The sequence below is a fragment of the Promicromonospora alba genome (genome assembly GCF_042654905.1).
GTDB lineage: Bacteria > Actinomycetota > Actinomycetes > Actinomycetales > Cellulomonadaceae > Promicromonospora > Promicromonospora alba.
Genome location: NZ_JBHSFI010000001.1, coordinates 336,912 through 451,237 on the forward strand (window position 1 = coordinate 336,912; position 114,326 = coordinate 451,237).

Annotated in this window: 99 protein-coding genes (2 of these 99 cut by a window edge); 45 read left to right on the forward strand and 54 right to left on the reverse strand. The window is 71.9% G+C overall.

Annotated features, from left to right (window positions below):
* On the reverse strand, positions 1-990 hold the 5' portion of the coding sequence (locus ACFO6V_RS01600) for a cupin domain-containing protein (RefSeq protein WP_377131471.1). Its footprint begins 102 nt before the window's first position; 990 of the gene's 1,092 nt are visible here — the first part of the coding sequence; it begins with the start codon at positions 988-990; its stop codon lies off the left edge, out of view.
* A 144-nt stretch (positions 991-1,134) separates the two neighbouring features.
* On the opposite strand from ACFO6V_RS01600, the gene ACFO6V_RS01605 reads away from it, so the two are divergent.
* Together ACFO6V_RS01605 and ACFO6V_RS01610 are read left to right on the forward strand one after the other, a co-directional pair.
* The gene (locus ACFO6V_RS01605) at positions 1,135-1,896 is read left to right on the forward strand and encodes an SDR family NAD(P)-dependent oxidoreductase (RefSeq protein ID WP_377131473.1); all 762 of its coding nucleotides are present in this window, start codon (positions 1,135-1,137) and stop codon (positions 1,894-1,896) included.
* A gap of 32 nt (positions 1,897-1,928) precedes the next feature.
* A complete protein-coding gene (locus tag ACFO6V_RS01610) occupies positions 1,929-2,366 on the forward strand; it encodes a VOC family protein (protein WP_377131475.1) in 438 nt (145 codons plus the stop codon).
* Between the two features lie 13 nt (positions 2,367-2,379).
* Here ACFO6V_RS01610 and ACFO6V_RS01615 read toward each other — a convergent pair whose 3' ends face one another.
* The 4 genes from ACFO6V_RS01615 to ACFO6V_RS01630 are packed head-to-tail and all read right to left on the reverse strand — an operon-like array spanning position 2,380 to position 8,287.
* Complete coding sequence (locus tag ACFO6V_RS01615; protein ID WP_377131477.1) at positions 2,380-5,232, reverse strand: alpha-L-rhamnosidase; 2,853 nt, start codon at positions 5,230-5,232, stop codon at positions 2,380-2,382.
* Positions 5,233-5,242: 10 nt separating this feature from the next.
* The gene (locus ACFO6V_RS01620; protein ID WP_377131479.1) at positions 5,243-6,082 is read right to left on the reverse strand and encodes a carbohydrate ABC transporter permease; all 840 of its coding nucleotides are present in this window, start codon (positions 6,080-6,082) and stop codon (positions 5,243-5,245) included.
* Complete coding sequence (locus ACFO6V_RS01625; RefSeq protein WP_377131482.1) at positions 6,079-6,963, reverse strand: carbohydrate ABC transporter permease; 885 nt, start codon at positions 6,961-6,963, stop codon at positions 6,079-6,081. The genes ACFO6V_RS01620 and ACFO6V_RS01625 overlap by 4 nt, the downstream gene beginning before the upstream one ends.
* A gap of 7 nt (positions 6,964-6,970) precedes the next feature.
* The gene (locus tag ACFO6V_RS01630) at positions 6,971-8,287 is read right to left on the reverse strand and encodes an ABC transporter substrate-binding protein (RefSeq protein ID WP_377131484.1); all 1,317 of its coding nucleotides are present in this window, start codon (positions 8,285-8,287) and stop codon (positions 6,971-6,973) included.
* Between the two features lie 133 nt (positions 8,288-8,420).
* Here ACFO6V_RS01630 and ACFO6V_RS01635 point away from each other — a divergent pair, with 133 nt between their 5' ends.
* Positions 8,421-9,488, forward strand: a complete 1,068-nt coding sequence (locus ACFO6V_RS01635; protein WP_377131487.1) for a LacI family DNA-binding transcriptional regulator — start codon at positions 8,421-8,423, stop codon at positions 9,486-9,488.
* 7 nt (positions 9,489-9,495) lie between these two features.
* Here the strand turns inward: ACFO6V_RS01635 and ACFO6V_RS01640 are convergent, their stop codons facing one another.
* On the reverse strand, positions 9,496-10,377 hold the full coding sequence (locus ACFO6V_RS01640) for a sigma-70 family RNA polymerase sigma factor (RefSeq protein ID WP_377131489.1): 882 nt from the start codon (positions 10,375-10,377) through the stop codon (positions 9,496-9,498).
* Between the two features lie 197 nt (positions 10,378-10,574).
* Between ACFO6V_RS01640 and ACFO6V_RS01645 the strand changes: the two genes are divergently transcribed.
* Both ACFO6V_RS01645 and ACFO6V_RS01650 read left to right on the forward strand, forming a co-directional pair.
* Positions 10,575-11,066: a DoxX family protein gene (locus ACFO6V_RS01645; RefSeq protein ID WP_377131491.1), complete on the forward strand. Its 492-nt coding sequence runs from the start codon at positions 10,575-10,577 to the stop codon at positions 11,064-11,066.
* A gap of 85 nt (positions 11,067-11,151) precedes the next feature.
* A complete protein-coding gene (locus ACFO6V_RS01650) occupies positions 11,152-11,943 on the forward strand; it encodes a GNAT family N-acetyltransferase (RefSeq protein WP_377131493.1) in 792 nt (263 codons plus the stop codon).
* Here ACFO6V_RS01650 and ACFO6V_RS01655 read toward each other — a convergent pair.
* From ACFO6V_RS01655 to ACFO6V_RS01665, 3 genes are all read right to left on the reverse strand, one after another.
* Positions 11,933-12,886 carry a DUF808 domain-containing protein gene (locus tag ACFO6V_RS01655; RefSeq protein ID WP_377131495.1) on the reverse strand — a complete coding sequence of 318 codons (954 nt, stop codon included), beginning with the start codon at positions 12,884-12,886 and terminating at the stop codon, positions 11,933-11,935. The genes ACFO6V_RS01650 and ACFO6V_RS01655 overlap by 11 nt on opposite strands.
* A gap of 99 nt (positions 12,887-12,985) precedes the next feature.
* On the reverse strand, positions 12,986-15,742 hold the full coding sequence (locus tag ACFO6V_RS01660; protein ID WP_377131497.1) for an NPCBM/NEW2 domain-containing protein: 2,757 nt from the start codon (positions 15,740-15,742) through the stop codon (positions 12,986-12,988).
* A 117-nt stretch (positions 15,743-15,859) separates the two neighbouring features.
* A complete protein-coding gene (locus ACFO6V_RS01665; RefSeq protein WP_377131499.1) occupies positions 15,860-18,025 on the reverse strand; it encodes a heavy metal translocating P-type ATPase in 2,166 nt (721 codons plus the stop codon).
* A 215-nt stretch (positions 18,026-18,240) separates the two neighbouring features.
* Here ACFO6V_RS01665 and ACFO6V_RS01670 point away from each other — a divergent pair, with 215 nt between their 5' ends.
* Positions 18,241-18,687 carry a CHRD domain-containing protein gene (locus tag ACFO6V_RS01670; RefSeq protein ID WP_377131501.1) on the forward strand — a complete coding sequence of 149 codons (447 nt, stop codon included), beginning with the start codon at positions 18,241-18,243 and terminating at the stop codon, positions 18,685-18,687.
* A 95-nt stretch (positions 18,688-18,782) separates the two neighbouring features.
* Here ACFO6V_RS01670 and ACFO6V_RS01675 read toward each other — a convergent pair whose 3' ends face one another.
* Complete coding sequence (locus tag ACFO6V_RS01675) at positions 18,783-20,057, reverse strand: hypothetical protein (protein ID WP_377131503.1); 1,275 nt, start codon at positions 20,055-20,057, stop codon at positions 18,783-18,785.
* A 38-nt stretch (positions 20,058-20,095) separates the two neighbouring features.
* A complete protein-coding gene (locus ACFO6V_RS01680) occupies positions 20,096-20,929 on the reverse strand; it encodes a phosphotransferase (protein WP_377131505.1) in 834 nt (277 codons plus the stop codon).
* Positions 20,930-20,965: 36 nt separating this feature from the next.
* Here ACFO6V_RS01680 and ACFO6V_RS01685 point away from each other — a divergent pair, with 36 nt between their 5' ends.
* Positions 20,966-21,691, forward strand: coding sequence for an AAA family ATPase (locus ACFO6V_RS01685; RefSeq protein WP_377131507.1), 726 nt, complete (start codon positions 20,966-20,968; stop codon positions 21,689-21,691).
* A gap of 7 nt (positions 21,692-21,698) precedes the next feature.
* Here the strand turns inward: ACFO6V_RS01685 and ACFO6V_RS01690 are convergent, their stop codons facing one another.
* From ACFO6V_RS01690 to ACFO6V_RS01705, 4 genes are all read right to left on the reverse strand, one after another.
* A complete protein-coding gene (locus tag ACFO6V_RS01690) occupies positions 21,699-22,841 on the reverse strand; it encodes a radical SAM/SPASM domain-containing protein (protein WP_377131509.1) in 1,143 nt (380 codons plus the stop codon).
* A 154-nt stretch (positions 22,842-22,995) separates the two neighbouring features.
* On the reverse strand, positions 22,996-23,745 hold the full coding sequence (locus ACFO6V_RS01695) for a phosphotransferase enzyme family protein (protein WP_377132136.1): 750 nt from the start codon (positions 23,743-23,745) through the stop codon (positions 22,996-22,998).
* 51 nt (positions 23,746-23,796) lie between these two features.
* Positions 23,797-24,267: an NUDIX domain-containing protein gene (locus ACFO6V_RS01700; protein WP_377131511.1), complete on the reverse strand. Its 471-nt coding sequence runs from the start codon at positions 24,265-24,267 to the stop codon at positions 23,797-23,799.
* A complete protein-coding gene (locus tag ACFO6V_RS01705; RefSeq protein WP_377131513.1) occupies positions 24,264-25,490 on the reverse strand; it encodes a hypothetical protein in 1,227 nt (408 codons plus the stop codon). The genes ACFO6V_RS01700 and ACFO6V_RS01705 overlap by 4 nt, the downstream gene beginning before the upstream one ends.
* A 266-nt stretch (positions 25,491-25,756) precedes the next feature.
* On the opposite strand from ACFO6V_RS01705, the gene ACFO6V_RS01710 reads away from it, so the two are divergent.
* The gene (locus ACFO6V_RS01710) at positions 25,757-26,911 is read left to right on the forward strand and encodes an HAD family hydrolase (RefSeq protein WP_377131515.1); all 1,155 of its coding nucleotides are present in this window, start codon (positions 25,757-25,759) and stop codon (positions 26,909-26,911) included.
* A 4-nt stretch (positions 26,912-26,915) separates the two neighbouring features.
* On the opposite strand, the gene ACFO6V_RS01715 is transcribed toward ACFO6V_RS01710, so the two are convergent.
* Complete coding sequence (locus ACFO6V_RS01715; RefSeq protein WP_377131518.1) at positions 26,916-27,080, reverse strand: hypothetical protein; 165 nt, start codon at positions 27,078-27,080, stop codon at positions 26,916-26,918.
* 185 nt (positions 27,081-27,265) lie between these two features.
* On the opposite strand from ACFO6V_RS01715, the gene ACFO6V_RS01720 reads away from it, so the two are divergent.
* Positions 27,266-27,463 (forward strand): hypothetical protein, encoded by a 198-nt coding sequence (locus tag ACFO6V_RS01720; RefSeq protein WP_377131520.1) that lies wholly within the window; start codon positions 27,266-27,268, stop codon positions 27,461-27,463.
* 119 nt (positions 27,464-27,582) lie between these two features.
* Complete coding sequence (locus tag ACFO6V_RS01725) at positions 27,583-28,464, forward strand: hypothetical protein (RefSeq protein ID WP_377131522.1); 882 nt, start codon at positions 27,583-27,585, stop codon at positions 28,462-28,464.
* Positions 28,465-28,467: 3 nt separating this feature from the next.
* Here the strand turns inward: ACFO6V_RS01725 and ACFO6V_RS01730 are convergent, their stop codons facing one another.
* From ACFO6V_RS01730 to ACFO6V_RS01745, 4 genes are all read right to left on the reverse strand, one after another.
* On the reverse strand, positions 28,468-28,809 hold the full coding sequence (locus ACFO6V_RS01730; protein ID WP_377131524.1) for a metal-sensitive transcriptional regulator: 342 nt from the start codon (positions 28,807-28,809) through the stop codon (positions 28,468-28,470).
* A gap of 110 nt (positions 28,810-28,919) precedes the next feature.
* On the reverse strand, positions 28,920-29,219 hold the full coding sequence (locus ACFO6V_RS01735; RefSeq protein WP_377131526.1) for a YHS domain-containing protein: 300 nt from the start codon (positions 29,217-29,219) through the stop codon (positions 28,920-28,922).
* Positions 29,220-29,250: 31 nt separating this feature from the next.
* The gene (locus ACFO6V_RS01740) at positions 29,251-31,554 is read right to left on the reverse strand and encodes a heavy metal translocating P-type ATPase (RefSeq protein ID WP_377131528.1); all 2,304 of its coding nucleotides are present in this window, start codon (positions 31,552-31,554) and stop codon (positions 29,251-29,253) included.
* 10 nt (positions 31,555-31,564) lie between these two features.
* Positions 31,565-32,581, reverse strand: a complete 1,017-nt coding sequence (locus ACFO6V_RS01745) for a heavy-metal-associated domain-containing protein (protein WP_377131530.1) — start codon at positions 32,579-32,581, stop codon at positions 31,565-31,567.
* Positions 32,582-32,769: 188 nt separating this feature from the next.
* On the opposite strand from ACFO6V_RS01745, the gene ACFO6V_RS01750 reads away from it, so the two are divergent.
* From ACFO6V_RS01750 to ACFO6V_RS01770, 5 genes are all read left to right on the forward strand, one after another.
* On the forward strand, positions 32,770-33,969 hold the full coding sequence (locus ACFO6V_RS01750) for a winged helix DNA-binding domain-containing protein (protein WP_377131532.1): 1,200 nt from the start codon (positions 32,770-32,772) through the stop codon (positions 33,967-33,969).
* Between the two features lie 68 nt (positions 33,970-34,037).
* Positions 34,038-34,187: a hypothetical protein gene (locus tag ACFO6V_RS01755; RefSeq protein ID WP_377131534.1), complete on the forward strand. Its 150-nt coding sequence runs from the start codon at positions 34,038-34,040 to the stop codon at positions 34,185-34,187.
* 111 nt (positions 34,188-34,298) lie between these two features.
* Positions 34,299-40,397: an Ig-like domain-containing protein gene (locus tag ACFO6V_RS01760; RefSeq protein ID WP_377131537.1), complete on the forward strand. Its 6,099-nt coding sequence runs from the start codon at positions 34,299-34,301 to the stop codon at positions 40,395-40,397.
* 56 nt (positions 40,398-40,453) lie between these two features.
* The gene (locus ACFO6V_RS01765) at positions 40,454-41,323 is read left to right on the forward strand and encodes a metalloregulator ArsR/SmtB family transcription factor (RefSeq protein WP_377131539.1); all 870 of its coding nucleotides are present in this window, start codon (positions 40,454-40,456) and stop codon (positions 41,321-41,323) included.
* On the forward strand, positions 41,320-41,925 hold the full coding sequence (locus ACFO6V_RS01770; protein WP_377131541.1) for a dihydrofolate reductase family protein: 606 nt from the start codon (positions 41,320-41,322) through the stop codon (positions 41,923-41,925). Before ACFO6V_RS01765 ends, ACFO6V_RS01770 begins: the two co-directional genes overlap by 4 nt.
* A 19-nt stretch (positions 41,926-41,944) precedes the next feature.
* Here the strand turns inward: ACFO6V_RS01770 and ACFO6V_RS01775 are convergent, their stop codons facing one another.
* The gene (locus ACFO6V_RS01775; protein ID WP_377131543.1) at positions 41,945-45,178 is read right to left on the reverse strand and encodes an efflux RND transporter permease subunit; all 3,234 of its coding nucleotides are present in this window, start codon (positions 45,176-45,178) and stop codon (positions 41,945-41,947) included.
* A 156-nt stretch (positions 45,179-45,334) separates the two neighbouring features.
* Here ACFO6V_RS01775 and ACFO6V_RS01780 point away from each other — a divergent pair, with 156 nt between their 5' ends.
* On the forward strand, positions 45,335-45,784 hold the full coding sequence (locus ACFO6V_RS01780) for a MarR family winged helix-turn-helix transcriptional regulator (RefSeq protein WP_377131545.1): 450 nt from the start codon (positions 45,335-45,337) through the stop codon (positions 45,782-45,784).
* Here ACFO6V_RS01780 and ACFO6V_RS01785 read toward each other — a convergent pair.
* Both ACFO6V_RS01785 and ACFO6V_RS01790 read right to left on the reverse strand, forming a co-directional pair.
* Positions 45,781-46,443 carry a LuxR C-terminal-related transcriptional regulator gene (locus ACFO6V_RS01785; RefSeq protein WP_465264097.1) on the reverse strand — a complete coding sequence of 221 codons (663 nt, stop codon included), beginning with the start codon at positions 46,441-46,443 and terminating at the stop codon, positions 45,781-45,783. The genes ACFO6V_RS01780 and ACFO6V_RS01785 overlap by 4 nt on opposite strands.
* On the reverse strand, positions 46,440-47,819 hold the full coding sequence (locus tag ACFO6V_RS01790; RefSeq protein WP_377131548.1) for a sensor histidine kinase: 1,380 nt from the start codon (positions 47,817-47,819) through the stop codon (positions 46,440-46,442). The genes ACFO6V_RS01785 and ACFO6V_RS01790 overlap by 4 nt, the downstream gene beginning before the upstream one ends.
* Positions 47,820-47,934: 115 nt before the next feature.
* Between ACFO6V_RS01790 and ACFO6V_RS01795 the strand changes: the two genes are divergently transcribed.
* From ACFO6V_RS01795 to ACFO6V_RS01805, 3 genes are all read left to right on the forward strand, one after another.
* Positions 47,935-48,831, forward strand: a complete 897-nt coding sequence (locus tag ACFO6V_RS01795; protein WP_377131550.1) for an ATP-binding cassette domain-containing protein — start codon at positions 47,935-47,937, stop codon at positions 48,829-48,831.
* Positions 48,828-50,405 carry an ABC transporter permease gene (locus tag ACFO6V_RS01800; RefSeq protein ID WP_377131553.1) on the forward strand — a complete coding sequence of 526 codons (1,578 nt, stop codon included), beginning with the start codon at positions 48,828-48,830 and terminating at the stop codon, positions 50,403-50,405. Before ACFO6V_RS01795 ends, ACFO6V_RS01800 begins: the two co-directional genes overlap by 4 nt.
* A gap of 148 nt (positions 50,406-50,553) precedes the next feature.
* A complete protein-coding gene (locus ACFO6V_RS01805; protein WP_377131555.1) occupies positions 50,554-50,931 on the forward strand; it encodes a DUF2255 family protein in 378 nt (125 codons plus the stop codon).
* 31 nt (positions 50,932-50,962) lie between these two features.
* Here ACFO6V_RS01805 and ACFO6V_RS01810 read toward each other — a convergent pair whose 3' ends face one another.
* Both ACFO6V_RS01810 and ACFO6V_RS01815 read right to left on the reverse strand, forming a co-directional pair.
* A complete protein-coding gene (locus ACFO6V_RS01810) occupies positions 50,963-52,567 on the reverse strand; it encodes a CocE/NonD family hydrolase (RefSeq protein ID WP_377131557.1) in 1,605 nt (534 codons plus the stop codon).
* Complete coding sequence (locus ACFO6V_RS01815; RefSeq protein WP_377131559.1) at positions 52,564-53,262, reverse strand: TetR/AcrR family transcriptional regulator; 699 nt, start codon at positions 53,260-53,262, stop codon at positions 52,564-52,566. Before ACFO6V_RS01815 ends, ACFO6V_RS01810 begins: the two co-directional genes overlap by 4 nt.
* Before the next feature lie 115 nt (positions 53,263-53,377).
* On the opposite strand from ACFO6V_RS01815, the gene ACFO6V_RS01820 reads away from it, so the two are divergent.
* Both ACFO6V_RS01820 and ACFO6V_RS01825 read left to right on the forward strand, forming a co-directional pair.
* Positions 53,378-54,547, forward strand: coding sequence for an epoxide hydrolase family protein (locus ACFO6V_RS01820; RefSeq protein ID WP_377131561.1), 1,170 nt, complete (start codon positions 53,378-53,380; stop codon positions 54,545-54,547).
* Between the two features lie 25 nt (positions 54,548-54,572).
* Positions 54,573-55,571, forward strand: coding sequence for an aldo/keto reductase (locus ACFO6V_RS01825; RefSeq protein WP_377131564.1), 999 nt, complete (start codon positions 54,573-54,575; stop codon positions 55,569-55,571).
* Positions 55,572-55,596: 25 nt separating this feature from the next.
* On the opposite strand, the gene ACFO6V_RS01830 is transcribed toward ACFO6V_RS01825, so the two are convergent.
* From ACFO6V_RS01830 to ACFO6V_RS01860, 7 genes are all read right to left on the reverse strand, one after another.
* The gene (locus ACFO6V_RS01830) at positions 55,597-57,090 is read right to left on the reverse strand and encodes an aldehyde dehydrogenase (NADP(+)) (RefSeq protein WP_377131566.1); all 1,494 of its coding nucleotides are present in this window, start codon (positions 57,088-57,090) and stop codon (positions 55,597-55,599) included.
* A gap of 55 nt (positions 57,091-57,145) precedes the next feature.
* On the reverse strand, positions 57,146-58,147 hold the full coding sequence (locus tag ACFO6V_RS01835; protein WP_377131568.1) for a proline racemase family protein: 1,002 nt from the start codon (positions 58,145-58,147) through the stop codon (positions 57,146-57,148).
* A 75-nt stretch (positions 58,148-58,222) separates the two neighbouring features.
* On the reverse strand, positions 58,223-59,149 hold the full coding sequence (locus ACFO6V_RS01840) for a dihydrodipicolinate synthase family protein (RefSeq protein WP_377131570.1): 927 nt from the start codon (positions 59,147-59,149) through the stop codon (positions 58,223-58,225).
* Positions 59,146-60,618, reverse strand: coding sequence for an FAD-dependent oxidoreductase (locus tag ACFO6V_RS01845; RefSeq protein ID WP_377131572.1), 1,473 nt, complete (start codon positions 60,616-60,618; stop codon positions 59,146-59,148). The genes ACFO6V_RS01840 and ACFO6V_RS01845 overlap by 4 nt, the downstream gene beginning before the upstream one ends.
* Complete coding sequence (locus tag ACFO6V_RS01850; RefSeq protein ID WP_377131574.1) at positions 60,615-60,932, reverse strand: (2Fe-2S)-binding protein; 318 nt, start codon at positions 60,930-60,932, stop codon at positions 60,615-60,617. Before ACFO6V_RS01850 ends, ACFO6V_RS01845 begins: the two co-directional genes overlap by 4 nt.
* Entirely contained in the window at positions 60,929-62,119 is a 1,191-nt protein-coding gene (locus ACFO6V_RS01855) for an NAD(P)/FAD-dependent oxidoreductase (RefSeq protein WP_377131576.1), read from the reverse strand. Before ACFO6V_RS01855 ends, ACFO6V_RS01850 begins: the two co-directional genes overlap by 4 nt.
* A 76-nt stretch (positions 62,120-62,195) precedes the next feature.
* Positions 62,196-62,876, reverse strand: coding sequence for a GntR family transcriptional regulator (locus ACFO6V_RS01860; protein WP_357506185.1), 681 nt, complete (start codon positions 62,874-62,876; stop codon positions 62,196-62,198).
* Between the two features lie 238 nt (positions 62,877-63,114).
* On the opposite strand from ACFO6V_RS01860, the gene ACFO6V_RS01865 reads away from it, so the two are divergent.
* From ACFO6V_RS01865 to ACFO6V_RS01905, 9 genes are all read left to right on the forward strand, one after another.
* Positions 63,115-65,046 carry a glycoside hydrolase family 127 protein gene (locus ACFO6V_RS01865; RefSeq protein ID WP_377131579.1) on the forward strand — a complete coding sequence of 644 codons (1,932 nt, stop codon included), beginning with the start codon at positions 63,115-63,117 and terminating at the stop codon, positions 65,044-65,046.
* Between the two features lie 90 nt (positions 65,047-65,136).
* Positions 65,137-66,843, forward strand: coding sequence for an ABC transporter substrate-binding protein (locus ACFO6V_RS01870; protein WP_377131581.1), 1,707 nt, complete (start codon positions 65,137-65,139; stop codon positions 66,841-66,843).
* A gap of 4 nt (positions 66,844-66,847) precedes the next feature.
* Entirely contained in the window at positions 66,848-67,783 is a 936-nt protein-coding gene (locus ACFO6V_RS01875; RefSeq protein WP_377131583.1) for an ABC transporter permease, read from the forward strand.
* Complete coding sequence (locus ACFO6V_RS01880; RefSeq protein WP_377131585.1) at positions 67,784-68,776, forward strand: ABC transporter permease; 993 nt, start codon at positions 67,784-67,786, stop codon at positions 68,774-68,776.
* Positions 68,773-69,669: an ABC transporter ATP-binding protein gene (locus ACFO6V_RS01885; RefSeq protein ID WP_377131587.1), complete on the forward strand. Its 897-nt coding sequence runs from the start codon at positions 68,773-68,775 to the stop codon at positions 69,667-69,669. The genes ACFO6V_RS01880 and ACFO6V_RS01885 overlap by 4 nt, the downstream gene beginning before the upstream one ends.
* A complete protein-coding gene (locus ACFO6V_RS01890; RefSeq protein WP_377131589.1) occupies positions 69,666-70,529 on the forward strand; it encodes an ATP-binding cassette domain-containing protein in 864 nt (287 codons plus the stop codon). Before ACFO6V_RS01885 ends, ACFO6V_RS01890 begins: the two co-directional genes overlap by 4 nt.
* A complete protein-coding gene (locus ACFO6V_RS01895; RefSeq protein WP_377131591.1) occupies positions 70,526-71,830 on the forward strand; it encodes an alpha/beta fold hydrolase in 1,305 nt (434 codons plus the stop codon). The genes ACFO6V_RS01890 and ACFO6V_RS01895 overlap by 4 nt, the downstream gene beginning before the upstream one ends.
* Entirely contained in the window at positions 71,827-73,266 is a 1,440-nt protein-coding gene (locus ACFO6V_RS01900; RefSeq protein WP_377131593.1) for an aminopeptidase P family protein, read from the forward strand. The genes ACFO6V_RS01895 and ACFO6V_RS01900 overlap by 4 nt, the downstream gene beginning before the upstream one ends.
* A complete protein-coding gene (locus ACFO6V_RS01905) occupies positions 73,259-76,069 on the forward strand; it encodes a glycoside hydrolase family 127 protein (RefSeq protein ID WP_377131595.1) in 2,811 nt (936 codons plus the stop codon). The genes ACFO6V_RS01900 and ACFO6V_RS01905 overlap by 8 nt, the downstream gene beginning before the upstream one ends.
* A 47-nt stretch (positions 76,070-76,116) precedes the next feature.
* Here ACFO6V_RS01905 and ACFO6V_RS01910 read toward each other — a convergent pair whose 3' ends face one another.
* Complete coding sequence (locus ACFO6V_RS01910) at positions 76,117-78,057, reverse strand: HNH endonuclease signature motif containing protein (RefSeq protein WP_377131597.1); 1,941 nt, start codon at positions 78,055-78,057, stop codon at positions 76,117-76,119.
* 201 nt (positions 78,058-78,258) lie between these two features.
* Here ACFO6V_RS01910 and ACFO6V_RS01915 point away from each other — a divergent pair, with 201 nt between their 5' ends.
* Positions 78,259-79,371, forward strand: coding sequence for an epoxide hydrolase family protein (locus tag ACFO6V_RS01915; protein WP_377131599.1), 1,113 nt, complete (start codon positions 78,259-78,261; stop codon positions 79,369-79,371).
* A 97-nt stretch (positions 79,372-79,468) separates the two neighbouring features.
* On the opposite strand, the gene ACFO6V_RS01920 is transcribed toward ACFO6V_RS01915, so the two are convergent.
* Positions 79,469-79,900: a nitroreductase/quinone reductase family protein gene (locus tag ACFO6V_RS01920; protein ID WP_377131601.1), complete on the reverse strand. Its 432-nt coding sequence runs from the start codon at positions 79,898-79,900 to the stop codon at positions 79,469-79,471.
* 83 nt (positions 79,901-79,983) lie between these two features.
* Here ACFO6V_RS01920 and ACFO6V_RS01925 point away from each other — a divergent pair, with 83 nt between their 5' ends.
* Complete coding sequence (locus tag ACFO6V_RS01925; protein WP_377131603.1) at positions 79,984-80,592, forward strand: TetR/AcrR family transcriptional regulator; 609 nt, start codon at positions 79,984-79,986, stop codon at positions 80,590-80,592.
* A 116-nt stretch (positions 80,593-80,708) separates the two neighbouring features.
* Here the strand turns inward: ACFO6V_RS01925 and ACFO6V_RS01930 are convergent, their stop codons facing one another.
* The 4 genes from ACFO6V_RS01930 to ACFO6V_RS01945 form a co-directional block, all read right to left on the reverse strand.
* A complete protein-coding gene (locus tag ACFO6V_RS01930) occupies positions 80,709-81,641 on the reverse strand; it encodes a cation diffusion facilitator family transporter (protein WP_377131605.1) in 933 nt (310 codons plus the stop codon).
* Positions 81,634-82,422 (reverse strand): cation diffusion facilitator family transporter, encoded by a 789-nt coding sequence (locus ACFO6V_RS01935; protein WP_377131607.1) that lies wholly within the window; start codon positions 82,420-82,422, stop codon positions 81,634-81,636. Before ACFO6V_RS01935 ends, ACFO6V_RS01930 begins: the two co-directional genes overlap by 8 nt.
* Positions 82,419-82,823 carry an ArsR/SmtB family transcription factor gene (locus ACFO6V_RS01940; RefSeq protein ID WP_377131609.1) on the reverse strand — a complete coding sequence of 135 codons (405 nt, stop codon included), beginning with the start codon at positions 82,821-82,823 and terminating at the stop codon, positions 82,419-82,421. The genes ACFO6V_RS01935 and ACFO6V_RS01940 overlap by 4 nt, the downstream gene beginning before the upstream one ends.
* 104 nt (positions 82,824-82,927) lie before the next feature.
* Positions 82,928-83,869 (reverse strand): NAD-dependent epimerase/dehydratase family protein, encoded by a 942-nt coding sequence (locus ACFO6V_RS01945; protein WP_377131611.1) that lies wholly within the window; start codon positions 83,867-83,869, stop codon positions 82,928-82,930.
* Between the two features lie 80 nt (positions 83,870-83,949).
* On the opposite strand from ACFO6V_RS01945, the gene ACFO6V_RS01950 reads away from it, so the two are divergent.
* Both ACFO6V_RS01950 and ACFO6V_RS01955 read left to right on the forward strand, forming a co-directional pair.
* A complete protein-coding gene (locus ACFO6V_RS01950) occupies positions 83,950-85,083 on the forward strand; it encodes an L-talarate/galactarate dehydratase (RefSeq protein ID WP_377131613.1) in 1,134 nt (377 codons plus the stop codon).
* Positions 85,084-85,208: 125 nt separating this feature from the next.
* Complete coding sequence (locus ACFO6V_RS01955; protein ID WP_377131615.1) at positions 85,209-85,901, forward strand: FadR/GntR family transcriptional regulator; 693 nt, start codon at positions 85,209-85,211, stop codon at positions 85,899-85,901.
* 70 nt (positions 85,902-85,971) lie between these two features.
* On the opposite strand, the gene ACFO6V_RS01960 is transcribed toward ACFO6V_RS01955, so the two are convergent.
* The 6 genes from ACFO6V_RS01960 to ACFO6V_RS01985 form a co-directional block, all read right to left on the reverse strand.
* The gene (locus ACFO6V_RS01960) at positions 85,972-87,762 is read right to left on the reverse strand and encodes an ABC transporter ATP-binding protein (RefSeq protein WP_377131617.1); all 1,791 of its coding nucleotides are present in this window, start codon (positions 87,760-87,762) and stop codon (positions 85,972-85,974) included.
* A complete protein-coding gene (locus ACFO6V_RS01965) occupies positions 87,755-89,521 on the reverse strand; it encodes an ABC transporter transmembrane domain-containing protein (protein WP_377131619.1) in 1,767 nt (588 codons plus the stop codon). The genes ACFO6V_RS01960 and ACFO6V_RS01965 overlap by 8 nt, the downstream gene beginning before the upstream one ends.
* A 496-nt stretch (positions 89,522-90,017) precedes the next feature.
* Entirely contained in the window at positions 90,018-90,413 is a 396-nt protein-coding gene (locus tag ACFO6V_RS01970; RefSeq protein ID WP_377131622.1) for a universal stress protein, read from the reverse strand.
* Positions 90,410-91,951, reverse strand: a complete 1,542-nt coding sequence (locus ACFO6V_RS01975) for a tripartite tricarboxylate transporter permease (protein WP_377131624.1) — start codon at positions 91,949-91,951, stop codon at positions 90,410-90,412. Before ACFO6V_RS01975 ends, ACFO6V_RS01970 begins: the two co-directional genes overlap by 4 nt.
* A gap of 24 nt (positions 91,952-91,975) precedes the next feature.
* Positions 91,976-92,476 carry a tripartite tricarboxylate transporter TctB family protein gene (locus ACFO6V_RS01980; protein WP_377131627.1) on the reverse strand — a complete coding sequence of 167 codons (501 nt, stop codon included), beginning with the start codon at positions 92,474-92,476 and terminating at the stop codon, positions 91,976-91,978.
* A 5-nt stretch (positions 92,477-92,481) separates the two neighbouring features.
* Positions 92,482-93,501 carry a tripartite tricarboxylate transporter substrate binding protein gene (locus ACFO6V_RS01985; protein ID WP_377131630.1) on the reverse strand — a complete coding sequence of 340 codons (1,020 nt, stop codon included), beginning with the start codon at positions 93,499-93,501 and terminating at the stop codon, positions 92,482-92,484.
* Positions 93,502-93,669: 168 nt separating this feature from the next.
* Between ACFO6V_RS01985 and ACFO6V_RS01990 the strand changes: the two genes are divergently transcribed.
* From ACFO6V_RS01990 to ACFO6V_RS02010, 5 genes are all read left to right on the forward strand, one after another.
* Positions 93,670-94,554, forward strand: coding sequence for a LysR family transcriptional regulator (locus ACFO6V_RS01990; RefSeq protein WP_377131632.1), 885 nt, complete (start codon positions 93,670-93,672; stop codon positions 94,552-94,554).
* Positions 94,555-94,754: 200 nt separating this feature from the next.
* The gene (kdgD, locus tag ACFO6V_RS01995; RefSeq protein WP_377131634.1) at positions 94,755-95,675 is read left to right on the forward strand and encodes a 5-dehydro-4-deoxyglucarate dehydratase; all 921 of its coding nucleotides are present in this window, start codon (positions 94,755-94,757) and stop codon (positions 95,673-95,675) included.
* Between the two features lie 20 nt (positions 95,676-95,695).
* Positions 95,696-97,315 (forward strand): aldehyde dehydrogenase (NADP(+)), encoded by a 1,620-nt coding sequence (locus ACFO6V_RS02000; RefSeq protein ID WP_377131637.1) that lies wholly within the window; start codon positions 95,696-95,698, stop codon positions 97,313-97,315.
* Positions 97,312-98,640: an enolase C-terminal domain-like protein gene (locus tag ACFO6V_RS02005; RefSeq protein ID WP_377131639.1), complete on the forward strand. Its 1,329-nt coding sequence runs from the start codon at positions 97,312-97,314 to the stop codon at positions 98,638-98,640. Before ACFO6V_RS02000 ends, ACFO6V_RS02005 begins: the two co-directional genes overlap by 4 nt.
* A gap of 267 nt (positions 98,641-98,907) precedes the next feature.
* Positions 98,908-100,116: an adenosylhomocysteinase gene (locus tag ACFO6V_RS02010; protein ID WP_377131641.1), complete on the forward strand. Its 1,209-nt coding sequence runs from the start codon at positions 98,908-98,910 to the stop codon at positions 100,114-100,116.
* Positions 100,117-100,133: 17 nt separating this feature from the next.
* Here the strand turns inward: ACFO6V_RS02010 and ACFO6V_RS02015 are convergent, their stop codons facing one another.
* From ACFO6V_RS02015 to ACFO6V_RS02035, 5 genes are all read right to left on the reverse strand, one after another.
* Positions 100,134-100,760 (reverse strand): TetR-like C-terminal domain-containing protein, encoded by a 627-nt coding sequence (locus ACFO6V_RS02015; protein WP_377131643.1) that lies wholly within the window; start codon positions 100,758-100,760, stop codon positions 100,134-100,136.
* A 68-nt stretch (positions 100,761-100,828) separates the two neighbouring features.
* Entirely contained in the window at positions 100,829-101,740 is a 912-nt protein-coding gene (locus ACFO6V_RS02020; protein ID WP_377131646.1) for an SDR family oxidoreductase, read from the reverse strand.
* A gap of 46 nt (positions 101,741-101,786) precedes the next feature.
* Positions 101,787-102,527, reverse strand: a complete 741-nt coding sequence (locus ACFO6V_RS02025; RefSeq protein WP_377131648.1) for an SDR family oxidoreductase — start codon at positions 102,525-102,527, stop codon at positions 101,787-101,789.
* 113 nt (positions 102,528-102,640) lie between these two features.
* Positions 102,641-103,603 carry a class A beta-lactamase gene (gene bla, locus ACFO6V_RS02030; RefSeq protein ID WP_377131650.1) on the reverse strand — a complete coding sequence of 321 codons (963 nt, stop codon included), beginning with the start codon at positions 103,601-103,603 and terminating at the stop codon, positions 102,641-102,643.
* Between the two features lie 102 nt (positions 103,604-103,705).
* Positions 103,706-105,106, reverse strand: coding sequence for a cation:dicarboxylate symporter family transporter (locus ACFO6V_RS02035; protein ID WP_377131652.1), 1,401 nt, complete (start codon positions 105,104-105,106; stop codon positions 103,706-103,708).
* A 130-nt stretch (positions 105,107-105,236) separates the two neighbouring features.
* On the opposite strand from ACFO6V_RS02035, the gene ACFO6V_RS02040 reads away from it, so the two are divergent.
* Together ACFO6V_RS02040 and ACFO6V_RS02045 are read left to right on the forward strand one after the other, a co-directional pair.
* Positions 105,237-106,976 (forward strand): sensor histidine kinase, encoded by a 1,740-nt coding sequence (locus ACFO6V_RS02040; protein ID WP_377131654.1) that lies wholly within the window; start codon positions 105,237-105,239, stop codon positions 106,974-106,976.
* Positions 106,973-107,668: a response regulator gene (locus ACFO6V_RS02045; RefSeq protein ID WP_377131656.1), complete on the forward strand. Its 696-nt coding sequence runs from the start codon at positions 106,973-106,975 to the stop codon at positions 107,666-107,668. The genes ACFO6V_RS02040 and ACFO6V_RS02045 overlap by 4 nt, the downstream gene beginning before the upstream one ends.
* Before the next feature lie 27 nt (positions 107,669-107,695).
* Here the strand turns inward: ACFO6V_RS02045 and ACFO6V_RS02050 are convergent, their stop codons facing one another.
* Both ACFO6V_RS02050 and ACFO6V_RS02055 read right to left on the reverse strand, forming a co-directional pair.
* The gene (locus ACFO6V_RS02050) at positions 107,696-108,232 is read right to left on the reverse strand and encodes a hypothetical protein (RefSeq protein WP_377131658.1); all 537 of its coding nucleotides are present in this window, start codon (positions 108,230-108,232) and stop codon (positions 107,696-107,698) included.
* A 57-nt stretch (positions 108,233-108,289) separates the two neighbouring features.
* A complete protein-coding gene (locus ACFO6V_RS02055) occupies positions 108,290-109,306 on the reverse strand; it encodes a helix-turn-helix transcriptional regulator (RefSeq protein ID WP_377131660.1) in 1,017 nt (338 codons plus the stop codon).
* A 112-nt stretch (positions 109,307-109,418) separates the two neighbouring features.
* On the opposite strand from ACFO6V_RS02055, the gene ACFO6V_RS02060 reads away from it, so the two are divergent.
* The 3 genes from ACFO6V_RS02060 (at position 109,419) to ACFO6V_RS02070 (ending at position 112,071) form a co-directional block, all read left to right on the forward strand.
* On the forward strand, positions 109,419-110,519 hold the full coding sequence (locus ACFO6V_RS02060) for an ATP-binding cassette domain-containing protein (protein ID WP_377131662.1): 1,101 nt from the start codon (positions 109,419-109,421) through the stop codon (positions 110,517-110,519).
* Positions 110,516-111,328 (forward strand): ABC transporter permease, encoded by an 813-nt coding sequence (locus tag ACFO6V_RS02065; RefSeq protein ID WP_377131664.1) that lies wholly within the window; start codon positions 110,516-110,518, stop codon positions 111,326-111,328. Before ACFO6V_RS02060 ends, ACFO6V_RS02065 begins: the two co-directional genes overlap by 4 nt.
* Before the next feature lie 101 nt (positions 111,329-111,429).
* Positions 111,430-112,071: a cation efflux transmembrane domain-containing protein gene (locus ACFO6V_RS02070; RefSeq protein WP_377131666.1), complete on the forward strand. Its 642-nt coding sequence runs from the start codon at positions 111,430-111,432 to the stop codon at positions 112,069-112,071.
* A gap of 86 nt (positions 112,072-112,157) precedes the next feature.
* Here ACFO6V_RS02070 and ACFO6V_RS02075 read toward each other — a convergent pair whose 3' ends face one another.
* A complete protein-coding gene (locus tag ACFO6V_RS02075; protein WP_377131668.1) occupies positions 112,158-112,433 on the reverse strand; it encodes a Rossmann-fold NAD(P)-binding domain-containing protein in 276 nt (91 codons plus the stop codon).
* Positions 112,434-112,458: 25 nt separating this feature from the next.
* On the opposite strand from ACFO6V_RS02075, the gene ACFO6V_RS02080 reads away from it, so the two are divergent.
* Positions 112,459-112,668, forward strand: coding sequence for a hypothetical protein (locus ACFO6V_RS02080; RefSeq protein ID WP_377131671.1), 210 nt, complete (start codon positions 112,459-112,461; stop codon positions 112,666-112,668).
* 26 nt (positions 112,669-112,694) lie between these two features.
* On the opposite strand, the gene ACFO6V_RS02085 is transcribed toward ACFO6V_RS02080, so the two are convergent.
* Both ACFO6V_RS02085 and ACFO6V_RS02090 read right to left on the reverse strand, forming a co-directional pair.
* On the reverse strand, positions 112,695-113,372 hold the full coding sequence (locus ACFO6V_RS02085; RefSeq protein WP_377131673.1) for a response regulator: 678 nt from the start codon (positions 113,370-113,372) through the stop codon (positions 112,695-112,697).
* Positions 113,369-114,326: the 3' portion of a sensor histidine kinase gene (locus ACFO6V_RS02090; RefSeq protein ID WP_377131675.1), read on the reverse strand. 218 nt of this gene lie beyond the right edge of the window; the window shows 958 of its 1,176 coding nt (coding positions 219-1,176); its start codon lies beyond the right edge, outside the window; the stop codon is at positions 113,369-113,371. Before ACFO6V_RS02090 ends, ACFO6V_RS02085 begins: the two co-directional genes overlap by 4 nt.

Genomic DNA, 114,326 nt, shown 5'->3' on the forward strand with positions numbered 1-114,326 from the left:
GTCGGCGTGCAGCGACCACGGCACCCAGCTCGGCACGGCGAACAGGTCGCCGGTGCGCAGCCGGTGCTCCCTCTCGCCGAGCACCACGGTGCCCTCCCCCTCGAACACCTGCCACACCGAGGACCCGACCTCGTGCGTCACCGGCGTGGACGCGCCGGCGCGGAGCCGGTGGAACTCGCAGCGCAGGGTCGGCATGACGTCGCCGCCCGTGGTCGGGTTCGTGTAGCGGACGGCGGCGTGGCCCTGACCGACGGTCGCCGGGTGGCCGGCGTCCTCCAGGGCGAGCTGCTCGGTGAGCGCCCGGTCGGTGTGCTCCCAGCGGTAGGCGGCGAGCGGCGAGCTCGTGGCGTCCTCGAGGCCGCTGAGCGGGCGCAGGCCGGGGTGGGCCCACAGCCGCTCGGAGCGGGAGACGTCCGGGGACGCCTCGTCGGTCACGCGCTCGGAGCCGAACTCGAAGAAGCCGACGTCGGCGTAGTGCGCGAACGGCACGTCGAGGCCGTCGATCCAGGCCATGGGCTGGTCGGTGTCGTTGTGGTGGCCGTGGAAGTTCCACCCGGGGGTGAGCAGCAGGTCGCCGCGGCGCATCGCGACCGGGTCGCCGTTGACGACCGTCCAGACCCCCTCGCCCTCGACGACGAACCGGAAGGCGTTCTGGCTGTGCCGGTGCTCGGGCGCGGTCTCGAATCCGCCGAGGTACTGGATCGCGCACCACAGGGTCGGCGTCGCGTAGGCGGTCCCCGGGAGCCCGGGGTTGGCCAGGCCGATCGCCCGCCGCTCGCCCCCGCGACCCACGGGCACGAGCTCGCCCGACCGCTCGGCGAGGCCGAACAGCGTGGACCACTCCCACACGTGCGGCACCGCCTTCGGCGAGGGCGTGAACGGCATCAGGTCGTCGCGCTGGGTCCACAGCGGGGCCAGGTGGTTCGTCTCGAAGTCCGCGTAGAGCTGCTTGAGCTCCGCGGTGTCCGCCGTGCCGTCCATCTCCTGCATGGGTGCTCCTCCTGGCCTCGTCGCCATTCGTTGGTATGCCAACGATATGCCCGGGAGCGTGCCCCGTCCAGCATCCCGCGCCCTGCGCCGGCCCGGTCGCGGGTAGCCTGCCGAAGGACTACCCATCGACGAGAGGCACCTGTCATGACGCGTGATCTGCCCCTGGACGGCCGTACCGCCGTGGTCACCGGTGCCGCCCGGGGTATCGGCGCCGCGACCGCGCGGCGGTTCGCGGAGGAGGGCGCCCACGTGTTCCTCGCCGACGTCTCCCCCACGGTGCTCGACCTCCGGGACGAGCTGCGCGACGCCGGCCACCTCGCCGCCGCGTCCGTGCTGGACGTCGCCGACGAGGCCGCCTGGGCCGACGCCGCCACCGCCTGCCGGGCGGAGCTGGGCCGGCCGCAGATCCTGGTGCACAACGCGTACGCCACCACCATCGCGTCGCTCGAGGACACGCCGCTGGACAGCTGGGAGCACCAGCTCCGGGTCTCGCTCACCGGCGCCTACCTCGGCACCCGTGAGCTGCTGCCCGACCTGACGGCGTCCGGGCGGGGCGCGATAGTCATGGTCTCGTCGGTCCACGCGCGCTTCGGGCTGCCGGGCCGGGCCGCCTACGCCTCGGCGAAGGCGGGCATGACCGGGCTCGCCCGGCAGCTCGCCGCCGAGTACGCCCCCGCCGTGCGCGTCAACAGCGTGCTGCCCGGCCCGGTGCTGACGCCGCACTGGGACGGCACGAGCGAGGCGGAGCGCGCGAGCGCCGCCGGGGCGACCGCCCTCGGACGCCTGGGCCAGGCGTCCGAGGTGGCCGATGCCATCGTGTATCTCTGCTCCGACCGGGCGTCGTACGTCACCGGGGTCGAGCTGCCGGTCGACGGCGGCTGGAGCATCACCAAGGAGTCGGTGTGATCGGTGGCCCGCCGCCGTCCTATGGTGTGCCCATGACGACCGTTCAGCCCATCCAGATCACCTTCGACTGTGCCAGTCCCGAGCGCGTGGGCCGGTTCTGGTGCGAGGCCCTGGGATACGTCCCCCCGGACGTGACCGAGGACGGGTTCGCCACGTGGGAGGAGTACAGCCTCTCGCTGCCCGAGGCCGAGCGGGACTCGTGGTTCGCCGCGAGCGACCCCACCGGTGTCGGCCCACGGCTGTTCTTCCAGCGCGTGCCCGAGGGCAAGGTCGTCAAGAACCGGGTGCACCTCGACGTCAAGGTGGGCAGGGGCTTCGTGGGCGAGGAACGCCTGGCCGTCCTGGAGTCCCACGCCGCGCGCCTGGAGGCGATCGGTGCGACGCGCGGCGTGCTCCTGCTGGCCGACGAGGAGAACGAGTCCTGCCAGAACATGCAGGACGTCGAGGGCAACGAGTTCTGCCTCGACTGACGCGGGCGGCCGGTTACCCCACCACCGGCACCACCCGCCGTGAGTTGAGCCCGTCGAGCGCCTCCTGCAGCCGTTCCTTCGCGGCGGGCGGCAGCCGCACCAGCTCGTCGTCCAGGGTGCGCTGGTCGGTCCACTCCTTGAGGGAGCGCAGGGTTCCGCCCCACTCCGCACCGAGCGCGTCGACGGCGGCCAGCACCGCCTCGTAGGCCTCCGGGTCGTCGGCGATCTCGCCGAGCGTGGAGTTCAGCGTGACGGCCCGCGGCTCTACCCGCGCACGTGGGTCAGGCACCGTCCACTCGTGGTGACCGGAGCCGACCTCGGTCTCGGTCCCGCCGGGCAGCACCACCACCGCGGTCGTGTTCGGCGGCACGACCGCGCGCACGACCAGCTGCCCGTCCTGGGCCGTCCAGCCCGCCTCGGCCATCCCGTAGGCGGTCTCGAACCGGGTCGCGGCCCGGTCCAGGCCCGCGATCGGCACGGGCGCCACCCGCAGCCTGCGGTAGCCGTGCGTGTCCGGGGCCAGCCCGGCGACCGTGCGGTGCAGCCAGTCGGCGACCGCGCCGAAGGCGTAGTGGTTGAACGACGTCATCTCGCCCGGGTTGATGCTCCCGTCGGGCAGCATGCTGTCCCACCGCTCCCAGATCGTCGTGGCCCCCATGGTGACGGCGTACAGCCAGGACGGCACGCCCGTCTGCAGCAGCAGGCGCGCGGCGACGTCGGCATGGCCGGTCGACGTCAGCGCGTCCTGGATGATCGGCGTGCCCACGAACCCGGTGCCGATGCGGTACCCGGCCCGACGCACCAGCCAGGCGAGCCGGTCGCCCATCGCCGTCCGCGTCGCCTGGTCCACGAGGTCGAAGGTGATGGCCAGCGCGTACGCGGTCTGCGCGTCGGAGACCACCCGCCCGGCCGGCGTCGTGTACTCGCGGACCCACGCCTGCCGGGCGCGCTCCGTGAGGTCTCCGTACCGCGCGCCGCCATCGGCGTCGCCGAGCTCGCGCGCCGCGGCGGTGACGAGCTGGAGCGAGCGCACCAGGTAGGCGCTCGCCACGATGTCGGGGTCGGCCTTCGCGCCCGCCGGGTCGTCCGGCGGCGCGTCCGGGTCGAGCCAGTCCCCGAACTGGAACATGCCCTCCCACAGCAGGCGGTCGCCGGCCACGGCCAGCAGCGCGTCGGCCCACGCCCGCATGCTCGGGTACTGCTCGGCCAGGGCGCGCCGGTCGGCGAACCGTTCCAGCAGGGTGGTCGGCACGACCGTCGCGGCGTCGCCCCACGCGGCGGCCGGCTTCGCCCCGAAGGGCAGCACCATCGGCACGACGATCGGGCAGACGCCGTCGCGCGCCGCCTGCTCGGCGGCAACGTCGCGCAGCCACGAGGCGAGGAACGCGTCGCTGTCGAACAGGTAGCTCGCCGTCGGGCCGAAGACCTGGATGTCGCCGGTCCAGCCGAGGCGTTCGTCGCGCTGCGGGCAGTCCGTCGGGAGCGAGACGAAGTTGCCGCGCATCCCCCACACGACGTTCTCGTGCAGCCGGTTGACCCGCTCGTCCGAGCACTCGAACCAGCCGGTGCGCCGCATGTCGCTGCTGATGACGACGGCGGTGACCGCCTCCCGCGCGACGTCGAGGGTCAGCTCCCCAGGCCACCCGTCGATCTCGGCGTACCGGAACCCGTGGAAGGTGAACTCGGGCTCGAAGACGTCGTCGCCGCCGGAGAGCACGAGGTGGTCCGTGGCGGCGGCGGCCCGCAGCGGCCGGACGCCGAGCTCCCCGTGCTCCAGCACCTCCGCGTGCCGCAGCGTGATCACCCGGCCTCTCTCCCCCGTGACCCGCACCCGGAGCCTGCCGACCAGGTTCTGCCCGAAGTCCAGCACCGTCCGCCCGGACGGCGTGGTGATGACGTCCTGGACCGTGAGCTCGTCGACCCGGCGTACGGGCTCGGCGATCGCGGGCTCGGGCACCGCCCCCGGCTCGTCCGGCCGGGTGTGCACCTGGACGGACGGCCACGCAGCGTCGTCGAAGCCCGGCAGGCTCCAGCCCGGTACGGCGCGGCGCGCGTCGATCCGCTCGCCCGCGTAGATGCCGCTCGTCACCACGGGCCCGGTCACCGCGCCCCGCCAGTCCGGCCCGGTGGTGAGCACCCGGGTGGTCCCGTCGGACAGCACCACGTGCAGCTGCACCGCGACGGCGGGCTGCTCCCCGTAGAACGGCTTGGCCGCACCGTGGAACCCGAACCGCTCGGTCCACCAGCCGCCGGCCAGCCGCACCCCCACGGCGTTCGCGCCCGGACGCAGGAGGGCCGTGACGTCGGTCGCCTCGTGCACGACGCGGTGCTGGTAGGCGGTCCAGCCCGGCTTGAGGACAGCGGAGTCGACGTCCTGCCCGTTGATCTCCACCTGGTAGACGCCGTGGGCGGACGCGTAGAGCGTGGCGTGGGCGACGTCGGCGCCGAGGTCGAGCTCGGCGCGTAGGAGGCCTGGCACGGCGGGTTCCGGCGGGTCGGCGAGCCCGACGAACGGCGCGACCCACTCGCCGTCGGCCAGGAAGACCGAGCGCACGGTGACCGGGTCGCTCCAGGGCGACACGGCGCCGTCGACGCCCGTGACCCGCACCTCCAGCGTGTGCCGGGCGTGCGGCAGCAGCGGGTCGAACGGCCAGGCGACGGACCGGGACTCGTCGGAGTCCAGGCGCGCCACGCGCTCGCCGGCCCGTCCGCCGTCGAGGCGTATTTCGGCCTCAGCCTGCCACCAGCCGGGCACGGCAGACTCCACGGTCCAGCTCAGGCGCGGGGTCGGTGTGTCGGCGAAGTCGCCGTCGGTCCGGCGCTCGACGCGGACGCGGCCGACCGACGTCGGGGATTCGTTGTTCACAGTGAGCCTCTCAGCCCTTGACCGCGCCGGACGTCATGCCGGCCACGATCTGGCGGTTGAAGAAGATGTACATGACCAGGGGCGGCACGGTGATCAGCAGGATGTCCATGAACAGCAGGTTGAACTGGCTGACCATCTGGCTCTGGAAGTTGTAGAGCGTGAGCTGGACCGTGGCGTTCTCGTCCCCCGGCAGGAAGTACAGGGGGTTGGTGAAGTCGTTGAACACGGCCACCGCCTGCACCACGACGACGGTGATGATCACCGGCCGCAGCAGCGGCAGGATCACGGAGAAGAAGAGCCGCAGGGGCCCCGCGCCGTCGATGATCGCCGCCTCGTCGAGCTCGCGCGGGATGGTCGCGACGAACGCGCGGAACAGCAGGATGCAGAACGACAGGCCGAACGTCGCCTCGATGAGGATGAGGCCGGGCATCGTCTTGAACAGCCCCAGCCGCTGCAGCACCCAGATCGTCGGGACGACGGCGGGCGGCACGATCAGGCCCGCCAGCACGAAGAAGTTGACGACGGGGTTGAGCCGCGAACGACGCCGCTGCAGCAGGTACCCGACCATCGCCGCGAGGATCACCATGATCGCCACGCTGACGACGGTCAGCACCGTGCTGTTCACGAAGGCCCGCACGACCACCCCGTCGCGTGTGGCGAGCACCTCGGCGAGGTTCTCGCCGAACGCCCAGTCCTTGGGCCAGGAGAACTCCAGCCGGGAGGCGTCCGACGCGTCCTTGGCCGCCGTGAGGAAGATGAACGCGAACGGGACGAGGAAGACCACGACCGACGCGAGGATGGCCGAGATGCCCGCTGTCAGCGAGACGGCTCTGGATCCGGTGCGCCTCATCGGTCGACCTCCTTACGGTTCAGCAGCATCGAGATCGGCACCATGACCGCCGTCACGACCAGGAAGAGGATCACGTTGCCCGCGGTGGACAGCCCGTAGAAGCCGGCCTGGTACTGCTTGTAGATGACCGACCCGATGACGTCGCTGGTGAAGCCCGGCCCGCCGCCCGTGGTCGCCCAGATCAGGTCGAACGACCGCAGCCCGCCGATGAGCGACAGGATGATGACCGTCGCCGTGGCCGGCTGGACCAGCGGCAGCGTGATCGAGCGGAACTGCTGCCAGCGGCTGGCGCCGTCGACCCGCGCGGCCTCGTAGTACTCCTGCGGGATGGCGACGATGCCCGCGATGTAGATGAGCGTCGCGATGCCGAGCCCCTTCCAGACGTCGACGGCGGCGATCGTGAGCAGCGCCTGGCTCGGGTCGGTGAACCACCCGGGCCCGTCGATGCCGAACGCGGCGAGCATCGTGTTGACGACGCCGTCGAACGGGTCGAGCAGCGCCTTGAACGTGATGCCGACGCCGATCGTGGAGACCAGCACGGGAAAGAACACGACCGACCGCAGGTACCCGCGGCCCACGAGCTGCGAGGTGAGCAGCACGGCCAGCGCCAGCCCGAGCACCACCTTCGCGCCCGACGTCACGAAGCCGTAGACCAGCGTGTTCACCAACCCCTGCGAGAGCTGCGGCTCGGAGAAGAATTGGACGTAGTTCTCCAGGCCGATGAACTCCGTGTCGAACAGGGTCCAGCGGGTGAGGCTGAAGTAGAACGACGCGAACGTCGGCACCGCGAAGAACACCAGGTAGAGCGCCGCGGCCGGCAGGTAGAACCACGACGGGTAGATGCTGCGCTGGGTGGCCGAGGTGGAGCCCGCCGCTACCATCCCTCGCCTACCATCCCTCGAGGCCGAGCTGCTTGGCCTGGTTCTCGACGTCCTGGTCGTAGAACGCCGCGGCGTCCTCCGCGCTGCGGATGCCGGACCCGACCTCTACCGTCACCTTCTCCAGGTTCGGGCCCTTGACCGGCGAGAGGAACTCCAGCGCGTTCGCCGTCCTTCCCTCGTCGAAGTACGCCTGGATGTCGGCGAGCAGCGGCGGGGCGGAGTCCAGCACCTCGCACGTGCCCGCGTACGGCCCTGCGGGCGGGAGCATCTCGTTCTGGATCTCGCACCCGGCCTCGCTGTTGGCGAAGGCGACGAACTCCTTCGCCGCCTCGAGCTCGGCGCCCTCGGTGGACCGCGGGACGTACAGCGCGTTCGGCTGCCAGATGGTCGCCTGGGTGTTCCCGGCCTCCTCGGCGGGCAGCGCGAAGAACCCGAGGTCGTCGACGCCGTCTGGCGTGTTCTGCATGACCGTCTGGATGACGTTCGACAGCATCGGGTAGTGCGCGCCCTCGCCCTCGGCGACCATCCGCGCGCCGTCCGGGAACGTCGCGGACGCGAAGTCCTCGTTGAAGTACCCGGCCTCCGCGACCTCCTGCTGGTGCTGGAACCCCAGGAGCGCGGGCTCCTGCGCGTACGAGCGCTGGTGCGCCGTGTACTGCTCAGCCCACTCGGGGTCGACGGCGAGCACGTTCGCGAAGTCGCCCAGCACGAAGAGCTGGCTCGTCCACGTCTCGCCGTACGTCTGGATGACCGGCGCGACGCCGTCGCCCTCGGCGGCGATCGTCTCGTTGTTCGCCATGAACTCGTCCCAGGTGGTCGGGACGGTCAGCCCGAGCTCCTCGTAGAGCGGCTTGTTGTAGACGATGCCGCCGGCGAAGGACGCGCCGAGTGGTGCGCCGTACGTGCCGTTCTCCGTGCTCACGACGGGCACGAACTCCTCGGTGAGCGAGCCGACCCACTCCTCGTCGCTCAGGTCGACGAGCGACGAGTCGGGGTTGAGCGCCTGGAGCAGGGAGCCGGAGTTGTAGAAGAACACGTCGGCCATCTCGCCCGTGGACAGCCGGGTCTTGATCAGGTTGTCGCCCTCGGTGCCGCCGGGGCGGATCTCCACCGTGACCGAGACGTCGGGGTTCTCGGCCTCGAAGGCCTCGACCAGGGCGTCGGCGACCTCGGGGTTCGGCGCGTCGTTGGTCGTGAGGAAGGTGATCTCGGTGGTCCCGTCGGCGGCGCCGGACGAGGAGCATCCGGCGAGGGCGAGCAGCGGGACGGCCGCGGCTGCCAGGGCCGCACCGGGCGGGCGGGGACGGCGATGACTGATGGACATCTCTCTACCTCCTTGTAGAGCGAAAGGATCGTAGAGCGATCTACACACTCGACGAATGAATCCTTTCAGCGCCTTCACGCTAGCGAGGGCCCCTGTAGAGTGTCAACCGGTCTACAGAATCGGGAACAGAGTCGTGACCCCAGCAGAACCCCGGCCCGACGGCGCCCGGGCGGGCAGCCCGCGGCCCTCGACGATCGAGGACGTCGCCCGCGAGGCCGGCGTCTCCCGGGCCGCGGTGTCCAAGGTGATCCGCAACGCGTACGGCGTCAGCGACCGGATGCGCACGCAGGTGGAGGCGGCGATCGAACGCCTCGGGTACCGGCCGCGCGTCGCCGCGCGCGCCATGCGCGGCGCGAGCTTCACGTTCGGGTTCGAGATCCCGCAGGTCGGCAACGACTTCCTCACGATGATCGTCGACGGCGCCACGGAGGCCCTCGCGGAGACCCCGTACCAGATGATCATCGCCCCGCTCGGCCGGGACCAGAAGGGCGACATGGCCATCAACAGCCTCGTGGACCGTCAGGTCGACGGCATAGTGGCCATCTCGCCGCGCGTCGACCCGGCCTGGATCGAACGCATCGCCGAACGCATTCCCGTCGTGATGATCGGCCGCCACGACCGGTCCGACCGCTACGACACGATCACCGGCGACGACCGGTCGGGCGCCGAGCAGGTCATGTCGCACCTCCTCGACCAGGGCCACCGGCGGATCACCCACCTGACCATCCACCCGTCGCGCCCCGAGCCGCCGTGGGCCGGCCAGGCGGGCGACGAGCCGCACGTCATCCGCACCGCCGTCTACCGCGAGCGCATGGCGGCCCTCGGCCTGGAGCAGTCGGTGGTGCACACCATGTTCGACGGGTCGGAGGCGCACGACGCGACCCGCGCGCTCCTCGCCTCCCCCGAACCGCCGACGGCGATCTTCGCGGGGAACGACACCCTGGCGATCGGCGTGCTGAGCGCCATCGCGGAGGCCGGGCTCGACGAGCGCGACGTGTCGGTGGTCGGCTACGACAACATCCCGATCGCCGGCCACCCCTTGGTCTCGCTGAGCAGCGTCGACCAGAGCGGTGTGCTGATGGGCCGCGAGGCTGCGCGCCTGCTCTTCGAACGGCTGTCGGGCCGCACCGAGGCCGTGCAGTCGCAGATCGAGGCGACCCTCCGCGAGCGCCGGTCGAGCGCTCCGCCGCGGCGGCCCTGAGCCGAGATCAGCGCGGCGGGAGCAGCGCCGTGGGAAGCAGCACGGTGTGGATCTCGGTGACCAGCCCGTCGACGACCAGGAGCCGGATCAGCGCCACGGGATCGCCGTCCCGGGTGGCGACGACGGCCATGCCGTCGTCGAGGGCCAGCGGTGCCAGCTTCCAGCCGGAGTGCGGGCCGAGGTAGCGCAGGGAGCCGGCTGCCACGCGCTCGACGCCGGTGTCGGACCCGACCCGTTCGCCGCCGAGGGTCGCCCAGCCGGACACGTCCGGGTGCAGGACCTGGGCCAGGGCGTCGAGGTCTCCCCCGGCGCACGCGGCGACGAACCGCTCGACGACACTCTGCAGGTCCGGGTCGACGGGCGGTGCGGCCGGCGCGGGACCGGAGTCCCGGACCGCGCGCCGCGCCCGGCTGGCGAGCTGCCTGCACGCGGCGGGGCTGCGACCCACCAGCTCGGCGACGTTCTCGAACGGGATGCCGAACACGTCGTGCAGCAGGAAGGCCGCCCGCTCGCCCGGCGTGAGCCGGTCGAGCACCACGGCCAGGGCGCGGCGGATCTCGTCGTCGAGGGTGACGCGGTCGGCCGGGTCGGGCGTGTCGGCGGCGACGTCGAGGCCCGGCGCCGTCGGGTCGTGGGGTGCGGAGAGGCGCTTGTGCGCCGAGCCGATCCGGTCCAGGGCGAGCCGGCGCACGACCACGACGAGCCAGCCCCGCAGGTCCCGGATCTGCGCGACGTCCTGCGCCGCGAGGCGGGCGAACGCGTCCTGCACCACGTCCTCGGCCTCGGTGCGGTCGGCGAGGATCCGGTGCGCGACCGCGAGCAGGTAGGCGCGGTCGTCGCGCGAGGCGGCGACGACGCGCCGGGCCGCGCCGGGTTCGATCTCGGTCATGCACACAAGACGATCCGGGGCGCTTCTGTGTGACGGCGCGGTGTGACGGCGCGGTGTGACGGCGCGGTGCGACGGCGCGGTGCGACGGCGCGGTGCGACGGCGCCCGGCGTCACACACCGGCCCGCCCGTTCGTCCTGTCCCGCACCGGGCGCCAACCGCCGTCCGAACCGGACCGAACTCATTCCCAAGGAGCATGATGCTTACCACCACCCTGTGGGCGGCGCAGGCCGTCCTCGCACTGTTCTTCCTGTTCGCGGGCCTGCCTAAGATCGCCGGTCGCGGTATCGACCGCTGGACCGGGTTCGACGACGTCCCCCGCCCGCTCACCGTGGTGATCGGGATCGCGGAGGTCGCCGCGCCCGTCGCGCTCGTCCTCCCGATGCTGCTCGGGCGCCTCGAGTGGACGACGCCGCTCGCCGCGGCCGGTCTCGCCGTCGTCACCCTGATGGCGAGCGGGTTCCACGTCCGGGCCGGCGAGTGGCTGCCCGCGCTCGAGACGGCGCTGTGGGCCGCGCTCGCCGGGGCCGTCGCCATCGGCCGGTGGGGCCTCCTGGGCACCGGACCGACCCTGGCGGCGGAGCTCCTGGTGCCTGTCATCGGGGTACTCGTCGTGGCCCTGGTCGTCAACATCGTGGCGATCTTCCGGACGCCGGCACCCGCACGCACCCCGGAGCCGGCGCTGCGCTGACGGACACGACGGGCGGCCCGGCCGGAATGCGACCGGCCGGGCACCCGTTGGAGAACTACGTGAACCCCACGTACGGAACCCTCGTATGAGCGTCATCGACGCGGCACCCGACAACGCGGTGCCCGACAACGCAGCACCCGCCGGCACGGCACCCGACTACGCGGTGCTCGACTACACGGTGCTCGACAACCCGGCGTGGTCCGCCCTCACCGGCGCGCACGCGCACCTGGCGGAGGGCAACGACCTCGCCCGCCGGTACCCCGCCGACGTCTCGCCCTTCGCCGCCGTCCGGAGCTGGGACGACCCCGGCGTCTGGGACGCGGTGATCGAGCTGGTCGGGTACGACGCCGAGTTCCCCGGCCCGCCCGAGTCGGTCGCACTGCCGCCCGGCTGGGTACGCGGCGAGCCCTTCCAGGGTGTGCAGCTGGTCGAGACCGAGCGCCTGCACGGCCGGCCCGACGACGAGGCGGTGCTCCTGGGCGCCGCCGACGTCCCCGAGATGCTCGACCTCGTGGCGCGCGCCCAGCCCGGGCCGTTCCTTCCCCGGACCTACCAGCTGGGCCGGTACGTCGGGATCCGGCGCGACGGGCGCCTCGCGGCCATGGCCGGCGAGCGCCTGCAGCCCGCCGGCTGGACCGAGATCAGCGCGGTCGCAACCGACGAGCGGTACCGCGGGCAGGGCCTGGCCACGCGCCTCGTGCTGGACGTCGTCCACCACATCCACGAGCGCGGCGCGCGCGCCATGATGCACGCCGCGGCGAGCAACACCCACGCGATCGGGCTCTACGAGAAGCTGGGCTTCGCGGTGCGCCAGCGCGTGGCGTTCGGCTCGGTACGCACGCCGGCCAGGCCTGCGAGCGCCCCGGTCAGTGGCTGACCGGCTCCTCCTTCTCCTGATCCTTCTTGCGTGAGGGCAGGAGGTGGAGCACCGCCACCACGGCGGCGCCGACGATCAGGCCGACGATCGCCGAGCAGAGCGTGTTGAAGAGCCAGCCGAGGGTGCCGCCGAGCGCGCCGGTGCCGTCGTGGATCGCCACCTCGAGGTGGTGCACCCACTCGTACGGTGCGGGGATCCAGCCGGTGCCGTCCGCGCCGAGGTTGACGAGCAGGATGTGCCCGCCGACCCAGAGCATGGCGATGGTGCCGACCACGGAGATCACGGCGAGCACCCGCGGCATGGCCAGGACGAGCCCGCGGCCGAACGCCTTGGCGAACCCGGACTCGTACTGGGCCAGCCGCAGGCCGACGTCGTCCATCTTCACGATGGCCGCGACGATGCCGTAGACGATGATCGTGATGACGAACGCCACGACCACGAGGATCAGGAGCCGGGACCAGAAGGCCTCGTCGGCCACCTCGGCGAGCGCGATCACCATGATCTCGGCCGACAGGATGAGGTCGGTGCGGATGGCGCCCGCGATCATCTTCTTCTCGGCCTCGGGGCTCACCTCGGTGGCCGGGACCTCGGCGTCGTGGTGGCCGGAGACCTTGTGCCAGATCTTCTCCGCGCCCTCGTAGGCCAGGTAGGTGCCGCCGATCATGAGGATGATCGGCAGCAGCCACGGCAGGAACTGGCTCAGCAGCAGCGCGGCCGGGAGGATGAAGATCAGCTTGTTGCGGATCGAGCCCTTGGCGATCTTCCACACGATCGGCAGCTCACGCTTGGCCGCGACGCTGCGCAGGTACTGCGGTGTCACGGCGGTGTCGTCCACGACGACGCCCGCAGCCTTGGCCGTCGCGCGGCCGGCGGCGGCCCCGACGTCGTCGATCGAGGCCGCCGCCAGCTTCGCCAGCGCGGCAATGTCGTCCAGCAGTCCCATCAGGCCACCCACGGCGCCGCCCCCGTCTTAGAGCGATGTGTCGTCATGACCCGCAGCCTATGCAACTTCGGCCGATGAGCGGGCACGCGGTCCGGCGGGTCAGCCCTCCCCGCACGTCACACGGGCGTCCGCCCAGTCGGCATGGTCGAAGTTCTTGCCGTCGGTACCCTCGTCGGCCACCAGGCGCAGGCGGCGCACGCCCCTGACGTCGACGTCGAGCGGGACGCCGCCGTCGTCGTTGGACAGCACCGGCGTCTCGGTCAGCAGGACGCCGTCGCCGTAGACGCGGAACCGCACCGAGCCGACGCCGGTGTCGCCCGGCTTGTTCAGGACCTCGTCGTCGATGCCGACCACCGCCCGGAACGCCGTGCACGTGCCGCCGAGCCACGTGGTCAGCGAGCCGGTGGCGTGCATGCCGACGCCCTTGGCGTAGGTGACGCCCGCGATGGTGATCGGCCGCCCGTCGTCGCCCGCGGCCTCGCCGTTGGACCGGTCGCGCTCGATCGGGCCGTAGCCGTTGGACTCCTCCAGCCAGTCGAGGTCGGAGACGTGGTGGTCACCGGTCAGCGCGGGCGGCGTGACCCAGAGGGTGGCCTGGCTCGCCGCGACGTAGCGGTCCCGCCCGCCGTGGCCGGCGGCCGCACGGTAGGTGACGGCGACCGGCACCTCGAACGTGCCGGTGGCCCCCTCGGCGGGCACCTGTACCTGCCAGGTCACCTCAGCGCTCCGGCCCGCGGCGAGGCGCGCGACCGTCTGCGTACCCTGGTCGGCGGTCCAGCCGGCGGGCAGCTCCGGCGTCAGCCGCACGCCCGTGACGTCCCGGTCGGCGACGGTGAACGTGGCCCGGACCTCGACGGTGGCGCCTGGCTCGACGTCGGCCTCCGCCGGGTCGATCGCGAGCGTCGCGTCCGGCCGGTCCACGACGGGGTCCAGGCAGGACTCACGGTGCCGGGTCGCCTCGCACACGACCGCCACGAACCCGCCGTTGTTCGCTGTCGGGACCGCGAGGGTCTCCCCCGCCCCTGCCCGGAGCGTGGTGTGCACGGTCGCCGAGCCGTTCGTGCCGTCGTCGGTCAGCAGGTCGACCAGCACGCGCTTGCCGCGGGTCAGACCCTCCAGCGGGAGTGCCAGCGGTTCACCGGAGCCGGCGCGCATGCCGCCCACGAACCACCGGTCCCCCGACCGGCGCGCCAGCACGGCGTCCCGGCCCGGCGTACCGCTCAGCAGCCGCACCTCGTCCCAGGTGGTGGGGAGGTTCTGCAGGAACGGCATGGCGTTCGGCTCGTCCGCGTACCCCTCGGGCTTGTCCGAGATGTGCTGCCAGCCCGACTCGTACGCGACGCTCATCGCGACCTGCTGCGCCTTGGACGTCTTGTCGTTGTCGCGGGAGAAGACCACGGGCGTGAAGTCCATCGACCCCACGGCGTTGCGCGTGAACGGCACGATGAGGCTGCGCTCGGGGCTGATCCCGTTCTCCATGCCGCGCACGGACTCGTAGCTCATGATGTGCGGCCACGTGCGCTGCATGCCCGTGGGCAGAGCGGACCCGTGGAAGTTGATCATCAGCTCGTACCGGGCGGTGTCGCGGGCGACGTCGTCGTACCAGCGGTGGATCTCCTGCGAGTCGGAGTCCATGAAGTCGACCTTGATGCCGCTGATCCCCCACGACTTCAGGCGCGGCAGCCACTCGTCGCGCTGCTCCTGCGTGCGCAGGTCACGGCTGTGGAACCAGGCGATGACGTCGACGCCCTTCGTGTGGGCGTACCGCACCGTGCGCGGCACCCAGCTCGCGTTCCAGCCCTCGTCGAGCAGCACGTACTCCCAGCCGTTGCGCGCGGCGAGGTCGACGAAGTCGCGCTGCCGGGCCTCGTCCCGCGGGCTGTCCCAGTCGGTGAGCCAGCTCCAGCTGGACCGGCCGGGCTTGATCCAGTCCGTGCCCGGGTCCAGGGCGCTGGGCGTGGCCAGGTCGTCGACCAGGTTCGAGCCGACGACGGCGGGCAGGTCGCCGACGATCGCCACCCGCCACGGCGTCGACAGGGCGCCCGTCGAGGTGACGGGACGCCCCTCGAACAGGTCGACGTCGTAGCGCAGCGACCCCGCCGTGTGCGTCAGGTGCGCGCCTGAGTAGTCGCCGTGCAGGTCGGCCTCGGTGACCAGCGCGTACCGGTCGCCCTGCTGGAACAGCACCGGGAAGCCGACGCTGCCGCCGCCGTTGCCGGCCGCGGCCGTCGTGGTGGTCCACTCGGCCTCGTAGTTGACAGCGTACGAGCGCTGCATCCACGCCGGTCCGTCCGACGCCGGCTCCCACGCGCCCGACTCGTCGTCCACGCGGTGCTCGCCCGCGCCGTCGAGCAGGTAGCGGTAGGCGACACCGTCCCGGGACACCCGCACGGCGATGCCGAGCCGGGCGCCCGCGGCATCGGCGAACGTGAACACCGACTCGGTGTGGACGTAGGACCGCTGCCCGCTCTTGCCGGTCGTCATCGTGTAGGAGTCGGAGACCCTGCGGTCGCGCCGCTCCACGAACGTCAGGCCGGTGGTGAGGTCCCCGTCGCTGCCGCGCAGCCCCAGGCGCGTGGCCGAGAGCACCGTGTCGCCGCCGGCGACGACGTCCAGCGCCACCTCGCCGTCGTCGTCGAGCCGCACGACGCCGTCCAGGGCCGAGCCGCGCGGGCCGTCCACCCGCCAGCTCGACGCCGTGGCGGCAGTCGGGTCGGTGGTGTCAGCGGTGGCGGGGCCGCGGGCCGGGGCGGCGCTCGCCGACCCGCCGAGCACCAGCCCGCTCGCCACCAGCGCGACCGCCGACACCCCTGTCACCAGGAGAAGAGCAGGACGGGACGCAGCGAACAGCTTCACGAGGTCTCCCTTGACTCCGACGGGCGCCCGGTGCGCCGTCCGTCAGGTTAGGGAACACCCCAGACTGGGTCAATACCCTTATATGGAATATCGACAATATCGGTGCCCACACCGGGCCTACCGACCCGGGCGGAGGTCCAGCCGGCGCAGGAGCTGGGCGTTGAGCGCGACCACTATCGTCGAGAGGGACATCAGGACCGCCCCCACCGACATCGGCAGCACGAACCCGATAGGCGCCAGGACCCCGGCGGCGAGCGGCACCGAGATCAGGTTGTACCCGGCTGCCCACCAGAGGTTCTGCTTCATCTTGCGGTAGCTGGCCCGGGACAGCTCGATCACGGACAGGACCGAACGGGGGTCGTCGCTCGCGAGGATGACGCCCGCGGACGCGATGGCCACGTCGGTGCCCGCGCCGATGGCGATGCCGACGTCGGCCTGCGCCAGCGCCGGGGCGTCGTTGACGCCGTCGCCCACCATCGCGACCTTGCGGCCCTCGCCCTGCAGCTGCTGCACCTTGGCGGACTTGTCCTCGGGGCGCACGCCCGCGAAGTACCGGTCTACGCCGATCTCCTCGGCCACGGACCGCGCGACCGCCTCGGCGTCGCCGGTGATCATGACCACCTGGACCCCCAGGTCGTGCAGCCGCCGGACGGCGTCCGCGGACTCGGCGCGCACCTCGTCCGCGAGCTTGATGCCGCCGACGACGGCGCCGTCGCGCAGGACGTGCAGGATGATCGCGCCGTCACCGCGCCAGGCGTCCGCGACGGACAGCTCGTCCTGGCCGTTCTCCTCGAGCAGGCGCGGGCCGCCGACCCGGATCTCGTGCCCGTCGACCGTCGCAGACACGCCGACGGCGGGCGAGGACGCGAAGCCGGACGCCCGCGGGACGGCGAGCCCGCGCTCCCGGGCCGCGCGCACCACTGCCCGGGCGAGCGGGTGCTCGCTGTCCGACTCCGCGGCGGCGGCGAGCGCCAGCACGGTGTCGCCGTCGGTGTCACCGGCGGGCTGGACGCCGGCCACGGTCGGCTCGCCCTTGGTCAGCGTGCCGGTCTTGTCGAACAGCACCGTGTCCACGGTGCGCATGCTCTCCAGCGCGAGGCGGTCCTTGACGAGCACGCCGCCGCGAGCGGCCCGTTCGGTCGCGATGGAGACGACGAGCGGGATGGCGAGGCCGAGCGCGTGGGGGCACGCGATCACGAGGACCGTGACGGTGCGGACGACGGCGTCGTCGGGCATCCCGGCGAGCGACCAGACGACCGCGGTGATCGCCGCGGCGGCCAGCGCGAACCAGAACAGCCAGCCCGCTGCGACGTCGGCGAGGCGCTGCGCGCGCGACGACGAGTTCTGCGCCTCGGTGACGAGCCGCTGGATGCCGGCGAGCGCCGTGTCGTCGCCGGTGGCGGTGACCTCGACGCGCAGGCCGGAGTCCGTGGCGACGGTCCCGGCGGTGACGGGCTCGCCCGGGCCGCGCGGGACGGTGCGCGACTCCCCTGTCACCATGGACTCGTCCATCTCGGCGCGCCCGTCGACGACGCGGCCGTCTGCGGGGACGCTGCCGCCCGGCCGGACCACCACGACGTCGCCCACCACGAGCTCGGCCGGCGAGACCTTGACGATCTGGTCGCCGTCCACGCGCTCCGCCTCGTCGGGCAGCAGCGCGGCGAGGGAGTCCAGGGCGGACGTCGTCTGCGCGAGCGAGCGCATCTCGATCCAGTGACCGAGCAGCATGATCACGATCAGGAGCGCGAGCTCCCACCAGAAGTCGAGCTGGTGGTCGAGCAGGCCGAGGCTCGCGCCGAGGGACGCGACGAACGCGACGGTGATCGCGAGCCCGATCAGCAGCATCATGCCGGGCTTGCGGGAGCGGAGCTCATCGACCGCGCCGGTCAGGAACGGCCGGCCGCCCCACGCGTACATGACGGTGCCGAGCAGCGGCGAGATCGCGTTCACCAGCGTCGTGTCGGGCAGCATGTAGCCGAGGAGCATCGCGAACATGTCCGAGAACGCGACCACCGGGACGGCCAGGACGAGCATGATCCAGAACAGCCGCCGGAACTGGCCGACGTGATCTCCGTGGCCGGTGTGACCGGCGTGGTCCGCGTGACCGGCGTGGCCCGCGTGGCCCGCGTGCTCCTTGAGGCCGGCGTCGTCACCGCGGTGCGACGCGTGCTCGTCGTGCACCTCGTGGGCCTCACCGTGCCCGTGCTCGTGGCCGTGCTCGTGCTGGGTGGCAGGATCGGACGCGACCGGTTGTCCGGTGGAATGACGGTGTGATTCGTTCATGGATCGCTCCTGGGTTGAGCAGCGACACCCGTGGGGGCGCTTGTAGCTCCAGTTATACCCCTAGGGGGTATCGCGGTCAAGCGCTCCAGGAGGCGCTGAGCCGTGACGCGCGCCGAAGTCTGGTGCAACTGGTGAGGCTCTCGGCACGGACGTAGTGTCAGAAAGGGGACCGCGATCGATGAGGATCGCGTGTCGGACAACAAAGGAGACAGGCCATGTCCAGCAAGCCCTCCGCAATCGTCCGGCCGGCCGCCACGGCGGCTCTCGGCCTCGGACTGGCGCTCGCGGCGGTATCACCCGCGAGCGGCGCGCCGAACTCGGTCCCGCTCAACGTCGGCCAGGAGACGACGGGCTCCCACACCGGTGCGAGCGGCTCGTTCACCTACACGATCGACGGCGCCACCCTGTGCTACACGCTCACCGCCAGGAACCTGTCGGTGGACGCCGTCGCGGCGCACATCCACGTCGGCGACCGGCGCGTCGCGGGCCCCGTCGTCGTGCCGCTCGACGTCGGGGCGGGAACCAGCTTCAGTGTCAGCGATTGCGTGACAGCCGACACGGCACTCCTCTCCGCGATCCAGGACGCCCCGCGGGACTACTACGTCAACGTGCACACACCGACGTTCCCCGGGGGCGAGATCCGGGGGCAGCTCACACACTGATGCCTCGCTGACGCCTGCGTCGCACGGCCGGAGCTCTGCGGTCGCCTGCTAGACGTCGACGTGCGACCGAGTCATTCGCCCGCTACCGGACCCCGCTACCAGACGGAGACCTCGCTCAGGCCGCTGACGCTCCCGTACGCGTCCCGGACGCAGACCAGGCCGGCCTCCACCGGTTTCTTGAACCGGACGGGGTAGACCTCTTCGAACGCGTCTCCGTCCACGGCGCTGCTGCGCACCGCACGCCGCTCGGAGTCGAGCAGCTCCACGGTCAGCCCGCTCGGGCTGAACGGCGTCCGCAGGACGACCAGGCTGACCTCCTGAGGCTCCGGGAGGACCACGCAGACCCGTGGGCGTTCCGCCGTGGCGCAGCGGGCGCTCGGCTCGGGACTCGACGCTTCGTCGGGCGGGCCCACCGAGGCCTCGGCCGCCCCGGGGACGCAGTCGGTGGGGAGCCGGACACCGCTCGTGTCCCACTCCACGTCGCCGTCCGTGATCGGGCAGGGTGCCACCGCCTGCGCGAGCCGCCCGGAGGCCTTGTCCTCGGCCAGGCACTCCGCGCCCCTGGACGGGGGCGTCAGGTCGGCGGGCGGAGGGACGCCGGCGCTGCGATAGGTGGCATCGACCCGCTCGCCGTCGATCCTCGTGGAGGTCTGCGCGACGACCATCAGCTCGGAGGGCGCGTCGGCGTACACCCGGGCGTCCACCCGGGCGGTCGTGCCGGACGTCGGACGGGCGAGCGCTCGCGGCTCGGCCGTGGTGCCCTCCACGGTGCTGGCGGACACCACGGTGTACGTGACCTTCTTCCCGGCCGGTACGCCGGTCGCCGCCGGCCAGCTCACCTGCAGCAGGCCGGCCTTGCCGGTCTCGTTGCCGGTCACCGTGAGCGCGGGCTCCCAGTACACGAGGTCCGGGACCCGCCGCGGCCCGGCTGCGCTCGACGCCGGGAGCGTGAGCACGGTGCTCGGGCCGAAGACGGCGTCGTCCACGTGGAGTGTCGCGGTGGCCTGCAGCCCGGCGGCGGCGTCACCCACCTCGTCGTCCGGCAGCGACCAGAGCCCGCGCTCGTCGGGCTCGGCGTTGACCGCCCGCGGGCAGAACGGCCCGGGGAGCACGCAGAAGAACCCGAGCGACATGGTCGCCGTCACGGCCTTGAGGTCGTTCGCGGTGTCGTACAGGTACACCGAGACGGACGACCGCGGGGCGGAGTCCCCGTCCGAGTGCATGACCCGGCTGTAGAGCGCGCCGGTGGGCTCCGGTTCGGGGGCCGGCTCGCCACGCACCGGGGCGTCATGGTCGTAGAACGTGCACGCGGTCACGGCCAGGAGAGCGACCAGTGTCAGGACCAGGGCACCACACCACTGTCGGAGCACCCGCGGAGGCTACCAGCCGTCTTTCACCCTGGACGTGGTCACGAGGTGAGTTGTTCTCGGATGACGGTTTCGACGTGGCGGCGGATGGGGACGGCGGCCTCGCGGAACCTGCCGTTGGTCACGTGGTGGAGGTACTTGGATGCGGCGACGAGCTGGGCGATGGCACCGGTGTAGGTGTCGAGGGTCTCGGCGAACTCGGTCCGGACGCGCTCGGCGATGTCGGGGTGGAGGATGGCGGAGCAGAGCAGGTGGGCGGCGTCGTATCCGGCCGGTGCCCATCCCCAGTTCTCCCAGTCCAGGATCACCAGGTCAGGCCCGGTGAGGTTGCCGAAGTGCAGATCGCCGTGGGACACGACCATCTCGATGCGGTCGGGGTCGATCTCGATGCCGAACAGGGCCAGCAGATAGTCACGGAAGTCACGGTCACGGACGCTGGTGGTCAGACGCTCGGTGGTGGTCATCAGTTGCAATGGCTCCAGCCCGGCCCGCAACGCTTTCCACCAGGAGTCGGACAGGTCAACGTGGTGGTCCAGGACGAGACCGGTGCCGATGGCCCTCCCGTCGACATAGGTGAGCAGGTCCGCGCGAACCACGCGATCACTGTCCGTCCATTCGACCGACCGGAGGTAGCGCGGCATCGGGATGTCGTCGAAGGGCTCGCCGACAGCAGTGGCGATGCCGTCCCACATCTCGTCCTTGGTCCACTCGGGCCGTTGCGCGGTGACCCGCAGCCACGCCGGTCCCGACGTCCGCGCGGCGAGGGTACGGTCGTAGAGCCCGTGGACCGGTTCGCCCTCGATGGTGACGCCCAGACGCTGAGCGGCCTGAGCAAGGTGCCTGACGAGCCAGTCGTGGCGGTCCTCGTCCGTCATGTCTCTCCTCGTGCTCGGTGTCGTTAGCCTGGTGCCGTGCTGATCGAGCGAGTGCGAGTCAAGCCCGCCCTGGTCGAGGAGGGTGTCTGGCCGTGGACGGTCCCGGCCGTCGCTGAGATCGCTGCCCACGGCCTCAAGCTGACCAGCAACATCGTGATCCTTGTGGGGGCGAACGGGTCGGGCAAGTCCACGGTGCTGGAGGCTATCGCTGAGCGGTACGGGATCGACGTGCGCGGCGGGCACGGCGGGCGCAAGTACGCCAGCGACATCGACAAGAGCCCGTTGGGTGAGGCGCTCGTCCTGGAGCGGACCGATGCCGGGACACACATGGTCCGTCAGAAGGCCAAGGGCTTCTATCTGCGCGCCGAGACCGCCGCGGGAATGCTGGCCTTCATGACTGACGCCGGCGTGCGCGGCTACGGTGACAAGCTGTCGTGGGAAGTCAGCCATGGCGAGTCGTATCTCCAGGCAATAGGGGGCAGGTTCGCGGGCCCCGGCCTGTACCTCCTTGACGAGGCCGAGGGCCCGCTGAGCTTCGAGTCCACATTGCAGTTGCTGTACCGACTACAGGATCTGGTTGCCGAGCACGACGCGCAGGTGATCTACGCGACGCACTCGCCAATGGTCGCGGCACTTCCCGGGGCACAGATCCTGGAGATGACCGAGCGCGGAATTGCTGAACGCGGGTGGGCGGAGCTGGAATCGGTCACCCTGTGGAAGAGGTTCCTGGGTCGGCCGGGAACCTTCTTCGACGTCACCTGACCTGAAGTCACCCGATCTTCTTGGGCCAGCACTCGCTCGGCTTCTTCGGCTTCTTGTAGGTCGGTGGGCAGTCCCTGTGATGTGGATTGCACGCCTTGGGGTCGCATGACGGGAGCTGCGGCGAGCAACGAGGTCCGCAGTCGATAGGTTCGCAGTTCGGACCACACTTCTCGCCCCACGCCTGCGGCTCGGCGCGGCGATCGAACTCCGCCCGCAGTTCCGCGGTCGCCTCGGCAGCAGGCTGGCCACCCAGGATCTCTGTCAGGGTCGTCTCCTGGACGTTCCCGACAGGCATCCACCGGGTGAAGACGCACGGCCACACGTCCCCGGTCGGGCTGACTGCCACGACGCCGTCGCCGCAGCCACCGCACAGTTCCGCGACCGTGGCGTCTCGGTCGCGGATACCGCGTCCGACCTGCCGCAGGTGGTCGACGCCGACGTCGGTCACACCGAGGGCTTCCAGCTCCGCGGTGGCGGCCTGCACGTTCTGGTCGTCGAGCATGCCGATGATCCCGGCGCGCAGCGGAACACCGTGGGCAATGGCCTTGGTGATGTTCGCCTTCGTGCGCGCGTGCGTGTTCCGCTTGGTGATCAGGAGGTGTTGGACCGGGTCGTCCGAGTACCACGAGCACGCCAGCCGGACCCCGGGGCGGGTGAACGTGTCCCATATGCGCGCCGAGACGTGCACGAGGTTGGAGAAGACCTCCACCTCCAGCCCGCGCTCCAGGGCGTACTCGATCAGCATCGGCAGGTCCGGGTGCAAGGTGGGCTCCCCGCCGATGAACTGCACCATCTTTACGCCCAGTTCGGCGCATTGGTCGATCACGCGCTGCCAGTCCGCAGTGCCCATGACGCCGTGACTGCCCTGCGGGCCGGACTCGGCGTAGCAATGGATGCACTCCAGCTGGCACTTGCCCGTGATCTCCAGCCACACGAAGTTCAGATCTTTCCGCGGCGCGTTGGCAGCGGAGTGGGTCTCGATCGTTGCGGTCATGTGTTCCTCCAGGTTCGTCGCTGTGGTGCCTGGGGGTGCAGGTCGGGACCGTATCCGCGGGGCGGTAGCCGGACGGGTCAACCCGAACTCATGCTTGCCTGCGGATACCCACGGGGGAACGGCATTCTGGGCGGCATTCTGGCTCAGCACGGTCATCGATCTGCTGGGCGGACGGATCGGGCCGTCAGATCACTCGTTCCCAGTGCCAGGGACGCGGCCCGCGCCGTCCGCGGAGGTTGTCGATCCGGAGCTGGACCTCGGCCCTGCGTTCCGGACGCGATTGTGTGACGTGGGCGGCGTAGCAGGTGACTCATAGCTCGCGGATGTCGCGGAAGAGCTCGAAGCCGGTCCAGGTGGTGACGTCGAAGCCGTACTCGTCGCAGTACTCGGCGTACTCGTGCGCAGGCAGGGTGCTGTAGGTGGTCAAACGGCACGCCGTGGAGGTCAGATCCCATTCGGGCGGCCCGACCGAGCAGCGTTCCAGGTCCAGCAGCGTCACCCCATGGCCTTCGACCTCGACGACGTTGCCGGCCCACGCGTCACCGTGGATCACGGCATCGGGTCGGCCAGTGGGACGGCGTCGCCACCGTTCTTCGAGGCTCGTGAGCTGCTCACGGAGCCAGGTGCGGTCGTTGTCCGCTATCCAGGTTGCTCCGTCGATCCGTTCTCGCAGGCGCACGAAAGGCGCGACCGTGAAGTCTCGGAGTTCGTCGGGGACCGGTAGTCCGTGGAGTTTCCTGAGCGCCGCGGCGACCTGGCGGACGGTCCCGTTGCGATGCAGGGCGAGCTCATGCCAGAACGTGACCGGACGTCCGTCGACAACGACGGGTTGGCCCACGTCCAGCGGCTCGACGGCACGCACCCCGTTGTCGTTCAGCCACCGTGCGAGAAGGACCTCCCGCCGGGCAGCCTGCTGTTGACCCGCTGGGTTCACGCGCGCGATGACCCGGCCGGCAAGGCGGTAGATCTGGTTCTCCCCGTCACGGATCAGTTCGGCGCCTGAGGGATCAAGCCCTACCCGAGCACAGGCGCTGGCCAGCGAACCTGCTGGTGGTGTCATCACGCGGCGGGGCTTACAGCCCGCGGCGAACGGAGCGCCGTGTCCACGCCGTCAGGGTCGTTCTCGCAGCTTGCCGTGCTCCAGATAGAGGGTGACGCCGTCGCGCCACGCTGCGTGTGCCTGCCGGACACGCCTGTCGAGACGCGGGATGACGTAGTCGCCAAGTTTGGCGAGCTGTACCCACTCGTAGGCGTCCAGCTCGACGCCGTCGAGCTGGATCCGCGACTCGTCGTCACCGAGCGGACCACAGTCGTACATGAAGAGGATCTTGTCGCCCTCCATGTCGTTCGGAGCCCAATCGCATGCGAGCATCCGCTGAACGGTACGGTCCAGCCCGAGCTCCTCGCTGACCTCGCGTTCGCACGCTGCTGCGGGTGATTCTCCGATGTCGACATACCCACCGGGAAGGTCCCAGCCGTTGCTGTAGGTCTTGTGGACCAGGAGCACCGCGTCGTCGGTTGCGAACACTGCACCCGATGCGACGCGAGGCGTGGCGAAATGCGCAGTCGGATCGGTGCTCATGCAGGGACACCGACTGCATGGGCGAGTCGGGTCAGTTCGACGCCGGGGCGTCGGGTGGCAGTCTCGACGAGAGAGTTCACAACGTCCTTCGTGATGTGGTGATGACGGACCTGGGAAGGCGCCGATGCCTCGGCTCGGACGAGCGTAGCGAGTGCGTCCTCCCTGTCGCCCACAGCGAGGCTGGCGCGGGCGATGTCGAGGTGCAGGCGGACTCGGCGCTCCGTTGGCATGTGGTCGACATCGAGATTCCCACCGACGGTCAGAGCCCTGTCCATGTCCGAAGCTGCTGCCGCAACGTTCGCGCGGTGGATCGCCACGTTGGTAGGCCCGAACGCCGTCCACAGTTCGTTGCGGTCATGTCCGATAACGCTCGCTGCCCGGCCGGCCTCATCGAGGTACGTCTCGGACTGGTGGGTGTTGCCCTGGCCGGCGCTGAGCACAGCACCGGTGAGAAGTAACGTCCCATAGACCGACGCCGCAACCGACGTCTGAGCCATTGCGGGCTGGAAGTCTCGGGCCGTGGCATCGATCAGCGCAAGCGCGGAATCCGCTCGTCCTGACACCGCCATGACGAACGCCGTCGTACGTAGCAACGAGAGGTGGACATACTGATCGCCGGCGACGCTGGCGGCAGCGACACCGCGGTCTGCCGCGATCCACGCCAGGTCCTTCTGGCCGGCCTTGGCCAGCACGATGGATGCGATCTGGTACGTCAGAGCTCTTGTGCGGGGATCAAGAGCGCCGTCGACGTTACGAAGCGCTGTAGTTGCGTGTCCCGCCGCACGCTCGAAACTTCCATCCTGGTAGGCAGCGAAAGCCTCGACCATTGGGTGCCTCGGCTCGTGCGTCCGTCTTTGCTGATGCTGGTTGCCAGTCCCTGTCGGAGCATAGGAAAGCACTGCATTGCAGAGGTCGTCGATCGCGCTGGTGGAGTCATCCGTCGTCCAGCCCCGCGCGGCCACGCCCAAGGCCGTGTCGACATCCTGGAGCGCACCGGCGGCGCTCTTCCTGTCCGCACGCATCGGCGTTTTCGGGACTGCCGTGTTTCCGCGTCGGGTCGGGAAGAATCCCAGCTCGCTATCTGACGTCGCCCCAAGTACGGCGCACAGACCCGCCCGGTAGTCAGCGTTCGGCCAGCGGTTCAGACCGCGTTCGTACCGACTGATCATGTCGTTGTCGAGGACGCGGCGGCTACCCGTCGTGGCCCAGATGTGGGCGTTCACGGCCTCCGCCAGTTCTGACCGGGACATCGGCATCCCGGGACGCGACGGTGACGGTAGCGCCTCGCGTCGTGCTCGCAACCGGTCGTTGCTCACGGTTCCCCTTCCGTGACCGCTGGAGCGATTCGCAGAATGCCGGACTTCGCTTCGCTGATTGCCGCCCGCGTGCTTGCTGAATGCCCTGCTGACGCGAACCTCGCGGAACAAGAGTAGCCAGCAACCCTCCACCGGTGGAGGAAAACGCCACGGCACCCTCCAGGAGACCGCCAGTGAAAGACACACGAGTTGTAACCGCTGTTCAGAGCGCGCAGACGACCATTCGGCGGCTGCTCGCTCTCGATATCGACGGGACACTCCTCGGCCAGGACGGGAAGGTCCCTACCGGGACGGTCGAGACTCTGGATCTGGTGCGAGCCGCTGGGCACGAACCCGTCCTCGCTACAGGCCGGTCATTGGCCGGTCTGATGCCCGTAGCGACCCGACTCGGCCTGGCCGATGGGTTCGCCGTGTCCTCGAACGGATCCCTGACGGTCCGCCTGGACCCGACCGCGCCGGCGGGATACGTGATCGAGGACTCCCGCAGGTTCGACGCAGGCCCGGTCGTCCACGGTGCTCTTGCGCTGGCACCCGGAGCACAGGTCGGCGTCGAGGAGGTCGGCTGGGGCTGGGTGGTCAACCGGGTGTTCGCTGATGGCCTGCTCAACGGCGAACAGAAGCAGACGTCGATCACCGACCTGTGCGCCGCACCCGCCACCCGGGTCGCGTTGCAGGCTCCGGGGATCGGCCGACACGTGGACGCACTTCGCGCCACCGGCGTAACGGTCACCCCGGCTGGTCCTGACTGGGCGGATGTCACCGCGCCCGGAACGAGCAAGGCCACCGCGCTGGAACGGCTCCGCATCCGCCTCGGCGTCCCGCCCGAGGCCACGATCGCGGTCGGTGACGGCACCAACGACATCGAGATGCTTCGGTGGGCCGCCCGCGCCGTCGCGATGGGCCACGCGGCCCCCGAGGTACGAGCAGCGGCCGACGAGGTCACCGGCACCATCGCCCAGCACGGCGCCGTCACCGTCCTGCGCTCTCTCCTTCCTACGAGCATCGACACGACGTCGATATCCCGGCTGGCGGCGCAGCTCGCCACCGCCGTCCACACCGCACCCGGCTCCGGTGTCGCGCTGCGGGTCTGGCACGGCACTCATACCGGTCTGGCCCGCTGCGAGGTGTGGACCCTCCACCTCGGCACCTGGGTACTGCATGCTCCAGTTCCGGCGGGGACCGGAGCCACCATGCGCGGAGTGGAGAACGCCGCCCGAGAGGCCGGCCTGGTCTACCCGCGCGGCAACGAGGGCCGCCGTCGGGCCCACTGGAGAGCCAGCTTCACCGGCGTCGGCCCGGCCGGGTTCGAGCTACCGCTCGCGCGATAGCCCGTCAGGGGCGGACGAACCGCGCGATGGCGTCGGAGGCTTCCTTGACATTCTCGGCTTGGCCCTCGTTGGCGTGCTCCGCGTGGCCCGTGTGATCGTCGTGCTCGTGCGGCATGGCCAGGTCGTCGGCTACAGGGTGGCCGGAGGTGTGCCGGTGTGCTTCGTTCATCGGATTCGCTCCTGAGTTGAGCAGTGACACCCGTCAGGCGGCAGGACGCCTTCGCCCCGTCCACGACCCGCGACTGGAGAACCCGGGCTCCACCCGCCCGCGGCCGACGCGCTCGCGGCCTACGCCCGCCCGTTCTCGACATACTGGCGGTCGAATTGCTCGCGGTTGGCGCGCGCGTCAGGACCGTGGCTCTGCGTCCAGTCCACGAGCCCGCTGACAACCTGCAGGTCGCGACCGTGCGCCAGCAGGTAGCCCCGTCGATGTTCACCGAGTTCGAGAACTTCTCGGTGTTCAAGCCCGGCGAGCACATCACCCCAACCCTGGACACGCTGCTGGACCAGACGGTCGCGTGGGCCGGGGCCTTGGAGCCGCTGCACGCCTGAGCAGGCGATCTCGCCGTCCGACGGCGGACGGGTCGGCCTCTCGCGCAGGCTGACCCGTCCGGCGTCGTGATGTACCTCAGGTCCGTGCGTCCTGCCCGATCGCCACATACGGTATGTCCGTGCCAGGGGGATTCAAGGTATTGAGGCGCCTTGTCGGCGCCGCCCGCGTCGCGGGCGGGGGCGCACGGCGTCGTCGGCCCGTCCGGCGCGAGCAGCTGACGTTCACCTGGGGCTCCCCGAAATACCACCAGGCGACGTACGACGACCGGTTCGGTCAATTGACCCGTTGGTATGTGCTCACCATCGAGGTCACCGACGGTCGGGTCACCCCTGAGCATTTTGTGGACGACGGGCCGCTGGTCGTCAGGCCGGAGGAAGGGCAATTCCTGGCGCTCCCGATGGACGACTACGGGTTCCTCAGGAACACGAAGCTGTCGGACGGGGTTGTGACCGTTCCGCCGCAGGTGCTCAGGCGCAAGCACCATTACCAGCTATACGTCAGTTGCAGCGAGGACTGTGGCCCACTGACGTGGAGCAACCTGAGCGGCGTCGATGTCCGATACCAGGAAGAGGACAGCGTGCGCCGCGTCGAGCGCTGGACCTTGGCACGCGTGCTGAAGACAGCGGCCTTCGCGCTCCTCAGCGTGGCCGTGTTCGGCTTCGCCAGCTGGATACTGGTCTGGGCAGCGAGCTTTCTGGTCGCCGGCGAACGGATCGAGGGCACCGCGACCGGCGAGACCTTCGACAAATCTGTCTGCATCGCCGCCCAGTGCACCGACTACAGCGCTACCCACTCGGTGGTCACCTACACGACCGACGAGGGCACGACCGAGCGTCTGGCCGTCATCGGCAACTACCAACCGGGTGCGACGGTCGACGTTCTCGTCAGCCCGCTCGGCGGGCCAGCCATCTCAACCGAACTCGAGGCGGTGGCGTATGTCGGCGTCGCCCTGGCGATCTTCTACTACGGGGCGCGCGTGCTCGGCGACCTGGCCTACTAGCCGTCAGGACCGGACGAGCCGCGCAATCGCGTCCGAGGCTTCCTTGACCTTGGCGTCCGCCTCGGGCCCGCCCATCCGGGCGGCGTCCACCACGCAGTGCTTGAGGTGGTCGTCGAGCAGACCGAGCGCGACGCTCTCCAGTGCCTTGGTCAGGGCAGACACCTGGGTCAGGATGTCGATGCAGTACTGCTCCTCGTCGACCATCCGGTGGATCCCGCGTGCCTGGCCCTCGATGCGCTTGAGCCGCGCGAGGTACCTGTCCTTGTCGGTGATGTAGCCGTGGGCTGTGGGCGCGTCGCCCTCTCCGACCAAGCCGGGGTCGGCAGGGGATCCTGATTCCGTCATGGGACCCATGATCTCATCTCCATCTGGTCAAGCGCCCTGGTCGGGCGGGCGAAGTGACGGTTCCGCGCGCACCGCACGAGGTGCGCCGCGGAACCGGGGCCGCCCTTCGGTCAGGCGGCCGTCACGTACTTGGCGGGATCGGCGTCGAACGGGGCCTCGCACGCCGCGCAGCAGAACCAGTACCGCTGGCCCTCGTAGTCACGGAACAGGCCCTTCGCCTCGGCGTCGGCCTTGACGACCGTGCTGCCGCGCATCACCGGGCACTCCGCGAGCTCCTCGGCCGACGGGCCGAGCAGGTTGCCGCCGTGGTGGCTCGTCACGGCAGAGTCTCCGTGGCCGCCGCAGTGGCCGCCTTCGGCCTGCGCGTGATCGCCGTGCGCGTGATCGTCGTGCGTGTGGTCGTGTCCCATGTGCTGGGTCCTTTCGTCGGTGATGGGTGGTTCAGGCGTCCTGCAGGACCCGGGCGGCTCGCCCAGGCGATGCAGGTACCCGGGAGTCCGCCGTCCGGCTCGCGAACGAGCGCAGGCGGAGACTGTTGCCGACGACGAAGACGCTGGAGAACGCCATCGCCGCGCCGGCGAGCATGGGGTTGAGCAGCCCGAGCGCGGCCAGCGGGATCGCCGCGACGTTGTACCCGAAGGCCCAGAACAGGTTCGCCTTGATCGTGCCGAGGGTCCGGCGGGAGAGCCGGATGGCGTCGGCCGCCGAGGTGAGGTCGCCCCGGACGAGCGTGATGTCCGCCGCCTCGATCGCCGCGTCGGTGCCGGTGCCCATCGCGAGGCCCAGGTCGGCCTGCGCGAGGGCGGGGGCGTCGTTCACGCCGTCACCGACCATCGCGACGACCTTGCCCTCGGCCTGCAGCCGGGCCACGACGTCGGCCTTGTCCTGCGGCAGCACCTCGGCGATGACCTCCGTGATGCCCACCGCGGCCGCCACCTGCTCGGCCACCGCGCGGTTGTCGCCGGTGAGGAGCACCGGTGTGAGGCCCAGGGCGACGAGCTGCGCGACGGCGGCCGCGCTGGTCGGCTTGACCTGGTCGGCGACCACGAGGATGCCGCGGGCCTCACCGTCCCAGCCGACCGCGACGACGGTCTTACCCTCACCCTCAGCCTGAAGCTTGACCTCGGCCAGGTCCGGCGGCAGGTACAGCGACCAGTCGGCGAGCAGGGCCTCGCGGCCGACGACCACCGCGTGCCCGTCGACGACGCCCTGCACGCCCAGGCCCTGGACGCTCTCGAACGACTCCGCCGTGGACAGGTCGCCGACCTCCTGGGTGGCGCCCTTCGCGACCGCCTGTGCGACGGGGTGCTCGGAGGCGTCCTCCAGGGCGCCAGCGAGGCGGAGCAGCTCGGCGCGGCTGGTCCCTGCGGCCGGGACGACGTCGAGCAGCGTCATCCGGCCGGTCGTCACGGTCCCCGTCTTGTCGAGCACCACCGTGTCGACCTTGCGCGTGGACTCCAGGACCTCCGGACCCTTGATCAGGATGCCGAGCTGCGCCCCGCGTCCCGTGCCGACGAGCAGCGCGGTAGGCGTCGCGAGGCCGAGGGCGCACGGGCAGGCGATGATGAGCACCGCGACGGCGGCGGTCAGCGCCGCGGTGGCGGGGAACCCGCCGCCCAGCCAGACCCCGAGCGTCGCGACGGCGATCGCGATGACCACCGGGACGAAGATCCCGGAGACCCGGTCGGCGAGGCGCTGGACGTCGGCCTTGCCGGACTGCGCGTCCTCGACGAGCCGGGCGATGCGCGCGAGCTGCGTGCCGGCGCCCACCTGCGTGGCGCGGATCACGAGCCGGCCGCCCGCGTTCACGGTCGCACCGGCGACCGTGTCACCGATCCCCACCTCGACAGGCACCGACTCTCCGGTCAGCATCGAGGCGTCGACGGCGGACGATCCGGCGACCACGACGCCGTCAGTGGCGATCTTCTCCCCCGGCCGGACGACGAACTCGTCGCCCACGGCCAGGTCCCCGACCGGGATGCGGGTCTCGGTGCCGCCGCGCAGCACGGCGACCTCCTTCGCGCCCAGCTCGAGCAGCGCCCGCAGCGCGGCGCCTGCCTGCCGCTTGGACCGCTTCTCGAAGTAGCGCCCGGCGAGCACGAACATGGTGACGCCCGCGGCGACCTCGAGGTAGATGTTGGCCGCGCCGTCGGACGGCGCGATGGTCAGCTCGAAGCCGTGCGTCATCCCCGGCTCCCCCGCCGTGCCGAGGAACAGCGCGTACAGGGACCAGAGGAAAGCGGACAGGACGCCGAGCGAGACGAGCGTGTCCATGGTCGCGGCGCCGTGCCGCAGATTGGTCCACGCGGCCTTGTGGAACGGCCACGCGCCCCACAGGATCACCGGGGCCGCGAGCGCCAGCGACGCCCACTGCCAGTAGGTGAACTGCCAGGCGGGGACCATGGCGAGCACGATCACCGGGACGGCGAGCGCCACGGAGGCGACGAGCCGGTTCCGCAGCGACAGCAGCTCCAGGTCCCGCGCGCCGGCGGCGTCGCCGCCGGACTCCGGGGCGTCCTTCGGCGCCGGGAGGGCCGCCGTGTAGCCGGTCTTCTCGACCTCGGCGACGATGGCGGCGAGGTCGTATCCGGCGGGGGCCGTGACCTTTGCCTTCTCCGTCGCGTAGTTGACGGTGGCGCTCACCCCGTCGAGGCGGTTGAGCTTCTTCTCGATCCGCATGGCGCAGGACGCGCAGGTCATGCCGCCGATGTCGAGGTCGACAGTCGTTGCCGTGCCGTCTGACATGGTGCTCCTCTCAGTGGTCGTGGCCGGACTCGCCGTGCCCGGTGGCGGGCTCGTCGGCGGGCTCGTCCGTGGGCTTGTCGGCGGGTGCGTCAGTGGGTTCGTCAGTGGGTTCGTCAGCGGCCGGCGCCTCCCCCGCGTCGAGGACGAACTCCGCGGTGCGCACCTCCCCGTCGACCTTGAAGTCGAGGTACAGCAGGTACCGGCCGGGGGTGGGCGCCTCGGTCATGAACTCGACGTCGGGACCCGACGTCGATCCGGGCGCCGGCTCGTCGCCCTCGGGGTGCACGTGCAGGTACGCCAGGTCGCCGTCGCGCAGCGCGACCAGGTGCCCGTAGGCGCCGAGGTACGGCTCCAGGGTGGTGACCGGCTCGCCGTCCTTCGTGACGGTCGCGGTGAGCAAGGAGCTGCCGTTCGCGCTCAGGTCTCCCGTGAGGGTTGCGGTGTAGCCGTCGACCGTGTCGCTCGAGGCGACCTTCGTGGCGGGTTCGGGCGAGAGAGGCCCCGCGACGTCGACCGTGCGGCTGAGCGTCAGGTTCTCGCCGGTCGCCCCGGGGACGAAGTCGGTGAACACGCGGTAGGTGCCCGCCTCGTCCCAGGCCCACGGGATGGACCAGACACCGTCCGCCGACATCGTGGGGTGGACGTGCCGGAACTGCGATCCGTCCGTGCGCACCACGATGAGGTGCAGCTTCTTGTCGTGCGCGGTCTCGAAGCCGGTCACTGCTACGCCGTCCGCGGTGGTGATCGAGAACGACAGCGTGCCCGCCTCGTCGACCTCACCGGGTGCGCTCACCGGGCTCAGGAGCAGACCGTCCTGTTCGAGGGCGAGCCCGTGGACCGGCGTCGCCGCAGCCGTCCCGCTCGTGTCCCCGCTCATGTCCATGCCCTCGTGCTTCTCGTCCTGCGCCGCCCCGGACCATGCCGCGACGGTGCTCTGCGGGACCACTGCCCCCGCGACGACGAAGGCGGCGACGAAGAGCGCCGCCAGGCCTGCTCCGAAGGCGCCGAGCCGTTGGGGGGCGTTCATGAGGCGCGCTCCGCCTCGTACCCGGCGTCGTGCTCGCTGGTCGCCACTGTCGTTTCCTTCCGTCGTCCGCCACTACCCCTAGGGGGTAACCGTATGCGGCCAACCATATACCCCCCTGGTGTATTCCGGTCAAGGCGCCTCGTGGGAACGACAGCACCCGCCGGTACGGCCGGCGCTACGCTCGGGAGGTGGCCGAGACCGTCTCGAGGGACGACGTCGTCGCGTTCCGCCTGGGTGCCCACCACCTGGTCGAACGCCAGGACACGGACGCCCTGCTCGACGTCGCCGGCCGGTGCGCCGTCCAGAACAGCCCGCCCGGCTCCGCGCTGCAGGCCCTGCACGCCCGGGTGCGCGACGTGACGCCCGACCTGGTGGACCGGGCCGTCGCCGAGCAGAAGAGCCTGCTGCAGACCTGGTCCATGCGCGGCGCGCCGTACTGGTTCCCCACCTCCGACGCCGCCGTCTTCACCACCGGAGTGCTGCCGGCCACCGAGAGGGCGCGACGGCACCTCGTCCTGGGCGTCGAGCAGGCGCTGGACACGCTCGGTCTGAGCCTCGCCGAGGCGGTCGAGCTGACCCGTGCCGAGCTCCGCGGCGTCCTGTCCGGGCGCCGGCTCGCGATCAACGAGCTGGGCGCGGAGCTCGCCCAGCGAGTCACCTCCGCACTCCCTGCCGCGCGCCGCAAGACCTGGCGGAGCGAAGGCCCGTACGCGGCGAACCAACCGCTCGGAGAGGGCGTCGTGCACTTCTGCCTGCGCATCCTCACCCTGGAGGGCATCCTCTGCTTCGCGCCGCGCGCCGCGAACAAGGCCCCGTTCGTCCTCGTCGACGAGTGGCTCGGCCACCCGCTCCCCGGGACTGGCCGCGCGGCCGACCCGGAGGGCGCGCGCGCCGAGCTGCTGCACCGGTACCTACGGTGCTACGGGCCGAGCACCCGCAAGGACTTCGCCGCGTGGCTGGGCGTCTCGACCGGTGACGTGGACCCCTGGTGGCGCCTCGTCGAGCACGACCTGACAGAGGTGGACCTCGACGGCCCGGCATGGCTCCGCACGGAGGACCTCGACACGCTGCGGTCGGCACGGCTGCCCACCGGTGTGCGCCTGCTCCCGCCCCGGGACCCGTACACGCAGCTGCGCGACCGCGGGACCATAGTGGACAGGAGATACCACCGCGACGTGTGGAAGCCGGTCGGCGACCCGGGCACGCTCCTGGTCGACGGCGAGATCGCCGGGACCTGGCGCCCGCGCAAGAACGGCCGCACGCTGACCCTTGCCGTCACGACGTTCCGGCCCCTGCTCGCCGGCAAGAAGAAGGTGCTCCGGGACGAGGCCGAGCAGCTGGCACCGTTGCGCGGCGCATCATCGGTCGCCGTCGAGCTCGATCGCTGAGCCCTCGCTCGCTCTCGCGCCCACTTCCGCACCCGCTCCCGCTACGGTTCGGTGAGGACTCCACCGCTGTGGGAATCGCGCCGGACGCCCTCGCCGAGATCGACAGGTGCCTCTGGTCCGACCGGCGGGCCGAGGCCGTCCGCCTGTATCGCGAGGCGACCGGGCACACCGCGGCCCAGGCGAAGGAATGGGTCGAGCAGCGCGCGGCGTCGTACTGACCGCCCGTCTTTCGGGGACAGGCCCCCACCTGCCTCGATAGACTCTCCCCGCCCTGCCGGCGTCGTGATCGGGCGGGCGTTCCGGGGTGGGAATGACCGAGTGGAGGACGCATGAGCCTGGTCTCGCGCGTGTACGAGAATCGCCGTTCAGCCGTGTCGGTCGGGGCGGTGACCCTCTTCGCGGCGGGGCTGGTCGGCTTCGCGATCCTCTACGAGGGTGAGGCGACGGCCGACGTCGAGCTGAACGACTCCGGCGTCTGGGTGACCAAGACGGCCGACGGCAAGCTCGGGCGGTTCAACTACGACGCGCGGGCCCTGGACGGGACCCTGCTGACCGACTCCACCGACTTCGACGTCGAGCAGGACGCGCAGCGGGTGCTCCTGGACGCCGTCGGCAACTCCTCCGCGAGCCCCGTCGACCCGGCGCAGCTCGTGCTGCGGGGCACGATGAAGTTCCCCCCGGGCGCGCAGGTCGCCGCCGGTGGTGCCACCACCGCGGTGTACGACGGCGAGACGGGCCGGATCTGGGTCCTGCCGTTCGACGGCGCCGTCGCGTTCGACGAGGAGGAGATCAAGCCGCGGAAGGCCGGCATCAACGGCGAGCTCACGGTGAGCAACGACGGCACCGTGTTCCTCGCGGTGCCGTCCGACCGCAAGCTGTACACGATCCCGACCGACGCGCAGGGGGCCGCGCAGAAGCCTGAGGAGTCCGACCTGCCGGTGCAGGCGGACGCCGAGATCCAGGTCACCGCGGTCGGCGACGAGCCGGTGGTCCTGGACGAGTCGACGGGGAACCTGGTGCTGCCGGGCGGCGACACCGTCAAGGTGGAGGGCGGCGCGCAGGGCGCGCTGCAGCAGCCTTCCGGCGAGGCCGACAACGTCATCGTGGCGACCGCCAAGGGCTTGGTCTCCCAGCCCCTGGGCGGAGGCCTCCTGACCACCCAGACCGCCGAGGAGGCAGCGTCCGGCGAGCCCGCCGCGCCGGTGCAGCTCGGCGAGTGCACCTACGGCGCCTGGTCCGGCTCGGGCCTGGTCATGCGCAACTGCCCGGGCCAGGACGACGACGTCGACGAGGTGCTGGAGGGGCTGGAGAGCTCCGGGACCCTGGCCTACCGGGTCAACCGCGACGTCATCGTGCTGAACGACATCGCGGGGGGCGCGCTGTGGATGGCCGCCGACGACTTCGAGAAGGTCGACGACTGGGACCTCGAGACACCCGAGGACGGTGAGGGCAAGAAGACCGAGTCGGAGGAGGTCACCCCGAAGCAGGTCGACACGGTAGTGACCCCGCGCGACCAGGCGAACCGTCCGCCCAAGCCCAAGGCCGACACGTTCGGCGTGCGGCCGGGTCGCACCACGGTGCTGAACGTGCTGGGCAACGACATGGACCCGGACGGCGACGTCATGACGGCGCAGGTAGCGTCCGAGCCGGACGGCGACATCAGCGTCGACCGGGTGCTGAACGGCGCGGCGCTGCAGGCGAACGTGCCGGCCGACGCCAAGGGGACCACTACCTTCGAGTACGAGGTCGACGACGGCCGCGAGAACGGCACCGCCACCGAGTCCGTGACGGTCAAGGTGGTGCTGCCCGAGGAGAACAACCCGCCGACGCAGTCGGGCGAGCCCGTGCTGCAGGTGGGCCAGGAAGGCATGGGCCGCATCAAGATCCTGCCCTACTTCAAGGACCCCGACGGCGACGACCTGTTCCTGTCGAACGCGAGCACGGTGAACAAGCTCGACGAGGTCCGGTTCCGTCCCGACGGGACCGTGGAGTTCCGTGACGGCGGCACCACGACGGGCCACAAGATCGTCGAGGTCACCGTGTCCGACTCCGAGGGGATGCCCGTGGAGGGCAAGCTCATCGTCAACGTCGTGGCGAACAACGTGCCGCCGCTGGCGGTGCAGGACCACGTGACCGTCCTCGCGGGCGACCCGGTGACGGTGAGCCCGCTGAGGAACGATCGCGACCCCAACGACGACACGCTGCGCCTGACGCGGGTGGACGGTCCGAAGGGCGCGACGGTCACCCCGAACCAGACTGCGGGTACGTTCAAGTTCGAGAGCGACGAGCCGGGCTCGTACGACGTCACGTACCAGGTGTCCGACGGCCCCAACCCGAGCCTCGGGCTCGTCCGCGTGGATGTCACCAGCCCGCCTGACGAGGCTCGTGCGCCCGTGGCGGTCTCCGACCAGGTGCTGCTGCCCACCGGCGGCTCGGCGCTGGTGGACGTCCTCGCCAACGACACCGACCCCGCGGGCGGCGTGCTCGTGGTGCGCGGCGTGACGGAACCGTCCGGCTCACCCGTGAGCGTCTCGGTGCTGAACCACCACATCCTCAAGGTCTCCGAGATCAAGCGTCTCGACGACCCGGTGATCATCGAGTACACGGTGGCCAACGGCTCCGGGACCGTCGAGGGCCAGCTGCGCGTGGTGCCCATCCCGGCGTCGGACCAGTTGCGACCGCCGGAGGCCGGTCCCGACACCGCCAGGGTCCGCGTCGGGGACGTCGTGACGATCCCGGTGCTGAAGAACGACTCCCACCCGGACGGCCTCACGATGACGGTCACGGACAAGCTGCAGGAGACGCCGTCGGACGGCGAGGCGTTCGTGTCCGAGGACACCGTGCGGTACCGGGCCGGCAACGAGGCCGGGACCTTCTTCGCGGTCTACGAGGTGGAGGACACCAACGGCCAGCAGGACTCCGCGCAGATCACCATCAACGTGGTCGACGCGCCGGAGAACGGCGCACCCCAGCTGCCGGACGTCGAGGCGCGGGTGCTGAGCGACGGCATCGTCCGGATCCCGCTGCCGCTGGACGGCACCGACCCCGACGGCGACCACGTGACCCTGAGCTCGATCTCCGGGGCGCCGTCCAAGGGCACCGCCACGATCGTGGACGGCTTCGTCGACTACCACGCCGGCCCGGAGTCGACAGGCCTGGACAGCTTCTCCTACCAGGTCCTCGACACCCGCGGAGCGCCTGCGGAAGGCGTCGTCCGCGTGGGTATCGCGGCCCCCTCCCCGAGCAACCAGAACCCGCACGCCGCCGACGACGAGACGACGGTCCGGCCGGGCCGCACGGTGGCGATAGCGGCCCTGGACAACGACTCCGACCCGGACGGCAACCAGATCGGCCTGACGGCCAAGGGCTTCGAGGGCACCGAGGACATGACGCCCAAGGCCGTGGACGACGACGTCGTCGTCACGGCGCCCGACGAGCAGAACGTCTACTCCTTCTTCTACGGCATCCAGGACAGCTTCAAGGCCCGGGCCACGGGCGCCATCACCGTGAAGGTGGACAAGGACGCCCCGCTGCTGCGCCCCGTCGCGCACGACGACGTGGTGACGGCCGACGACGTCAAGGGCGCCGCAGGCGTCACGGTGAACGTCCTGGAGAACGACGTCGACCCCGACGGCGTGGCGGCCGATCTCGAGGTCGCCGTGGACGAGGGCCTGGAGGGTGTCACGGTCACCGAGGCGAAGGCCATCAAGGTCCAGCTCACGGCGAAGGCGCGCGTCATCACCTACACGGTGACCGACATGGACGGCCTGACGGCCAAGGCCTTCGTCCGCGTGCCGGGCAACCAGTCGCGGCCGCACATCAAGCCAGGCCTGGACCCGCTGAAGGCCACGAGCGGAGAACCCCTCACGATCGAGCTCGCGGACTACGTGGTGGTGCGGGACGACCACGAGCCGCGCATCACCACCAGGAACACCGTCAAGGCGGTCGACGGAGACGTCAGCGTGACCGGCAAGAAGACCGTTGTCTACACGTCCGCGGACGACTACGCGGGTCCCGCGTCCGTCAGCTTCGAGGTCACCGACAGCCCGGAGCTCGACGACCCGGACGGCCTGACCGCCGTGCTGACCCTGCCGATCGACGTGACGCCCGGCAAGAACCTGCCCCCGAAGATCATCGACACCCCGGTGCTCCAGGTGCCGGCAGGCGAGAAGGCCTCGGTCGACCTGTCGCGGTACGTCAAGGACCCGGACAAGGACCCCTTGACGTTCGACGTGGTGGGCAACGACGGGATCACGGCGTCGACGTCGGGCGCCACCGTGACCGGCCAGGTCGAGATGTCGGTGGCGAAGGGCACCCGGCGGGAGCTGCCCATGACCGTGTCCGACGGCCAGAACCCGGCCGTCTCGGCCAAGCTGGTCGTCCAGGTGGTGCCCTCGACGCGCCCGCTGGTGCAGACGGCCCAGGACCTGGTGCTGGACGCGCACCAGGGCAAGGCGGCCACGATCCCCGTGCTCGCGAACGACGCCAACCCGTTCCCGGGCGAACCGCTGAGGCTGGTCGGCGCGCCGACCGTCGACAGCGGCGACGGCATCCCGTCGTACAGCGGCGACCAGCTCGTCGTGACGCCCGCGGCGGACTTCACCGGCACCCTGATGGTGCGCTACCGGGTGCAGGACGGCACGAAGGACCCCGACCGGGAGGTCGACGGCATCGCGAAGCTCACCGTGCTCGGCAAGCCGGACGCCCCGCGCGCGCCCCGGATCGAGGAGGTCCGCTCCGAGACCGTGGTGCTGAGCTGGGAGCAGCCGAACAACAACGGCGCCGACATCACGGGCTACACCCTGCGGACGAACACCGGTCAGGAGCACAAGTGCGCCACGACCACCTGCACGTTCGACGGGCTGAAGAACAACGTGAAGTACACGTTCACGGTCACGGCGACCAACGAGGTGAACGAGTCGGAGCCGTCGCCGCCGTCGCGCGAGGCGCGACCCGACGAGAAGCCCGACAAGCCCGCACCGCCGACGCTCGAGTTCGGCGACAGCGAGCTCATCGTGACCTGGAAGAACCGGGCCTACACCGACCGGTCCGCGATCACCTGCGTGAACCTGGAGATCAGCCCGCCGCCCGCCAGCGGAGTGACCCAGAAGGAGTGCCTCCAGAACAACACGACCGTCTGGAAGGGCCTGCAGAACGGCACCGCGTACACGGTGCGGGTGCAGGCCGAGAACGAAGCCCCTGACCCGTCCGACTGGTCCGAGCCGTCCGCAGAGGAGGTCCCGGCGGCTCCCCCGGCCGCGCCGGACAAGCCGGAAGCCGCCCGGGTGGACTGGGACGAGGGTGGCCAGATCACCGTGCACTGGGAGCCGCCGACGGACAACGGCGACGCCATCGACAAGTACTGGCTGGGCGTGTACACGAACGGCGAGCTGGTGAAGGCCATCGACACCACGAGGACGACGGAGACGGTGGAGAACCTCTCGACCGGTTCCGCGTACAAGTTCCGCGTCCGGGCGACCAACAAAGCGGGCCCCGGCCTGGCGAGCCCGTTCTCGAACGAGGTGATCCCGCACGGCGTACCGGACACCCCGAACGCACCGACCGCGAAGATCGGGTCCACGACGAGCGGCCAGGCCGACGTGACGTGGAACGACATCCCCCAGTTCCGCGGCAACGGACCGAGCTACGTGATACAGGCCAGCGGCCTGGACGCGAGGGACGTCGGCAACACGACCTCGAACACGTACAAGGGCCTGAGCAACGGGAAGCCGTACACCTTCCGCGTGAAGGCGTGCAACCAGCACACGTGCTCGGACTGGTCGGCGTCGTCGAACGCCGTGACGCCGTACACCGTGCCCAGCACCCCGGGGATCACCTATCACCAGTCCAGCGCCACGAGGGGGTACTTCACGGTGACCGGCCCGGGCAGCAGCGGCGGGCGTCCTGTCGACAGCATCGAGTACCGGCTCTCCGGCAGCGCCAGCGACTCCGGCACGCGGACGTCGTGGCCGTTCAACGTCAGTGCCGGGAACGACTACGACCAGGACTTCACGCTCCAGGCCCGCGCCCACAACGAAGCGGGCTGGAGCGCCTGGTCCAGCGCGACCGGCGGGACGGACGCGAGGCCGGCGCCGGTGTACCGGGTGTCCTCCTCCGGGGTATCGGCCGGATGCAAGAACGAACGATGCGAGTACTGGCAGATCAGCTGGGACAACCTCGGGCCTGGTAACCACCAGGTGGCCTGCTGGGCCGGCGACACGTCGCACGTCCAGAACGGCCCGAGCTACCCGCACGACATCAAGTCGCACGCCGACGACTGGCCTGGGAGCACGACCAAGACGACGATCAGCGGCAACTCCGGCTCACAACGCGTGAACTGCTTCATGGGCAGGAGCTACAACGGCACCACCGTCGGTGTGAAGACGCCCACGGACCTCTACCTGAACAGCACCTGGAACATCGGCTGACACTCCTCTCACTTATTCCTTGACACGAATATTCCCCTCGGGGAATACTCGTGCCTATGGACGCACTCCTCACCGCACTCGCCGACCCGGCGCGCTGGCGGCTCGTCACCCTGCTGGTCGAGCGGCCGCGCCCGGTCGGCGTGCTCGCCGAGCTCGCCGGCGCGCGCCAGCCGCAGACGACCAAGCACCTGCAGACCCTTGAGCGCGCCGGCGTCGTCACCTCGCAGCGCAGCGGCCAGCGCCGCGTCTACGCCCTGGAGCCCGGCCCGCTGCGCGACCTGGCCGCCGAGCTCAACCGGCTCGCCGACACCGCGGACACGGCCGGCGGCGCGCGCGAGACCTTCGACCGCTACGGCCGGAGCCTGCGCGCGGAGCGCGATGCCGCACAGCAGCCGGGGTGGGCCGACGACCGTTCGTTCGCGTTCCACCGGTCGCTGGCTGGCAGCCCCGAGCAGGTCTGGCGCCACCTGACCGAGCCGTCCCTCCTCGCCCGGTGGTGGGCGCCCAACGACCTGCGCGTCGCCGAGCTCGTCTTCGAGGCCCGGCCGGGCGGGCGGGTGGTCCTGGAGTACCGCGACGTCGAGGACGCCGGCGGCTCGGACGCGGTCGTCGGACGCGCGGAGGGGGTGGTCGACGTCGCGCGGCCCGCCGAGCGGCTCACCTACCGCTCCTCTCCCCTGCTCCCCGACGGCGGCACGGCCTTCACGTCCCACGTCGACCTCGCCCTCCGGCCCGCGGGTGGCAGCGACGGTTCGGGCACAGAGCTCGACGTCCGCTACGGCATCACGGACAGCACCGTGGACTCCGCGGACTTCGTCGCGGGCATCGAGATCGGCTTCGGCCAGAGCCTCGACAAGCTCGCGGCGATCCTCGCGACCAGCACCAGCACCAGCACCAGCACCGACGACACGAGTAGCACCCAGTGAACGAGCAGACCGCCGGCCGCAGGGTCGTCACCAACATGAGCATCTCCCTCGACGGCCGCTACACCGGGCCCGACCCCCTGGACATGAGCTGGGTGCTGCCGTACGCGGTCACCGACGTCGCCCGCGACCACCTGACCAGCCTCTGGGGGCCCGCGACCACCGCCCTCCTGGGGCGGGTGAACGCCGAGGGGTTCCTCGGGTTCTGGCCCGGCGTGATCGACATGGAGGGGGCCGACCCGCGCGACGTGGGCTTCGCACGCTGGCTGGTCGACGTCGACAAGGTGGTCCTCTCCTCCACCCTCGACCCCGACCGGGCACCGTGGGAGCGCACGACCGTCGTCGACAAGCCGACCGCCGAGGCGGTCGCGGACCTCAGGGCGACGGAGGGCGGCGACATCCTCGTGCTCTCCAGCGCGAGCGTCATCAAGGACCTGCTGGCCGCCGACCAGGTCGACCGGCTGGCCGTCACCGTCTTCCCGATCTTCCTCGGCGGCGGCCCGCGGCTCTTCGACGACGGCCTGCCCGCCGGCAGGTGGGACCTCGTCAGCCAGACGGCGGGCGAGCACGGCACCCTCGTGCTGGTCTACGACCGCGTCCGCTGAGCCCCGGCGGGCACCACGCCTACCGCGCGGTGCCCGCCGCCAGCTCCTCCGCGACGCGGGCCGCGTGCCTGGCCTTGACCTCCGCCTTCTCCGCGCGACGGGCCGCCTTGGCGGCCCGCTTCGGGGCGCGGTCCTCCGTGCGCCGCTCGAACAGCGTGTAGATCACCGGCACCACGTACAGCGTGAGCAGGGTCGAGGACACGAGGCCACCGATCACCACGAGCGCCAGCGGCTGCGAGATGAACGCCCCGCCGCCCGTCAGGCCGAACGCCATCGGGGTCAGGGCGAGGATCGTCGCGGCGGCGGTCATCACGATGGGCCGCAGCCGCTGCCGCGCACCCTCCTTGACCGCCTCGTCGAGCGGCCGGCCGTCCGCCCGGTACTGGTTGATCAGGTCGATCAGCACTATCGCGTTCGACACGACGATGCCCACCAGCATCAGCACACCGATCAGGGCGGCGACGTCCAGCGGCGTCCCGGTCAGCAGCAGCGCACCCAGCGCGCCGGTCGCCGCGAACGGCACCGAGACCAGCAGGATCAGCGGCTGCCCGATGCTCCGGAAGGTCGCGACCATCACCAGGTAGACGATGAGGATCGCCGCGATCAGCGCGAGGCCGAGGTCCGCGAACGCGTCGGCCTGGTCGGCCGCGAGGCCGCCCACGCTCACCTCGGCGCCGTCCGGCAGGTCGAGGTCCTCGATCTCTTCGGTCAGCGTCCCGGACAGCGCGCCCAGGTCGTCCCCGGAGGGGGTCACGGCAACGGTGGCGCTGCGCTCGCCGTCGACCCGGGTGATCGACGCCGGGGCGGACACCTCCTCGACGGTCACGAGGTCGCTCAGCGGGAGCATGCCCGCCGCCGTCGGCACCTCGACCTTCTTGATCTCGGCGGTCGTCGCCGGCATGTCACCGGCCACCACCACGTCGAGCGTGGCCCCGTCCAGGTCGACCGTCCCGATGCTCGACTCGTTCATCGCACCGGCCAGCAGCCCGGAGACCGTCGCCTCGGTGAGGCCGGCCTCCGCCGCCGCGTCCCGGTCCACGGTCACCTGCACCGTCGCCTGCTCGGCGGCCAGGTTGTTCGTCACGTCCGCCACGCCGTCCAGGCCCGTCACCGCGTCCTCGACGGTGCTCGCGGCGTCGGCCAGCCCCTCGGCGTCGGCGGCCGTGACGACCAGGTCCACGGTGCTGCCGGCGAACCCGGAGTCCCCGGCGGCCACGGTGACCTCGCCCGTCAGGTCCGCCTCGTCGAGCGCCTCGCTCACGTCGTCCTGCACGGTCTCGCCGTCGACGTCGTCCTGGAGCGCGAGCGCGAACGACGCACTGCCGGCGCCGCCGCCCTGGCCGAACGCGGCGGCCATCCCGTCCCCGGACCCGACGGTGGTCTGCACGGTCTCGACGCCGTCGACGTCGGCGAGGACGTCCTCGACCTCCTTGGCGGCCTCGTCCTGGGCCGCCAGGGCGGTGCCCGGCTCGAACTCCTGGGTGACCGTGAGGGTGTCCTGGCCCGCGTTGCCGATGAAGTTGGTCTCCATGCGCGGCACCAGCGCAACCGTGCCGGCCAGGAGCGCCACCGCGACACCCAGCGTGACAGCCGGGTGACGCAGCGCGGCGGACAGGGACGGCACGTACGCGCGCTGCCAGGCGCCACGGCGCTCCTTGAGCTCGGCCGCCTCGCGCATGGCGACGCCGCCGTCGGCCGAGGCCGGGACCCTGATGAACCAGTAGGCCAGCACCGGCACGACCACGAGCGCCACGACCAGCGACGCGCCCATCGCGATGGCGACGGTGACGGCGAACGGCTGGAACAGCTCGCCGGCCATGCCGCCCACGAGCGCGATCGGGGCGAACACGGCCACCGTGCACACCGTCGAGGCGGTGATGGCGGCGCCCACCTCGCGGACCGCGGTGACGATGGCGTCCACCCGGTCCTCGCCGTAGGACAGGTGTCGTTTGATGTTCTCGATCACGACTATCGAGTCGTCGACGATGCGCCCGATCGAGATGGTCATGGCGGCGAGCGTCAGGATGTTCAGGGTGTAGCCGGTCAGGTTCATCGCCGCGAACGTCACCGCGAGCGACAGCGGGATCGAGATCGCCGAGACCAGCGTGGCCGGGATCGACGCCAGGAACACGAGGATCACGAGCACCGCGAAGAGCAGGCCGAGCCCGCCCTCCGTCGTCAGGCCCTCGATCGACTCCTCGATGAACGGCGCCTGGTCGAACGTGACCGCGGTGCTCACGCCGTCGGCGTCGAGCTCTTCGCGCGCGTCGGCGAGCACCTCGTGCACCGCGTGCGACACGTCCACCGTGTTGCCGTCCGGCGTCTTCGTCAGGGCGATGGCGAGCGACGGCTCACCGTCCAGGCGCGAGAAGGAGGTGGGCGGCACGTCCTGCACGCTCACCTCCGCGACGTCGCCCAGGTGCACGACGTCGGGGGCGGGCTCGGCGTCGGGGGCCAGGGGCGCGGCCGGCGCCTCGCCCGCCGTGCCCGCGCCCCCCGCCGGTCCACCCGCCGCACCGCCGGCGGCACCCGCGGTGGGCACGATCGGGAGGTTCTCGAGCTCCTCGACCGACTCGACGGACGTGCCCACCTGGACGCTGCTGGTCTCGCCGTCCTCGGTCACCTCGCCCACCGGCATGACCGTGCCGTTCTCCTGCAGCAGCGACGAGAGCTGCGCGGAGGTGAGGCCGGCCGCGGCGAGCTTCTCGTCGTCCGCCTCGATCACGACCTGGCGCTCGGTGGTCCCGGTCACGGTGACGTCGCGGACCTCCGCGATGCCCGACAGCTCGGGCACCAGCACGGAGTCGATGGCGTCGGACAGCTCCTGCTCGGTGCCGTCGCCCGAGACCGCGAGCTGCACCACGGGCAGGTCGTCGAGGGAGCCGGCCATGACCTGGGGCTCGACGTCCTCCGGCAGGTCCCGGAGGCCGTCCACCGCGGAGGTGATCTCCTGCTCGATCGCGTCGACGTCGGTGCCGTACTCCAGCTCGACGGTCGTCATCGAGACGCCCGTGGAGACCGTGGAGGTCACGCCCGTGACGCCGTCGATGCTCTGGACCGCCGTCTCGATCGGGTCGGTGACCCGATCGGCGACGATCTCGGGCGACGTGCCCGGGTCGGCGGCGGTCACCGCCACCATCGGCACGTTCATCGACGGGATGAGTTCCTGGCGGAGCTGCCCCATGCTGTAGATGCCGACGAAGAACACGGCGATCGTCGCGAGGGCGACGAGCGCACGGTTCGCGAGCGACATACGGGCAAGACGGAACACACTGCCTCCAGATCTGGGGATACGCCGGGCCCACTACCCCTCCGGCGCAATATTTTGCCTAACGCAAAGGATCCGGCCCGGGTTCCCGCCTCGCAACTCCGGTTCGGGGCGGGTGAAGTTGCCGACTACAGTCGCCCCGTGACCGACCAGACCCGCGACCAGCTCGTCGCCGAGCTCGCCGACCTGCACCGCCTGCTCGGCGAGGAGTTCTTCGCCGCGCGGCTGCGTCCCCTCCTGGAGACGGACCTGACCGTGCAGCAGCTGCGGGCGCTGGCACTGGTCCAGGTCGACCGCGAGTCGACGCCGCAACGGCTCGCCGAGGCGCTCGGCGTCTCGGCCGGCACGGTCTCGGGGATCCTGGACCGGCTGACGGCCGCCGGCATGACCGTGCGCACGCAGGACCCCGTCGACGGCCGGGTCCGTCGTGTGACCAGCACCGAGAAGGGGTCCGAGGCGATCCGGCGCCTCGTCGCGCACGACGAGGACCTGCCGCCGGACCTCCTCGCCCTGCTCTCCGTCGACGACCTGCGCGCGCTCGTCCAGGGCACCGGCGCCCTGCTGGAGGCGGCCCGCCGGCTGACGAGCTAGCCGCCCTGCCCCGCCAGGTGCGCGAGCACGGCCAGGACCCGGCGGTTGGTGTCGTCGGTCTGCGGCAGCCGGAGCTTCACGAAGATGTTGCCCACGTGCTTTCCCACGGTGGCCTCGGTGACGAACAGGCGACGGGCGATCGACGCGTTCGAGTGCCCTTCCGCGAGCAGCCCCAGCACGTCGCGTTCGCGCGTCGTGAGCGCGGCCAGCGGGTCGTCCCGTCGCCGCACGAGCTGTCCGACCACCTGGGGGTCCACCGCGGTCCCGCCGGCGCAGACGCGGCGCAGCGAGTCGACGAACTCCTCGACGTCGACCACCCGGTCCTTGAGGAGGTAGCCGACCCCGCGGCCGTCGCCCGTGCCGAAGAGGTCGGCGGCGTAGGAGTGCTGCACGTACTGGCTCAGCACGACGACGGCCAGCCCCGGATGCGCGTCACGGACCTCGACCGCGGCCCGCAGCCCTTCGTCCGTATGCGTCGGCGGCATCCGGATGTCGGTGATCACCAGGTCGGGATCGTGCTCAGCAACGGCAGCACGCAGCGCGTCGGCGTCCGCCACGGCCGCGCGCACCTCGAACCCGAACCGCTCGAGCAGGCCGACCAGCCCCACGCGCAGCAGGACACCGTCCTCGGCGACGACGACGCTGATCGCGCCGTTCACAGCACACCGTCCGGACCGCACGGCAGCTCGGCGCGCACCGTCGTCGGCCCGCCGGGCGGGCTGGACAGGAGCATCCGCCCGCCCATGACCGCCACCCGGTCGGCGAGCCCGGCCAGCCCGGTGCCGCGCGCGGGGTCGGCTCCCCCGGGACCGTCGTCGGTCACCTCGACCGTCAGGGTGCCGGCCCTGGTGCCGCCCCCGGCGTGGCGGACCGTCACCCGCGCGGTGCCCGCGGCGCCCACGTGCTTGGCGACGTTGGCCAGGGCCTCCGAGACGACGAAGTAGGCGGTGTACTCGACCTTGGGCTCAGGGCGGGAGTCGAGCGCGGCGTCGACGTGCACCGGCACGGGCGAGCGGTCGGCGAGCTCGCCGAGCGCGGCGGGCAGGCCCAGGTCGGTCAGGGTCTGCGGCTGGATGCCCTGGATCAGCTCGCGCAGCTCGGTCATCAGCTCCTTGGCCTGGTCGTGCGCGCTGGCGAGAGACCGCCCGGCGGGCGAGTCCGGCGGCACGTCCAGCCGGGCCAAGCCGAGCTGCAGCGTCAGGCTGACGAGGCGCTGCTGGGCGCCGTCGTGCAGGTCCCGCTCGATCCGGCGGCGTTCGGCGTCGAACGCGTCGGCGAGGCGGGCACGCGAGCGCGACACCTCGACGAGCTCGGCCCGGACCTCGCTCTCGGCGCCGACCAGCAGGCGGCGCGCGACGTCGGCCAGTCCCCCGGCCACCACGGTCCAGACGTATCCGACCACCGGCAGCAGCACGATCCCGGCGGCCGCGAACGGGACGGACTCCGCCACCGTGGAGACCGACCACGGTCCCAGGGCGACCGGTCCGTCGCCCGGGCGCTGGGCCAGCAGCACGAGCGGGCTGACCGCGTAGAGACCGACGAGCAGCCCGAGCAGGAGCGCCGCGGCCGACACGGCGGGCGCGGCAGTGGAGAGCAGGAGCAGCCAGCCGACCTCCCGCCAGGTCGCCGGGTCGGCATAGCGGGCAAGGACCGGATTTCTGCCGGCGGACGCGCCGTCCGCACCGCCGTCGACCCAACCGCCGATCAGGCGCCGTCGCTCCGGCATCGGGCGGCTGTCCACCCAGCGCAGCCGACGTCTCTCCGTCGCGGCCAGCGCGTGGGCGAACCATGGCCCGAACCCGACCACGAGCAGCAGCTCGAGCGCGATGAGCGCCACAGCCGTGCCCGGCTCGAGGCTGCCGGCAGCCCAGCCCGTGGCGAGCAGCACCGCGGGGACCGCCACGAGGGCACCGGCGACGACGCCGAGCGGCAGAGTGCTCAGCAGGTACGCCAGGGACCGCCACGGCCACCAGCTCAGCAGCAACCGGGGCCAGGTGACGGCCTCCAGCGCCGTTCGCGGGCCTGTCTCTCGCACGCCGTCATGCTAGACGGACGCCAGGGAGCCGGCGCGGAAGGTAGTGCTAGGCCTACCTCCGGTTCGCTACCTGGTGGTCGTGACCGCCCACCGGCGCGGATGGTCCCATCGGCACATGCAACCCGTACTCGAGCTCGTGGACGTCATGAAGCAGTACCGCGGCGGCCCGCGCGCCGTCGACGCCGTCACCCTGCGCCTCGGCAACGGCCTGATCGGACTGCTCGGTCCGAACGGCGCCGGCAAGTCGTCCCTCATGCGGATCGCCGCCACGGTGACCAGGCCCACCAGCGGGCAGGTGCTGTTCGACGGCGCCGACGCGGTGCGCCGGCCCGACGCGCTCCGCCGCCGCCTGGGCTACCTCCCGCAGGACTTCGGCGTGTACCCGCACCTGAGCGCGCCCGAGTTCCTCTCCTACCTGGCCGCGGTCAAGGGCGTCGGCGCACGCGCCGCACGCGCCCGGATCAGCGAGCTGCTCGAGATCCTCGACCTCGCGGGCGCGGGCAAGCGGCCGCTCGGCGCCTACTCGGGCGGCATGCTCCGCCGGGTCGGCATAGCGCAGGCGCTGCTCACCGATCCGGGGGTGCTCGTCGTCGACGAGCCGTCGGCCGGCCTGGACCCCGAGCAGCGCGTGGTGCTGCGCAACCTGCTGAGCGACCTCGCCACGGACCGGGTGGTCGTGCTCTCCACCCACATCGCGTCCGACATCGAGTCCGTCGCCTCCGACATCGCGATCATGGCGGGCGGGCGCCTGCTCGTGCGCGGCGCCCCGCACGACGTGCTGCGCCTCGCCCAGGGGCAGGTGTGGGAGGCGACCGTCCCCGCCGACACGCTCCAGGTGCTCCGCGAGCGCCACGTGATCAGCAAGCAGGTACGCACTCCAGCCGGGATGCGGGTACGCCTGCTCGGCACCTCCGCGCCGGTCGCGGACGCCGTCCCGGTCGCCCCGGACCTCGAGGACGCCTACCTCGCCGTGGTGCACGGCTCCGCCGCCAACGCGGGCGTCGCCCGATGAGCGCCCTGCTGGGGATCGCCGTGGCCGACTTCCGCGAGCGCACCCGACGGCCCGCCTACCTGATCACCCTGGCCGCGGCGATCGGGCTGGGGTGGCTGGCGATCCCGCCCGCCGACTCGGTGTGGGTGATCATGGACGCCGGCGGCTACCGCGGCCCGTACGACGGCGCCTGGGTCGGCACCGTGACGGCGCTCGCGGGCGGGCTGTGGCTCATGCTCGGCGGGTTCTACGTGGTGCGGGGAACGATCACGCGCGACCGGCTCACCGGCGTGGGGCAGGTGCTCGCCGCGACCCCGCTGACCCGTCCCGCCTATCTCCTGGGCAAGCTGCTCAGCAACTTCCTGGTCCTGGCGTCGATGGCGGGCGCGCTGGCCGTGACGGCGCTCGCGCTCCAGATCGCGCGGGGCGAGTCGTACACGGTGGACCCGGTGGCGCTGCTGGCGCCCTTCGCACTGTTCACGCTGCCCGTGCTGGCGGTGACGTCGGCCGCCGCGGTGCTGTTCGAGACGGTCCGGCCGCTGCGCGCGGGCCTGGGCAACATCGTCTGGTTCTTCGTGTGGACGTTCCTGCTGCTCGGCAGCGGCGGCGTGCCGTTCGGTGGTTTTGGGCTCGTCGTCGAGTCGATGCGGGCGTCCGTCGTCGAGCAGGGTCTGCCGCCGGCGGGCGGGTTCAGCCTGGGTCTGACCGGCATCGACGAACCGCTGCGGGTCTTCGACTGGGACGGGCTCGCACCGACCGGCGAGCTCGTGGGCGGCCGCTTCCTGGTGTTCCTGGCCGCAGTCCTCGTCGCGGTGCTCCCGGCGCTGTGGTTCGACCGGTTCGACGTCGCCCGGACGGCACGGTCGCCGCGGGTCACTGCCGACGCGGGACTGGTCCACGCCGCGGAGCTGCCGGCGAGCGCTTCCGCGGCGCCGCGGGCTGTCGGCTCGATGGGTGTCGGTTCCCTGACGGCCGCTCCGGTCGGACGGCGACCGGCCCTGGCCCGGATGGTCGCCGGGGAGCTGCGGGTCCTGACGTCGGACCTGTCCTGGTGGTGGTGGATCGTCGCCGCCGGGCTGAACGTCGCGGCGGTGGCCTGGAACGGACCCGGGACGGCGGTGCTGGCGGCGGCCTGGATCTGGCCGGTCCTCGTCTGGTCGCGACTGGGCACGCAGCACCTCGAGCACGGCATGGACACCCTGCTGGGCGCCTATCCGGGCAGCCTGGACCGGACGGTCGCGCAGTGGCTGGCCGGAGTGGCGCTCACGGCGGCGACCGCCGTCGGACCGCTGGCGAGCATGCTGCTCGACGGCGACGCCGCCCGTGCCGCGCACTGGGCCGCCGGTGCGCTGTTCATCCCGTCGCTCGCGCTGCTGCTCGGCACGGTCACGCGCACCCCGCGCGTGTTCCAGGTGCTGTACCTGATCGCCTGGTACCTGGCGATCAACGACGTCGCGGCGTTCGACCACATGGGCATCGTGCTGGACGCGGCCGGCCGCCCGGCGGGCGCGAGCGCCGTCGCCGTGGGCAGTGCCGCGCTCGGCCTGACCGCGGCCGCGCTCGTGGTCCGGCGCGTCCAGCACCTGTGGCGCTGAACCGGCTCACGCCACGCTCACAGGCCGCTCTGGTGAGTCCCTGTCGGTGGGAGTTCTGACAGTGCCTGGTTGGGCTGGGTGCGGCGACCTATGTTGAAGGTCGTAGCACCGCCCGGGGCACCTGGGCACGACCAGGAAGGAACCGCGCATGACCGCATGGACCGAGGACGAGCTCTCCCGTATCGGCGGGGCCGAGGAGCTGCGCATCGCCTCCTACCGGCCCGACGGCAGCCGCCGCCCGCACGTCACCATCTGGTCGGTGCGGGTCGGCGACCACGTCTACGTCCGCTCGGCGTACGGCCGTGACAACGGCTGGTTCCGGCGCGCGCTGGCCGCGGGCACCGGGTACGTCCACGCGGGCGGCGTCGAGAAGGACGTCACCTTCGAGGAACCGGAGGACGACGTCCACGCCGACCTCGACGCCGCCTACCACGCCAAGTACGACCGGTACGGCCAGGGCATCGTGGGCACGGTCACCGGCGCGCACGCCGTCGGCGAGACGCTCCGGTTGCGTCCCCGGGACTGAGCCGGGACCGAGCAGGCACTGAGTAGGCCCGTCAGCGCGCCGACCGGACCGGCAGGATCACCGCCGAGGGGTGCTCCGGGTCGTGGTGGACAGCCTGGTCCGCGGCCAGGAGCGTCGTGGCGGACGCGATGGCTTCGCCGGTCCCGGTGTTGCGGGCGAAACGCGGGAAGGCGCCGCTGGAGACCTGCACGCGGATGCGGTGACCGCGCCTGAACCGGTGCGCCGTCGGCCACAGGGTCACCGTGGCCTGCGACAGCTCGTCCGCGCCGGCCAGGGTGGCCAGTCCGTCGCAGACGTTGAACGACCGGCCGTCTGCGTCGACGTCGCACAGCCGCACGAACACGTCGGCGTGGGCGAGGCTGGAGCGGAACCAGACCTCCGCGCTCACCTCGCCGACGACCTCGACGTCCTCCTCGAGCACGTCGGTCGTGTACGTCAGGACGTCCGGCCGGGCCTCCAGGGTGCCGTTCTCGACGCGGCCGCCGTTACTGATGCTGATGCCGCCGGCCGCGGGGGTCGGGTCCGCGGGGTCGTACCGGTACTCGTCGGGGGCGGACTCCGCCGGCAGGTCCGCGGCGAGCCCGCCGTCGGCCTGGAGGTGGAGCCGCTGCGGCTCGTAGCCGGCAGGCGGCCAGCTCTCGAAGTCGCGCCACTCGTCCTGGCCCATCACGAAGAGCCGCACCGGCGCGCGCTCTGCGGGCTCCTCGCCCCGGGCGTATGCCAGGCCGAAACCGAGTGCCTCGGACGTCGCGGCCACCGGCTGCGTATGCGTCCACGGGCCCACGGTGAGGCGGGCGGTCCGGCCGGCGTCCTGCAGGATCCTGAAGTCCCGGAGCTGCCCCGGCAGGAAGATGTCGTACCAGCCGGCGACCGAGCTGACCGGAACGCTCGTGGCCGCGACGCGGTGGGTGTGGTCGAGGCGGTCCCAGTGCGGGTCGGCGGCGTCGTGCGCCAGGACGTCCTGGACGTACTGCGACTGCTCACCGGTCGCCGCGACGTCGAACCCGCTCAACGGCAGGGTGCGCAGCGCGCGGGCGGTCTTCTTGGTCTGGGCGTTCATCCGCAGCAGCCTGAGCGGCCGCTCCTGGGTGGCGACCATGGCGCCCCATTCGAGCGGCACCTCCAGCGACCGGCCGTCGGCGCGCAGGAACTCCCTGGTCAGCGCCGACTCGGTGACCACAGGGATCATCGCCTTGACCTGCGCGGGCAGGCTGTCGGCCACCGCCCACTGCACCATGCCCATGTAGCTCGCCCCGTAGAGGACCAGCGCCTCGCCGAACCAGGGCTCCTTGACCACCCAGTCCAGCGTGTCCAGGCCGTCCTCGCGTTCCTGGCGCAGCGGGTCCATGACGCCGCCCGAGCCGAAGCTGCCGCGGGCGCTCTGGATGAGCACCTGGTAGCCGCGCTCGGCCAGCGGCCGGGCCATGAGCGTGCCGTACAGGCCCGAGCGCCCGTACGGGCTGCGGATCAGCGCAGTGGGCAGGCCGTCTCCCCCGTCCCGCGGTGCCCAGCGGTCGGCCAGCAGGTCGACGCCGTCCCGCATCGGGACGAGCAGGTTCCTGTCGACCCGGAGGCGCCTCGTCTGGGGCTCGGAAAGCTTCTGCTGGCGTTGCAGCACACGACTCATGAGGCTCATCGGCCGGACTCCTTGGTATCGGTAGCGGTGATCTGGCCCATCGCCGCGGCGAAGATGCCGGCCAGGCCGACCATCCGGTCGGCGAGGTCCTCCGGGTCGAGCGGCTCGTCGTCCCCTGTGACCCACGCGTTCACGATGCTCGCGCTGCCCCCGGTCACGAACACCGTGAGGTCCTCGATCTGCTGGGGGCCGAACGTGCCGGCGAAGCGCTCCTTGAACGCGCGCCGGTTCACTGCACCGAACAGCCCGCCGAGCGCCTCGTTCAGTGCCGATGCGCTGGAGCTGTTGAACATCGCGCGGTAGAAGACGCGGTGCCGCGCGAAGTGGCGCGTCAACAGGAGCACCTGCTCCCGGGCGTCTGCCGGGGTGGTCGGTGGGGCGGTGCTTGGGCCGGTCTCTGGGTCGCTCTCGGCGCCGCTCTCGGCGTCGGTCCCTGGGTCGCCCTCGGCGAGCCATGGCATCAGCTCGGTCCGGATCAGGTCCAGGGCGGCCTCCAGCAGCAGCGTGTCGCGGTCCCCGAAGTGCTGGTAGACGATCTGCCGGCTCACGTCCGCGGCGGCGGCGATGTCGGAGAGCGGCACGGCGGCGGTGCCCCGCTCCGTCACGAGCGCGACGGCCGCCCGGGTGAGCGCCGCGCGCGACCGCCGCACGCGCCGGTCCTTGACGGGCGCCGACTGAGCCAGGTCGAACTTCATGGCGCCGATCATAGACAGGTGTCAAGTATTGAACAAGTGTCTGTTGTTGCGGAGACTGCCGCTGGCAGCCGTATCGCCGTCGCCTCACAGGAGCCGTCCACGTAGGGTGAGGTCCGTGCCGGACACCCCTGCAGCCCCCGAGCCGTTCGTCGCGCGGACGACCCCCGAGGCGATCGAAGACCTCCGTGCGCGGCTGCGCGCGACCCGCTGGCCCGACGCTCCCGAGGACGCCGGATGGTCCCTCGGCACCGACCTCGACTACCTCCGCGAGCTGGTCGCGTACTGGGCGGACGGGTTCGACTGGCCGGCGCAGGAGGCGGCGCTCGCCCGGCTCCCCCGCTTCCGCACCCGGGTCGGCGGGCTCGGGATCCACTTCGTGCACGCCCGGGCGGTCGCCCCGGCCGGCCCGGTGCTTCCCCTGGTCCTCTGCCACGGCTGGCCTGACTCGTTCTGGCGGTACTCCAAGGTCGTCTCGCTCCTGACCGACCCGGGCTCGCACGGCGCCGACCCCGCCGACGCGTTCGACGTGGTCGTCCCCGACATGCCCGGCTTCGGGTACTCGGACCGGCCGACCGGGCCCCCACTGAGCTCCGTCGCCGTCGCCGGGCTGTGGGCCGAGCTCATGCGGACGCTCGGCTACGAGCGGTTCGGCGCCGCGGGCGGGGACCTGGGCAGCCACGTCAGCCGATACCTCGCGCTCGACCACCCCGACCGCGTCGCCGCGGTCCACCGCACGGACGGCGGCCTGCCCGTCTTCGCCGGAGACCCCGCAACCCTCACCGCGGCCGAGCGGGCATGGTTCGCCGAGGCCGCCACGTGGGGCGCGACAGAGGGCGCCTACGGCGCGATCCATCGCACCAAGCCCCAGACCGTCGCCGCGGCGCTCAACGACTCCCCTGCCGGCCTGGCTGCCTGGATTGTCGAGAAGCTGCAGTCGTGGAGCGACGGCGGCGTCGAGCGCTACACCCGCGACGAGATCCTCACCAACATCACCATCTACTGGCTCACGGGCACCATCGGGTCGTCCATGCGGATGTACAACGCGAACTCGGCGATCCCCGCCGGACAGCTCACCCGCCGGGTCGAGGTGCCGTCCGGGTTCTCGGTGTTCCGGGGCGACGTCGTCCGCCCGCCGCGGGCCTGGCTCGAACGCACCGCCAACGCGGTCCGCGTGACGGAACCCGATCGGGGCGGGCACTTCGCAGCGTTCGAGGAGCCCGAGCTCTACGCGCAGGAGCTGCGCGACTTCTTCCGCCCGTACCGCGGGGAGAGCGGCGCCGCCTGACCCACCCACGACCGAGGAGTCACTGATGCAGACACGAACACTGGGATCCGGGACGAGCAGCCTCGAGGTCTCGGCCATCGGGCTGGGCTGCATGGGTATGAGCCAGGGGTACGGTCCCAACCCTGGAACGCGTGAGGAGATGATCGCGGTCCTGCGCGGCGCGGTCGACCGCGAGATCACTCTCTTCGACACGGCCGAGGTGTACGGCCCGTTCGTCAACGAGGAGCTGGTCGGCGAAGCACTCGCCCCGGTGCGCGACCAGGTGGTCATCGCCACGAAGTTCGGTTTCAAGCTGGACGAGGAGGGCCGGAGCGTCGGGACGGACAGCCGCCCCGAGCACATCCGCGAGGTGGCCGACGCCGCGCTGCGCCGCCTCGGCACGGACGTGATCGACCTCTTCTACCAGCACCGCGTCGACCCGCAGGTCCCCATCGAGGACGTCGCGGGCACCGTCGCCGAGCTGATCGAGGCAGGCAAGGTGCGCCGGTTCGGGCTGTCGGAGGCAGGGGCCGACACCATCCGCCGCGCACATGCGGTCCAGCCCGTCACGGCGCTGCAGAGCGAGTACTCGCTGTGGACCCGGGACCCCGAGCCCGAGATCCTGCCGACGCTCGAAGAGCTCGGGATCGGGTTCGTCCCGTTCAGCCCGCTCGGCAGGGGGTTCCTCACGGGCGCGCTGACCTCCGCGACCCAGCTCGCCGAGGACGACATGCGCACCGGCCTTCCGCGCTTCAAGGCGGAGAACCGCGACGCCAACCAGGCGTTCGTCGAGCTGCTCGGCGCTGTCGCAGCCCGCAAGGGCTGCACGACGGCGCAGGTCGCGCTCGCCTGGCTGCTCGCCCAGAAGCCGTGGATCGTCCCGATCCCCGGGACCCGCCGGACGAGCCGTCTCGAGGAGAACATCGGCGCAGCCGACGTAGAGCTCACCGCCGCCGACCTGGCCGAGATCGCGGCCGGAGCCGAGAAGATCCAGGTCAGCGGCGAGCGCTATACCGAGGCGATGCTCCGCATGACGGGGCTGTAGGTCCGCTGCTGATCGGCTGAGCCGGTCACCAGAGCGACGACTCGCCGCGCGGGGCGACGGTCCGGGGCACGTCCCACGGGTTCTCGTCGCGCAGCGGCGGGGGCAGCAGCTCCTGCGGGGCGTCCTGGAAGGCGACCCCGCGCAGGAAGCGGCCGATCGCCGCCGTACCGACGGACGTCCCGTCGGTGGTCGTGGCCGGCCACGGCCCGCCGTGCTGCATCGCCGGTGTCACGGCGACGCCCGTCGGCCAGCCGCCGAGCAGGATCCGGCCGGCGTGCCGCCCCAGCCGGGCCACGAGGCTCGCCCACTCCCCCTCTGTCTCTCCGGAGCCCAGGTGCAGGGTCAGCGTGAGGTTGCCGGGGAACAGCTCGGCGACCGCCGCGCCCAGATCCGTGCCGTCGGGGTACTCGACGATCACCGAGAACGGCCCGAACACCTCGTCGAGGAGCACAGGCCCGGCGCTCCGGAGCAGGTCGAGCGGGACGGCGACGAACGTCGGCGTCACCCAGGCCTGTCCGTCCGCGTCGCGCCGGAACCCGCCGTCGTGCACGACGCGCACGCCGTCCACCCCGAGCACCTGCCCGACCCGCCGCTCGTACCCGTCCGCGATGGACGGGTTGAGCAGCCGGTGCTCCGGCACCTGCGCCGCGGCGGTGACCACCACGTCGTCGTACTCGGTGCCCACGGGAACGAGGAGGAAGCCGGGCTTGGTGCAGAGCTGGCCCGCCGAACCGGACACGCTGGCCACGTACCCCGCGAGCAGGTCGCCCGACCGCTCGCGGAGCGCCTCCGGCGAGACGAGCACCGGGTTGACGCTGCCCAGCTCGCCGAAGAACGGGATCGGGTCGGGCCGCGCGGCGGTCCGGGCGGCCAGCAGCTGCCCCACCCGCTGCGACCCGGTGAACGCGGCGGCCCGCACCGCCGGGTGCTCGACCAGCGCGATCCCGGCGTCCTGCGAGGTGACCAGCTGCAGCGTGGCCTCCGGCAGCCCGGCCCCGGTCAGCGCGGCCGAGACCAGCTCCGCCACCCGCTCGGACAGCAGCGGATGCCCGGGGTGCGCCTTGACGATCACGGGGCAGCCCGCCGCGAGCGCCGCCGCCGTGTCCCCGCCGGCGACGGAGAACGCGAACGGGAAGTTGCTCGCCGCGAAGTTCAGCACGGGGCCGACGGGCCAGAGGCTGCGGCGCAGGTCGGGCCGGGGGCCGAGGACGAAGTCGGGGTCTGCCTCGTCGAGGCGCACGTCGAGGTAGGCGCCGTCGGCGACGACGTTGGCGAACAGGCGCAGCTGCACCCCGGTGCGCTTGAGCTCGCCGCGCAGGCGGGCCTCGGCGAGGCCGGTCTCCTCCTGCGCGATGGCGACCAGCTCGTCCGCGTGGTCGGCAAGCGCGGCGGCCGCGGCGCGCAGGCCCTCGGCGCGGACGGCGGGCGCCGTGCGGGAGAGCTCGTCGAAGGCGTCGGCGGCCCGGCGGGCGACGTCGTCGACGGTGCGGTCGAGGTCGGGTGCCGCGGTGGCGGTCATGGGTCGGCTCCTCAGCGGGTGGCGGGGTACGGCGGGCAGGTCGTACAAGCAAGAGTCAGAACACGAAGCCCGTGGGGAACGGGTCGCTGGGATCGAGCACGTAGTTCGCGGTCCCGGTCACCCAGGCGCGCCCGGTGATGGTCGGTACGACGGCGGGCACGCCCGCGACGTCGGTCTCCGCGACCAGGCGGCCGACGAACCGGCTGCCGATGAACGACTCGTTGACGAAGTCGGTGTCCAGGGCGAGCTCGCCGCGCGCCCAGAGCTCGGCCATGCGGGCCGACGTCCCGGTGCCGCAGGGCGACCGGTCGAACCAGCCGGGCCAGATCGCCATCGCATGGCGCGAGTGCCGTGCGTCGGAGCCCGGGGCGATCAGCTCGACGTGGTGGCAGCCCTCCACGCCGTCGAGCGAGGGGTGCTTCGGCATGGCGGTCTCGTTGATCGCGTCCATGATCGCGAGCCCGGCGGTGAGCAGGTCCTGCTGGCGCGCCCGGTCGAAGGGCAGGCCGAGATCGTCGAGGTCGACGAGCGCGTAGAAGTTGCCGCCGAACGCCATCGAGTACGGGACCGTTCCGTAGCCGGGCACCTCGATCACCTGGTCGAGCGCCGTCACGAAGCTCGGCACGTTCTCGATGGTCACGGCGTCGGCGTGGCCGTCGCTGACGGCCACCTTGGCGACGACGAGCCCGGCGGGCGTGTCGAGCCGGATCTCGGTGACCGGCTCGACGACGTCGACCATGCCCGTCTCGACCAGGACCGTCGCGACACCGATGGTCCCGTGCCCACACATGGGCAGGCAGCCGGACACCTCGATGTAGACGACGCCCCAGTCGCAGTCAGGCCGGGTCGGCGGCTGGAGGATGGCGCCGCTCATCGCGGCGTGCCCCCGCGGCTCGTTCATGAGGAACAGCCGCAGGTCGTCCATGTGCTCCATGAAGTACAGCCGCCGGTCGTTCATCGTCTCGCCGGGAATGACCCCGACCCCACCGGTCACGACCCGCGTAGGCATCCCTTCGGTATGCGAGTCGACGGTACTAATGGTCCGACTGGTACGCATGCTCTCTCTCCTTGGTCCGTTGAGTGCTGGGTATTTGCGCTGTCGAATCCTTTCGAGGGGACAAATATCCAGCACTCAGCGAGGGGTGCGGGAGGCGATGTAGGTGAGGGCCGACTCCGTGTCCTTGCGGACCTGGGCCTCGTGCTCTGCCGTCAGCGGGCCGCGCGGCGGGCGGGTCGGACCACCGTAGCTCTGGCCGGTGATGTCGATCGAGAGCTTGATCGCCTGCACGAACTCGGTGCGGGAGTCCCAGCGGAACGCCGGCACGAGGTGCCTGTACAGCTCGCGCGCCTCGGCGATCTTGCCCTCGGTGACCAGGGTGTAGATCTCGACCGCCTCGCGCGGGAACGCGTTCGGGTAGCCGGCGAACCAGCCGGTGGCGCCCGCCACCAGCGACTCGAAGAGCAGGTCGTCGGCGCCGGCGATGACGTCGAGGTCGGGGGCCAGCTCCTTGATCTCCAGCACGCGCCGCACGTCGCCCGAGAACTCCTTGACGGCGACCACGTTCTCCAGCTGGGCGAGCTCGGCCAGGAGGTCGGGCGTCAGGTCGACCTTCGTGTCGATGGGGTTGTTGTAGATCATGATCGGGAGGCCGACCTCGTTGACGGCGGCATAGTGCGCGATCACCTCGGTCCGGTTCGCGCGGTAGAGCGTGGGCGGCAGCAGCAGGACGGCGTCCGCGCCGTCCTCCTTCGCCAGCTCTGCCCAGTGCTTGGCCTGGTGCGAGCCGACGCCGTGCACGCCGGCCACGACCAGTCCGCGATCGCCAACCGTCGCGACGGCGGTCTGTACGACCTTGCGGCGCTCGTCGTCCGTGAGGGACGAGTACTCGCCGAGCGAGCCGTTCGGCCCGACGCCGCGGCAGCCGTTGTCGATCAGGAACTCGCAGTGCGCGGCGAACCGCTCGTAGTCGACGGCGAGCCCGGCCGGGGCGGACGCGTCCGGCTTGAAGGCGAGGGTGGTAGCGACGATCACGCCGCCGAGGTCGAAACGCTGGTTCATGTCCGGTCTCCTCCGGGTTGGGATGCTGATGCTGTGGGTGAGGCTGTCGGTCGGGAAGTTGAGGGCAGGCCCGCGAGGTCGCCGAGCCGGACGGGGACGACGAACGGACGGCGGTCCACAGTCGGCGCTGCGGCACCCGTGGCCTCCGGACCGGCCAGGAGCTCCTGGAGCGTCCGGCCGCACATCCGCGCCTGGCACGGGCCGAGCCCGGCGCGGCTGGTGAGCTTCACGGACCGCGGCTCGTGCGATCCGGTCAGCTCGACGACCTCGCGCACGCGTCCGTAGGTGGTCTCCTCGCAGCGGCAGACGACGGTGTCGTCGCGCAGCCAGCCGGTCCACCCACCGCGGATGCCGTGCGCCGCCTCGATGCGCGCCGCGAAGCCGCGTGCCCGGGTGCGTGCCCGGCCGGCCGCGCGGGCCGCTCCGGTGCCGGTGTCGCCGCCGGCCGCAGCCGTCCCGGCCACCGTGCCCTCGGCCAGTGCAGCGTCGGCGCCGCCGATGCCGGTGACCTCGCCGGCGGCCCACACCCCGGGGACGGAGGTGGCCTGGGTGTCGTCGACCACCACGAACCGGCCCGGCGTGAGGTCGCACCCGGCGGCGATCGCCAGCTCCAGACGCGGCGTGAAGCCGTGGCTGACGCACACCGCGTCCGCCTCGACGAGCCGCTCGGTCCCGGCGACCGGCGCCCAGCGCTCGTCGAGCCGCGCCACGGTCACCGCCTCGACCCGCCCGTCGCCGTGCGCGGCAACCACCGCCTCGCCGGGCCGCCACGGGACGCGGTGGCGCGCCAGGTCGCGGACGTACCCGGCCAGCTCGCCCGCCTTGCCCGCGGCCCCGGCCAGCTCCCACGGCCGGTTCAGCCAGCCGCGGGCGAGGGACCCGAGCCGGCTCGCCTCGTGCACGCCGACGACATCGGCTCCGGTCTGCAGCAGCGACGACGCGACGGGCAGCAGGAACGGCCCGGCCCCGGCGACGACGACGCGCCGTCCGACCGCCACCCGCTCCCCCTTCGCCAGCGCCTGCGCCGCACCGGCCGAGTAGACGCCGGGCAGCTGCCAGCCGGGGAACGGCAGGGTGCGGTCGTGGGCGCCCGTGGCGAGCACCAGGGCGTCGGGTTCGAGCACGAGTGCCTCGCGCCCTACGCCGTCGGGCTCCCCGATCAGGACGTTGAGCCGGATACCGGCGTCGAGCCGTTCGAGCGACCAGACCTGGGCCGAGGGCAGCACCGTCACGTCCGGATCCGCCCGCAGGGCGGCGTCGAGCTCGCCGAACGTCGCCCACCTGTGGTGCAGCAGACCCTCGCGGCCGGCCGGACGTTCCGCCGGCAGGTGGCGCCAGTACTGGCCGCCGAGCCCGTCGGCGGCGTCGAGCAGCGTGACCCGCGCACTCGCGCTCGCGGCGGCCCGCGCGGCGGCAAGGCCGGCCGGGCCCGCGCCGACGACGACCACGTGTCTCGTCGTGCCGCTCATCGATCCTCCCCTGGTCCGCCCTGCCGGGTCACGACGTCGCCGTCCTGCGCTCGCCGCAGGCACGCGCGCACGTCCCGCAGGCCGTTGACCTCGACCAGGCAGTCGAAGCACACGCCGATCCCGCAGAACACGCCGCGCGGTGCGCCGCCCGGCGCGGTGGTGCGCCACTCGCGCCGTCCGGCGCCCAGCAGGACCCCGGCGATCGTCTGGCCGGCCGTCCCGGTGACGGGCTCGCCGTCCACGACGACGGTCAGCGGCCGGTCGGCCGCCGGCCGGGCGGGATCGCGCTCGGCGGGGACGCGGTACGAGGTCATGATCGGATCTCCAGCGGGCGGAAATCCAGGAGCGTCCGCCGGTCGGCGGCGTACGGGCGAGGGTCCACGGGTGGCTCGAACCCGAGCAGCTGCGCGGCGAGCAGGTCGCCGGTCGCGGGAGCCAGCCCGACGCCAGCGCCCTCATGGCCCGTCGCGAACCACAGCCCGGCCCTCGCGGGGTCTGGGCCGATCACCGGCAGGTGGTCGGGCATGTACGGGCGAAAGCCCAGGTAGGACCGCATGACAGGGGTACGCGCCAGGAACGGGAACACCGCCACCGCGCGCCGCGCCATCTCGGCGGGCACCTCGGCCCGGAAGCGCTCGTCGAACCCGACCTGCTCGCGGCTCGACCCGATCAGCACAGTCCCGCCGCGCGTTGATTCGATGACGGCGGAGGTTTGCAGCTCGGCGCCCGCCGACTGCGTCGCGGCGAAGTAGTCGCCGTCGTAGACCTTGTGCCGGATCCGCTGGGGCATGGGGGTGGTCACGAGCACCATCCCGCGGCGGGGTCGCACAGGGATCCAGGAGCCGAGCCGTTCGGCGACCTCCCCCGACCAGGGACCGGCCGCCACGACGACGGCGTCCGCGGCCACCTTCCCGTGCGACGTGACGACGCCGGCGAGAGCGCCGTCGGCCCCGAGCAGCGGGCCGGTCACCTCGACGCCGGTGCGGACCTCCGCGCCGGCGCGACGCGCGGACGCGAGCAGCGCCTCGGCGGCCGCGACGGGCTGCAGCTGGGCGTCCTGCGGATAGTGGACGGCGCCCACGACGCCGGACGCCAGATCGGGTTCGAGCTCGCGCGCCTCCTCGGCGGTCACCTCGACCGCGTCGACGCCGGACGCCCGCTGCGCCTCGGCGAACCGGCGCAGTCCGGCGAGACCGTCTGCGGACGTGACGACGACCAGGCCGCCCTTGACCTCGTGCTCGACGGAGGGGAACCGGGGCCCGAGCTCGTCCGCCAGCTCGTCAGCGAGCGCGACCCACCGGCGCAGCGACAGCTTGGCGAGCTCCAGCTCCGGGCCGGGGCCCTTGTCGGAGACCAGCAGGTTGCCCTCGCCGTGGGCGCTGGTCGCGGCTGCGGCAGCCCCGCGGTCGAGCACGGTCACGCGGGCGCCCGCCCGGGCGAGGGCTCGCGCGCAGGCAGCGCCGACTATCCCGGCGCCGACGATCACGACGTCCGCTGCCACATCCACCTCCTCGATCAGTTCCTTTTCAGCGGTCCAGGCAAGTTCAGCGGTCTCGACAGGCTCGACCTACGGTCAGTCAGTCCTCCGGCTTGCCCGCCCAGGTGCCGAGCGAGTGCCCGATGTGCCGCTCCATGAGCGCCTTGGCGCCCGGGCCGTCGCCGGCTGCGAGCAGGTCGAGCAGCTCGTGGTGCTCCTGGGCTGAGCTGGCGAGCGTGCCGCTCGCGACCATCGTCGACAGCCCGAGCAGGCGGGCCCTGTCGCGCAGGTCGGCCACGATCTCACCAGCCACGGGGTTGCCCAGCAGGCCCATGAGCCGCAGGTGGAACGTCTGGTCCGCCTGCAGGTACGCGACCAGGTCGCCGGTGCGCGCGCCCTCGACGATCTCGTCGGCCAGCGCGCGGAACTCCGCCAGCTGCCCGACGGGGAACGACTTGGCGAGCCGTTCCATCCAGACCGGCTCGATCACCAGGCGGACGGCGGCGACGTGCCGCAGGGTCTGGTCGCTCACGCGGGTGACGCGGAACCCCTTGTTGCGGACCGCCTCCAGGAAACCACGCCGCTCCAGGTCCAGGACCGCCTCGCGCACCGGCGTCGCCGACACGTCGAACCGCGCGGCGAGCGTCGGCACGGAGACGAGCTCACCGGGTTCGAGCTCACCCGCGACGATCGCCGCCACGAGGGCGCGGTGAACCTGCTCGCGCAGGCTCGCGACCGGTGGTAGACGGCGGACCGACGGGGTAGGTGTTGTGGCGCTCATGCTGCACTCCTGGGTGGTCAGGCAACGCTAGTAGTATATTACACGGGATGCGAACCCCGTCGTCAATGGTGCCTGAGGGTACCTGAGGCCGGGCGGAACAGCCGGGAACTAGCGGCCTGGATCGGCCTGGAGTAGCGGAAACGCGACGTTTACATTCACCCCATCGACACCGCCGCCGTCGATCAGTAGAATATCACGCATCACATATCGCTGATTGAGGAACCAAGGGCGGAGGACTATGCGGAACGACGCCAGGACAGAGGCGCGGCAACGCGCGGCCCGGGTAGCACTCACCGACGGCCTCCTGGGCCGGTGGCAGCGGCGCAACACGGCCGCGACCCTCCCCCACGTCGTCGAGCAGGTACGGGCCTCCGGCGTCCTCGACAACTTCCGCCGGATCGCCGAGCGGACCGGCGAGCCGTTCCGCGGCGGCTACCCGTTCATGGACACCGACGTCTACAAGACGCTGGAGGCGGCCGCGTACGAGCTGGCCCGCGACGCGGCGCCCGAAGACGCCGTGCCCGAAGACGCCGCAGTCCGCGCCTTCTACGAGGAGGCCGTGTCCCTCATCGAGCGCGCCCAGGCCGACGACGGGTACCTGTCGACGTTCCACCAGGGCCCCGACGCGACGGTCCCGCCGTGGACGGACCTGGCCGGCGGGCACGAGCTGTACAACCTCGGCCACCTGGTCCAGAGCGCGCTCGCCGCCGCGCGCAGGCTGGGCGACGACCGGCTGCTCGCGGTCGCCCGCCGGTTCGCGGACCTCGTGGTCGACCGGTTCGGCGAGGACGGGCGCGCGGAGTACTGCGGTCACCCGCAGATCGAGGCGGCGCTCGTGGAGCTGTACCGCGAGACGGGCCACGAGCCCTACCTGCGCCAGGCCGAGCTGTTCGTCGAGCGACGCGGCTCCGGGCTCTTCGCCAAGGCGCCGTTCGGGCCCGCGTACTACGCGGACCACGCGCCGCTGCACGACCTGGACACGGTGACCGGGCACGCCGTGCGCATGGTCTACCTGGCGGCCGGCGCCACCGACGTCGCCGTCGAGCGCGGCGACACGGCCCGGATCGACCACCTGCTGCGCCTGTGGGACGACATGGTGCGCACCAAGTCCTACGTCACGGGCGGGATCGGGTCCCGGCACTCGGACGAGGCGTTCGGCGACCGGTACGAACTGCCGTCCGAACGCGCCTATGCCGAGACCTGCGCCGCCATCGGCACCATGCAGTGGGGCTGGCGGCTGTTCCTGGCCACCGGGAGCGCCGCGGTCCTGGACCACGTCGAGCGGGTCCTCTACAACGGGTTCGCCGCGGGCGTCTCGCTGGACGGCACCCGCTTCTTCTACGACAACCCGCTGCAGCGCCGTCCCGACCACACCGACGGGCGGCCGGTCGATCCCGCGGAGCCGCTGCGCCGCCGGTGGTTCGGCTGTGCCTGCTGCCCGCCGAACGCGGCGCGCTGGATCAGCGCGCTCCAGGACCACGTGGCGCTCGAGACGCCGGACGGCCTGACGATCGCGCTGCTCACCGCGTGCCGCGTGCGTTCCGCTGCGCTCTCTGTCGACGTCGTCACCGACTACCCCTGGGACGGGCGTGTCACGGTCCGCGTGCGCGCCGCCCGCGACGAGCCGTCGACGCTGACCCTCCGCATCCCAGCCTGGGCGACGACGCCGCGGGTCACCATCGACGGCGAGGCGGTCGCCGAGGTCGACGACCGAGCCGCGGACGGCTGGCTGCACCTGACCAGCGTGTGGCGACCGGGCCAGGAGCTCGTGCTCGACCTGCCGATGCCGCCGGCGCTCGTCGTCTCGCACCCCGCCGTCGACGCGACCCGCGGCGCCGTCGCCGCCGTGCGCGGACCGGTGGTGCACTGCCTGGAGCAGATCGACTCCCCCGTGCCGGTCGACGAGCTCGTGGTGCACGCCGTGGGCGACGCGCCGCCGTCGGGCGACGACCTGCGATCCCACGCCCTGCTGGCCGACGACCCCGTGCTGCGGCACGCCCTGACCGCGCACGTGAGCCGACAGCCCGCGCCGTCGGACGACCCGTACCCGGCCGCGAACCGGACCGACCCATCTACCTCGTCGACGACGACGCAGGTACCGCTGGTGCCCTACCACCTCTGGGCGAACCGCGACCCCGGGGCGATGCGGGTCTGGCTCCGGCACACCTGACCGGACCGACCCGCCAGAGGGCTCCTGCCCTCCCGCCCCTACCCGTACGACCCCTCGACGCTCCGGCGTCATCAACCGAGAGGCCACATCGTGAAGCTCCATCGGATAACGACAGCCGTCCTCGCTGCCGCCACGACCCTCGCCCTCGCCGCCTGCGGCGGCGGCGCCCCGGACAACTCCTCCGGGGGTGGCGGCTTCACCGCGGAGCCCGCGGTGGGTGGCACCGTGCACGTGCTGCAGAACGCCGACTTCTCGTACCTCGACCCGGCCCGCGGCTGGGACGGCGGCGTGAACAACTTCTACCGGCTCGTCTACCGGCAGCTCACGACCTCCGCGCCCGGCTCGTCCGAGAACCCGACCGAGATCGTCCCGGACCTGGCCGAGAGCCTCGGCGAGGCGTCCGACGACGGCCTGACCTGGACGTACACGCTCAAGGACGGGCTGAAGTTCGCAGGCGGGGACCCGATCACCTCCGCGGAGGTCAAGTTCGGCATCTCCCGGGCCTGGGACCCCGAGATCGGCATCGGCTCGCCGTACCTCAAGCAGGTCATCGACGCCCCGGAGGGCTACGAGGGCCCGTACAAGAGCGGCGACCTGCCGACCATCGAGACTCCCGACGACACGACGATCGTCTTCCACCTCATCAAGCCGTTCCCCGAGTTCGACGCCGTGCTCTCCCAGGTGAACGCGACGCCGTTCCCCGTGGACAGCGGCGCGGGCGACGAGTTCATCCACGAGATCATCGCGTCCGGCCCCTACAAGCTGGCCGAGTACGTGCCAGGCAGCACCATCAAGCTGACACGCAACGAGAACTGGGACCCGGCCACGGACGAGGTGCGCGCTGCCAAGCCGGACGCCTGGGAGTTCACCATCGGCCTGGACCCGGCCACCATCGACGAGCGGCTCATCGCCGGGCAGGGCGCCGACGTCAACGCGATCGCGGGCAACATCCAGCCCGCCACGCTGCCCCGGCTGCAGACGCCGCAGCTCAAGGAGCGCGTCCTGGAGTTCCCCGGCATCTGCACCACGTACATGGGCCTGAACACCACCAAGAAGCACATGGACGACGTCCACGTCCGGCAGGCGATCAGCTACGCGATCGACCGCACCACCATCGTGAACGCGAGCGGCGGCACGCAGCTCGGTGACCCGTCCACGACGATCCTGCCGCCGTCGGTCGCGGGCCACAAGGACTTCGACCTCTACCCGTCCGAGGACGGCACCGGCGACGTCGAGGCCGCCAAGAAGCTGCTGGACGAGGCGGGACTGTCCGACGGGTTCACCATGACCCTCGACATCCGCGCCCAGGAGTCCATGCAGGCCCAGGCCGAGGCGGTCCAGCAGGCGCTGGAGCGGGTGGGCATCACGGTCGAGCTGAACCTGATCGACACCGCCACCTACTACGAGACCATCGGCACCCCGTCGCAGCAGCACGACGCCGCGATCACCGGCTGGTGCCCGGACTGGGCCTCGTCGGCGGCGACGTTCATCCCGCCGCTGTTCGACGGCCGCAACATCTACGAGAAGGGCAACGGCAACATCGCCCAGATCAACGACCCGGCCATCAACGAGCGGATCGACGAGATCGGGGCGATGACGGACATCGAGGCCGCCAACGAGCAGTGGGGCGACCTCGACGAGCAGATCCTCGAGCTGGCCCCGGTCGTCCCGCTCATGGTCGCCAAGGGCGTCATGCTGCCGGGCGAGAACGTGACCGGCCTGTTCTCCTCGGCGAACGCCGCGACCGGCGGCATCGACTACGTCGGCGTCGGTCTCAAGGACCCCGAGAAGGGCTGACCCGATGATGCCGTCCCAGACGGACCTCACCGCCGGCACCGTCGCGCAGAGCGACGGTGCCGGCGGGACCTGGCAGACCCTGCGGCGCGACGTCGGCGCGATGCTCGGCCTCGGCTACATCGCCCTGGTCACCCTCGTCGCGGTCTTCGCGCCCGTGCTCACGTCGATCAGCGGCTGGACGCCGTACGAGTTCGACCAGACCGCCATCGACCCCAACCTCGGCGGCATGCCGATCGGCGCGTGGGGCGGCATGGGCGCCGAGCACTGGCTCGGCGTCGAGCCGGGCAGCGGGCGCGACATCTTCGCGCGCATCGTCTACGGCGCGCGGGTCTCGATGAGCATCGCGCTGTCGGCGACCGCGCTGACCACCGTGCTCGGCGTCTCGCTCGGGCTCGTGGCGGGCTACTTCGGCGGGCGGGTGGACCTCGTCGTCTCACGGGTCATGGACTTCCTCATGGCCTTCCCGGCGCTCATCTTCATGATCGCCGTGCTCTCCGCCCTGCCGGCGGGCAACCGGTCGACGCTGCTCGTGGTCGTGATCTCCGCCTTCGGCTGGCCCTACCTGGCGCGCATCGTGCGCGGGCAGACCATGTCGCTCGCACAGCGCGAGTTCGTCGAGGCGGCCCGGGCGGCCGGGGCCAGCGGCACGCGCATCGTGTTCCGCGAGATCCTGCCGAACCTGCGCTCGACGATCATCGTGATGGCGACGCTGGCGGTGCCCGGTTACATCGGCACCGAGGCGGGCCTGTCGTTCCTCGGCGTCGGCGTCGTGCCACCCGCGCCGAGCTGGGGGCAGATGATCGCCGCCTCCGTGAAGTGGTACGCCGTCGACCCCGCCTACTTCGTGGTGCCGGGCGTGTGCCTGTTCCTGCTCGTGCTCTCGTTCACCGTGCTCGGTGACCGCCTGCGCGCCGTCGTCGACGCCCAGGAGGGTCGCTGAATGCCCCGGTTCCTCGTCACGCGCATCGCGTCGGGCCTCGTGGTCCTGCTGCTGGTGTGCCTGTTCACCTATCTGATCTTCTTCGCGCTCTCGCCGGACCCGGCGGTGCAGATCTGCGGCAAGAACTGCACGCCCGAGCTGATCGACCAGATCCGCGGGAACCTCGGGCTGGACCAGCCCTTCTGGACGCAGTTCTTCCTGTTCGTCGTCGGCATCTTCGCGGGCCGCACCTACGGCGAGGGTGCGAGCGCCGTCGACTGCGCGGCGCCGTGCCTGGGCTACTCGTTCCAGTCCAGCCAGGCGGTCTGGGACATGATCGTGCAGCGGCTGCCCGTCTCCGCGACGATCGCCATCGGCGCCGCGGTGCTGTGGCTGCTCGCCGGAGTGGTCGGCGGCCTGCTCAGCGCCGTCAAGGAGGGCACGTTCCTCGACCGGTTCACCACGGGCCTGACCCTGACGAGCATGTCGATCCCCAACTACGTGCTCGCCCTGGTGCTGCAGTACGTGCTGGTGGTCCAGCTCCAGTGGCTGCCGTTCCCCCAGGCGGTCGCCTTCGCGGACGACCCCGTGCAGTGGTTCCTCAACTTCGTGATGCCGTGGATAGTCCTCGCGATCGGGTACGCGGCCGCCTACACGCGGCTCACCCGGGCGAACGTGCTGGACGTGCTGCGCGAGAACTACGTGCGCACGGCCTACGCGAAGGGGCTGCCGCAGTCGCTCATCTGGCGGCGGCACGCCCTGCGGCCGGCCCTGACGCCGGTCGTGACCATCTTCGGCATGGACTTCGCCGGCCTGCTGGGCGGCGCGCTCATCACCGAGACCGTGTTCGGGATCAACGGCGTCGGCAAGATGGCCGCCGACTCCATCGCCCGCAACGACCAGCCGGTGATCATGGGCGTGACGCTGCTGGCCGGGTTCCTCGTCGTCGTCGGAAACATAGTGGTCGACGTCGTGTACAGCGCCATCGACCCGAGAGTGCGGGTGAACGCATGACGACCACCACCACAGGCGCCGCCTCCGCAGCGCTCCTCCAGGTGCGCGACCTCACGGTCACCTTCGCCACGCCGCGCGGCCCGCTCGACGCCGTCCGCTCGCTGGACCTCGACCTGGAGCCCGGCGGCGCGCTGGGCATCGTCGGCGAGTCCGGCTCGGGCAAGTCCATGACCAGCCTCGCGATCATGGGCCTGCAGCCCAGGGCCGCGCGGCGCACGGGCAGCGTGAAGCTGCGCGGGCAGGAGCTCGTCGGCATGTCCGAGGCCGACCTGCGCCGCGTGCGCGGCGACCGCATCGCCATGGTGTTCCAGGACCCGCTGTCCTCCCTGAACCCGTACTACACGGTCGGGCTCCAGATCGAGGAGGCGTACCGTGCCCACCGGCCGGGCGTGACCCGCCGGGAGGCGCGCACGGTCGCGATCGCGGCCCTGGAACGGGTGCACATCCGGGACTCGGCACGGCGCGTGCACCACTACCCGCACCAGTTCTCGGGCGGCATGCGCCAGCGCGTCATGATCGCGATGGCGCTCAGCACCGAGCCCGAGCTGCTGATCGCGGACGAGCCGACCACGGCGCTCGACGTCACCGTCCAGGCCCAGATCCTGGACCTGCTGCAGGAGATCCGCCGCGAGACCGGCACCGGCCTGGTGCTGATCACGCACGACCTGGCGGTGGTCAGCGAGATCACCGACCACATAGTCGTCATGAAGGACGGCGTGTGCGTCGAGCGGGGCGCCGTCGAGCAGATCTTCACGAGCCCGCAGCACCCCTATACCCAGGCGTTGCTCGACGCCGTCCCGCGTATCGACGACGAGATCGGCGAGCTGCGCGCGGTGGCGCCGGGCTCCGCCGTCGTCCCCGAGAACGCCCCCACGAATGGAGGTGCCGCATGAGCGAGCCGCTCCTGAGAGCCACGAACCTGGTCAAGGAGTTCCCGGTCATGGGGACCGGTGGCCTGGTGCGTCCCCCGCAGCGGTTCCGAGCCGTCGACGACGTCACCTTCGAGATCAACGCGGGCGAGACGCTCGCCCTGGTCGGCGAGTCCGGTTCGGGCAAGTCGACGACGGCGCGGCTCGCCGCACGCCTGCTGGACGTCACGTCCGGCACCGTGGAGCTCGACGGCGAGGACGTCACGACGCTCAGGCGGTCCGCACTGAACCGCTTCCGCAGCGAGGTGCAGGTCGTCTTCCAGGACCCGTACTCCTCGCTCAACCCGCGGCACACCGTCGAGCGGATCGTCACCGCTCCCCTGGTCTACCAGGGGCGGCCGGTCCCGGGCGGCGCTCGCGCGTTCACGCGCTCCCTCATGGAGCGGGTGGGGCTCGACCCGGACCACTCGCAGAAGTACCCGGCGCAGTTCTCCGGCGGGCAGGCGCAGCGCATCGGGATCGCCCGCGCGCTCGCGGTCGGCCCGCGCGTGGTGGTGTGCGACGAGGCGGTCTCGGCGCTCGACGTGTCGGTCCAGGCGCAGGTCATCAACCTGCTGCGGGACCTGCAGCGCGAGGAGGGGCTGACGTACCTGTTCATCGCGCACGACCTGGCGGTGGTGCGGCAGATCGCCACCCGGGTCGCGGTGATGACGCAGGGGCAGATCGTCGAGGAGGGCGACCGGGACGCGGTCTTCGGCGCGCCCTGGCACGAGTACACCCGCAAGCTGCTCGACGCCGTCCCGCGGATCCGCCCCGAGTGGGAGCGGCAGCGGCGGGCGAACGCCGCCCGGGCGGCCGCGGCCCAGTCGGGAGCGCAGGCATGAGCGCGGGCACCGGCTCCGGCTGGACGTCCTACCTGCTGCCCGGCATCGGCGTCCGCGAGCGCCGTATCTCCGTGCCGCTGGACCGGTCGGGTCGGCTGGCGGGCGAGGTCGAGCTGCTGGTCCGCGAGCTCGTGGACCCGACACGGCGGGACGACGACCTGCCGCTGCTGGTGTACCTGCAGGGTGGGCCGGGTGGCGCGAACCCGCGTCCGCTGCGGCGGGACGGCTGGCTGGACGTCACGCTGCGCGACTACCGCGTGGTGCTGGTGGACCAGCGCGGCACGGGCGGCAGCACGCCGCTGGACGGCGAGGTCCTGGCGGAGCTGGAGGCGCGCGAGGGCGCCGACCTCCTGGCGTGTTTTCGCGCGGACTCGCTGGTCGCGGACCTCGAGGACGTGCGAGCCCAGATCTACGGCGGCCGGCCGTGGACGACGCTCGCGCAGAGCTTCGGTGGCTGGATCACGCTGACCTATCTGTCGGTGGCGCCCGAGGCGCTGCGTGCCTGCTACATCGCGGGCGGGGTGCCGGGCACGCCGCCGTCGGCCGCCGAGGTGTACCGCAGGACGTTCGGCCGGGTGGCCGGCCGCACGCGTGAGTACTACGAGCGCTACCCGGCCGACGTCGGCGCGGTGGCGGCGATAGCGGACCGGCTCGCCGAGGGCGACGTCCTGCTGCCGGACGGTGACGTGCTGACGATCCACCGGTTCCAGTCGATGGGCATCGACCTCGGCATGAAGCCGGGGACGGAGCGGATGCACTGGTTCGTCGAGAAGGCGTTCGCGCGGCAGGGTCGGCTGTCGGCGGGGTTCCTGCAGGAGGCGATGGTGCGGACGTCGCAGGCGGACGGCCCGCTGTTCTGGACGCTGCAGGAGTCGATCTACGGCCACGGGGCCAACGGCCCGACGGGCTGGGCGGCGCAGGCCGAGCGGGACCGGCGTCCGGAGTTCGGCCCGGACCGGCGTCCGCTGCTGTTCACGGGCGAGATGGCCTTCCCGTGGATGTTCGAGGAGATCCGCCTGCTGCGGCCGTTCGCGCCCGCGGTGCACGAGCTGGCGGCGCGCACGCAGTGGTCGCCGCTGTACGACCTGGACCGCCTGGCCGCCAACGAGGTGCCGGTGGCCGCGGTGGTCTATCACGACGACATGTTCGTCGACTCGGGCCTGCAGCTCGACACGCTCTCGCGCGTCGGGTCGTCCCAGGCCTGGGTGACCAACGAGTACGAGCACGACGGGATCGGCGACGGGCGCGTGCTGGAGCGCCTCCGTGAGCTGATCCGCGACCGAGGAGGAGAGATTCGATGACGAACCCCAGCAGCACCCGTCCGCCGTACGCAGGGACACGTGCCCCGCGACTTGTCGAGAGCGAGGCGTTCAACGCCCACATGGCGCGCGGGTGGGGCGCCCCCGCCGTCGTCGTACCGATGACGCCCGGGGCGCCCGCCGCCGCTGCCGAGCACCGCCGCCGACTGTCGGAGCGGATCGGCGCGAGCGATGTCGTGGTGGGCGCGGGGCGGGCGAGCCTGCGCAACGGCGACGTGCAATACGGGTTCCGCGCGGACAGCGACTTCGTCTGGCTCACCGGCGCGCAGGCCGAGGACGGCGTGCTCGTGCTGCGGGCGAGCGGCGGGGGCCACGACGCGACGCTCTACCTGCCGCCGCCGGCCAAGCCGGGCGACAGCGCGTTCTTCGGCAACGCGGCGTACGGCGAGCTCTGGGTCGGGCCGTCGCCGGACCTGGGCGACTGGGCGGAGGCGTTCGGCATCGCCGTCGAACCCCTGTCGGCGCTCGACGCGGTGCTGGACACCCTGGACGGGGCGCTCGCGTCGCCGTCCGTCGACGAGGAGCTGGTGCGCCGGTACGGCCTGAAGCCGTCCGAGGACCTCGCCCGGGCGCTGTCGGACCTGCGGATGATCAAGGACGACTGGGAGATCGCGCAGCTGCGCGAGGCGGTCGACCACACGGTCACCGGGTTCGAGGCGGTCGTCGCGGAGCTGCCGCGCGCGATCGGCGGACTGGGCGAGCGCTGGCTGCAGGGCACGTTCGACAGGCACGCGCGCACGTACGGGAACGGGCCCGGGTACACGACGATCGTCGGGTCCGGCCCGCACGCGCCGACGCTGCACTGGGTGCGCTGCGACGGCCCCGTGCTGCCCGACATGCCGCTGCTGCTGGACATGGGCGTGGAGGCGAACTCGCTGTACACGGCCGACGTGACGCGGACCATCCCGCCGTCGGGCAGCTTCAGTGCGCTGCAGCGGGACGTGCACGACCTGGTCGAGAAGGCGCACCGCGCCGGCATGGCGCAGATCCGGCCGGGCGTCGAGTACCTCGACTTCCACTTCGCCTCCATGGAGGTCATCGCGCAGGGACTGCACGACTGGGGGCTGCTGGACGTCTCGGTCGACGAGGCGCTGTCCCCCGGCGGGCAGCAACACCGCCGCTGGCTGGTCTGCGGCATCGGCCACCACCTGGGCCTGGACGTGCACGACTGCGCCCACTCCGACTACCCGACCTACCAGGCGGCGCCCCTGGAGCCGGGCGTCGTCATGACCGTCGAGCCCGGGCTGTACTTCCACGCGCACGACGAGACGGTGCCGCCCGAGCTGCGCGGGATCGGTGTCCGCCTGGAGGACGACCTGCTGGTCACCGCCGACGGCGCGGAGGTGCTGTCGGACGCGCTGCCGATCGACGCCGCGGGTATCGAACGCTGGACCCAGGAGCGGATGCCGCATGCCTGAGCCGATCGCCGAACCGTTCCCGCTGGACGCCGTCACGCTGCACGACAGCGTCTTCACGCGCGCCCGGGACCAGATGCTGCACCTGGCGCGCGTCTACCCCGTCGACCGGCTGCTCGCCGTCTTCCGCGCGAACGCCGGCCTCGACACGCGCGGCGCGCTGCCGCCCGGCGGGTGGGAGGACTTCGGCCACCCCGACGAGCAGGCGTGGGGACCCGACGAGTACCCGGGGCGCGAGGCGGCGCCCACGGCGAACCTGCTGCGCGGCCACTACGCGGGGCACTTCCTGTCCATGCTCGCGCTGGCCCACGCCGGTGCACCCGAGGCTGGCCTGAAGGCGGCGCTCAAGGGCAAGGTCGACGAGATGGTCGAGGGCCTGCGGGAGGTCCAGGAGGCGCTCGCGGCGTCGGGCCGCTACAGCCATCCGGGATTCCTCGCCGCGTACGGCGAGTGGCAGTTCTCCCGGCTGGAGGGCCTCGCCCCGTACGGCGAGATCTGGGCGCCGTACTACACGTGCCACAAGATCATGGCGGGCCTGCTCGACGCGTACCGGCACGCGGGGTCGCGGACGGCGCTGGAGATCGCCGCCGGGATGGGGCGCTGGGTCCATGGCCGGCTGTCCGTCCTGTCCGCGGACCAGCGCAGAGACATGTGGGCCCTGTACATCGCGGGCGAGGCCGGCGGCATGAACGAGGTGCTGTGCGACCTCGCGGTGCTCACCGGCGACAAGCAGTTCGTCGAGACGGCCCGGCTCTTCGACCTGGACTCGCTGCTGGACGCGACGGCGTCGGGCCGGGACGTGCTGGACGGCATGCACGCCAACCAGCACGCCGCGACGCTGCTCGGCTACCTCGCGCTGCACGACCTGACGGGCGAGGCGCGCTACCTGGACGCCGTGGTCAACATCTGGGACATGCTCGTCCCGGGGCGCACGTACGCGCACGGGGGTTCCGGCGAGAACGAGCTGTGGGGCCCGGCGGGCGCCGTCGCGGGCGACATCGGCAACCGGAACGCCGAGACCTGCGTCACCTACAACATGCTCAAGCTGGCCCGCGCCCTGTTCGGGCGCACCGGCGACCCGCGGTACGCCGACTACTACGAGCGGGCGGTCACCAACCAGGTCCTCGGCTCGCGGCACGACGTCGACTCGGACGACTCGCCGGAGGTCACGTACATGTTCCCGGTCAATCCGGGGGCGCTGCGCGAGTACGACAACGTCGGCACGTGCTGCGGCGGCACCGGGCTCGAGAACCACGTCAAGTACCAGGACTCCGTCTACTTCCGGTCGGTGCGGGGCGGCGAGCGCGCTCTCTGGGTGAACCTCTACGTGGCCTCCACCCTGCGGTGGGCCGAGCAGGACGTGCGGGTCGTCCAGGAGACCGCGTACCCGCTGGAGGGCGGCAGCCGGCTGCTCGTCGACGCCACCGGTGACCTGGACCTCCGGCTGCGGGTTCCGGGCTGGGTCGCGGGTGGGTGCACCGTCACCGTCGACGGTTCGCCCGTGGCCGTGGACGCCGTCCCCGGGCAGTACATCTCCCTGCGGCGCGACTGGGTGCCGGGCACGGTGGTCGAGATCAGCATGCCGCTGGCGCTGCGCGAGGTGCCGGCGCCCGACGACGCGTCCCTGGTGACGCTCGAGCTCGGGCCGACCGTGCTGCTGGCCCGCAGCGCCGCCACCACCTGGCTCCCGGTCGCCGCCGCGACCTGGCGTCGCCTCGACGGGACACTCGACGTACCTCTGAACAGGGCCGACGACGGCACGTGGCGGCTCGGCGACCTTGTCCTGGAGCCCGCGTGGTCCGGGTCGGATGCGCGGTACCACATGTATCTGCGGCGGACCGATGCTCGTATCGCCTTTGCGGGAGCGGGAGCGGGAGCAGGGCCGGACGCCGGCGCGGAGCCGGCCGACTCCGGTGTGCCCAACGTGGCTCGGCGGGACGGCGGCACGTTTCTCGACGTCCTCTGGTCGGACGGCGGCTTCGCCTCCCGGCCCGAGTTCCTCCGGGCGGTGCTGCGCACCGCACACGAGTTCGTCGGGCTGGGACTGCTCAGCGCCGCCGAGGCACGCGACGTCCTGCGGGCTGCCGCGCGTTCCGGCGTCGGACGGGACGCGAGAGGCGTCGGACGGGACGCGAGAGGCGTCGGACGGGACGCGAGAGGCGTCGGACGGGATACGAGGGACGTCGGCAGTATCGCGGACGGGGCGGAGGCCGCGCGCGAGGAGGTATCGCGTGAGGAGAACGCACGCGAGGAAGCCACTCTCCTGGCTGAGGCGCCCGCAGCCGTGTTGACCGGCTCGGCGCCCCGCGTCGAGGTGGTGCCGTCCAAGATGCCGAGCGTCACCGGCTGGTACCACCAGCCCGCCGAGCTCACCGTCACCGCACGGGCCGACGCCGGCGAGCCCACCGTCGAAGTCCGGGTCGACGACGGGCCGTGGCAGCCAGCGGGAGCCAAACCGCTGCGGCTCGGCGACGGCGTGCACACCGTCACCGTGCGCGCCGTCGACTCCGAGGAGCGGGAACGCCACGTCGTCCGCGAGGTCAGCGTTGACACCACGCCGCCCGTGACCACCGCGACGGCCCGGCGCCTCGGCCCGCGCGGCGTCGAGATCAACCTCGCCGCCACCGACGACGTCTCCGGCGTGGACAGCATCCGGTGGAAGGGCCCGGACACGTTCTGGGCGACCTTCCGCGAACCGTTCACGCGTGCCCTGGGCGACGAGCCGCAGGTCATCGAGTTCACCGCCACCGACCGGGCCGGCAACGAGGAGCCGATCCGGACCCTCGAGCTCCCGCCCGCCGGCTGACCGCACGCGACAACCCGCAGCACACGCACCGCATCAGGTCCACCGCATCAGAAAGGTGGTTCGCCGGGGCCGGGCAAGCCGGTGGGCTCGGCCGGTTCGGCCGGTTCGGCCGGTTCGGCCGGTATGGCCGGTATGGCACCCGGCTCGGTCGTGCCGTACTGCCGTGGCAGGCGTCGGCCGGTCAGGGCACGCAGGCTCAGGTCGTGACTGGTGTCCGGGTCGACCTGGTCGATGTCGACGTGAGTGTCCAGCACGGTCGGTGGCCGGTGGTGGGTGCGGCCGGTGGGAGTGGTCCAGGTCGTGATCCCGGTCGCGGGGTCACGCACGACGCCCCACCCCGCGTGCGTCTTGAGCAGGTGATGCCGACGGCACAGGGCGTGCAGGTTGCACGCGCTGGTCTGCCCACGCCCGGCCGCACCAGCGGCAACGCTGGGGATCTCACGCTGATGGTCGTGGTCGAAGGGCTCGATGTGGTCCAGGTCGCACCGTTCAGCCGGGATGTCGCAGCCAGGGAAGGTGCAGGTGTCATCCCTGGCCTCGACCGCTGCCCGCAGGACCCGGCCCGGTTGATAGGCAGCGGTGGAGTAGTCGATCAGCACCCCGGTGACCGGGTCGGTCATCAGGCGCTGCCAGGTCGCGTCCTGCGCGATGAGCCGTGCCGTGTCGGCGGGGACGGGTCCGAATCCGTTCAGGTCTCCGGGTGCGTCGTCCAGGCCCAGGAGCACGCTGGCCGGGACCGTCACCCGCACCACCGGGCGAGTCGGAGTGATCCGCACGGGCCGTACCACCACCTGCTGGACAGGAGCCCGGCCACCACACGAGCAGACCGGCATCTCCGCACCATCGTCCCCATCGATCGAGGAGCCGTCGCTCTCGACGCGCACGGCCTTCGCCGTGGTGCCGGCGGTCTGGGTGGTGCCGTCCGGGCTCGTGCCGGCGGTCTGGGTGGTGCCGTCCGGGCTCGTGCCGGCGCCCGTGTTCGTGTCCGACTGTGTGTCCGTGCCGGACTGTGTGTCCGTGCCGGTGAAGCGGTCAGCGGGTAGGAGTCGGCCCGTGACGATCCCGGTCAACGAGTCCGCGCGAAGCTGTCCCAGGCTGCGTTCCTCGCCACTGGTGCGGCGCAGCTGGTGGGCCATGTCGTCCACCACACCCCATACCGCCGCCGCATCGGCCGCCGGCAGGTAGGCCGACACCCAGCCCATGTCGTTCTCGGCACGGTCCAGCTGCACGCACCGGCGCTCTGCCTCGGCCCGTGCGGTGTCCGCCGCGCCGTGGCGGGCCTTGGCAAATGCGAGCATCCGGGCCTGCAGCCACCGCCAGGTCCGCTGCGGGGCCTGCGGCAGATACCGCTCGATCGCCTCCGCTCGCTCCGCCACGGTCAGCTGAGACGCCGAGCGCAGCAGGGTGTGCGCCTTCCGCACATCGATCCGCCCCGTCGCCAGGGCCGAGATCACACTCGGGTGCCGGGCACCGGACTCGGCACGCACGACCACCTCGCTGCCTTCCCGCTCCGTCACCACGAGCTCGCTGGTGACCTGCCCGACCAGCGAGCTGTGCGCGAGCGGGTTGGTCTCCCTGGCAGCGCGTTCGGCCACGACCCGCGCCTGCACCCCCGCGGCCCAGGACTGCAGGCGACCGCACGCGGTGACCAGGTCACCCAGTGCGTCGTCCGGAAGATCCTCCAGGGGGTTCTCGTCCGGGACCGCGCTCGCGCCGACACCCACGCCGACGGCCTCCGCGACCACCCGCGCCAGCTCTGCGCCGGGCATATCGCGCAGCGCCGCCTGGAGTGTCTCCACCGGCCACAACGCGACCGGCAACGCATCCGGCGGCCAGTCCGGCATCGAGTCCAGCCACTCAGGCATCTCCGGCAACCGGTCCTGTCCGGCGAATGTGTCCCAGTCCCCGAACAGGATCGCCTCGTCGACCGGCGCGCCGCCGGGCACGGCGCCGTCGGACACGGCGCCGTCGGACAGGGCTTCACGCATACGAGCACACTCCTCACCGGGATCTGAGATCGGGTATCCACTCGAGGCCAAGAATAGTCACCATGGCCATTCCTACGGACGCTTGTTCGACCCTACAACCGACCACCCACACTCGGTCGCCGTCCAGATCTCAAGGTGCGGAGCCCAGGGCCGCATCCGACGCAAGCGTCGATGTCAGTGGCTCGGCATAACGTCTCTGCCATGACCGAGCCACGACCCTTCACGGTCCACGTCCCCGACCAGGTGCTCACCGATCTGCGCGAGCGACTGGCCCGCAGCCGCATCCCGGACGACTCGCCCAGGCGCCCGGCGTCGGGCATGACCGCGACGTACCTGCGCGAGCTGGTCGACCACTGGATCAGCTGGGACTGGCGCGCCCGGGAGGCCTGGCTCAACGAGCATCCGCAGTTCATCGCGGAGATCGACGACGTCGACCTGCACTTCGTCCACCTGCGCTCGGACCGGCCCGACGCGCCGGCGCTCCTGGTGCTGCACGGCTGGCCGCACACGTTCGCGCTGCAGCTCGACTTCGCCGACCTGCTGCCCGACTTCCACGTGGTGGTCGCGAGCCTGCCCGGCTTCGGGTTCTCCTCGCCGTACGCCGAAGGGCCGATGTCGGAGAAGCGGCTGGCCTCGACCATGCACGCACTGATGACGGAAGCGCTCGGCTACGACCGATACTTCACCTACGGCGAGGACGTCACGGCGAACGTCAGCGACCTCATCGCCGCCCGCTACCCGGAGCAGGTGGCGGGGATCGTGGCCACCCATGCGCACTTCCCCACCAGCGACGAACGAGCAACCCTCGACGACCCCGAGGTCAAGGAGTTCTTCGACGGCATCGCCGCGAAGCACCAGACCGACGGCGCCTACGGCCATGTGCAAGCAACCCGGCCCGACACCCTCGCGGCCGCTCTCAACGACTCCCCCGCCGGCCTGCTGGCTTGGCTCGCCGAGAAGCTGGTCGAGTGGAGCGACACACCGCCGGGCGATCCCCGCAAGGTAGAGCGCCGCATCTCACGCGACCGCATCCTCACGGAGGCGACCATCTACTGGGCGACCCAGACGATCGGGTCGTCGTTCCGCCCCTACTACGAGGGTGCCGACCAGCCGGACCCGATACCGCCCACGAGCGTGCCCGCGGCGGTCTTCATCCAGCGGCACGAGGCCGCTTACCCCGAGGCGCTCGCGCGCCGCCACTACCTCGACCTTCGCGAGTTCGATCGCCTCGAGGAGGGCGGTCACTTCACCGTGGCCGAGGTACCTGCCGAGATGGCGGCGCGCATCCGGAGGTTCGTCCGCTCGGTCGGCTGAGCCGGAGGTGCAGCGCAGGGTGCGGGCCGAGGAACGAGGCACGCGCCCGAAGCGGAACCGCAGACTCAGCCGATACACATAGAGCCTGAACCAGAGCTCAGGCCTTCGGGACGAGCCGGATCACCGGGAACTTGCGGTCGGTGTTCTTCTCGTACTCCTTGGCGTCCGGCCAGTACTCGGCCCAGATCCCGTAGAGCCGCTCCCAGTCGGGCTGCCCCGGCCGGACCACGGTGGTGCTCACGCGGATGGCCTCGTCCCCGATCTCGATGGTCGCCTCACCGGGGCCGTCCTCGATGTTCGCGACCCAGGCGGGGTCCTTGGGCGCGCCGCCGAGCGAGCCGGTGATGACGTAGGCGTCCCCGTCGGCCGCGGCCACGAGCGGCGTCACGTACTCCTTGCCGCTGACCCGGCCCACGTGGTGCAGCAGCACCAGGCGCTTGCCGGTGAAGTGCCCGCCCATGACGTCGTCACCCACGACGCCCGCGTTGGCCCGGAACGCCTCGATGACGCCACTGTTCATGTCTGCCATGTGTCCTCCACAGTCTTGGTCGGCCGCTCCGGTCGACTAACCGGACTTTACCCCGCTTACGCGATTCCCGATAGCATCCACGGATGAGTACACCGCTGACCTGGGGCACACCGCACCCCGAACGGGCCGACGCCGCCCGGAACCGTCAGCTGCTGCTCACCACCGCCCGCGAGCTCATCGCCGCGGACGGTCCCGACTGCCTCACGATGGACCGCCTCGCCGAACGCTCAGGGCTCGGTAAGGGCACCGTGTTCCGGCGGTTCGGCACCCGGGCGGGAATCTTCCAGGCGCTGCTGGACGACAACGAGCGCGCCCTGCAGCAGGAGATCCTCTCCGGGTCGCCGCCGCTCGGCCCGGGCGCGTCGCCGGTCGACCGCCTCATCGCCTACGGATCCGCCCGCATCCGGTTCCTCGCGGAGAACCATGAGGTCGCCCGGTCCGCGGTCGAAGGCCGCCCGACCAGCGGCCGCCGGCCGCCGCTGTCCCAGATCCACATCCGGGTCCTGCTCCGCGAGCTGGACCTGCCCGGCGCCGACGTCGACCTGCTCGCCGGGCAGCTCACGTCCGCCCTCGAGGGTCCGCTCCTGCTCCGGCTCTTCGACGGCCCTGAGGTGGACGGGTCAGCGCTCACCGACCGCTTCGAGGCCGGCTGGCGCTACCTGGTCGAGCGCGTCTGCGTCCCTGCGGTCTGACCGGCGCTTCGCTGACGGGCGACTCGCTGACCGGCACTCGCCGACCCGCGACTCGCTGACCCGCACCTCGCCGACCCGCGACTCGCTGACCCGCAGCTACGGGGCGCCAGCCGCCATCACGCGTGCGTCGGCGCCTCGTGGCGTGCGTGCTCGGCGGGCTCGAGCTGGAAGGTCGAGTGCTCGACGGACACGTCGAACTCGGTGGCGACGCAGCGCTGCAGGGCGTCCAGGACCGGGGGCGCCTGCCCGTCGCGGAAGCAGACGTCCCGCACCACCACGTGCGCGCTGATGGTCGGCAGGCCGGTGGCGACGAGGGAGGCGTGCAGGTCGTGCACCGACTCGACGTTCTCCACCTCCAGCAGCCGGGCCCGCACCTGGTCCAGGTCGATCCCGGCCGGCGTAGCCTCCAGCAGCACGTTCGCCGAGTCGGTCAGGAGCTTGGCTGCGCGGGGCAGGATCAGCACAGCGATGACGAGCCCTGCGACGGCGTCGGCGCGCTGCCACCCGGTGGTCGCGATCACGACGGCCGCCACGATCACCGCGACCGACCCGAGCGCGTCGTTCGCGACCTCCAGGAAGGCTGCGCGCAGGTTGAGCGACGCCGACCGGCCGCCCGCCAGCACCAGCAGCGCCACGACGTTCCCGACCAGGCCGACTATGCCGAACACCAGCAGGCCCGGCCCGGGCGCCTCGGCCGGACCGACCAAGCGGCTCACCCCCTCGACCAGGGCGTAGACGCCGACGGCGAGCAGCACGGCGGCCTGGGCCAGCGCAGCCAGGATCTCGGCCCGCCGGAATCCCCATGTCCGGCGCGGCGAAGGCGGCCGCAGCGCGAGCGACGCGGCGAACAGCGCGATGGCCAGGCCCGCGACGTCGGTCAGCATGTGTGCGGTGTCGACCAGGAGCGCGAGGCTGCCCGTGAGCACGGCACCCACCGCCTGCGCCACGAACACCGCTGCCGTGATCCCGAACGCGACCGCCAGTCGGCGCCGGTTGCTCTCGTCGCCGGCGGAGCCGTGCGCGCCATGGTGGTGCTGGTGGTCACCCATCTACTGCAGCCCTTCGCTGGTCGCCGTCGTGGCCGTGCTCGTCGTGGCCGTGCTCGTCGTGGCCATGCCCGTCGTGGCCATGCCCGTGCTGGTTATGGTGGTGGTCGTCATGGCCGTGGTCATGGCCATGGTCGTGCGCCAGCTCGCCCTCCCACGCCTCGCGGCCCTCGTGGATGGCGAACGCCGCGATCACGAACCCGGCGACGGCGTCCACCCAGCCCGCGCCGGTCAGCGCGAACACCACGAGACCGACCAGCGTCGACACGGAGAGCAGCACGCAGATCCGGGTCTCGGCGGCGTCGGCCAGGATCAGCGGGTCGGCCAGGGCCACGCCGACGCGGCGCTTGGCCTCCGCCAGGAGCGGCATGACGACGAGCGACGCGACCAGGAGCCCGATCGCGAGCGGCGACCTCTCCGGGGTCTCGCCGACCACGAGGCTGCGCACTCCCTCGACGGTGACGTAGCCCGCGAGCAGGAAGAACGTGACCGCGACGAGCCGGAGCGTGATCAGCTCCTTGCGCTCGTCGGCCTTGCCGTGCCGCAGGCGTGCGGACAGGCGGAGCCCCACCAGCACCGCCGAGATCGACTCGATGCCCGAGTCGATGCCGAACCCGATCACCGAGACGAGCCCCGCCGCGACGCCGGCGGCGATCGCGACAACGCCCTCGACGACGTTGTACGCGACGGTGAACTTGGCGAGGCGCAGACCCCGCCGCGTCAGCCGTTCCGTCGTCTGCTCCGGCGTCTCCACGCTCAGCTCCGCACCCGGCTGCGCGCTCATGACGCGACCGCTTCCGGCGCCGACGCGTGCGCGGCGGAACCGTCGACCCCGTAGACCGGGCACAGCGCGACGGCGTCGCCGGTCAGCGCGAGCAGCCGCTCGGCGGACTCGAGCACCGCGAGCGTCGCCTCCGGGTGCGTCAGCGAGAACACGGAGGCCCGGCCTTCCGGCCGGGACTCGACAAGTCCGCAGTCCCGCAGGCACGCCAGGTGCTTGGAGACCGTCGACTGCGCGAGGTCCAGGTGCCGGGTCAGGTCGACCACGCGGTGCTCACCGAGGGCGAGGTGCCGGAGGATCGCCAGCCGCGACGGGTCCGAGAACCCGTGGAACAGGCACGCCGCCACCGCCATCGCCGCGGGGCCGTCCGCAGCTACATCGCCATCCGCCTCTATCATCGCCATGGAGCGATGCTAGCAGCCGCGCCAGCCCCTTTCGAGGCCTAGGCCTTCTCCGCTCCGAACCCGCTGAGAGCGAATGAACCTCGGCCCCGAAGGAGGACCAGCCGCTACGCGACCGCCCGCGCGCGCCAAGACGCAGCCGTCGCGTCCAGGACTGCCGGCCACGGCGTCGGGCGGACGCCGAGCACGCTGCTGGTCTCGGCGGCGTCCGCGACGAACGGCCTGTCGAACTGGTAGAGCACGCCCAGCGCCTCCCGCACCAGCGGCACCGCGAGGCCTCCGGCCTGGAGCGCGATGCGCGGCACCCGCCGCAGTCGCGGCTCACCCGTCCCGGCCCGCGTCCCGAGCTCGCGCAGCACCTCACGGACGGTCGCGGGCGCGTTGGACGGCACGAGCCACGGCGAACCCCAGGCCCGGTCGTCGGCGCCGAGCGCGATGAGGGTGGAGACCACGTCGTCGACGGCGGTCCACGTGTGCGGCTGGTCCGGGTCGGCCAGGACGGACGCCGTCTTGCCCGCGAGCGTCGCGGCCGCGTACGTCGGCAGCAGCCCGTGCGACGCCGGGACGGTCGGCCCGATGTAGTCGGAGGCACGCGCCTCCGTGACGCGCACGCGCCCGGCCCGGTGCGCCGCGAGCGCGTCCTGCCAGACCCGCGCCCGAACCTCGCCGAGGGTGCTCGACGGCGCGAGCGGCCGGTTGCGGGTCATCGGCCCGTCGACCGGCCCGTAGCCGTAGAGGTTCCCGAGGCTGACGAGCACCGCGCCGGAGCTCTCGGCCGCGCGTAACACGGACGCCGCCAGGGGCGGCCAGCCGCGCTCCCATGCCGGGTACGGGCCGGGGTTCGCGCAGTTGTAGACGACGTCGACCCCGCGGGCGGCGTCGGCGAGCGCCGTCGCGTTCGTGGCGTCGAGGGCGATCCGCTGGACGCGGGGAAGGTCGGGGCCGCCGCCGGAGCGGGTCACCACCCGGACGGTGCGGCCGGCCTGGGACAGCCGGTGCGCGAGAGCGGCGCCGACGGGTCCGGCGCCGACGACGAGATGCGTGGTCATGGGCTCAGGGTGCCATCCATATTCGTCATACAGGTTCGCGACTTGTATGATCGCCTGAACACCCGCCGCAAAGGAGCGCCATGACGTACCAGCCCGACGCCATCCGGACCGTGCAGCTCTCGACCCTCACGCTGCCGCTGGCCACCGCCATCTCCGACGCCAAGGTCTTCACCGGCCGCCAGAAGCCGATGACCGAGGTCGTGTTCCTGCTCGCGGAGATCACCACGGAGCAGGGTTTCGAAGGGCTTGGCTTCTCCTACTCCAAGCGCGCGGGCGGCCCCGCGCAGTACGCGCACGCGAAGGAGGTGGCACAGGCCGCCGTCGGCGAGGACCCGAACGACATCGCCAAGCTGTACACGAAGCTGCTGTGGGCGGGGGCATCCGTGGGCCGCTCGGGGGTCGCCACGCAGGCGCTGGCCGCGATCGACATCGCGCTGTACGACCTCAAGGCCAAGCGCGCGGGCCTGCCGCTGGCCAAGCTGCTCGGCGCGCACCGCGACTCGGTACGCACCTACAACACCTCCGGCGGCTTCCTCAACGCGAGCATCGAGGAGGTCAAGGAGCGCGCGAGCCGCTCGATCGCCGAGGGCATCGGCGGCATCAAGATCAAGGTGGGCCTGCCCGACGGCGCCACGGACCTGGCGCGCGTCGCCGCCGTCCGCGAGCACATCGGCCCGGACGTGCCCCTCATGGTCGACGCCAACCAGCAGTGGGACCGCACCACCGCCCTGCGCATGGGCCGGCGTCTCGAGCAGTTCGACCTCGACTGGATCGAGGAGCCGCTGGACGCGTACGACGCCGAGGGCCACGCCGCGCTCGCCGCCGCCCTGGACACCCCGATCGCCACCGGCGAGATGCTCGCCTCCGTGGCGGAGCACGAGCGCCTCATCGCGACGCGGGCGTGCGACATCATCCAGCCGGACGCCCCGCGCGTCGGTGGGATCACGCAGTTCCTACGCCTGCTCACGCTCGCGGACCAGGCCGGGCTGGACCTCGCGCCGCACTTCGCCATGGAGATCCACCTCCACCTGGCCGCCACCTACCCGCGCGAGCCGTGGGTCGAGCACTTCGACTGGCTGGACCCGCTGTTCAACGAGCGGCTGGAGACGAAGGACGGCCGCATGCTCGTCCCGGACCGCCCGGGCCTGGGCGTCACGTTCAGCGAGCAGGCCCGCGCGTGGACGACGGACACGGCGACCTTCACCCAGGACTGACCCGGCGGTCCGCGAGGTAGAGCGCCTGTCCGGACACATGCTCTACCTCGGCGTTCCCCAGCCGGCGAAGTAGAGCGGGTGTCCGGACAGGCGCTCTACCTCGCGGGAGATGGAAGCATGAGCACATGGCCCAGACCCTGAGCGGCACCCTGGTGGAGTCGCTGCGGACCCGCATCGTCAACGGCGACATCGCCCCGGGCGAGAAGCTGCCCAGCGAGTCGCGGCTGGCGACCGAGCACGGCGTCAGCCGCACCGTCGTCCGCGAGGCGATAGCGCGCCTGAACCTCGAGGGCCTGGTCCATACCCGGCGGGGCAGCGGCAGCTACGCGCTCGCTCCCCCGGCCGACGACGCCGACGGCGCCCCGCCGCTCGCCCGCTCGCTGGCCGACCGGCTCGCCCTGGTCGAGTACCGCCTCGCGCTGGAGGCCGAGGCCGCCGCGCTCGCCGCGACCCGCCGGACGCCGGCCCAGCTCGCGGCGCTGGCCGACCGCCTCGACTCCCTCGCGTCGTCGGACGGCCACCCCGCGACCGCGATGCAGCACGACTTCGCCTTCCACCGGCACGTGGCCGAGGCCGCGGGGAACAGGTTCCTGCTGGAGGCCCTGGACCGGCTCGGGCCGCAGATGATCGCCATGCCGCGCGGCCGCCTCGACCGGCACGACGGCGGCCGCTTCGCCGCCGTCGTGCAGGAGCACCGGGCAGTGCTCGCGGCGCTGGAGTCGCAGGACCCGCTGGCTGCAGCAGCGGCGATGCGGGTCCACCTGGCGGGCTCGCGCCGCCGGCTGTTGCAGGAGTCCGGGGCGAACACCGAGTCCTGAGCCGCAGCACCAGCTTCAGACACGCTCGGTGGGTGGCCCACTCTCGGACGGACGCTCTGCGCCTGGTTGGTCAGGGGGGATCGTCCGGCGGTGGGTTCGATGATCCCGAATGCCACGCCTGCCAGAGCTTGCCGTAGACGCGTCTCGCGTTGACGAGCTCGTCGTGAGTGCCGATCTCGACGATCTCGCCGGCTTCCATGACAGCGATCCGGTCGGCGTCGTGTGCTGTGTGCAGCCGGTGGGCGATCGCGATGACCGTCCGGCCTTGAAGGACGGCCGCCAGTGATCGTTCTGTCTGGCGGGCGCTTCTGGGGTCGAGCTGTGCGGTGGCTTCGTCCAGGATCAGGGTGTGGGGATCGGCGAGGGCGACTCGTGCCAGGGAGAGTTGTTGGGCGCTGGCGCCGTCGAGGGTGATGTCGTGGCCGACCTCGGTGTCCAGCCCGTGGGGTAGGTCCACTACCCACTTAGCGCCGACGGCGTCCAACGCGGCTTGCAATTCTTGGTCTGTCGCGTCCGGCCGTGCGATACGCAGGTTGTCGCGCACGGTGTCGTGGAAGACGTGATGGTCCTGGGTGATGAGCACCACGTGCTCGCGCAGGACGTCGGGTGACAGGTCGGCAACCGGTGCACCGCCAATGGTCACCGAACCGGTGCGCGGGCGGTCGAGCCCGGCGAGCAGACGCGCGAGCGTCGGCTTTCCCGCTCCGGAGGTTCCGACGATGGCCAGCCGCTCTCCGGGCTCCACCAGCAGGTCGATCCCGTGCAGTACGTCTCGTGCTCCCGTGTAGCTGTAGTGAGCGTTGTTCACCCGGATGCGGTCGCCCTGGTCCTCGTCGCTGGCGTTGCCACCTCTGGTGTACTGCTGGGGCTCCGCCGTGGAGACGTCCGCCACGCCTTCGACTCGCGCGTAGGAGGCTGCGGCGCCTTGGAGCTGCTCGATCGAGTACATCAGGGTTTCGAGCGGACCGACGAGCTGACGCAGGTACACCGTCGCGGTCACCACGACGCCGAGGCTGACCAGGCCATCGGCGTACAGGATGCCGCCGATCAGGAGGACTCCGATCACGGGGAGCGCCAACGAGATCTCAGCCGAAGGGAAGAGGACCGTCCGCAGCCACAGTGTCCTCAGGTTCGCGGAACGTGCCCGGGTGATTGCGGATTCTGCCGCCTGTCTCCGGCGTTGTTCCAGGCCGAGCAGCTCGATCGTGCGAGCACCCTTGGCGGTGCCGGCGATGACGTCGGCCAGCTCCCCGCCGGATGCGGCGGCCTCCAGATAGGCGGGCCTCGCGCGGCGCAGGTACCAACGCACAGCCGTACCGACGCCGATCAGGCAGACGAGCCCGCACAACCCGAGCAGCGGGTCCAGGACGAGTACCGCGATCATGAGGAACAGAGCGTGGACGACCGCCACCATGACTTCGGGCACCGCGTACCGCAGGGTCGTCGCGACCAGGGAGGCATCGGTGCTCCCCCGCGCGATCAGGTCACCGGACGGCAGGTGGTCCGCGACGCGTGGCGGCAGCGCCAGGACGCGCCGTAGGAATCGTTCGCGGACGCGTGCTGCGGTCCGTTCACCGAACCGGTAGCCGAGCTTGAGCGCCCACCACGAGAGCACCGTCTGCGCGATGGTGAACAGCAGAGCGCCGAAGGCAAGCCGGTCCACCGCACTGAGCACATCGGTCGGTCCGGCCTGGATCGTGTCGATGATCCGGCCCAGCAGCCACGGACCGGCCAGCCCGGCCGCGGAGGCCAGTGCGTTGACCACGATGACGGCCGCCACGGCGCGGCGGTCCGCACCCAGATCACGGACCAGGGCGGCCCGGACGTCGCCGGAACCCGCGACCGGCAGGTGCCTACTCATCGGCCGAACCCTGGTCTTCGTCGCCGTCCTGGGCGCGGGACACCAGCTCGCGGTATGCGGGATCGCTGCGCAGCAGCTCGGCGTGCGTCCCGACCGACGAGGTCCGGCCGTCGACGAGGACGATGACCTCGTCGGCGCGGTCCAGCACGAGCGGCGACGTCGTCGTGACCACCGTCGTCCTGGTGCGCCTGGCGTCGCGGAGCCGGTCGATCATGGTCGCCTCGGTCTTGGCGTCGACCGCGGAGGTCGGATCCACGGCGAGCAGGACGTCCGGTGTGGCGTACAGAGCGCGAGCGAGGCGGATGCGCTGCCGCTGCCCGCCGGAGAGATCGCTGCCGTCGGCGGCGATCTCCGCGTCCAGACCGCCAGGCAGCGCTTCGACCACGTCGTCGGCCACGGCCGCGTGGAGAGCCGCGCGCAACCGGCTCTCGTCAGGATCCAGGCGTCCCGCGACTACCTCACGAACGCTGCCTGCGAACACCTCTGCATCGTGATCGGCGACGACCATTCGGCTCCTGAGCTCCTCGCGGGCGGCGCCGGTGATCCGCACGCCCGCCCATGTCACGCGCGCGTCAGGATCGCTGCACAGCCCTCCGAGTCGCTCGATCACCGCGAGAGTCTCCGCCGAGCGCGCTGCCACCAGCACCGTGAACAGGCCAGGGCGAACGGTGACGCCCGACGTGGGATCAAGAAGCGGGCCGCAGCCCGGCGGAAGCAAGGCCGGATGTCGGTCGCCGTCCTGAGCGACCGGCAGCTTGAGCAGGTCGATGATGCGCCGGGCAGCCACCCGGGCGCGGGCTATGTCCCCACCGCCCTCGATAAAAAACGCCACAGGAACCACCAGCACCGCGACATAGCCGTAGACCGCGACGACGTCACCGATCGTGATCTCCCCCGCCGCAGCCAGCCGCGCCGACAGCCAGACCACGGCAGCCAGGAACAGTGCCGGCAGACCGCCCGACAGCGCGCCGACCCAGCTCGAGGGCCCGGCGACCCGATAGCCGCGATCCACCAGCCCCTGTGACTGCAGCTCGTAGCGCTCGGCCACGAACGTCTTGCCGCCGAGGCCGTTGAGTACGCGAAGCCCGCCCAGCACGTCGACCAGCCGGGTCGTCAGCCGTCCCTGGTGCAGGCGGTACAACCCACCCGTTCGCTCGATCCGTCGCAGGAGGGGACCCACCGCGATGGCAAGCAACGGAACCCCGGCGAGGATCACCGCGGCCAACGGTGAGATGTTGAACAGCAGAACCGCGACGACAGCGTAGGCCACCACCGCGCCGACACCAGGCCCCGTGACCGTCAGCGCCTGCGCAACGATCTGGACGTCAGTGATGCCGACCGTCACCACCTCACCGGCGCTCACCCGACGCGGCAGCGAGGCACCCAGACGAGACGTGTGCCATACCGTCGTTCGGACCGAGCGAAACGACGCATCCATCCGGACCTTGGTCATCGTCCGGTGCCGCGCGATCGCCAGCAGCGCGTTCAGCACGCTGACCGCCAACAGAACCCCCGTCCAGCCGGCGACGACGGCGAGGTCGCGGGCGACCAGTCCGTCATCCACCACACGGGACAGCACCCAGGGTGGAATCGCGAGGCCCACCATCCAGCAGATCCCCAGCACCGCACCGGACGCGATGCGTCGTGCCTGCGATCGAGCGAGCCAGGCGAGGAAACGGAAGGGACCCCTCAGGTCACGGGCCGTCGGAGGAGACCACGTCTCGGTCGTGCGGTCCAGCCACTCACGAAGGCGCGCCATCTGTCACCTCCGTCGCTCGGCACCGTTGCTGACCATCCGACAGATCCTCGCAGTAGCACGTCGATAGAGGCACCCATTTGTGATCGGCTTCACAAAAGGACCGTCGCGCTCCTACCACCAATTGTCTTCAGGCAGTGAGTGCGACCTGAGTAGTCGTCCGGTCCACACCGGTGCAAGGTCGTTGCGCTGATCAGAGGGCCCAAGGAACGTTGACTGGGCCGCGTCATACGTTGGGCCGGTCGCGGACGACAGGCATGGGCAACGTGACAGATGCCAGCCCTCGCTCTCAGCGCGGGCTCGTCGAGCACCAGATTCCCACCGTCGCGAGTCGCATCGTTACGGGTGTGCCCTCGGGAGGCGGGCTCAGGTTGTGTTGCTGTGAGTAGACGTTGTCGACTCACAGCAACACAACCCGCAGTACACGTGTCGCCCCCCAAGCCTGCCCGACGCCTCCGCGAGACAGCGTCGCCGCAGCGCCCGCACCGCCGCGAACCAGCTAACGCGGCGGCTTGACCGCCAGCACCGGGTGGTCCGCCTGCAGCAGGATGCGCTGCGCCACCGACCCCATGATGAACTTCCCCACCGTGCTGCGGCGGCGCAGGCCGATCACGATGAGCGACGCGTCGTGCTGCTCGGCCAGATCGAGGATCTCGTCGGTGAAGTCGTCGCGGTGCGTGCCGCGCACCACCTCGGCCCGCACCCCGGCGTCGTCCGCCAGGGTGAGGACCCGGGAGAGGTCCTCCGTCGTCGCGACGGTCGTCTCCACCACCGACCCCTCGCGGGCCGAGTTCACGACGAGCAGGTCCTCGTCCCGGAGCCGGGCCTCGGTGATCGCCGCCTGCACGGCGGCCTCCCCGGCGGGCGTGGGCACGTAGCCAACGACGATGGTCATACTGACTCTTCCTCTCGGTTCTGCGCGGATCGGTCCTGCGCGGAAAGGTGCTGGGCCGCCCGCCGGTCACGGACGGACCGCACCAGGGGCAGCACGGCGACCACCACGAACACGACCAGCAGCGTCGCGGAGATGGGGCGGGTGAAGAAGCCGGCGGCCGACCCGTCGAACATCAGCAGCGAGCGCCGCAGGCTGGACTCCAGCAGCGAGCCCAGCACGAACGCGAGCACGAGCGGCCCGGGCTCGAAGCCGAACTTCTTCATCAGGTAGCCGATGGCTCCGAAGACGACGACCAGGAGCACGTCGAACACGGAGTTGTTGATCGTGTACGCGCCGATCATCGTGATCAGCGCGGTGACCGGCGCGAGGATCGCGGAGCGCACCCGCAGGATGCGGACGAAGACGCCCACCAGCGGGATCGACATGATCAGCAGCAGCACGTTGCCGATGTACATCGAGTTGACGACGCCCCAGAACAGCTCGGGGTGCTCGGTCACGAGCTGCGGGCCCGGCGTGATGCCCTGGATCAGCAGCGCGCCGAACATGAGCGCCATGGTGGCGTTGGCGGGGATGCCGAGGGTGAGCAGCGGGATGAACGAGCTGGTGGCGGCGGCATTGTTCGCCGTCTCCGGGCCCGCGACGCCCTCGATGGCGCCCTTGCCGAACCGGCTGGGGTCCTTGGCGCGCTTCTTCTCGGCGGCGTAGGCCGCCATGGAGGCGATGGTCGCGCCGCCGCCGGGCAGGATGCCGAGGAAGAAGCCGAGCACGGACCCGCGGGTCACGGCACCCGAGGACTCCCGCAGATCCTTCCGCGACGGCCAGACGTTCGCGATCTTGCCGGGCGCGTGCACGGCGCGGTGCCGCTCCTCCAGGTTGTAGAGGATCTCACCGAGGCCGAACAGGCCCATGGCGACGGGCACGAAGTCGATGCCGTCGGCCATGCTGAGGCTGTCGAACGTGAACCGTTCCGCGCCGGTGAAGGCGTCGCGGCCGATGGTGGCGAGCAGCAGCCCGATCGCCGCGGCGATGAGCGCCTTGAGCTTGGCGCCGGACGCGATCGTCGAGACCAGCAGGATGCCCAGCAGCGCGAGCGCCGTGTACTCGGGCGGCCCGAAGTCGAGGGCGAACCCCGCCACGACCGGCGCGAGGAACGTCAGCCCGATGATGGCGACCGTGCCGCCCACGAACGAGCCGATGGCGGCGACGCCGAGCGCCGTGCCCGCCCGGCCCTGCCTGGCAAGCGCATGCCCGTCCAGCACGGTGACCACCGAGCTGGCCTCGCCCGGCAGGCGCAGCAGCACCGAGGTGATGGTGCCCCCGTACTGGGCGCCGTAGAAGATCCCGGCGAGCATGATGATCGCGGTGACCGGCTCCACGCCGTAGGTCAGCGGGAGCAGGATGGCGATGGTGGCCGCCGGGCCGAGGCCCGGCAGCACACCGATGAGCATGCCGATCACCACCCCGATGAGGCAGTACAGGAGATTCGTCGGTTCCAGCACGACGGCGAAGCCGGCCAGGACGTTCTGCAGCGATTCCACGTGATTCCCTTGTGGGCAGTCAGATCAGAAGAGGTGCGGGACGTTCGTGCCGAGCGCCCCGACGAAGACCGCGTAGAGCGCGCCGACGACGAGCACCGAGTACAGGACGGCGGACCGCCACGACTCGCCGCCGAGGAGCTTCATCCAGACGAGGCTCAGCAGCAGCGCCGGGATCTCGAAGCCGATCACCGGCAGCAGGGCCACGAGCCCCAGGAGTGTCGCGAGGCCTGCCAGCGAGAGCCACGAGTACCGGGAGAACTTCTCGCCGTCCCCGCCCCGCCGTCCGACGACGACCTGGGCGAGGGACAGCACGACGACGGCGACGCTGACCGCGAGCGGCCAGAGCCCGGCCCCGGGCCGCGACGGCGTGCCGAGGCCCAGAGCCACCGCCGCCACGGCGCCCGCCACGCCGACGCCGGCGGTCACCAGGCAGGCGGCCAGGTTGGCGACCGGGCCGGCGGCGGGCGGCGCGACGTCGTCCACGGGCTCGACCAGCTCGGTGGTACCCACTGCTGGGCTCTCCACGACCGTCAGCCTTCCGCGAGGCTGATGTCGTACTCCTCGGTGAGCGCCTTGTACTTCTCAGCGAGCTCCGTCCACTCCGTGGTGACCTCTTCGCCGGAGATCTCGTGCGGCGTGAGCAGGTTGTTCTCGTTGAACTCCTGGTACGTGCCGGTAGCGATGGCGGCGTCGATCGACTCCACGAGCCGGGCCTTGACGTCCGCGGGCAGGCCCTTCGGGGCGGCAACGGCGCGGTACTGCGAGACGGGCACGTCGTAGCCCTCCTCGACGGCGGTCGGCACGTCCGGGAGGAACTGGTTGCGCTCGGCCGAGAAGGCCAGCAGCGGGACGACGTTCCCGGCGTCGATCTGCGACTTGGCCTCACCGAGCTGCACGGTGGCCACCTGCACCTGGTCGCCGACGACGGCGGTCAGCGCGGGCGAGCCGGAGTCGAACGGGACCGCGGTGCCCTCGACGTCGGCCTGCGCGAACAGGACCGCCTGCGCGAGCTGCGAGCCGGTGCCCACGCCGGTGGTGCCGTAGGTGACGTCGCCGGAGGCCTCCTTGAGGTCGTCGAAGGTCTCGAAGCCGGACTCTGCGCTGGCGAGCAGCACGTAGTCGTCCTGCGACAGGCCCTTGAGGACCTCGAGGTCGTCCAGGCTCACGGCCTCGTCCTCGGACACCGCGAGCGGGGTGATCGTGATGAGGGAGGCGTTGAGCAGGATCAGCTCGTGGCCGTCGGCGGGCTTGGCGGCGACCTCCTCGGTCGCGAGCGCACCGTTGGCGCCCGAGCGGTTGACCACGGGCACGGAGACGCCGAGGTCCTCGGCCATGCCCTCGGCCACGGCGCGGGCGATCAGGTCGGTGGAACCGCCGGCGTCCTGGCCCACGGTGAGGGTCACGGGTCCGGTCGGGAAGTCGGCGCCCTCGGCGTCGGACCCGCCGGCCACGTTCCCGCCGCATGCGGCGAGGGTCAGGGCGGCGAACGCCGCGCCGGCACCGAGGACGACCCTGCGGGTGCGCGGGGTCCTGTGGGCAGGAGTTGTCATCGCAGCTCTCTCCTCATTGAGATGGGGACACAAAGATCGGGTACCCGGATCGGCTCGAGAAGCCATATCCCGGTAGGTCGTTGAGCATAGGAAGCCCTTACGATGCCTGTCTAAGCCTCTTACTGCATTGCTTGATTCTCGGAATGCATCGAGCCCGGAAAGGCCATCGTGTACACCCTCGATCAGGTCCGCTGCTTCCAGGCCGTCGCGGAGGAGCTCCACTTCGGCCGCGCCGCGGAGCGGCTGAACATGACCCAGCCCCCGCTGAGCCGCCAGATCCAGAAGCTCGAACGCGCGGTGGGGGTGCCGCTCCTGGAGCGGGACAACCGGCACGTCGAGCTGACGACGGCGGGCGCCGTGTTCCTGGAGGAGGCCCGTCGCCTCCTCACCGCCGCCGACGCAGCCCCCGCGCTCGCCCGGAAGATCGCCGCGGGCCGGGCCGGCGTGCTGCGCCTCGGGTTCACCGCCGCGTCCGGGTTCAGCCTGCTGGGCACGCTCGTCCAGGAGATCGCCGAGTTCATGCCCGACGTCGACCTGGATCTCCAGGAGCTCGTCACGATCGAGCAGATCGAGGCGATCCGGCGCGGCGAGCTGGACCTCGCCCTCGGCCGGCCGCCGTTCGACCAGAAGAGCTTCGACTCGCGCCTGCTCCTCTCGGAGGACCTCGTGCTGGCCGTGCCGCACGGGCACCCGTTCGCCCGGCTGGACCGGCCCGTCGTCGTCGGCGACCTGCGCGACCAGGCGCTGATCGGGCACCACCCCACCAAGGCCCGCTACTTCTACGACATGGTGGTGCGCTACATCGACGTCGAGCACGCGAACGTCGTGCACGTCGTCAGCCAGATCCTGACCATGTGCTCGCTGGTCGCCGCGGGCCGCGGCGTCGCGTTCGTCCCGGAGTCGGCCCGGCTCCTGGGCCTGCCGGGCGTGACGTTCGTCGAGCTCGGCGACGTCCCCCACGGCGTGGTCGAGCTCCACGCCATCTGGAACCGAACCTCAAAAAACCCTGCCCTACACAGCTTCCTGACCTTCCTCCACCCACCCCACGACTAACCCCCTCGTTGAGTGCTGGGTATTTGCGGGTTCGAACCGTTTCGACCTCACAAATAGCCAGCACTCAACGCACGGGGCCGCGTGAGTGATGTTGTTGGGGTATCAGCCGATGCACGATGGGGCTTGGACAGGCATCGTTCGGGATTCTTAGGTTGGCGACCAGCACGCCATCGCCGACGTCTGTCACAGGAGGGGCCCCCTTGGCCACGTACGCACCCCAGGAGCTCGCCGTCGCCCTCAAGGACGGGCTGCTCTCGTTTCCCGTCACCCCGTTCACGGGGGACGGGCAGATCGACGAGGAGCGGTACCGCGAGCACATCGACTGGCAGTCGAGCTTCGAGATCGGCGGCCTGTTCGCCGCCGGCGGCACGGGCGAGGGCTTCAGCCTGACGCCGGAGGAGACGGCCCGCGTGGTGCGGCTCGCCGTCGAGACCGCGGCCGGACGCACCCCCGTGCTCGGCAGCGCGGGCGGCAACACCGCCCAGGCGATCCAGAACGCGCGGGCCGCCGAGGCCGCCGGCGCGGAAGGGCTCCTGCTGCTGCCCCCGTACCTGACCGAGTGCGACCAGGACGGGCTCCTGGAGCACGCCTCCGCGGTGTGCGGCTCGACGAGCCTCGGCGTCATCGTCTACAACCGCGGCAACGCCGTGTACTCCGCGCAAACCGTGGCGCGGCTGGCCGAGCGGCACTCGAACTTCATCGGGTTCAAGGACGCCATCGGCGACATCGAGCAGCTCACCCGCGTCTACGCCACGAACGGTGACCGGCTCTTCTACCTCGGCGGGCTGCCCACCGCGGAGACCTTCGCGCTGCCGCTGCTCCAGCTCGGCATGAGCACCTACTCGTCGGCCATGTACAACTTCGTGCCCGAGTTCGCCCTGGCGTTCTACCGGGACGTGCGGGCCCAGGACCACGCGGCAGTGACCGAGAAGCTGCGCCGGTTCGTCCTGCCCTATCTCGACATCCGCGACCGCGCCAAGGGGTATGGCGTATCCATAGTCAAGGGTGGGCTCAAGGCGGTCGGCCGGGACATGGGCAGCGTCCGCCCGCCCCTGCAGGACCTGACCGACCGGGACCTGAAGGACCTGGGCACCCTGATCGACGACGCCGGCGTCCGCTGAAACAGCACGGGAGAGAAACGATGACCACCACCGAGCTCACCGGACACTCGATAGTCGCCGGCGCGCCCCTGGCGGGCTCCGCGGGCACCTTCGCCGGCCAGGACCCGGCGACGGCGCAGGCCCTCGAGCCCGCCTACTCGCTGCTCGACGACGCCCAGGTCGCCCGGGCGACCGCCGCCGCGCAGGAGGCCTTCGCCTCCTTCTCCACGCTCGCCCCGGAACCGCACGCCCGGTTCCTGGAGCAGATCGCGGACAACATCGACGCCATCGGGCCCGACGTCGTCGCGCGAGCCATGCAGGAGACCGGCCTCCCCGCGGCCCGCCTGACCGGGGAGGTCGCCCGGACCACCGGCCAGCTGCGCCTGTTCGCGCAGGTCGTGCGGCAGGGCGACCACCGCGGCGTGCGGATCGACCCCGCCCTGCCCGACCGCACTCCCCTGCCCCGCGCCGACATCCGGCAGCGCAAGGTGCCGCTCGGGCCCGTCGCCGTATTCGGCGCGAGCAACTTCCCGCTCGCGTTCTCGACCGCGGGCGGCGACACCGCCTCGGCGCTCGCCGCGGGCTGCCCGGTGGTCGTCAAGGCGCACAACGCGCACCCCGGCACGGCGGAGCTCGTCGGCCGCGCGGTGACCGACGCCGTCGCCGAGTGCGGCCTGCACCCCGGCATCTTCTCCCTGGTCTACGGGCCTGGCAACGCCGTGGGCAAGGCCCTCGTGACGGATCCCGCGATCCAGGCCGTCGGCTTCACCGGCTCCCGCGGCGGCGGCCTGGCGCTGGTCGCCGCGGCGGCGGCCCGCCCCGTGCCGATCCCCGTGTACGCCGAGATGAGCTCGATCAACCCGACGATCCTGCTCGACGGCGCCCTGGCCGGCGACGTCGACTCCCTCGCCGCGGCGTACCTCACGTCGGTAACGGGCTCGTCGGGCCAGCTCTGCACGGCGCCCGGGCTCGTCTTCGTACCGGACGGCGAGCGCGGCGACGCGTTCGTCGAAGCCGCGGGGCGCGCCGCTGCTGCGGCCGCCGGCCAGACCATGCTGACGGCCGGCATCGCCGAGGCCTGGCAGCAGGGCGTGGATGCGCTTGCCGCCCAGGAGGGCGTGCGCCTGGTCGGGGCGGGCTCACCGGGCAGCACGCGCAACGCCCCCGCGCCCGCCGTCTTCGCGAGCGCCGTCCCGACCCTGCTCAGCAACCCCGTGCTGCAGGCCGAGATCTTCGGCGCCGCCTCGCTGGTGGTCCGGTACGCCGACGCCGCCGAGCTGCTGGCCGCCGTCGAGCGGCTGGAGGGCCAGCTCACCGTCACGCTGCACCTGACCGAGGACGACCGGGAGACCGCGACGGCGCTCCTGCCCGTCCTGGAGCGCAAGGCGGGCCGCATCCTCGCGAACGGCTGGCCGACCGGCGTCGAGGTGGGGCACGCGATGGTGCACGGCGGGCCGTTCCCCGCGACGTCGGACTCCCGCAGCACGTCCGTGGGGACGCTCGCCATCGAGCGGTTCCTGCGGCCGGTGGCGTATCAGAACCTGCCGGAGTACCTGCTGCCCGAGCCGGTCCAGCCGGACAACCCGTGGCACCTGACGCGGCGGGTCGACGGCGTGCTCGACGTGGTGCTGGGCGCCACCGAAACCGGGGCCGCCCGGTGAGCGCCCACCCCACGATCGCCGCCGTCGAGGTGGTGCCCGTCGCGGGCCACGACTCGATGCTGCTCAACCTGTCCGGCGCGCACGCCCCGTTCTTCACGCGGAACATCGCGATCGTCACCGACTCCGACGGCCGCACCGGGCTGGGCGAGGTGCCCGGCGGGGAGAAGATCCGGGCCACGATCGAGGAGGCGGGGCGGCTCGTCGTCGGCCAGCCGGTGGCCCGGTACCGGAGCCTGCTGCGCGCCGTCTCCGGCGCGTTCGCCGACCGCGACGCGAGCGGGCGCGGCCTGCAGACGTTCGACCTGCGCACCACCGTGCACGCCGTCACGGCCCTGGAGTCCGCGCTGCTGGACCTGCACGGCCAGGACCTCGGCGTGCCGGTTGCCGAGCTGCTGGGCGACGGCGTCCAGCGCGAGAGCGTGCCGATGCTCGGCTACCTCTTCTACGTGGGCGACCCGGACGCGACCGACCTGCCGTACCTGCGCGGGGACGACGAGTCCGACGCGTGGGGCCGGCTGCGCCGCGAGCAGGCCCTGACGCCCGACGCCGTCGTGCGGCTGGCGGAGGCCGCCGCCGCGCGGTACGGCTTCACGGACTTCAAGCTCAAGGGCGGCGTGCAGGCGGGCGACCTGGAGGTCGACGCCGTCGTGGCGCTCAAGGAGCGGTTCCCCGACGCCCGGATCACGCTCGACCCGAACGGCGGCTGGCCGCTGGCGGACGCGATCCGGCTGGGCAGACGCATGCGCGGCGTCGTCGCCTATGCCGAGGACCCGTGCGGCGCGGAGGGCCGGTTCTCCGGCCGGGAGGTCATGGCGGAGTTCCGCCGGGCGACCGGCCTGCCGACCGCGACCAACATGATCGCCACGGACTGGCGCGAGATGGCGCACGCGGTGCGTGCGGGCGCCGTCGACATCCCGCTGGCCGACCCGCACTTCTGGACCATGGCCGGCTCCGTCCGCGTGGCGCAGCTCTGCCACGAGTTCGGGCTCACCTGGGGGTCGCACTCCAACAACCACTTCGACGTCTCGCTGGCCATGTTCACGCACGTCGGCGCGGCCGCGCCCGGCGCGATCACCGCGCTGGACACCCACTGGATCTGGCAGGACGGGCAGGGCCTGACGACGGCGCCGCCCCAGATCCGCGACGGCGCCATCGCGGTGCCGACGACGCCAGGCCTCGGCGTCGAGCTGGACCGCGACCGCCTGGCCGCCGCGCGCGAGCTGTATCTCAAGCACGGCCTGGGCGCCCGCGACGACGCGCTGGCGATGCAATACCTGGTGCCCGGATGGGAGTTCGACCCGAAACGCCCCTGCCTCGTCCGCTGACTACCCCGTTGAGTGCTGGGTATGTGTGCGCTTTCGGGCCCGAGACCCACAAATACCCAGCACTCAACGCTGCTAGATTCGTGGGGTGTTCTGGACCGCAGCCGAGAGCTACAGCATGGAGGCGACGCGCTCGCGTCGTCGTGCCCCGCTGTACGGCGCGGACGAGGACCGCCGCGAGCTGCATCCCTGAGTGACGGAACGCCCGCGCCCGCACGCCGTCGTGCCGGCGCACCGCCGCCCGTCCGTCACGACCACCAGGGAACCACCATGCGCTCTTCCGACCTGTCCTCTGTCCTGCCATCTGCCCTGCCCCCGACCGGCCACCCGGCGATCGACTGGGCCGCGCGGCACATGCCGCTGCTCGACGCGAGCTTCGCCGACGTCGGGCACCTGTTCGACGGCCTCCGTCTGGGCGTCTCCATCCACGTGGAGCCCAAGACCGCCGTGCTGTGCCGGCGGCTGCTCGCCGCGGGCGCCCGCGTCACGATCACGGGCAACATCGGCACCACCGTGCCGGACACCGTCGAGGCGCTCCGGGACCTCGGTGCCACCGTCCTGGGCGGCCGGGACGACACCCCGGCCCAGCGCTCCCGGCACCTCGAGCAGATCCTCGCGGCCGAGCCCGACCTGATCCTCGACAACGGCGGCGACCTCATCACCCGCCTGACGCAGGGCGCGCCGCGCTCGCCCCGGTTCCTCGGGGCCACGGAGGAGACGACGACGGGCGGACTCCGGCTGCGGCAGCTCCCCTCACCGCCGGACTTCCCGGTGGTCGTCATCAACGACAGCAGGCTCAAGCTGCTGGTCGAGAACGAGTTCGGCGTGGGCCAGAGCATCGTGCAGGGCTTCATGAACGCCACCAACCTCATGGTGCCCGGCGCCCGCGCCGGCGTCGTCGGCTACGGGCCGTGCGGCAAGGGTGTCGCGGACACGCTTCGCGCTCTCGGCGCCCGGGTCACGGTCGCCGAGCTCGACCCGTTCCGCGCGCTCGACGCCCTCCTGCGGGGCCACGAGGTTGCGGACCTGCCGGACCTGCTCGCGGCCTGCGACCTCGTGTTCCTCGCGACCGGTGCCCGCGACGTGATCGGCGCCGCGCAGCTCGAGCACCTGCGCGACGGCGCGATGCTGGCCGGCGTCGGCCACGAGGGCCGGGAGATCGACCGAGCGGCGCTGGCCGCCGCGACGGCCGAGACGACCCGGCTCTCCGCCGCCGGCCAGGACCGGGACGCCCGCGTCCGGTACCGCCTGCGGGACGGGCGCGAGATCGTGCTCCTGCACGACACGCACATGCTCAACCTCACCGCGGCGTCGGGCAACCCGATCCAGGCGATGGACCTCGGCTTCGCGCTCCAGGCCCGCAGCCTCGCCGCGATCGCGGCCGGGGAGGCCGGGCCGGCGGGGGTGTCCGCCGTGCCCGAGCCGGTCGACCGCGTGCTGGCCACGTCCCTGGTCGGGCTGCTGTCCGGACGGCGGTGACCCGCCGGGCGGGACCGCTACCTCGTGGCGATCCCGCCCAGCAGGTTGCCGACCAGTGCCTCGACAAAGCTGTCCGTGATCGGCTCGTCCGGGATCAGGAGGCGGTGGTAGACGGCGCCCCAGAGCTGGTCGACGACCACCTGCACGTCCACGTCGTCCCGCAGCTGGCCCTGCTCCTGGGCCCGCGTCAGCCGCTCCCCCGCCAGCGCGCGCCGCCCGGAGGAGTACAGGGTCCGGTACGCAGTCGCGAGGTCCTTGTCCGTCTGGGACTCGCCGATCAGCTCCGCGAGGATCCGGCCCCCCGGCGTGCCGGTCATGAGGTGGACGAACGCATGGAGCTGGTCCAGGAGGTCGGCGCGGATGTCGCCCGTGTCCGGGAAGGCGAGCGTCTCCTGGACCGCGTGGAAGTACCCGTCGAGCGCCAGCGCCCCCCTGGAGGGCCACCACTTGTACAGCGTGGTCTTGCTGACGCCGGACAGCCGCGCGACCCGCTCGAACGTCAGGTCGGCGATGCCCTCGCCGAGCAGCAGCTCCCCCACGGTGCGCAGCACGTCGCCCCGCACCTCGTCGGCCGGCCGTCGCCCCCGCCGCCGGCTGCGTGCACCAGGCTCCTCGACGGCGGACGCCGTCGCCTCGTTCTCCACGTGTGCTCCTCCCTGGTGCTGGTCAGCCGGGTCCCGGTCAGCGCCCGCAAGTCTAGGTCTGGCGACCACTACCGGCGCTCGCGGGCCGGCCCGGCGCCGACCGTGAGCAGGTCGTCCAGACCGACGCGGCCGAGGAAGTCACGGCGGGTGCGGTCGGCGAGGTCGGAGACCGCCTCCGAGCCGTCGTTCGCCGGGTCGATGTGCACCCGGTACGGCCGCTGACCGACAGGTAGCGCGACGATCCGAGCGATCTCGTCGGAGACCAGCGAGGCGTCAGCGCCCTCGGGCGCCAGCGCCGCGAGCTTCTCGGCCACCTGGTCCATCAGGCCTGCGTACCGTGTCTCGTACGCGGCCTCGACGTCTGCGTCGGCCGGATGGCCGGCGTGCGCGAAGTGGTTGGTGCCGCTGGTGAACGAGCCGGGCACCACTATCGACGTCTCGACGCCCCAGCGGGACAGCTCGGCGGCGTACGACACCGCGAGGGAGTCCATGCCCGCCTTCGCGGCGAAGTACGGGGCGAGGTAGGGCGGGGTGCCGCCCTTGACGCTGGAGCTCGACACCCAGACCACGAGACCCTGCCCGCGGGCGCGCATACCGGGCAGGACCGCCCGGTTCACGCGCTGGGTCGAGAGCACGTTGATGTCGTACAGCTCCGCGAGCTGCTCGGGCGTGAACGCCTCGGCCGGCCCGACGACCATGTGCCCCGCGTTGTGGACCAGGACGTCGATGCGGCCGTGCTCGGCCTGGACCTGCGCCACGGCGGCGTCGATGGAGGTCTGTGAGTTCACGTCGAGCTCGATGGCGCGCAGGTCCACCCCGCGCTCGGCGGCGTAGGCCCGCGCGGCGTCGACCTGCGGCGCGTTGCGGCCCTCGGTCTGGCGCATGCCCGCGTAGACGGTGTCGCCCGCGTCCGCGAGCGCCCGGGCGGTGAGGGCGCCGAAGCCCGAGGAGGCTCCGGTGATCACGATGACGTTGCTCATGACAGCTCCTTCTGGGTCGTGAGAGGGATTGCGAAGTGGGTGGGGGTCAGGCGATGCCGCCGTTGACGTAGACGGTCTGCCCGTTGACCCAGCGGGCGGGACCGGCCAGGAACGCGACGGTCTCGGCGACGTCGTCCGGGGTGCCGAGCCGCTCCAGGGGCGCGAGGCCCGCGAGCCGGCCGATGGTCTCCTCGTCCTTGCCGTCGAGGAACAGCGGCGTGGCGGTCGGCCCGGGGGCGACGGCGTTGACGGTGATGTCCTTGCCCCGCAGCTCGCGCGCGAGCACCAGGGTCAGGGCCTCGACGGCAGCCTTGGACGCCGCGTAGGGCGCGTACGTGGGGTGCTGCAGTCGGGTCTGGCTCGTGGAGAAGCCGATGATCGCGCCGCCCGGCCGGACCCGGCGGGCCGCCTGCTGAGCGACGACGAACGAGCCGCGGATGTTGGTGCGGTGCATCCGGTCGAGGTCGGCCAGGTCGAAGCTCGCGACCGGGCCGAGGACCATGATCCCGGCGGTGTTGACCACCACGTCGATCCCGCCGAACGCCGCCTCCGTCGCGTCGAACGCGGCGGCCATGGCCTCCTCGTCCGCGACGTCGCCGCCGACAGCGATGGCCTGCCCGCCCGAGGCGGCGATCCCCGCGACGACCTCCTCGGCCCTGGCCTGGTTGCCCGCGTAGTGGACGGCGACGGCGAAGCCGTCCGCGGCGAGCCGCTCGACGACGGCGCGGCCGATGCCGCCGGAGCCACCGGTGACGAGGGCGACCCGAGTGGTGCTGGTGGTGCTCATGGCATCCTCCTGAGGTTCCGATGTGGACTGTGCGTTCATATAACCACAGATGTGTACGGCTCGTCCATATCTGTGTCCAGGGTGTGGCGCAGGCCACACATGACCCCGAGGGCTCAGCCCCTGAGGGCCTCGACGGCCACCGTCGTCACCTCCGCCAGGAGGGCATCGTCGGGCTCCGCCTCGGGGTCCTCGGTCTGGGTCATGACCGCCAGGACCACCGGGTCGCCGTCGGGCGGCCAGAGCAGGCCGATGTCGTTGCGGCCGCCGCGCCCCGAGGTGCCGGTCTTGTTGCCGACCACCCAGCCGTCCGGCACACCGGCGCGGATGGTCTCGGGGCCGGTGACGCTGCCGCGCAGCGCCTCGACGAGGGTCGCCCTGGCGTCGTCGTCGAGCACGTCGCCCAGGCCGTAGGCGCGCAGGTCGTGGGCGAGCGCCCGGGCCGTGCTGGTGTCGCGCTCGTCCCCGGGAGCGACGTCGTTGAGCTCGGGCTCGTAGCGCGACGGCATGGTGGTCTCGTCGCCGATCGCGCGCAGCGCGTCGGCGAGGCCCGGCGGACCCCCCAGCGCGTCGAGGAGCAGGTTGCCCGCCGTGTTGTCGCTCTCCTGTACGGCGGCGTCGATGATCTGGTGCATCGTCATGCCATCGGAGAGGTGCCGCTCGGCGACCGGCGAGTGCGCCTGGAGGTCGCCGGCCTCGTAGGTGACGACCTCGTCGAGCTCTTCCGGGGTGCTGCGGTCGAGGACCGCGGCCGCAGCCAGCGCCTTGAACGTCGAGGCGTACGCGAACCGGTCGTCCGCGCGGTGCGTCACCTCCACCCCGGAGCCGGTGTCCACCGCATAGAGGCCCACCACCGCGTCGTACTTCTTCTCGAGGCGCCCGATCTCCGCGGCGACGTCGGGCGCCGGGGACGGCGGAGTGGTCGCCTTCTCGCGCGTCATCGGACCGGAGGTGGCTGGTCCGGCGGACGCCGGGGGCGTCGGGCTCGGCGCGGGTTCGGCGCTGCTGGGCGTACAGGCGGTCAGGACGAGTGCGGCCGAGGCGAGCAGGAGCGCCGGCCGTCGCAGGTTCCGAGGCATGCGCCCAGTCTGCTGCTCCCCGCCGCCGCCGTCAGTCCGAAAGCTGACGGCGGTCCAGGCACCCCCAGAGTGCCCGGACCGCCGTCGGTCAGATCCGCGGTCTCAGACCGCGGCCGGCTCGACCACCTTCTCCCGGGAGCCGTTGGCCCGCCCGTCGGCACTGCCGGCGGGAGTCTCTTCGTCGGCCGGGGCGCCGTGCGGGTCGTCCATCGCGCTCTCGTCGAACGGGAGGTCGCCCGCGAGCACCTGGGTCACGCGCTCGCGGTCGATCTCCTTGGTCCAGGTGCCGATGACCACCGTCGCGACCGCGTTGCCGGTGAAGTTGGTCAGGGCACGGGCCTCGGACATGAAGCGGTCGATGCCGACGATGATCCCGACGCCGTCGACCAGGTCGGGGCGGTAGGTCTGCAGGCCGCCGGCGAGGGTCGCGAGGCCCGCGCCGGTGACGCCCGCGGCGCCCTTGGACGCGATGATCATGAAGACGAGCATGCCGACCTGCTCGGGCACGGACAGCGGCGTCCCCATGGCGGAGGCGATGAACAGCGACGCCATCGTCAGGTAGATCGCGGTGCCGTCCAGGTTGAACGAGTACCCGGTCGGCACCGTGATGCCGACCACCGGCTTGGAGACACCGAGGTGCTCCATCTTGGAGATCAGGCGCGGCAGGGCCGCCTCGGACGAGGAGGTGCTGACGATCAGCAGGTACTCGCGCGCCAGGTACTTCATGAGCAGGAAGATGTTCACGCCGGAGACGAGCCGCAGCACGGTGCCGAGCACGATGACGATGAACAGGATGCACGTCACGTAGAACCCGAGCATCAGCGTGCCGAGCTGGACGACGGCGCCCCAGCCGGTCTCGCCGACGACCGCCGCGATGGCGCCGAACGCGCCGACCGGTGCGACCCACAGGATCATCGTCAGGACCCGGAAGACGATCCCCTGGATCAGCCGGATCGCGTCGAGGGCGGGCTTGCCGCGAGCGCCGAGCTGCTGGATGGCGAACCCGACGAGCAGCGCCACGAACAGGGTCTGCAGCACGGACTCGCCGCTGAGCGGCGAGACGAGCGTGGTGGGGATGATCCCGAGCACGAAGTCGGTGAGGGACGACGCCTCACCCTCCGCCTCGTAGGTGGTGCCGGCGATGGACAGGCCCTCGCCCGGGTGCAGGAGATTGCCGACGACCAGGCCGATGAAGAGCGCGAAGGTCGACATGACGAGGAAGTAGAGGAGCGCGAGGCCACCGACGCGGCCGACCGTCGCGGCCTTCGCGATGGATCCGATGCCCAGCACGATGGTGCAGAAGATCACCGGCGAGATCATCATCTTGATCAGGTCGACGAACCCGGTGCCGAGCGGCTTCAGCGCCACTCCGGTGTCGGGGGACGCGAGGCCCACGATGACGCCGGCGACGACGGCGACGATCACCGCGATGTACAGGTAGTGACTCTTGTCGAGCCGGCGGCGCGGGGTCTTCCCGGTGCCGGCGGGCAACGTTTCCGCCATTGGTCTTTTCCTCTCACAACGCTGTGTGGTCAGCTGTAAGAGTGCTGGGAGGAACGGTGAATCCCGCCATTGCGTACATAGTGTTCTCACCTGGTCGGGCTCGGGGGCGCCCGGGGGCCACAATGGGTCCGTGGCGCAGCGACGGGGTGCGAGTATCGCGAGGTGGTTCCTCGCCGTGCACACGACGCTGCTGTTCGTCGGCGCGATAGTCGTCTTCGGGCTCCTGGTGCTCGACGCCCGGTCCACCGCGCAGACGCACGCGGCGAAGGAGAGCATCGACGTCGCGGCCACGGTGGCCGCCGAGTCGCTGGTGATCGACACGGTGGCCCGGGCGCACGCGGACGCCGCCACCGACCGGGCGGGCTCGGTGGCCGAGGCGTCGGGCGTGCTGCAGCCGTACGCCGAACGGGTGATGGACGCGACGGGGATCGCCTACCTCACCGTCATGGACACCGACCGGACCCGCTACACGCACCGCAACGAGTGGCAGATCGGCCGCGCGTTCGTGGGCAGCACCGCTCCGGCCCTGCGTGGCGAGACGTTCACGGAGGTCTACGCCGGCACGCTCGGCCCGTCGATCCGGGCGGTCGTCCCGGTCGTGACGGACGACGGCGAGGTCGTCGGCATGGTGTCGGCCGGGGTGACGCTCGACCGGCTGTGGGACAGCATCGTCCGGCGCCTGGTGATCGTCGGCATCGGGACGCTCCTGGCGTTCGGCGCGGGCGCCGTCGCCGCGGCCCTGCTCGCGCGGCGCCTGGACCGGATCACGGAGAGCAAGGGCCCGGACGAGCTCGCACATCTCTTCACCGCGCACGAGGCGGTGCTGCACTCGGTCGAGGAGGGCATGCTGCTCGTCGAGGACGGCACGGTGGTGCTCGCCAACGACGAGGCGCTGCGGCTGCTCGGCGTGCCCGACCTCGCCGCCCCGTTCGCCGTCGCCGATCCCCGGCTGTCCCCCGCCGTCCGCGACGTGCTCTGCGGCAGCACGCCGGAGGGGCCGGTCCGGGTGGGCGACCGGGTGCTGCTGGTGGGCCGCGACACCGCGGCGGCGTCGGGCCGGAACGTCGGCGAGGTCATCTCCCTGCGCGACCGCACGGAGCTGCAGCGGATCACCGGCGAGCTGTCGTCGGTGCGCACCATCTCGGACGCGCTGCGCGCCCAGACCCACGACTTCAGCAACCGCCTGCACACCATCGCCACCCTCATCGAGCTGGGCCGCAGCGACGAGGCGCTGCGCTTCGTCGCGAGCGAGCGCGACCTCGGCCAGCGGCTCACGGACCGCGTGGTGCAGGCGATCGAGGAGCCCGTCATCGCCGCGCTCGTGCTGGGCAAGGCGGCGCAGGCGCGCGAACGGGCGGTGGAGATGCACTTCGAGACGCACCTCGCGCCGGGCACGCACTGGCTGGAGCCGGTCGACGTCGTCACGATCCTGGGCAACCTGATCGACAACGCGATCGACGCCGCCGCGGCACGCGCCCTGGAGGACACGACGGAGCCGGCCGCAGAGGCGTGGGTCGAGGTGTACCTCGCCAACGGCGACGACGGCTCGCTGGTCTTCCAGGTCTCCGACAGCGGGACCGGCATCGCCGACACGGACCGCGACCGCATCTTCGAGCACGGCTGGAGCACCAAGGACGCGACGGCGGGCGGGCGGGGCTACGGGCTGGCGCTCGTGCGCCAGGTGGTGGAGAGCCTCGGCGGCGACATCGAGGTCTCGCAGGGCACGGGGACGAGCGCCGGCACGAGCGCCGGGGCGGTCTTCACGGTCACGCTGCCCCGCCCGGCCGCCGTCGCGCCGCGGGTACGGGCGGCCGGTATGGCGGGCGCGCGGCCGGCCGGCAGCGCCGGGGCACAGGTGGTCAGGCCATGATCCGGGTACTGGTCGTGGAGGACGACCACCGCACGGCGGAGGCGCACGGCGAGTACGTGCGCCGGGTCGAGGGCTTCGAGCTGGCCGGCGTGGTGCACACCGCGAGCGAGACCGTCCGGGCGCTGCGCGACGCCCAGGCCGCGGGCGAGGAGGTGCACCTGCTCCTGCTCGACATGAACCTGCCCGACCTGCACGGCCTGGTCCTGTGCCGGCAGCTGCGCGCTGAAGGCCTGGTCGTGGACGTCATCGCGGTGACGGCGGCCCGCGAGCTCGAGACGGTGCGCGAAGCCGTCGCCATCGGCGTCGTGCAGTACCTGATCAAGCCGTTCGTGTTCGGGCTGTTCGCCGAGAAGCTCGGCGCGTACCGCAAGTACTTCGAGCAGATGCGCTCGCCGGTCTCGACCCTCAGCCAGCGCGAGGTGGACACGGCGTTCGCGGCGCTGCGGACCTCCAACGCCGCGGGGCTGCCGAAGGGGCTGTCCCAGGACACCCTGGACTCGGTGTCCGACCTGCTGGCCCGGCGGCCCGGCGCGCTGTCGGCGAGCGAGGTCGCGGACGAGCTCCACCTCGCGCGCATCACCGCACGCCGCTACCTGGAGTTCCTCGCGGACGCCGGGGTCGCGTCCCGGGCGCCCCGGTACGGGGCACGTGGGCGGCCCGAGCTCGAGTACGCCCGGGAGCGCCCGGCCTGAGCCGGCCGGGCGCCATGCTGGGTCGAGTCAGCGGCCGATCGCCGCCGTCAGCCGGTCGAGGTAGTCCTGCTCCCCCTCGCTGACCGCGAGGCGCTTGCTGAAGAAGCCGCCCTCCTTGGACTTGGTGGCCTTGACGACCTCCGTGGCGATCCGGAGCAGCCAGTCGCCGTACGCGGCGAGGTCCTCCTGGTCCGCGCGCTCCCGCAGCACCGCTATCGAGGCCGCGGTCAGCTCGACGGCCTTGGCAGTGTCGCGCTCCGGGTCCGGACGCGGGTCCTCCGGCACGGCGACACCCTCCGGCGTGCCCACCTTGGCGGCCGGGGACGCCTCGGCGGCCTCCTCCTCGTCCTTGATCCTGTCCCGCAGCGCGAGCGCCACCGACTGGATGAAGTCGTTCTCGTGCTGCTGCGCCTCCCGGAACACCTTGGCGCCGGTCGCGGTCTCCCGGATGAACCGGATCGCTCCGGGCCGGCCGTCCGCCAGGGTGGCACCCTTCAGCACCGCTCCGGGGGCGTCCAGGATCTGGCCCAGCTCGTCGTCGCTGAAGTCGGACAGATTCGTCATGCGCACGCTCTCTTGTCTGCTGTGTCTGTTGTGTCTGTTTCAGTGAACGCGCACAACCTACTGGCTGGGGACGTCGTCCGGCAGCGCCGCCCGGTACCGGCCGGCCAGCTCGCGGGTCGCCGCCACGAGCTCGGGCGGACCCTCCACCTCGAAGGGCACGTCGAAGGCGCCGAACCGAGCGGCCAGACCGCCCCACGACCACGAACCCAGCCCCACGCGGCAGCGGGGCACGCCGTCGACGTCCGGCAGCGGCTCGCACAGGCCCTGGCCGCCCACCCACGGGGCGACGTCGGTGGCCCGCGCATGGAGCACCGCCTCGCCGTGGATCGGTGACGGCGACCCGCTGATCCGGGAGCTGACGAAGTCCGCGACGGAGCCGCCGGGCACCTCCCGGAACGTGAACCGCGGCCCCGTCCCGGTGCGGAGCCGCATCCGGTCCACCCGGAACATCCGCCAGTCGTCGCGGTCGAGGTCGAACGCAACGAGGTACCAGCGGCCGTCCGACGTCACGAGGTGGTGCGGCTCGACCCGGCGCGGCGGCCGGAAGGCACCTGCGCCCTCCCCGATCGCGGCCATCGTGCCGCCCTCGTAGTCGAAGCGCACCACCTCGCGGGCCTGGCACGCCGAGCCGAGGGAGAGGAGCAGGTCGGGGTCGACCACCGGCTCGGCGGCGCCGGCCGCTCCAGCCCGCCGACGCCGCACGGTGGTCACCTCCAGCGCGTCGAGCCGGGCCCGGAGCCGCGCGGGCATCACCTGCCGGATGGTGGCCAGGGCCCGCAGGGCCCCCTCCTCCGCCCCGGGGATGGTTCCCGTGCGGAGCGCGACGGCGACGGCGACCGCCTGCTCGTCGTCGAAGAGCAGCGGCGGGAGCTCGGCGCCCGCGTCGAGGCGGTAGCCGCCGTCGGGCCCCTTGGTGGCGTTGACGGGGTAGCCCAGCTCGCGCAGGCGGTCGACGTCGCGCCGCACGGTCCGCGGGCTCACGTTCAGCCGGTCGGCCAGGAGCGCGCCCGGCCAGTCCCGACGGGCCTGGAGCAGCGACAGGAGAGCGAGGAGGCGTCCGGAGGTCTCGAGCATGAGTTCAGCATCGCACGGGGTAGAGGCCAGAACCTGACCGCTACTACGGCGAGAGTGGGACACGTAGCCAGGACGAACCAGACCGCACGCCAGAGAGCAAGAAGGAGACATCGTGATCCGCACCCAAGCGCTCACCAAGGACTTCGTGGTGAGCCGTACTCGCACAGTGCACGCCGTGCGCGGCATCTCGCTCGACGTCGAGCCCGGCGAGCTGGTGGCCGTGCTCGGCCCCAACGGCGCGGGCAAGACCACCACGCTGCGCATGCTGACGACGCTCATCCCGCCGACGTCGGGCACCGCACAGGTCGCCGGGTACGACGTCGCCACCCGGCCCGACCGGGTCCGCGCCGCGATCGGTTATGTGGGCCAGGGCGGCGCCGGCGGGGCGTCCCAGCTCGTCCGCGACGAGCTGGTCACCCAGGGCGAGATCTACGGCCTGGACCGCCGGACGGCCCGGAGCCGCGCCGCGGAGCTCGTCGAGGCCCTGGACCTGACCGAGCAGGCGGACCGCAAGATCGAGAGCCTGTCGGGTGGGCAGAAGCGCCGCCTCGACGTCGCCGTCGGCCTGGTCCACCAGCCGTCGCTGCTGTTCCTCGACGAGCCGTCGACCGGCCTGGACCCGCACAACCGCGCGAACCTGTGGGAGCACATCCTCCGGATGCGGACCGCGGCGGCCGAGCCGATGACCATCGTGCTCACCACGCACTACCTCGACGAGGCGGACACGTTCGCCGAGCGGGTCATCGTGGTGGACCACGGGCAGGTCATCGCTGACGCCACCGCCGACGCGCTGAAGGCCGAGCTCGCGGGCGACCTCGTCACCCTCGGCGTGGCAGCCAAGCACGCGACGGCCCTGGCCGCCATCGCGGAGCGGGCGCCCGGCACCCGTTCGGTACGGGTCGAGGCCGGCGCCGCGGGCGGGGCGAGGACCGTCGAGATCCGCACCGCCGACGGACCCGGCGCCACCCCCGAGCTGCTCCGCGCGGCGGACGCCGCGGGCGTCACGGTCAGCCGCGTGGACGTCACGCGGCCCACGCTCGACGACGTCTTCCTGAACCTCACCGGGCGCAGCCTCCGGGAGAGCTCGCCGGGCGAGCCCGGCTCGCCCGGCGAGACCCCGCGGGTCGAGCCTGTCGAAACCCCGGTCTCGACAGGCCCGACCAGCGGACGATCGAACATCGACAGCACCGACAAGAAGGAGGTCCTGGCATGAGCGCCGCGACCCTGACCCCCGGCACCGCCGCGGCCCGGCCGCTCCCCCGCCGCAGCTTCCTGCGCGACACCCGGATCGTCCTGGTCCGCGAGCTCCAGCCCGTGGTGCGCGACCCGTTCTCGCTGGTCTTCGGCCTCGTGCAGCCACTGGTCTTCCTCGGGCTGTTCGGCCCGCTCCTGGCCGGCTCGGCCGGCGACGCGCTCGGCGGCGACGTCTGGCTGTGGTTCGTGCCCGCCGTGCTGGCGATGACCACGCTGTTCGGCACGTCGGTGACGGGCTCCAACCTGCAGCTCGACCTCTCGTCCGGCGTGCACGAACGCATGCTCGTCACCCCGCTGTCCCGCCCGGCGCAGCTCGTGGGGCGGGCCCTGAAGGAGATGGTGCCGATCGTCGTCCAGTCGGCGATCGTGGTGCTGGTCATGCTGCCGTTCGGCCTGCGCCCCGACCCGATCGGGACGGTGCTCACGCTGCTGCAGCTCGCGGTGCTCGGCATCGGCGTCGGCTCGCTGTCGTACGCGCTGGCGCTCGCCGTGCGCAAGCAGGAGTGGATGTTCTGGGTGGTGCAGCAGACGTTCCTGTTCCCGGTCATGATGCTGTCGGGGATGCTGCTGCCCCTGGAGAACGGCCCGGCATGGATGCGGGCGGCCTCGGCTCTCAACCCGCTGCGCTACGTCGTCGACTCGGGCCGGGCCGCCTTCGCCGGCGACCTCCTGTCCTCGACGGTCGCCTGGGGCTGGGTGGCCGCGCTCGCGACGGCCGCGCTGGGCCTCGCGGTGGGCGTCCGCGCGATGATCCGCTCGGCGGACTGAGCCACAGCGCCCTACCCAGGGATCCGGCCCGGACTCACGTGAGTTCCGGGCCGAACCCCTGGGTAGGGCGCTCGCCGTTTCGGGCCGGACAATGGGTGACCGTGAACCCGAGCCAGGACGCCCGCCCCGCCGCCGATCCGCACGCCGCGCGGCTGCGCCGGACCGTGGCCGTCGTCGCGGCCATCAACCTCGCCTACTTCTTCGTCGAGTTCTCCGTGGCGCTCGCCGCCGGGTCGGTCTCGCTGCTGGCCGACAGCGTCGACTTCCTCGAGGACACGGCGATCAACGTGCTCATCCTCGTCGCGCTGAGCTGGCCGCTGGCGCGACGGGCGGCGATGGGCAAGGCCATGGCGCTGATCATCCTGGTCCCGGCCGCGGTGGCGGCGTGGGAGGCGGCGCAGCGGTTCGCCGGTCCGACGGCGCCCGACGTCGTCCCGCTCGTGCTGGCATCCCTCGGGGCGATAGCCGTCAACGGGACCAGCGCCTGGCTGCTGGCTCGGGTCCACCACGGCGGCGGCGCGCTCGGCCGCGCCGCGTTCCTCTCCGCCCGGAACGACGTGCTGGTCAACGTCGCGGTAATCACGATGGGCCTGGTCACCGTCTGGACCGGCTCCGGGTGGCCCGACCTGGTCCTGGGCTGCGCGATCATCCTGCTGGCGCTGCGCGCGGCGCACGAGGTGTGGGAGGTCAGCGAGGAGGAACGCCTGGCCGCGAAGGCCGTGAACGGCGAGAAGATCGACTGACCCACCCTCCCGGACCGTTGAGTGCTGGATATTTGTCCTGGTGAATCGGTTTCGAAGGGCAAATACCCAGCACTCAACGAAGGGGGTCAGGCGGCTGCCACGTCTATCGACTTCTCCTTGAACTGGCCCGCCAGGGCGCGTTGCATCAGTCGCTTGGTGGTGCCGTTGCCCAGGAGCGTCTGGCTCATCGTCCGCCTCGCCTTGTCGCGGCGGGTCTGCGGGACGAACATCACGAGGTCCCTGCGCCCGCTCTTCTGGTGGTCCGCGATGAACGGGCGCAGCCGCATCTCCCACTCGCGCAGCGCCCGAGCCGGGTTGCCTGGGTTGCGCTGCAGCACCGTGCCCAGCAGGTCCTCTGTCACCCTCGGCTTCACCTCGTCCGAGCGGATGGAACCGCTCCTGGACGCTGCCGAACGCCTGCTCGACTCGACGTACAGTCGCCCCGATGTCGACCCCGCCGACGTCGCCGCCGCTCTGCCGGACGTCCTCGACACCCTGGAGGACACCATCGACCAGCTCGTCGAGGCCGCCGCCCCGGACCGGCCCACCACCGCAGTCCTCCGGCCCCGGGAACGCCCGGTCGCCGCGGACGCCTGACCGAGCCCAGGCACACTCCCGCGCCGTCAGCCCTCCCGCCGGCCGACCAGCCCGGTGTTGTAGGCGACGATCACGAGCTGCGCGCGGTCCCGCGCGTGCAGCTTGGCCAGCAGCCGGCCGATATGCGTCTTGACGGTGGCGGGGCTGAGCCGGAGATGGTCCGCCAGCTCGTCGTTGGACAGGCCCTGGGCGATCAGGCGGAGCACCTCGAGCTCGCGGTCGGTGACGCCGTCGAGCGTTCGCGCGGGTGGCCTGCCCGGCTCGGGGCGGCTCGTGAACTCGGCGATCAGCCGGCGCGTGACCGACGGCGCCAAAAGCGCCTCCCCCGCCGCGACCACCCGGATCGCGTGCAGCACGTCCGCCGGCGGCGTGTCCTTGAGCAGGAACCCCGCGGCGCCCGCGCGCAGCGCCGCGTAGACGTACTCGTCGAGGTCGAAGGTCGTGAGGATGAGCACGCGGACGCCGGCCAGCTCCGCGGTGGAGCAGATCTCGCGCGTGGCCTCGATCCCGTCGACGCCGGGCATGCGGATGTCCATGAGGACGACGTCGGGCAGCTCGAGCCGGGCGAGCGCGACCGCCTCGGCGCCGTCCGACGCCTCACCGACCGTCGTCATCCCCGGGGTGTGCTCGATCAGCAGGCGGAAGCTCCCGCGGAGCATCGCCTGGTCGTCGGCCACGAGGACGCGGACAGGATCCGGCGTCATGCGCGTCCCTCCCGTCCCAGCGGGAGCCGGGCACGGACCGCGAACCCGCCGTCGGGCTGCGGTCCCGCCTCGACGCTGCCCCCGTACAGGCGTGCTCGCTCCCGGATCCCGTTCAGGCCGTGCCCGCCCGACGGCGACGGCGACGTCCGCGTCGGCTCCGGCCCTGGGCCGTCGGCCGCCCGCCCGTCGTCGACGACCTCGACCCGGAGCTCGTCGCCGTCGACGACCACGGAGACCCGGCAGGTCGTGGGACCCGCGTGGCGGACGGCGTTGGTCAGGCCCTCCTGCACCACCCGGTAGACGGTGAGCTGGTCCCCCTCGGTGAGCACGCCCGCTCCGTGCACCGCCAGGTCCACGTCGACCCCGGCTCGCCGCGCGTCGTCCGCCAGCCGGTCGAGGTCGCCGATGCCCGGCGCCGGGCCGAGCGGTGCGTCGCCCGTGCGCAGGACGCCGAGCGTGCGGCGCATCTCCGTCAGCGCGGCCCGGCTGGTCTCCTCGATGGCGTGCAGCGCGGCGCGCGCCTCCTGCGGGTCGGCGTCGGCGACGTGGGCGGCGACCCCCGCACGGACCGCGATCAGGCTGAGGTTGTGCGACACGATGTCGTGCAGGTCGCGGGCGATCTGCAGGCGCTGCTCGTCCAGCGCCCGCTCCGCCTGGCGGCGTACCTCCCGCTCCGCGGCCGCGCGCCTGCCGCGAACGATCCGGCCGGCCGCCCACGAGCCGCCGACGACCAGCAGCACCAGGGTGGCCACGCCGACGGCGTCCTCCGGCGGCCCCGACGGCGTGTGCACCGCCTCGCCCACGTACACCCCGCCGACCGCCACGGGCAGGGTGACCGTGAGCGCCGCGACCGAGCGGCGGGTGGGCGCGGCCAGTCCCACCAGGTAGGCCGCCAGCCCGGCGGCGACATAGGGCTCGCGCGTGATGTCGAGGAGCGTGGCGGCGGTCAGGGCG

Bases quoted from the DNA above. Each gene is read 5' to 3' on its own strand.
- ACFO6V_RS01605 (WP_377131473.1), top strand. From the start codon at position 1,135: ATGACGCGTGATCTGCCCCTGGACGGCCGTACCGCCGTGGTCACCGGT.
- ACFO6V_RS01610 (WP_377131475.1), top strand. From the start codon at position 1,929: ATGACGACCGTTCAGCCCATCCAGATCACCTTCGACTGTGCCAGTCCC.
- ACFO6V_RS01620 (WP_377131479.1), bottom strand. From the start codon at position 6,082: ATGAGGCGCACCGGATCCAGAGCCGTCTCGCTGACAGCGGGCATCTCG.
- ACFO6V_RS01625 (WP_377131482.1), bottom strand. From the start codon at position 6,963: ATGGTAGCGGCGGGCTCCACCTCGGCCACCCAGCGCAGCATCTACCCG.
- ACFO6V_RS01630 (WP_377131484.1), bottom strand. From the start codon at position 8,287: ATGTCCATCAGTCATCGCCGTCCCCGCCCGCCCGGTGCGGCCCTGGCA.
- ACFO6V_RS01640 (WP_377131489.1), bottom strand. From the start codon at position 10,377: ATGACCGAGATCGAACCCGGCGCGGCCCGGCGCGTCGTCGCCGCCTCG.
- ACFO6V_RS01645 (WP_377131491.1), top strand. From the start codon at position 10,575: ATGCTTACCACCACCCTGTGGGCGGCGCAGGCCGTCCTCGCACTGTTC.
- ACFO6V_RS01650 (WP_377131493.1), top strand. From the start codon at position 11,152: ATGAGCGTCATCGACGCGGCACCCGACAACGCGGTGCCCGACAACGCA.
- ACFO6V_RS01655 (WP_377131495.1), bottom strand. From the start codon at position 12,886: ATGGGACTGCTGGACGACATTGCCGCGCTGGCGAAGCTGGCGGCGGCC.
- ACFO6V_RS01665 (WP_377131499.1), bottom strand. From the start codon at position 18,025: ATGAACGAATCACACCGTCATTCCACCGGACAACCGGTCGCGTCCGAT.
- ACFO6V_RS01670 (WP_377131501.1), top strand. From the start codon at position 18,241: ATGTCCAGCAAGCCCTCCGCAATCGTCCGGCCGGCCGCCACGGCGGCT.
- ACFO6V_RS01680 (WP_377131505.1), bottom strand. From the start codon at position 20,929: ATGACGGACGAGGACCGCCACGACTGGCTCGTCAGGCACCTTGCTCAG.
- ACFO6V_RS01690 (WP_377131509.1), bottom strand. From the start codon at position 22,841: ATGACCGTGCTGAGCCAGAATGCCGCCCAGAATGCCGTTCCCCCGTGG.
- ACFO6V_RS01695 (WP_377132136.1), bottom strand. From the start codon at position 23,745: ATGACACCACCAGCAGGTTCGCTGGCCAGCGCCTGTGCTCGGGTAGGG.
- ACFO6V_RS01700 (WP_377131511.1), bottom strand. From the start codon at position 24,267: ATGAGCACCGATCCGACTGCGCATTTCGCCACGCCTCGCGTCGCATCG.
- ACFO6V_RS01715 (WP_377131518.1), bottom strand. From the start codon at position 27,080: ATGAACGAAGCACACCGGCACACCTCCGGCCACCCTGTAGCCGACGAC.
- ACFO6V_RS01730 (WP_377131524.1), bottom strand. From the start codon at position 28,809: ATGACGGAATCAGGATCCCCTGCCGACCCCGGCTTGGTCGGAGAGGGC.
- ACFO6V_RS01735 (WP_377131526.1), bottom strand. From the start codon at position 29,219: ATGGGACACGACCACACGCACGACGATCACGCGCACGGCGATCACGCG.
- ACFO6V_RS01740 (WP_377131528.1), bottom strand. From the start codon at position 31,554: ATGTCAGACGGCACGGCAACGACTGTCGACCTCGACATCGGCGGCATG.
- ACFO6V_RS01745 (WP_377131530.1), bottom strand. From the start codon at position 32,581: ATGAACGCCCCCCAACGGCTCGGCGCCTTCGGAGCAGGCCTGGCGGCG.
- ACFO6V_RS01760 (WP_377131537.1), top strand. From the start codon at position 34,299: ATGAGCCTGGTCTCGCGCGTGTACGAGAATCGCCGTTCAGCCGTGTCG.
- ACFO6V_RS01765 (WP_377131539.1), top strand. From the start codon at position 40,454: ATGGACGCACTCCTCACCGCACTCGCCGACCCGGCGCGCTGGCGGCTC.
- ACFO6V_RS01775 (WP_377131543.1), bottom strand. From the start codon at position 45,178: ATGTCGCTCGCGAACCGTGCGCTCGTCGCCCTCGCGACGATCGCCGTG.
- ACFO6V_RS01795 (WP_377131550.1), top strand. From the start codon at position 47,935: ATGCAACCCGTACTCGAGCTCGTGGACGTCATGAAGCAGTACCGCGGC.
- ACFO6V_RS01800 (WP_377131553.1), top strand. From the start codon at position 48,828: ATGAGCGCCCTGCTGGGGATCGCCGTGGCCGACTTCCGCGAGCGCACC.
- ACFO6V_RS01805 (WP_377131555.1), top strand. From the start codon at position 50,554: ATGACCGCATGGACCGAGGACGAGCTCTCCCGTATCGGCGGGGCCGAG.
- ACFO6V_RS01810 (WP_377131557.1), bottom strand. From the start codon at position 52,567: ATGAGCCTCATGAGTCGTGTGCTGCAACGCCAGCAGAAGCTTTCCGAG.
- ACFO6V_RS01815 (WP_377131559.1), bottom strand. From the start codon at position 53,262: ATGAAGTTCGACCTGGCTCAGTCGGCGCCCGTCAAGGACCGGCGCGTG.
- ACFO6V_RS01825 (WP_377131564.1), top strand. From the start codon at position 54,573: ATGCAGACACGAACACTGGGATCCGGGACGAGCAGCCTCGAGGTCTCG.
- ACFO6V_RS01830 (WP_377131566.1), bottom strand. From the start codon at position 57,090: ATGACCGCCACCGCGGCACCCGACCTCGACCGCACCGTCGACGACGTC.
- ACFO6V_RS01835 (WP_377131568.1), bottom strand. From the start codon at position 58,147: ATGCGTACCAGTCGGACCATTAGTACCGTCGACTCGCATACCGAAGGG.
- ACFO6V_RS01840 (WP_377131570.1), bottom strand. From the start codon at position 59,149: ATGAACCAGCGTTTCGACCTCGGCGGCGTGATCGTCGCTACCACCCTC.
- ACFO6V_RS01845 (WP_377131572.1), bottom strand. From the start codon at position 60,618: ATGAGCGGCACGACGAGACACGTGGTCGTCGTCGGCGCGGGCCCGGCC.
- ACFO6V_RS01850 (WP_377131574.1), bottom strand. From the start codon at position 60,932: ATGACCTCGTACCGCGTCCCCGCCGAGCGCGATCCCGCCCGGCCGGCG.
- ACFO6V_RS01860 (WP_357506185.1), bottom strand. From the start codon at position 62,876: ATGAGCGCCACAACACCTACCCCGTCGGTCCGCCGTCTACCACCGGTC.
- ACFO6V_RS01865 (WP_377131579.1), top strand. From the start codon at position 63,115: ATGCGGAACGACGCCAGGACAGAGGCGCGGCAACGCGCGGCCCGGGTA.
- ACFO6V_RS01875 (WP_377131583.1), top strand. From the start codon at position 66,848: ATGATGCCGTCCCAGACGGACCTCACCGCCGGCACCGTCGCGCAGAGC.
- ACFO6V_RS01880 (WP_377131585.1), top strand. From the start codon at position 67,784: ATGCCCCGGTTCCTCGTCACGCGCATCGCGTCGGGCCTCGTGGTCCTG.
- ACFO6V_RS01885 (WP_377131587.1), top strand. From the start codon at position 68,773: ATGACGACCACCACCACAGGCGCCGCCTCCGCAGCGCTCCTCCAGGTG.
- ACFO6V_RS01890 (WP_377131589.1), top strand. From the start codon at position 69,666: ATGAGCGAGCCGCTCCTGAGAGCCACGAACCTGGTCAAGGAGTTCCCG.
- ACFO6V_RS01895 (WP_377131591.1), top strand. From the start codon at position 70,526: ATGAGCGCGGGCACCGGCTCCGGCTGGACGTCCTACCTGCTGCCCGGC.
- ACFO6V_RS01900 (WP_377131593.1), top strand. From the start codon at position 71,827: ATGACGAACCCCAGCAGCACCCGTCCGCCGTACGCAGGGACACGTGCC.
- ACFO6V_RS01905 (WP_377131595.1), top strand. From the start codon at position 73,259: ATGCCTGAGCCGATCGCCGAACCGTTCCCGCTGGACGCCGTCACGCTG.
- ACFO6V_RS01910 (WP_377131597.1), bottom strand. From the start codon at position 78,057: ATGCGTGAAGCCCTGTCCGACGGCGCCGTGTCCGACGGCGCCGTGCCC.
- ACFO6V_RS01915 (WP_377131599.1), top strand. From the start codon at position 78,259: ATGACCGAGCCACGACCCTTCACGGTCCACGTCCCCGACCAGGTGCTC.
- ACFO6V_RS01920 (WP_377131601.1), bottom strand. From the start codon at position 79,900: ATGGCAGACATGAACAGTGGCGTCATCGAGGCGTTCCGGGCCAACGCG.
- ACFO6V_RS01925 (WP_377131603.1), top strand. From the start codon at position 79,984: ATGAGTACACCGCTGACCTGGGGCACACCGCACCCCGAACGGGCCGAC.
- ACFO6V_RS01930 (WP_377131605.1), bottom strand. From the start codon at position 81,641: ATGGGTGACCACCAGCACCACCATGGCGCGCACGGCTCCGCCGGCGAC.
- ACFO6V_RS01935 (WP_377131607.1), bottom strand. From the start codon at position 82,422: ATGAGCGCGCAGCCGGGTGCGGAGCTGAGCGTGGAGACGCCGGAGCAG.
- ACFO6V_RS01940 (WP_377131609.1), bottom strand. From the start codon at position 82,823: ATGGCGATGATAGAGGCGGATGGCGATGTAGCTGCGGACGGCCCCGCG.
- ACFO6V_RS01945 (WP_377131611.1), bottom strand. From the start codon at position 83,869: ATGACCACGCATCTCGTCGTCGGCGCCGGACCCGTCGGCGCCGCTCTC.
- ACFO6V_RS01950 (WP_377131613.1), top strand. From the start codon at position 83,950: ATGACGTACCAGCCCGACGCCATCCGGACCGTGCAGCTCTCGACCCTC.
- ACFO6V_RS01955 (WP_377131615.1), top strand. From the start codon at position 85,209: ATGGCCCAGACCCTGAGCGGCACCCTGGTGGAGTCGCTGCGGACCCGC.
- ACFO6V_RS01960 (WP_377131617.1), bottom strand. From the start codon at position 87,762: ATGAGTAGGCACCTGCCGGTCGCGGGTTCCGGCGACGTCCGGGCCGCC.
- ACFO6V_RS01965 (WP_377131619.1), bottom strand. From the start codon at position 89,521: ATGGCGCGCCTTCGTGAGTGGCTGGACCGCACGACCGAGACGTGGTCT.
- ACFO6V_RS01970 (WP_377131622.1), bottom strand. From the start codon at position 90,413: ATGACCATCGTCGTTGGCTACGTGCCCACGCCCGCCGGGGAGGCCGCC.
- ACFO6V_RS01985 (WP_377131630.1), bottom strand. From the start codon at position 93,501: ATGACAACTCCTGCCCACAGGACCCCGCGCACCCGCAGGGTCGTCCTC.
- ACFO6V_RS02000 (WP_377131637.1), top strand. From the start codon at position 95,696: ATGACCACCACCGAGCTCACCGGACACTCGATAGTCGCCGGCGCGCCC.
- ACFO6V_RS02010 (WP_377131641.1), top strand. From the start codon at position 98,908: ATGCGCTCTTCCGACCTGTCCTCTGTCCTGCCATCTGCCCTGCCCCCG.
- ACFO6V_RS02020 (WP_377131646.1), bottom strand. From the start codon at position 101,740: ATGAGCAACGTCATCGTGATCACCGGAGCCTCCTCGGGCTTCGGCGCC.
- ACFO6V_RS02025 (WP_377131648.1), bottom strand. From the start codon at position 102,527: ATGAGCACCACCAGCACCACTCGGGTCGCCCTCGTCACCGGTGGCTCC.
- bla (WP_377131650.1), bottom strand. From the start codon at position 103,603: ATGCCTCGGAACCTGCGACGGCCGGCGCTCCTGCTCGCCTCGGCCGCA.
- ACFO6V_RS02035 (WP_377131652.1), bottom strand. From the start codon at position 105,106: ATGGCGGAAACGTTGCCCGCCGGCACCGGGAAGACCCCGCGCCGCCGG.
- ACFO6V_RS02045 (WP_377131656.1), top strand. From the start codon at position 106,973: ATGATCCGGGTACTGGTCGTGGAGGACGACCACCGCACGGCGGAGGCG.
- ACFO6V_RS02050 (WP_377131658.1), bottom strand. From the start codon at position 108,232: ATGACGAATCTGTCCGACTTCAGCGACGACGAGCTGGGCCAGATCCTG.
- ACFO6V_RS02055 (WP_377131660.1), bottom strand. From the start codon at position 109,306: ATGCTCGAGACCTCCGGACGCCTCCTCGCTCTCCTGTCGCTGCTCCAG.
- ACFO6V_RS02065 (WP_377131664.1), top strand. From the start codon at position 110,516: ATGAGCGCCGCGACCCTGACCCCCGGCACCGCCGCGGCCCGGCCGCTC.
- ACFO6V_RS02080 (WP_377131671.1), top strand. From the start codon at position 112,459: ATGGAACCGCTCCTGGACGCTGCCGAACGCCTGCTCGACTCGACGTAC.
- ACFO6V_RS02085 (WP_377131673.1), bottom strand. From the start codon at position 113,372: ATGACGCCGGATCCTGTCCGCGTCCTCGTGGCCGACGACCAGGCGATG.